Origin of the sequence: Microbacterium sp. NPDC056003, assembly GCF_042274785.1 — a bacterium.
GTDB lineage: Bacteria > Actinomycetota > Actinomycetes > Actinomycetales > Microbacteriaceae > Microbacterium.
In genome coordinates this window covers 686,035-798,915 of record NZ_JBHJXQ010000001.1, presented here as the reverse complement: position 1 = coordinate 798,915, position 112,881 = coordinate 686,035, and the positions used below count along the sequence as shown (strand labels likewise).

Annotated in this window: 109 protein-coding genes and 1 pseudogene (1 of these 110 only partly in view); 79 read left to right on the top strand and 31 right to left on the bottom strand. The window is 69.1% G+C overall.

Going from position 1 to position 112,881, the window contains the following annotated elements; all coding sequences use genetic code 11:
- The 10 genes from ACFC1W_RS03740 to ACFC1W_RS03695 all read left to right on the top strand — a co-directional run.
- Window positions 1-140: the 3' end of a hypothetical protein gene (locus ACFC1W_RS03740; protein WP_375988788.1), read on the top strand. The gene continues 475 nt to the left of window position 1, outside the view; the window shows 140 of its 615 coding nt (coding positions 476-615); the start codon falls outside the window, past its left edge; the stop codon is at window positions 138-140.
- Window positions 137-385: a hypothetical protein gene (locus ACFC1W_RS03735; RefSeq protein WP_375988785.1), complete on the top strand. Its 249-nt coding sequence runs from the start codon at window positions 137-139 to the stop codon at window positions 383-385. Before ACFC1W_RS03740 ends, ACFC1W_RS03735 begins: the two co-directional genes overlap by 4 nt.
- Window positions 386-741: 356 nt before the next feature.
- Window positions 742-1,110 carry a 30S ribosomal protein S12 gene (rpsL, locus tag ACFC1W_RS03730; protein WP_018171438.1) on the top strand — a complete coding sequence of 123 codons (369 nt, stop codon included), beginning with the start codon at window positions 742-744 and terminating at the stop codon, window positions 1,108-1,110.
- Between the two features lie 5 nt (window positions 1,111-1,115).
- Window positions 1,116-1,586, top strand: coding sequence for a 30S ribosomal protein S7 (gene rpsG / locus ACFC1W_RS03725; protein ID WP_056117669.1), 471 nt, complete (start codon window positions 1,116-1,118; stop codon window positions 1,584-1,586).
- A 71-nt stretch (window positions 1,587-1,657) separates the two neighbouring features.
- Window positions 1,658-3,772: an elongation factor G gene (fusA, locus tag ACFC1W_RS03720; RefSeq protein ID WP_241112721.1), complete on the top strand. Its 2,115-nt coding sequence runs from the start codon at window positions 1,658-1,660 to the stop codon at window positions 3,770-3,772.
- Window positions 3,773-3,928: 156 nt separating this feature from the next.
- On the top strand, window positions 3,929-5,122 hold the full coding sequence (tuf, locus tag ACFC1W_RS03715) for an elongation factor Tu (protein ID WP_375988781.1): 1,194 nt from the start codon (window positions 3,929-3,931) through the stop codon (window positions 5,120-5,122).
- A gap of 96 nt (window positions 5,123-5,218) precedes the next feature.
- Window positions 5,219-6,241: a glycosyltransferase gene (locus ACFC1W_RS03710; protein ID WP_375988778.1), complete on the top strand. Its 1,023-nt coding sequence runs from the start codon at window positions 5,219-5,221 to the stop codon at window positions 6,239-6,241.
- A gap of 44 nt (window positions 6,242-6,285) precedes the next feature.
- The gene (locus ACFC1W_RS03705; protein ID WP_375988776.1) at window positions 6,286-7,398 is read left to right on the top strand and encodes a glycosyltransferase; all 1,113 of its coding nucleotides are present in this window, start codon (window positions 6,286-6,288) and stop codon (window positions 7,396-7,398) included.
- The gene (locus tag ACFC1W_RS03700; protein WP_375988774.1) at window positions 7,398-8,294 is read left to right on the top strand and encodes a glycosyltransferase family 2 protein; all 897 of its coding nucleotides are present in this window, start codon (window positions 7,398-7,400) and stop codon (window positions 8,292-8,294) included. Before ACFC1W_RS03705 ends, ACFC1W_RS03700 begins: the two co-directional genes overlap by 1 nt.
- Window positions 8,272-9,288 carry a stealth family protein gene (locus tag ACFC1W_RS03695; protein ID WP_375988771.1) on the top strand — a complete coding sequence of 339 codons (1,017 nt, stop codon included), beginning with the start codon at window positions 8,272-8,274 and terminating at the stop codon, window positions 9,286-9,288. The genes ACFC1W_RS03700 and ACFC1W_RS03695 overlap by 23 nt, the downstream gene beginning before the upstream one ends.
- Here ACFC1W_RS03695 and ACFC1W_RS03690 read toward each other — a convergent pair.
- The gene (locus ACFC1W_RS03690) at window positions 9,276-10,043 is read right to left on the bottom strand and encodes a glycosyltransferase (RefSeq protein WP_375988769.1); all 768 of its coding nucleotides are present in this window, start codon (window positions 10,041-10,043) and stop codon (window positions 9,276-9,278) included. The two genes, ACFC1W_RS03695 and ACFC1W_RS03690, sit on opposite strands and share 13 nt — an antisense overlap.
- 267 nt (window positions 10,044-10,310) lie before the next feature.
- A complete protein-coding gene (locus tag ACFC1W_RS03685; RefSeq protein ID WP_375988767.1) occupies window positions 10,311-10,832 on the bottom strand; it encodes a DapH/DapD/GlmU-related protein in 522 nt (173 codons plus the stop codon).
- Between the two features lie 154 nt (window positions 10,833-10,986).
- Here ACFC1W_RS03685 and ACFC1W_RS03680 point away from each other — a divergent pair, with 154 nt between their 5' ends.
- On the top strand, window positions 10,987-12,087 hold the full coding sequence (locus ACFC1W_RS03680) for a class I SAM-dependent methyltransferase (protein WP_375988765.1): 1,101 nt from the start codon (window positions 10,987-10,989) through the stop codon (window positions 12,085-12,087).
- A gap of 37 nt (window positions 12,088-12,124) precedes the next feature.
- Here ACFC1W_RS03680 and ACFC1W_RS03675 read toward each other — a convergent pair whose 3' ends face one another.
- From ACFC1W_RS03675 to ACFC1W_RS03665, 3 genes are all read right to left on the bottom strand, one after another.
- Window positions 12,125-14,509 (bottom strand): glycosyltransferase, encoded by a 2,385-nt coding sequence (locus ACFC1W_RS03675; protein ID WP_375988764.1) that lies wholly within the window; start codon window positions 14,507-14,509, stop codon window positions 12,125-12,127.
- A 67-nt stretch (window positions 14,510-14,576) separates the two neighbouring features.
- Window positions 14,577-16,934, bottom strand: a complete 2,358-nt coding sequence (locus tag ACFC1W_RS03670; protein ID WP_375988762.1) for a glycosyltransferase — start codon at window positions 16,932-16,934, stop codon at window positions 14,577-14,579.
- Window positions 16,935-16,958: 24 nt separating this feature from the next.
- Window positions 16,959-17,903: a hypothetical protein gene (locus ACFC1W_RS03665; RefSeq protein WP_375988759.1), complete on the bottom strand. Its 945-nt coding sequence runs from the start codon at window positions 17,901-17,903 to the stop codon at window positions 16,959-16,961.
- 147 nt (window positions 17,904-18,050) lie between these two features.
- On the opposite strand from ACFC1W_RS03665, the gene ACFC1W_RS03660 reads away from it, so the two are divergent.
- From ACFC1W_RS03660 to ACFC1W_RS03650, 3 genes are all read left to right on the top strand, one after another.
- Entirely contained in the window at window positions 18,051-19,100 is a 1,050-nt protein-coding gene (locus tag ACFC1W_RS03660) for a polysaccharide pyruvyl transferase family protein (protein WP_375988756.1), read from the top strand.
- Window positions 19,101-19,245: 145 nt separating this feature from the next.
- Complete coding sequence (locus ACFC1W_RS03655; protein WP_375988753.1) at window positions 19,246-20,097, top strand: ABC transporter permease; 852 nt, start codon at window positions 19,246-19,248, stop codon at window positions 20,095-20,097.
- The gene (locus ACFC1W_RS03650) at window positions 20,081-21,184 is read left to right on the top strand and encodes an ABC transporter ATP-binding protein (protein WP_375988750.1); all 1,104 of its coding nucleotides are present in this window, start codon (window positions 20,081-20,083) and stop codon (window positions 21,182-21,184) included. Before ACFC1W_RS03655 ends, ACFC1W_RS03650 begins: the two co-directional genes overlap by 17 nt.
- A gap of 17 nt (window positions 21,185-21,201) precedes the next feature.
- Here the strand turns inward: ACFC1W_RS03650 and ACFC1W_RS03645 are convergent, their stop codons facing one another.
- Complete coding sequence (locus ACFC1W_RS03645) at window positions 21,202-23,535, bottom strand: glycosyltransferase (RefSeq protein WP_375988747.1); 2,334 nt, start codon at window positions 23,533-23,535, stop codon at window positions 21,202-21,204.
- Window positions 23,536-23,605: 70 nt separating this feature from the next.
- Here ACFC1W_RS03645 and ACFC1W_RS03640 point away from each other — a divergent pair, with 70 nt between their 5' ends.
- The 28 genes from ACFC1W_RS03640 to ACFC1W_RS03505 all read left to right on the top strand — a co-directional run bounded on the left by ACFC1W_RS03640 (window position 23,606) and on the right by ACFC1W_RS03505 (window position 42,561).
- On the top strand, window positions 23,606-24,772 hold the full coding sequence (locus tag ACFC1W_RS03640; protein WP_375988744.1) for a nucleotide sugar dehydrogenase: 1,167 nt from the start codon (window positions 23,606-23,608) through the stop codon (window positions 24,770-24,772).
- 112 nt (window positions 24,773-24,884) lie between these two features.
- Entirely contained in the window at window positions 24,885-26,456 is a 1,572-nt protein-coding gene (locus tag ACFC1W_RS03635; RefSeq protein WP_375988741.1) for a sugar transferase, read from the top strand.
- Between the two features lie 47 nt (window positions 26,457-26,503).
- Window positions 26,504-28,420, top strand: a complete 1,917-nt coding sequence (locus ACFC1W_RS03630) for a DUF4012 domain-containing protein (RefSeq protein WP_375988738.1) — start codon at window positions 26,504-26,506, stop codon at window positions 28,418-28,420.
- Between the two features lie 104 nt (window positions 28,421-28,524).
- The gene (locus ACFC1W_RS03625) at window positions 28,525-28,740 is read left to right on the top strand and encodes a hypothetical protein (RefSeq protein ID WP_375988735.1); all 216 of its coding nucleotides are present in this window, start codon (window positions 28,525-28,527) and stop codon (window positions 28,738-28,740) included.
- Between the two features lie 523 nt (window positions 28,741-29,263).
- On the top strand, window positions 29,264-29,572 hold the full coding sequence (rpsJ, locus tag ACFC1W_RS03620; RefSeq protein ID WP_013584016.1) for a 30S ribosomal protein S10: 309 nt from the start codon (window positions 29,264-29,266) through the stop codon (window positions 29,570-29,572).
- Window positions 29,573-29,580: 8 nt separating this feature from the next.
- The gene (gene rplC, locus ACFC1W_RS03615; protein ID WP_191766100.1) at window positions 29,581-30,240 is read left to right on the top strand and encodes a 50S ribosomal protein L3; all 660 of its coding nucleotides are present in this window, start codon (window positions 29,581-29,583) and stop codon (window positions 30,238-30,240) included.
- A 4-nt stretch (window positions 30,241-30,244) separates the two neighbouring features.
- Window positions 30,245-30,907, top strand: a complete 663-nt coding sequence (gene rplD, locus ACFC1W_RS03610; protein ID WP_241112745.1) for a 50S ribosomal protein L4 — start codon at window positions 30,245-30,247, stop codon at window positions 30,905-30,907.
- On the top strand, window positions 30,904-31,239 hold the full coding sequence (gene rplW / locus ACFC1W_RS03605; protein ID WP_375988730.1) for a 50S ribosomal protein L23: 336 nt from the start codon (window positions 30,904-30,906) through the stop codon (window positions 31,237-31,239). The genes rplD and rplW overlap by 4 nt, the downstream gene beginning before the upstream one ends.
- 24 nt (window positions 31,240-31,263) lie before the next feature.
- Window positions 31,264-32,103, top strand: a complete 840-nt coding sequence (rplB, locus tag ACFC1W_RS03600) for a 50S ribosomal protein L2 (protein ID WP_241112746.1) — start codon at window positions 31,264-31,266, stop codon at window positions 32,101-32,103.
- Window positions 32,104-32,115: 12 nt separating this feature from the next.
- Entirely contained in the window at window positions 32,116-32,397 is a 282-nt protein-coding gene (gene rpsS / locus ACFC1W_RS03595) for a 30S ribosomal protein S19 (protein WP_019181724.1), read from the top strand.
- A 25-nt stretch (window positions 32,398-32,422) separates the two neighbouring features.
- Entirely contained in the window at window positions 32,423-32,821 is a 399-nt protein-coding gene (rplV, locus tag ACFC1W_RS03590; protein WP_191766097.1) for a 50S ribosomal protein L22, read from the top strand.
- On the top strand, window positions 32,821-33,573 hold the full coding sequence (gene rpsC, locus ACFC1W_RS03585; protein WP_169580747.1) for a 30S ribosomal protein S3: 753 nt from the start codon (window positions 32,821-32,823) through the stop codon (window positions 33,571-33,573). Before rplV ends, rpsC begins: the two co-directional genes overlap by 1 nt.
- On the top strand, window positions 33,573-33,992 hold the full coding sequence (gene rplP, locus ACFC1W_RS03580; RefSeq protein ID WP_045275476.1) for a 50S ribosomal protein L16: 420 nt from the start codon (window positions 33,573-33,575) through the stop codon (window positions 33,990-33,992). The genes rpsC and rplP overlap by 1 nt, the downstream gene beginning before the upstream one ends.
- The gene (rpmC, locus tag ACFC1W_RS03575) at window positions 33,992-34,306 is read left to right on the top strand and encodes a 50S ribosomal protein L29 (RefSeq protein ID WP_045275475.1); all 315 of its coding nucleotides are present in this window, start codon (window positions 33,992-33,994) and stop codon (window positions 34,304-34,306) included. Before rplP ends, rpmC begins: the two co-directional genes overlap by 1 nt.
- The gene (gene rpsQ, locus ACFC1W_RS03570) at window positions 34,306-34,674 is read left to right on the top strand and encodes a 30S ribosomal protein S17 (RefSeq protein WP_241112747.1); all 369 of its coding nucleotides are present in this window, start codon (window positions 34,306-34,308) and stop codon (window positions 34,672-34,674) included. The genes rpmC and rpsQ overlap by 1 nt, the downstream gene beginning before the upstream one ends.
- Window positions 34,675-34,708: 34 nt before the next feature.
- Complete coding sequence (rplN, locus tag ACFC1W_RS03565) at window positions 34,709-35,077, top strand: 50S ribosomal protein L14 (RefSeq protein ID WP_191766096.1); 369 nt, start codon at window positions 34,709-34,711, stop codon at window positions 35,075-35,077.
- 5 nt (window positions 35,078-35,082) lie between these two features.
- Window positions 35,083-35,442: a 50S ribosomal protein L24 gene (gene rplX, locus ACFC1W_RS03560; RefSeq protein ID WP_191766095.1), complete on the top strand. Its 360-nt coding sequence runs from the start codon at window positions 35,083-35,085 to the stop codon at window positions 35,440-35,442.
- A gap of 2 nt (window positions 35,443-35,444) precedes the next feature.
- Complete coding sequence (gene rplE / locus ACFC1W_RS03555; RefSeq protein ID WP_241112748.1) at window positions 35,445-36,035, top strand: 50S ribosomal protein L5; 591 nt, start codon at window positions 35,445-35,447, stop codon at window positions 36,033-36,035.
- 100 nt (window positions 36,036-36,135) lie between these two features.
- The gene (rpsH, locus tag ACFC1W_RS03550; protein ID WP_241112749.1) at window positions 36,136-36,534 is read left to right on the top strand and encodes a 30S ribosomal protein S8; all 399 of its coding nucleotides are present in this window, start codon (window positions 36,136-36,138) and stop codon (window positions 36,532-36,534) included.
- A 6-nt stretch (window positions 36,535-36,540) separates the two neighbouring features.
- Entirely contained in the window at window positions 36,541-37,077 is a 537-nt protein-coding gene (gene rplF, locus ACFC1W_RS03545) for a 50S ribosomal protein L6 (protein WP_375988720.1), read from the top strand.
- A gap of 2 nt (window positions 37,078-37,079) precedes the next feature.
- Window positions 37,080-37,439 carry a 50S ribosomal protein L18 gene (rplR, locus tag ACFC1W_RS03540; RefSeq protein WP_241112751.1) on the top strand — a complete coding sequence of 120 codons (360 nt, stop codon included), beginning with the start codon at window positions 37,080-37,082 and terminating at the stop codon, window positions 37,437-37,439.
- Between the two features lie 29 nt (window positions 37,440-37,468).
- Window positions 37,469-38,125 (top strand): 30S ribosomal protein S5, encoded by a 657-nt coding sequence (gene rpsE, locus ACFC1W_RS03535; protein WP_308220046.1) that lies wholly within the window; start codon window positions 37,469-37,471, stop codon window positions 38,123-38,125.
- Window positions 38,125-38,310: a 50S ribosomal protein L30 gene (gene rpmD, locus ACFC1W_RS03530; protein ID WP_023954062.1), complete on the top strand. Its 186-nt coding sequence runs from the start codon at window positions 38,125-38,127 to the stop codon at window positions 38,308-38,310. Before rpsE ends, rpmD begins: the two co-directional genes overlap by 1 nt.
- Window positions 38,310-39,002 (top strand): 50S ribosomal protein L15, encoded by a 693-nt coding sequence (gene rplO / locus ACFC1W_RS03525; RefSeq protein WP_375988717.1) that lies wholly within the window; start codon window positions 38,310-38,312, stop codon window positions 39,000-39,002. Before rpmD ends, rplO begins: the two co-directional genes overlap by 1 nt.
- Before the next feature lie 101 nt (window positions 39,003-39,103).
- Complete coding sequence (gene secY, locus ACFC1W_RS03520; protein WP_241112753.1) at window positions 39,104-40,429, top strand: preprotein translocase subunit SecY; 1,326 nt, start codon at window positions 39,104-39,106, stop codon at window positions 40,427-40,429.
- On the top strand, window positions 40,426-41,019 hold the full coding sequence (locus tag ACFC1W_RS03515) for an adenylate kinase (RefSeq protein WP_375988714.1): 594 nt from the start codon (window positions 40,426-40,428) through the stop codon (window positions 41,017-41,019). Before secY ends, ACFC1W_RS03515 begins: the two co-directional genes overlap by 4 nt.
- A gap of 4 nt (window positions 41,020-41,023) precedes the next feature.
- The gene (gene map, locus ACFC1W_RS03510) at window positions 41,024-41,863 is read left to right on the top strand and encodes a type I methionyl aminopeptidase (protein WP_375988711.1); all 840 of its coding nucleotides are present in this window, start codon (window positions 41,024-41,026) and stop codon (window positions 41,861-41,863) included.
- Between the two features lie 8 nt (window positions 41,864-41,871).
- Window positions 41,872-42,561, top strand: a complete 690-nt coding sequence (locus tag ACFC1W_RS03505; protein WP_375988708.1) for a DsbA family protein — start codon at window positions 41,872-41,874, stop codon at window positions 42,559-42,561.
- A 285-nt stretch (window positions 42,562-42,846) separates the two neighbouring features.
- Here the strand turns inward: ACFC1W_RS03505 and ACFC1W_RS03500 are convergent, their stop codons facing one another.
- Window positions 42,847-43,872 (bottom strand): hypothetical protein, encoded by a 1,026-nt coding sequence (locus tag ACFC1W_RS03500; RefSeq protein ID WP_375988705.1) that lies wholly within the window; start codon window positions 43,870-43,872, stop codon window positions 42,847-42,849.
- A 610-nt stretch (window positions 43,873-44,482) separates the two neighbouring features.
- On the opposite strand from ACFC1W_RS03500, the gene ACFC1W_RS03495 reads away from it, so the two are divergent.
- The 7 genes from ACFC1W_RS03495 (at window position 44,483) to rplQ (ending at window position 50,059) form a co-directional block, all read left to right on the top strand.
- Complete coding sequence (locus tag ACFC1W_RS03495; RefSeq protein WP_375988702.1) at window positions 44,483-46,762, top strand: choice-of-anchor A family protein; 2,280 nt, start codon at window positions 44,483-44,485, stop codon at window positions 46,760-46,762.
- 185 nt (window positions 46,763-46,947) lie between these two features.
- Window positions 46,948-47,169, top strand: coding sequence for a translation initiation factor IF-1 (infA, locus tag ACFC1W_RS03490; protein ID WP_018171468.1), 222 nt, complete (start codon window positions 46,948-46,950; stop codon window positions 47,167-47,169).
- 63 nt (window positions 47,170-47,232) lie between these two features.
- Window positions 47,233-47,349, top strand: a complete 117-nt coding sequence (gene rpmJ / locus ACFC1W_RS03485; RefSeq protein ID WP_005050492.1) for a 50S ribosomal protein L36 — start codon at window positions 47,233-47,235, stop codon at window positions 47,347-47,349.
- Between the two features lie 164 nt (window positions 47,350-47,513).
- Complete coding sequence (gene rpsM, locus ACFC1W_RS03480; RefSeq protein WP_241112757.1) at window positions 47,514-47,888, top strand: 30S ribosomal protein S13; 375 nt, start codon at window positions 47,514-47,516, stop codon at window positions 47,886-47,888.
- 33 nt (window positions 47,889-47,921) lie between these two features.
- Window positions 47,922-48,320, top strand: a complete 399-nt coding sequence (gene rpsK / locus ACFC1W_RS03475) for a 30S ribosomal protein S11 (protein ID WP_056117708.1) — start codon at window positions 47,922-47,924, stop codon at window positions 48,318-48,320.
- Window positions 48,321-48,469: 149 nt separating this feature from the next.
- Complete coding sequence (locus tag ACFC1W_RS03470; RefSeq protein ID WP_241112758.1) at window positions 48,470-49,459, top strand: DNA-directed RNA polymerase subunit alpha; 990 nt, start codon at window positions 48,470-48,472, stop codon at window positions 49,457-49,459.
- A gap of 42 nt (window positions 49,460-49,501) precedes the next feature.
- Window positions 49,502-50,059, top strand: a complete 558-nt coding sequence (rplQ, locus tag ACFC1W_RS03465) for a 50S ribosomal protein L17 (RefSeq protein ID WP_241112759.1) — start codon at window positions 49,502-49,504, stop codon at window positions 50,057-50,059.
- Between the two features lie 775 nt (window positions 50,060-50,834).
- Here the strand turns inward: rplQ and ACFC1W_RS03460 are convergent.
- Complete coding sequence (locus ACFC1W_RS03460) at window positions 50,835-52,916, bottom strand: acyltransferase family protein (RefSeq protein ID WP_375988697.1); 2,082 nt, start codon at window positions 52,914-52,916, stop codon at window positions 50,835-50,837.
- A gap of 182 nt (window positions 52,917-53,098) precedes the next feature.
- Between ACFC1W_RS03460 and ACFC1W_RS03455 the strand changes: the two genes are divergently transcribed.
- The 3 genes from ACFC1W_RS03455 (at window position 53,099) to ACFC1W_RS03445 (ending at window position 57,666) form a co-directional block, all read left to right on the top strand.
- Window positions 53,099-55,276: an adenylate/guanylate cyclase domain-containing protein gene (locus ACFC1W_RS03455; protein ID WP_375988695.1), complete on the top strand. Its 2,178-nt coding sequence runs from the start codon at window positions 53,099-53,101 to the stop codon at window positions 55,274-55,276.
- A 7-nt stretch (window positions 55,277-55,283) separates the two neighbouring features.
- The gene (locus tag ACFC1W_RS03450) at window positions 55,284-56,717 is read left to right on the top strand and encodes a mechanosensitive ion channel domain-containing protein (RefSeq protein ID WP_375988692.1); all 1,434 of its coding nucleotides are present in this window, start codon (window positions 55,284-55,286) and stop codon (window positions 56,715-56,717) included.
- A 100-nt stretch (window positions 56,718-56,817) separates the two neighbouring features.
- Complete coding sequence (locus tag ACFC1W_RS03445) at window positions 56,818-57,666, top strand: tRNA pseudouridine synthase A (protein WP_375988689.1); 849 nt, start codon at window positions 56,818-56,820, stop codon at window positions 57,664-57,666.
- A gap of 18 nt (window positions 57,667-57,684) precedes the next feature.
- On the opposite strand, the gene ACFC1W_RS03440 is transcribed toward ACFC1W_RS03445, so the two are convergent.
- Both ACFC1W_RS03440 and ACFC1W_RS03435 read right to left on the bottom strand, forming a co-directional pair.
- Window positions 57,685-58,851, bottom strand: a complete 1,167-nt coding sequence (locus tag ACFC1W_RS03440) for a hypothetical protein (protein ID WP_375988686.1) — start codon at window positions 58,849-58,851, stop codon at window positions 57,685-57,687.
- Window positions 58,848-60,533: a sensor histidine kinase gene (locus ACFC1W_RS03435; RefSeq protein WP_375988683.1), complete on the bottom strand. Its 1,686-nt coding sequence runs from the start codon at window positions 60,531-60,533 to the stop codon at window positions 58,848-58,850. Before ACFC1W_RS03435 ends, ACFC1W_RS03440 begins: the two co-directional genes overlap by 4 nt.
- 155 nt (window positions 60,534-60,688) lie before the next feature.
- Between ACFC1W_RS03435 and ACFC1W_RS03430 the strand changes: the two genes are divergently transcribed.
- Window positions 60,689-61,174 (top strand): glycosyltransferase, encoded by a 486-nt coding sequence (locus tag ACFC1W_RS03430; protein WP_375988680.1) that lies wholly within the window; start codon window positions 60,689-60,691, stop codon window positions 61,172-61,174.
- A 103-nt stretch (window positions 61,175-61,277) separates the two neighbouring features.
- On the opposite strand, the gene ACFC1W_RS03425 is transcribed toward ACFC1W_RS03430, so the two are convergent.
- Window positions 61,278-62,114 carry a response regulator transcription factor gene (locus tag ACFC1W_RS03425; protein WP_375988677.1) on the bottom strand — a complete coding sequence of 279 codons (837 nt, stop codon included), beginning with the start codon at window positions 62,112-62,114 and terminating at the stop codon, window positions 61,278-61,280.
- 194 nt (window positions 62,115-62,308) lie between these two features.
- Here ACFC1W_RS03425 and ACFC1W_RS03420 point away from each other — a divergent pair, with 194 nt between their 5' ends.
- The gene (locus ACFC1W_RS03420; RefSeq protein ID WP_375988674.1) at window positions 62,309-63,025 is read left to right on the top strand and encodes an endonuclease/exonuclease/phosphatase family protein; all 717 of its coding nucleotides are present in this window, start codon (window positions 62,309-62,311) and stop codon (window positions 63,023-63,025) included.
- A 39-nt stretch (window positions 63,026-63,064) separates the two neighbouring features.
- Here ACFC1W_RS03420 and ACFC1W_RS03415 read toward each other — a convergent pair whose 3' ends face one another.
- Both ACFC1W_RS03415 and ACFC1W_RS03410 read right to left on the bottom strand, forming a co-directional pair.
- Window positions 63,065-63,574 carry a hypothetical protein gene (locus ACFC1W_RS03415; RefSeq protein ID WP_375988672.1) on the bottom strand — a complete coding sequence of 170 codons (510 nt, stop codon included), beginning with the start codon at window positions 63,572-63,574 and terminating at the stop codon, window positions 63,065-63,067.
- A 107-nt stretch (window positions 63,575-63,681) separates the two neighbouring features.
- A complete protein-coding gene (locus tag ACFC1W_RS03410) occupies window positions 63,682-64,521 on the bottom strand; it encodes a hypothetical protein (protein ID WP_375988669.1) in 840 nt (279 codons plus the stop codon).
- Between the two features lie 609 nt (window positions 64,522-65,130).
- Between ACFC1W_RS03410 and rplM the strand changes: the two genes are divergently transcribed.
- From rplM to glmM, 3 genes are read left to right on the top strand one after another with little or no spacing between them, the layout of a single operon-like run.
- A complete protein-coding gene (gene rplM, locus ACFC1W_RS03405) occupies window positions 65,131-65,577 on the top strand; it encodes a 50S ribosomal protein L13 (RefSeq protein WP_241112772.1) in 447 nt (148 codons plus the stop codon).
- A 26-nt stretch (window positions 65,578-65,603) separates the two neighbouring features.
- Window positions 65,604-66,077, top strand: a complete 474-nt coding sequence (gene rpsI / locus ACFC1W_RS03400) for a 30S ribosomal protein S9 (RefSeq protein ID WP_241112773.1) — start codon at window positions 65,604-65,606, stop codon at window positions 66,075-66,077.
- A 16-nt stretch (window positions 66,078-66,093) separates the two neighbouring features.
- Window positions 66,094-67,452: a phosphoglucosamine mutase gene (gene glmM / locus ACFC1W_RS03395; protein WP_375988664.1), complete on the top strand. Its 1,359-nt coding sequence runs from the start codon at window positions 66,094-66,096 to the stop codon at window positions 67,450-67,452.
- Between the two features lie 69 nt (window positions 67,453-67,521).
- On the opposite strand, the gene ACFC1W_RS03390 is transcribed toward glmM, so the two are convergent.
- Window positions 67,522-68,466 carry a Ppx/GppA phosphatase family protein gene (locus tag ACFC1W_RS03390; RefSeq protein ID WP_375988661.1) on the bottom strand — a complete coding sequence of 315 codons (945 nt, stop codon included), beginning with the start codon at window positions 68,464-68,466 and terminating at the stop codon, window positions 67,522-67,524.
- A 217-nt stretch (window positions 68,467-68,683) separates the two neighbouring features.
- Here ACFC1W_RS03390 and ACFC1W_RS03385 point away from each other — a divergent pair, with 217 nt between their 5' ends.
- The 10 genes and pseudogenes from ACFC1W_RS03385 to ACFC1W_RS03340 all read left to right on the top strand — a co-directional run bounded on the left by ACFC1W_RS03385 (window position 68,684) and on the right by ACFC1W_RS03340 (window position 78,383).
- Window positions 68,684-70,285: a M20/M25/M40 family metallo-hydrolase gene (locus ACFC1W_RS03385; RefSeq protein WP_375988658.1), complete on the top strand. Its 1,602-nt coding sequence runs from the start codon at window positions 68,684-68,686 to the stop codon at window positions 70,283-70,285.
- A 109-nt stretch (window positions 70,286-70,394) separates the two neighbouring features.
- Window positions 70,395-71,345: a type I pantothenate kinase gene (coaA, locus tag ACFC1W_RS03380; protein ID WP_375988655.1), complete on the top strand. Its 951-nt coding sequence runs from the start codon at window positions 70,395-70,397 to the stop codon at window positions 71,343-71,345.
- A 48-nt stretch (window positions 71,346-71,393) separates the two neighbouring features.
- Window positions 71,394-73,244, top strand: coding sequence for a glutamine--fructose-6-phosphate transaminase (isomerizing) (glmS, locus tag ACFC1W_RS03375; RefSeq protein WP_375988652.1), 1,851 nt, complete (start codon window positions 71,394-71,396; stop codon window positions 73,242-73,244).
- A 75-nt stretch (window positions 73,245-73,319) separates the two neighbouring features.
- Window positions 73,320-73,670, top strand: a pseudogene (locus tag ACFC1W_RS03370) (holo-ACP synthase); the annotation flags it as partial.
- A 170-nt stretch (window positions 73,671-73,840) separates the two neighbouring features.
- On the top strand, window positions 73,841-74,965 hold the full coding sequence (alr, locus tag ACFC1W_RS03365) for an alanine racemase (protein ID WP_375988649.1): 1,125 nt from the start codon (window positions 73,841-73,843) through the stop codon (window positions 74,963-74,965).
- Window positions 74,966-75,069: 104 nt separating this feature from the next.
- Complete coding sequence (tsaE, locus tag ACFC1W_RS03360; protein ID WP_375991403.1) at window positions 75,070-75,519, top strand: tRNA (adenosine(37)-N6)-threonylcarbamoyltransferase complex ATPase subunit type 1 TsaE; 450 nt, start codon at window positions 75,070-75,072, stop codon at window positions 75,517-75,519.
- A 50-nt stretch (window positions 75,520-75,569) separates the two neighbouring features.
- Entirely contained in the window at window positions 75,570-76,226 is a 657-nt protein-coding gene (gene tsaB / locus ACFC1W_RS03355) for a tRNA (adenosine(37)-N6)-threonylcarbamoyltransferase complex dimerization subunit type 1 TsaB (RefSeq protein WP_375988646.1), read from the top strand.
- Entirely contained in the window at window positions 76,223-76,720 is a 498-nt protein-coding gene (gene rimI / locus ACFC1W_RS03350; RefSeq protein ID WP_375988643.1) for a ribosomal protein S18-alanine N-acetyltransferase, read from the top strand. The genes tsaB and rimI overlap by 4 nt, the downstream gene beginning before the upstream one ends.
- Complete coding sequence (gene tsaD, locus ACFC1W_RS03345) at window positions 76,669-77,787, top strand: tRNA (adenosine(37)-N6)-threonylcarbamoyltransferase complex transferase subunit TsaD (protein WP_375988640.1); 1,119 nt, start codon at window positions 76,669-76,671, stop codon at window positions 77,785-77,787. The genes rimI and tsaD overlap by 52 nt, the downstream gene beginning before the upstream one ends.
- Entirely contained in the window at window positions 77,784-78,383 is a 600-nt protein-coding gene (locus ACFC1W_RS03340) for a hypothetical protein (protein ID WP_375988637.1), read from the top strand. The genes tsaD and ACFC1W_RS03340 overlap by 4 nt, the downstream gene beginning before the upstream one ends.
- On the opposite strand, the gene ACFC1W_RS03335 is transcribed toward ACFC1W_RS03340, so the two are convergent.
- Window positions 78,373-79,566 (bottom strand): SAM-dependent methyltransferase, encoded by a 1,194-nt coding sequence (locus ACFC1W_RS03335; RefSeq protein WP_375988634.1) that lies wholly within the window; start codon window positions 79,564-79,566, stop codon window positions 78,373-78,375. The genes ACFC1W_RS03340 and ACFC1W_RS03335 overlap by 11 nt on opposite strands.
- A 194-nt stretch (window positions 79,567-79,760) precedes the next feature.
- Between ACFC1W_RS03335 and ACFC1W_RS03330 the strand changes: the two genes are divergently transcribed.
- The 4 genes from ACFC1W_RS03330 (at window position 79,761) to ACFC1W_RS03315 (ending at window position 85,258) form a co-directional block, all read left to right on the top strand.
- Entirely contained in the window at window positions 79,761-80,675 is a 915-nt protein-coding gene (locus ACFC1W_RS03330) for a hypothetical protein (RefSeq protein ID WP_375988631.1), read from the top strand.
- An 84-nt stretch (window positions 80,676-80,759) separates the two neighbouring features.
- Complete coding sequence (locus tag ACFC1W_RS03325) at window positions 80,760-81,665, top strand: hypothetical protein (protein ID WP_375988628.1); 906 nt, start codon at window positions 80,760-80,762, stop codon at window positions 81,663-81,665.
- A 156-nt stretch (window positions 81,666-81,821) separates the two neighbouring features.
- On the top strand, window positions 81,822-83,726 hold the full coding sequence (locus ACFC1W_RS03320) for a dynamin family protein (protein WP_375988625.1): 1,905 nt from the start codon (window positions 81,822-81,824) through the stop codon (window positions 83,724-83,726).
- Window positions 83,723-85,258 carry a dynamin family protein gene (locus ACFC1W_RS03315; protein ID WP_375988622.1) on the top strand — a complete coding sequence of 512 codons (1,536 nt, stop codon included), beginning with the start codon at window positions 83,723-83,725 and terminating at the stop codon, window positions 85,256-85,258. The genes ACFC1W_RS03320 and ACFC1W_RS03315 overlap by 4 nt, the downstream gene beginning before the upstream one ends.
- Here ACFC1W_RS03315 and ACFC1W_RS03310 read toward each other — a convergent pair.
- From ACFC1W_RS03310 to ACFC1W_RS03295, 4 genes are all read right to left on the bottom strand, one after another.
- Window positions 85,175-85,828 (bottom strand): hypothetical protein, encoded by a 654-nt coding sequence (locus tag ACFC1W_RS03310; RefSeq protein ID WP_375988620.1) that lies wholly within the window; start codon window positions 85,826-85,828, stop codon window positions 85,175-85,177. The genes ACFC1W_RS03315 and ACFC1W_RS03310 overlap by 84 nt on opposite strands.
- Window positions 85,815-86,624 (bottom strand): IniB N-terminal domain-containing protein, encoded by an 810-nt coding sequence (locus ACFC1W_RS03305; RefSeq protein WP_375988618.1) that lies wholly within the window; start codon window positions 86,622-86,624, stop codon window positions 85,815-85,817. Before ACFC1W_RS03305 ends, ACFC1W_RS03310 begins: the two co-directional genes overlap by 14 nt.
- Window positions 86,625-86,775: 151 nt before the next feature.
- A complete protein-coding gene (locus ACFC1W_RS03300) occupies window positions 86,776-89,307 on the bottom strand; it encodes a LuxR C-terminal-related transcriptional regulator (protein ID WP_375988616.1) in 2,532 nt (843 codons plus the stop codon).
- A 21-nt stretch (window positions 89,308-89,328) separates the two neighbouring features.
- Window positions 89,329-90,504 (bottom strand): Hsp70 family protein, encoded by a 1,176-nt coding sequence (locus ACFC1W_RS03295; protein WP_375988614.1) that lies wholly within the window; start codon window positions 90,502-90,504, stop codon window positions 89,329-89,331.
- A 237-nt stretch (window positions 90,505-90,741) separates the two neighbouring features.
- Between ACFC1W_RS03295 and groES the strand changes: the two genes are divergently transcribed.
- Together groES and rarD are read left to right on the top strand one after the other, a co-directional pair.
- Window positions 90,742-91,038 (top strand): co-chaperone GroES, encoded by a 297-nt coding sequence (gene groES, locus ACFC1W_RS03290; protein WP_017203655.1) that lies wholly within the window; start codon window positions 90,742-90,744, stop codon window positions 91,036-91,038.
- 270 nt (window positions 91,039-91,308) lie between these two features.
- Window positions 91,309-92,220, top strand: a complete 912-nt coding sequence (gene rarD, locus ACFC1W_RS03285; RefSeq protein WP_375991401.1) for an EamA family transporter RarD — start codon at window positions 91,309-91,311, stop codon at window positions 92,218-92,220.
- A gap of 32 nt (window positions 92,221-92,252) precedes the next feature.
- Here rarD and ACFC1W_RS03280 read toward each other — a convergent pair whose 3' ends face one another.
- From ACFC1W_RS03280 to ACFC1W_RS03270, 3 genes are read right to left on the bottom strand one after another with little or no spacing between them, the layout of a single operon-like run.
- On the bottom strand, window positions 92,253-92,582 hold the full coding sequence (locus tag ACFC1W_RS03280; protein WP_375988609.1) for a metal-sensitive transcriptional regulator: 330 nt from the start codon (window positions 92,580-92,582) through the stop codon (window positions 92,253-92,255).
- A complete protein-coding gene (locus tag ACFC1W_RS03275) occupies window positions 92,566-94,914 on the bottom strand; it encodes a heavy metal translocating P-type ATPase (RefSeq protein ID WP_375988607.1) in 2,349 nt (782 codons plus the stop codon). Before ACFC1W_RS03275 ends, ACFC1W_RS03280 begins: the two co-directional genes overlap by 17 nt.
- Window positions 94,914-95,126 carry a heavy-metal-associated domain-containing protein gene (locus ACFC1W_RS03270; RefSeq protein ID WP_375988605.1) on the bottom strand — a complete coding sequence of 71 codons (213 nt, stop codon included), beginning with the start codon at window positions 95,124-95,126 and terminating at the stop codon, window positions 94,914-94,916. Before ACFC1W_RS03270 ends, ACFC1W_RS03275 begins: the two co-directional genes overlap by 1 nt.
- Before the next feature lie 248 nt (window positions 95,127-95,374).
- Here ACFC1W_RS03270 and ACFC1W_RS03265 point away from each other — a divergent pair, with 248 nt between their 5' ends.
- Window positions 95,375-96,664 (top strand): ABC transporter substrate-binding protein, encoded by a 1,290-nt coding sequence (locus ACFC1W_RS03265; RefSeq protein WP_375988603.1) that lies wholly within the window; start codon window positions 95,375-95,377, stop codon window positions 96,662-96,664.
- Between the two features lie 210 nt (window positions 96,665-96,874).
- Here ACFC1W_RS03265 and ACFC1W_RS03260 read toward each other — a convergent pair whose 3' ends face one another.
- The 8 genes from ACFC1W_RS03260 to ACFC1W_RS03225 form a co-directional block, all read right to left on the bottom strand.
- Window positions 96,875-98,260 (bottom strand): glycosyltransferase, encoded by a 1,386-nt coding sequence (locus tag ACFC1W_RS03260; protein ID WP_375988601.1) that lies wholly within the window; start codon window positions 98,258-98,260, stop codon window positions 96,875-96,877.
- Window positions 98,257-99,840 carry a glutamine-hydrolyzing GMP synthase gene (gene guaA, locus ACFC1W_RS03255; RefSeq protein WP_375988598.1) on the bottom strand — a complete coding sequence of 528 codons (1,584 nt, stop codon included), beginning with the start codon at window positions 99,838-99,840 and terminating at the stop codon, window positions 98,257-98,259. The genes ACFC1W_RS03260 and guaA overlap by 4 nt, the downstream gene beginning before the upstream one ends.
- Window positions 99,837-100,337: a DUF3817 domain-containing protein gene (locus tag ACFC1W_RS03250; RefSeq protein ID WP_375988596.1), complete on the bottom strand. Its 501-nt coding sequence runs from the start codon at window positions 100,335-100,337 to the stop codon at window positions 99,837-99,839. Before ACFC1W_RS03250 ends, guaA begins: the two co-directional genes overlap by 4 nt.
- A 9-nt stretch (window positions 100,338-100,346) precedes the next feature.
- Window positions 100,347-101,174, bottom strand: a complete 828-nt coding sequence (locus tag ACFC1W_RS03245) for an SURF1 family protein (RefSeq protein WP_375991398.1) — start codon at window positions 101,172-101,174, stop codon at window positions 100,347-100,349.
- A 143-nt stretch (window positions 101,175-101,317) separates the two neighbouring features.
- Window positions 101,318-102,436 carry a GuaB3 family IMP dehydrogenase-related protein gene (locus ACFC1W_RS03240; RefSeq protein ID WP_375991396.1) on the bottom strand — a complete coding sequence of 373 codons (1,119 nt, stop codon included), beginning with the start codon at window positions 102,434-102,436 and terminating at the stop codon, window positions 101,318-101,320.
- Window positions 102,437-102,484: 48 nt separating this feature from the next.
- Window positions 102,485-104,173: an ABC-F family ATP-binding cassette domain-containing protein gene (locus ACFC1W_RS03235; RefSeq protein WP_375988594.1), complete on the bottom strand. Its 1,689-nt coding sequence runs from the start codon at window positions 104,171-104,173 to the stop codon at window positions 102,485-102,487.
- 150 nt (window positions 104,174-104,323) lie between these two features.
- On the bottom strand, window positions 104,324-104,608 hold the full coding sequence (locus tag ACFC1W_RS03230; protein WP_191766027.1) for a DUF2277 domain-containing protein: 285 nt from the start codon (window positions 104,606-104,608) through the stop codon (window positions 104,324-104,326).
- Window positions 104,609-104,650: 42 nt separating this feature from the next.
- Window positions 104,651-105,277, bottom strand: coding sequence for a TMEM175 family protein (locus ACFC1W_RS03225; protein WP_375988592.1), 627 nt, complete (start codon window positions 105,275-105,277; stop codon window positions 104,651-104,653).
- Between the two features lie 153 nt (window positions 105,278-105,430).
- Here ACFC1W_RS03225 and ACFC1W_RS03220 point away from each other — a divergent pair, with 153 nt between their 5' ends.
- On the top strand, window positions 105,431-106,558 hold the full coding sequence (locus ACFC1W_RS03220) for an FAD-dependent oxidoreductase (protein WP_375988589.1): 1,128 nt from the start codon (window positions 105,431-105,433) through the stop codon (window positions 106,556-106,558).
- Between the two features lie 205 nt (window positions 106,559-106,763).
- Here ACFC1W_RS03220 and guaB read toward each other — a convergent pair whose 3' ends face one another.
- Window positions 106,764-108,266: an IMP dehydrogenase gene (gene guaB, locus ACFC1W_RS03215; protein WP_375988587.1), complete on the bottom strand. Its 1,503-nt coding sequence runs from the start codon at window positions 108,264-108,266 to the stop codon at window positions 106,764-106,766.
- A 360-nt stretch (window positions 108,267-108,626) separates the two neighbouring features.
- Here guaB and ACFC1W_RS03210 point away from each other — a divergent pair, with 360 nt between their 5' ends.
- From ACFC1W_RS03210 to ACFC1W_RS03195, 4 genes are all read left to right on the top strand, one after another.
- The gene (locus tag ACFC1W_RS03210) at window positions 108,627-109,931 is read left to right on the top strand and encodes a branched-chain amino acid ABC transporter permease (RefSeq protein WP_375991394.1); all 1,305 of its coding nucleotides are present in this window, start codon (window positions 108,627-108,629) and stop codon (window positions 109,929-109,931) included.
- A gap of 3 nt (window positions 109,932-109,934) precedes the next feature.
- The gene (locus ACFC1W_RS03205; RefSeq protein ID WP_191766023.1) at window positions 109,935-110,912 is read left to right on the top strand and encodes a branched-chain amino acid ABC transporter permease; all 978 of its coding nucleotides are present in this window, start codon (window positions 109,935-109,937) and stop codon (window positions 110,910-110,912) included.
- A 172-nt stretch (window positions 110,913-111,084) separates the two neighbouring features.
- Complete coding sequence (locus ACFC1W_RS03200) at window positions 111,085-111,960, top strand: ABC transporter ATP-binding protein (protein ID WP_241112803.1); 876 nt, start codon at window positions 111,085-111,087, stop codon at window positions 111,958-111,960.
- Window positions 111,957-112,748 (top strand): ABC transporter ATP-binding protein, encoded by a 792-nt coding sequence (locus ACFC1W_RS03195; protein ID WP_375988585.1) that lies wholly within the window; start codon window positions 111,957-111,959, stop codon window positions 112,746-112,748. Before ACFC1W_RS03200 ends, ACFC1W_RS03195 begins: the two co-directional genes overlap by 4 nt.
- The last annotated feature ends 133 nt before the right edge of the window (window positions 112,749-112,881 follow it).

Here is a 112,881-nt window from a genome sequence, read left to right as displayed (position 1 = left end):
TCGTCGTCGAGCTCATCGAGGAGCAGACGGCAGTGCTCGAGGAGCTCGAACCCGCCGTCGAGGCGCTGTTCCGCTCGATCCGCGTTCGCGTCGAGGGCGATGAGCGCCCCCGCGCCACAGCCCAGGGAGCTTGGTCATGATCCTCCGCGTCGGACTCCTCATCGTCGGGGCCCTGCTCTTCGTGTTCCTCGCCTGGGGTGCGATCACCACATGGATCACGGTGTTCAGCGAAGGCGCGGGCACGTCGATCGACGTCTCCGGCCCGGGCAACGACCGGGGCGAGGGCCCCGCTCTGGTCGGCGCCATCGTCTTCACGCTCTTCGCGCTGCTCGCCGGCGCGGCGGCCGTGGTGGCCGGTGTCGCACTGGCCAAGGGGCGCCGCTGACCGCTGACGCCGGGCTGTTCGCCCACGGCGACGGCGCTCAGTCGGGGCGCGTTTGCCGCCCCCCGGATTCCCGCGTATCATTGATCGGGTGTGCGCCCACGCGCGCCATCCGCTGTGCCTAGGCACGGAGGAGGCTCGCCGAGCGCCACATCTCAGGGAACGACCTGCGAACAGGTCACCCCCACGGCATATCCACCACACAAGGCTCGGCATCATCATGCCGCTCCGGTGGATGAATGTGAGCCCGCCGCGTCACGAATCGCAAGATCCGGATGCTGCGGGGGAGACACGAACGCTGTCACCGTGCAGCACCTGGGCGGAACCGACGGAACCGCCCAGCCGACATAGGAGAGAACGTGCCAACCATTCAGCAGTTGGTTCGCAAGGGTCGCTCGCCCAAGGTCTCGAAGACCAAGGCGCCGGCGCTCAAGGCGAACCCGCAGCAGGCGGGTGTCTGCACCCGCGTGTACACGACCACGCCCAAGAAGCCGAACTCGGCGATGCGCAAGGTCGCCCGTGTCAAGCTCCGCAACGGCACCGAGGTCACCGCGTACATCCCCGGCGAGGGCCACAACCTGCAGGAGCACTCGCTGGTGCTCGTGCGCGGCGGTCGTGTGAAGGACCTCCCCGGTGTGCGTTACAAGATCGTTCGCGGCGCCCTGGACACCCAGGCCGTCAAGAACCGCAAGCAGGCCCGTAGCCGCTACGGCGCGAAGAAGGGTTGAGTTAGATGCCTCGTAAGGGACCCGCCCCGAAGCGCCCGGTCGTCAACGACCCGGTCTACGGCGCACCGATCGTCAGCCAGCTCGTCAACAAGATCCTCGTCGACGGCAAGAAGTCGCTCGCCGAGTCGATCGTCTACACCGCCCTCAAGGGTGTCGAGGCGAAGAACGGCCAGGATGCCGTCGCCACCCTCAAGAAGGCGCTCGACAACGTGCGCCCGACCCTCGAGGTCAAGAGCCGCCGCGTCGGTGGCTCGACCTACCAGGTGCCGGTCGAGGTCAAGCCTCACCGCGCCAACACGCTCGCTCTCCGCTGGCTCGTGAGCTACGCGAAGGGTCGTCGTGAGAAGACGATGACCGAGCGCCTCCAGAACGAGATCCTGGATGCCTCGAACGGCCTGGGTGCCGCGGTCAAGCGCCGCGAAGACACCCACAAGATGGCCGAGTCGAACCGCGCCTTCGCGCACTACCGCTGGTAATCAGCTTCGTGTCGCCGGCCGGAGGCGAGCCCTCCGGCCGGCGCATCCCGAATACGTAAGGAAGACATCCCGTGGCACAAGAAGTGCTCACCGACCTCAACAAGGTCCGCAACATCGGCATCATGGCCCACATCGATGCCGGCAAGACGACGACGACCGAGCGCATCCTGTTCTACACGGGCGTCAACCACAAGATCGGCGAAACGCACGACGGCGCTGCCACCACCGACTGGATGGAGCAGGAGCAGGAGCGTGGCATCACGATCACGTCCGCCGCTGTGACGTGCTTCTGGGACAAGAACCAGATCAACATCATCGACACGCCCGGTCACGTGGACTTCACCGTCGAGGTGGAGCGCTCGCTCCGCGTCCTCGACGGCGCCGTCGCCGTCTTCGACGGCAAGGAGGGCGTGGAGCCCCAGTCCGAGACCGTGTGGCGTCAGGCCGACAAGTACGACGTCCCCCGCATCTGCTTCGTCAACAAGATGGACAAGCTGGGCGCCGACTTCTACTTCACGGTCGACACCATCGTCAACCGTCTGAAGGCCAAGCCGCTCGTGCTCCAGCTGCCCATCGGTGCGGAGAACGACTTCGTGGGCGTCATCGACCTCGTCGAGATGCGCGCGCTCGTCTGGCCCGGCGACGCCAAGGGCGACGTGACCATGGGCGCCAAGTACGAGATCCAGGAGATCCCGGCCGACCTCGCTGACAAGGCTGCGGAGTACCGCGAGAAGCTCATGGAGACGGTCGCCGAGTCCGACGAGCACCTGCTCGAGAAGTACTTCGGCGGTGAGGAGCTCACGGTCGCCGAGATCAAGGGCGCCATCCGCAAGCTGACGATCGCGTCGGAGCTCTACCCCGTGCTCTGCGGCTCGGCGTTCAAGAACCGCGGCGTGCAGCCGATGCTCGACGCGGTCGTGGATTACCTGCCGTCGCCTCTCGACGTCCCCGCCATCGAGGCGAAGGACCCGAAGAACGAAGAGATCATCATCGAGCGTCACGCCGACCGCGACGAGCCGTTCGCGGCGCTCGCGTTCAAGATCGTGACGCACCCCTTCTTCGGTCGTCTCACCTACATCCGCGTCTACTCGGGTCACCTCGACTCCGGCGCCCAGGTCGTCAACGCGACCAAGGGCAAGAAGGAGCGCATCGGGAAGATCTTCCAGATGCACGCCAACAAGGAGATGCCGGTCGACTCGGTCACCGCCGGTCACATCTACGCCGTCATCGGCCTGAAGGACACCACCACCGGTGACACGCTGTCCGACAGCGCCAACCAGGTCGTCCTCGAGTCGATGACCTTCCCGGAGCCGGTCATCGAGGTCGCCATCGAGCCGAAGACCAAGGCCGACCAGGAGAAGCTGGGTCTCGCGATCCAGAAGCTGGCCGAAGAGGACCCGACGTTCCGGGTCGAGCAGAACGCCGAGACCGGCCAGACGGTCATCAAGGGCATGGGCGAGCTGCACCTCGACATCCTCGTGGACCGCATGAAGCGCGAGTTCAAGGTCGAGGCCAACGTCGGAAAGCCGCAGGTCGCGTACCGCGAGACGATCCGCAAGTCGGTCGAGAAGCACGACTACACCCACAAGAAGCAGACGGGTGGATCGGGTCAGTTCGCCAAGATCCAGTTCACGATCGAGCCTCTCGAGGTCACGGCCGACAAGATCTACGAGTTCGAGAACAAGGTCACCGGTGGCCGGATCCCGCGCGAGTACATCGGCCCCACCGACCAGGGCTTCCAGGACGCCATGAACGTCGGCGTGCTCGCCGGCTACCCCATGGTGGGTGTCAAGGCGATCCTGCTCGACGGTGCCTCGCACGACGTCGACTCGTCCGAGATGGCGTTCAAGATCGCCGGCTCGATGGGCTTCAAGGAGGCCGTCCGCCGCGCGAACCCGGTCATCCTCGAGCCGATCATGGCCGTCGAGGTGCGTACGCCCGAGGAGTACATGGGCGACGTCATCGGCGACCTGAACTCGCGTCGTGGCCAGATCCAGTCGATGGAGGACGCCGCCGGCGTCAAGGTGGTGCGTGCCAACGTGCCGCTGTCCGAGATGTTCGGCTACATCGGCGACCTGCGCTCCAAGACCTCCGGCCGCGCCGTCTACTCCATGGAGTTCGACAGCTACGCCGAGGTCCCGCGCAACGTCATGGACGAGATCGTCCAGAAGACCAAGGGCGAGTAACCCTTTCTCCGGGACCCCTCGGCGACGCGGGGTCCCGGAGCACAACTTCACACTGAATCACCAGATCCGCCTCTACTAAGGTGGAGATATCCCCGTAGACGACCGGTCGCAAACCAGCGCCCGGACCTTCTACACGAACGTCCTGAGGAGGACCCAGTGGCTAAGGCCAAGTTCGAGCGCACCAAGCCGCACGTGAACATCGGAACGATCGGTCACGTCGACCACGGCAAGACCACGCTCACCGCAGCGATCTCGAAGGTGCTCGCCGACAAGTACCCGTCGGCCACCAACGTGCAGCGCGACTTCGCGTCGATCGACTCCGCTCCCGAGGAGCGCCAGCGCGGCATCACGATCAACATCTCGCACGTCGAGTACGAGACGCCCAAGCGTCACTACGCGCACGTCGATGCCCCCGGTCACGCCGACTACATCAAGAACATGATCACCGGTGCCGCTCAGATGGACGGCGCGATCCTCGTGGTCGCCGCCACCGACGGCCCGATGGCTCAGACCCGTGAGCACGTTCTGCTCGCCAAGCAGGTCGGCGTGCCGTACCTGCTCGTCGCGCTGAACAAGAGCGACATGGTCGACGACGAGGAGATCCTGGAGCTCGTCGAGCTCGAGGTCCGCGAGCTGCTGTCGTCGCAGGACTTCGACGGCGACAACGCGCCGGTCGTCCGCGTCTCGGGCCTGAAGGCTCTCGAGGGCGACCCGGAGTGGGTCGAGAAGATCGTCGAGCTCATGGACGCCGTCGACTCGTCGATCCCCGACCCGGTGCGTGACAAGGACAAGCCGTTCCTCATGCCCATCGAGGACGTCTTCACCATCACCGGCCGTGGCACGGTCGTCACGGGCCGCGCCGAGCGTGGCACCCTGGCCATCAACTCCGAGGTCGAGATCGTGGGTCTGCGCCCGACGCAGAAGACGATCGTCACCGGTATCGAGATGTTCCACAAGCAGCTCGACGAGGCCTGGGCCGGCGAGAACTGCGGTCTGCTCCTGCGCGGCACCAAGCGTGACGACGTCGAGCGCGGCCAGGTCGTCGTGAAGCCCGGTTCGGTCACCCCGCACACCAACTTCGAGGGCACGGCGTACATCCTGTCCAAGGAGGAGGGCGGCCGTCACAACCCGTTCTTCACGAACTACCGTCCGCAGTTCTACTTCCGCACCACCGACGTCACCGGCGTCATCACGCTGCCCGAGGGCACCGAGATGGTCATGCCCGGCGACACCACCGACATGACGGTCGAGCTGATCCAGCCGATCGCCATGGAGGAGGGCCTCGGCTACGCGATCCGTGAGGGTGGCCGCACCGTCGGCGCCGGCACGGTCACGAAGATCCTCAAGTAAGTCTTCCGACTTACCGGAGACGGAACCCCCCAGGCTTCGGCTTGGGGGGTTCCGTCGTCGATGCGGATTCGCTCCGTTGCCTAGGATGGTGAGGACATGATCGAGCACCCGCACTCGCGGCGTCCCGAATCGAGCGGGCACCCTGTTCGCGAAGGGGTCGCGCTCATCGCCACCGTCCGCAACGAAGAGCGGACCATCCACGCGTTCCTGGATGGGCTGAGGAGACAGACCGTCCACCCGCAGGAGATCGTCGTCGTCGACGGCGGCTCCACCGATCGAACCGTCGCGGAGCTGCAGGCCTGGCGGCCCCCGTGCGGATGCCGGGTGCGTGTCGTCGTCGAGCCCGGCGCGGGGATCGCCGCCGGCCGCAATGCTGCGATCGCCGCCACGCAGATGCCGAGGCTCGCGGTGACGGACGCCGGGACCGAACTCCGCGCCGACTGGCTCGAGCAGCTCACAGAGCCCCTCTCGCGCAGCGACCCGCCGGATGTCGTCAGTGGCTTCTTCGAGCCCGCGGGAAGCACCTTCGCGGAGCGTGCCATCGCCGCGACGATCACCCCGGCCGTGGACGAGATCCGCCCTGAGAGGTTCATGCCCTCCAGCCGATCTGTCCTGTTCAGCCGCGATGCATGGACGAGGGTGGGCGGCTATCCGGAGTGGCTCGACTATTGCGAGGACCTGGTCTTCGACTTCGCGCTGCGCGACTCGGGGGCACGCTTCGAGTTCCAGCCGAAGGCGATCGCGGGATGGATCGGACGACCGAACCTGCGCGCGTTCGCGAGGCAGTACTTCCGCTATGCCCGTGGCGACGGGAAGGCCGGTCTGTTCCCCCGGCGACATGCCGCGAGGTACGTCGCGTATTCGTATGCGCTTGCCTCAGTTCTCTTCATCACGAAGCTGCCTGCGCTGTTCCTCATCGGCTGTGGCGGGCTCGCCCTCTACATGTTCCGTCCAGAGCAGCGGGTGCTCGCCCGGCGCGCTCGGTTCACTCGAAGCGAACTGATCCGCGCCGTCCTGCTCGCGCCGGTCATCGTGATCACCGGTGATCTTGCCAAGATGGCGGGCTACCCGCCGGGCCGCGTGTGGCGTCGGAACCGTTCCGGCAGGCCGACGGCATGAAGGGCCGACGCAGTGCTGCCACGCCCACAGGGCAGCGGCGGGTGATGGTGTGGCGTGACCTGGTGCTGCCCGGCTCGGAGACGTTCATCCGAAACCAGATCGATGCGATGACGCGATGGGAGCCCGTGCTGGTGGGTGTTCGCAGCATCGAATCACCGATCCGGCGGGACACCGATGTCGTGCTCTTCGACGACTCGTTCTTCGGACGCGTCGAACGTCGACTCTTCGCGGTGTCGGGCTGGTCTCCTCGGCTGGACCGTCTGCTCAAGAAGGGCGGTGTCGGCCTCATCCACGCGCACTTCGGCATGGGGGCGGTGAGTATCGCGCGCACCGCGCGTCGCCTCGGCATCCCTCTCATCGTCACGGTCCATGGCAACGACGTGACGAGAACAGACCTGCGGTCGGGCACCGGCGGCCGCGAGGGGCGCGCCTACGCGCGGAGATTGACCGACGCGTTGCGCTACGCGACCACCGTCGTAGCCGTATCGCACTTCATCGCGCGGCAGGTATGCGACGGCTATGGCGTTCCTGACCACAAGGTGACCGTGCTGCCGATCGGCGTTCCGTCCCGGTCTCCCTCGGCGGAGACGGAGCCGCAGCGAGACATCCTCTTCGTCGGGCGCCTCGTCGCCAAGAAGGGCGTCAGCGATCTTCTGACCGCGGTCGAGGTCGCGGGTCACCGGATTCCACCCCCCTCGGTGTGCATCATCGGAGACGGCAAGCTGCGCGAGCAGCTCGAGGCAGAGGCGCGGGCGCGGGGAGTGAACGCGACGTTCGCCGGCGCGCGGAGCCCTGATGATGTGGAGAAGGCGATGCGGGCTTCCCGTCTCTTCGTGGCGCCCTCTCGCACTGCACCCGACGGTGATGCAGAAGGACTCGGAATGGTCTTCCTCGAGGCGGCGCGGGCGGGACGCCCGGTGATCGCGTATGACCACGGTGGCGTGGGCGAGGCAGTCGTGGACGGGGTCACCGGAGTCCTGGTGCCCGAGGGCGATACCGCCGCGCTCGCCGACGCGATCGTGCAGCTTCTCGGCGACCCCGAGCTCCGCAGCAAGATGGGTGAAGCAGGTCGGCGCCGTGTTGCGGAAGACTTCGACATCCGCACGTGCACCGCCGACCTGGAGGACGAGTTCGACCGAGTGGCAGGTGGTGGATAGTGGCGCACCCGGCTGACGCCGATGGCGGCGTGGAGCAGGACTCGCGGATCTCGGTGGTCATTCCCACCTACAACCGCGCGGACCTGCTGCCGCGGGCCGTGCGCGCCGCCTTCGCGCAGACTGTCGCGCCGGCGGAGGTCATCGTCGCGGACGACGGCGGCGATGACGAGACGCGCGCGATGATGGCGCAGCTCACCGCCGAGTTCGGTCCGTCGCTCGTGTACACGCGAACGCCCCCCGAGATCGGCGGTGCATCGGCCGCAAGGAACGCCGGAGCACGAGTCTCGCGCGGCGACGTGCTCGCGTTCCTCGACGACGATGACTGGTGGGACGCTGAGTACCTGGCGCAGGCGATGACCACGCTGCGCGCCGAAGACGCCGAGATGGTGCTGACGCCGAACTGGATCGTCATCGATGAGGAGCGGCGACCGTTCATGACTCCCAGCGAGTCGAGCTTCTCGACCTTCCGTCCTGGGATGACCGGCTCGAACATCGTGGTGACGAGGAGAGCGTTCGACCGTATCGACGGCTTCGATCCCGCGATGTGGGTGATGAACGACGTCGACTTCTTCGTCCGTGCTCGGTCGGCCAAGACGCGCATCGTCGCCGCACGGGAGCGTCTCGTGTATCTCGAAGGCAGGGGAGTCGGTCACCTTTCGTCCGCATCGGAGCGCCGGGCTCTCGGCTTGGAGCACTTCATCGAGGTCCACAGATCGGAGATGGACCGAAAGTCCATCCGGTTGGTGAAGCGCCGCATCAGCGTCGCCAGAGCGGCATCCGCTGTCAGCATCCCTGCTCGCGTGCGTCATACTCTGGCAGTGATGTGGTTCTCGTCGGTCAGCGACTACACCGGGACGTTGAAGCGGAGGCTCGATGGACGCCGTCGGTCCTATTGACGTCGTGATCCTGTGGGTCGACGTCCGCGACCCCGAATGGCAGTCTGCCCGACGTGCCGCCCGCGGAGGGTCGGCAGATATGCGGTACACCGGTGCGGACAACGACTGGGATACGCTGCGCTACCTTCTCAGGAGCATCGACCAGTACTGTCCGTGGGCGCAGCGGATTCACCTCGTGACCCCCGGCCACGTTCCGCATTGGCTGGTTGAGAGCCATCCGCGACTCTCGGTGGTCGACCAGCGCGTCCTGCTTCCACCGGATGCGGCGCCCTCGTTCAACTCCATGGCCGTGGAGGTGAATCTGGACCGGATCCCCGATCTCGCGCCCACCTTCGTGTACTTCAACGACGACATGCTCGTGCTGCGGGAGACGACCGTCCGCGACATCGTCCCTCGCGGGCGTCCGGCTGGATTCGCCGTTCAGAACGCGCTCACCGCATCCAATGACTGGTCGCACTGGGTGCTCAACGCGGTGGGCGCCGTGAACTCCGTCTTCGACAAACGTCGTGTGATGCGCGCTCGACCGGCGCAGTGGTTCAGCCCACGCTACGGACGCCACGTGCTCCGAAACATCGCGCTGCTCCCGTGGGGATCGTTCACGGGGTTCTTCGAGCCTCACGTGCCGATGGTGCTGCGCACCAAGACCTTCGCGGATGTGCGACGTCGACTGCCCGAGCTCATCGAGACGACGACGAGATCTCGTGTGCGCTCGCTCAGCGATGTGAGCCCCTTCCTGTACCGCTATTGGCAGCTGTGCACCGGTGACTTCAGCCCGGTGTCGCCAGACGCCTATGGCCGGTTCTTCGAAGTGAGCGCCGCGTCATTGGACGCCGTGGAAACCCACCTGCGGTCGAGCAGGTCGCTCTTCGTCTGTCTGAACGACGGACCGGATGCCCATGCGGACGGTGTGCGGGAACGTCTGCACGCCCTGCTGGACGCGCGTTTTCCGCATCCCTCCGCCTTCGAACGTGAGCCGGCAACTCAGCCGGGATAGACAGCCCGGGCGATGGCGGGGTGAGCGCGACTGGCAACACGGTGGGACAGGATCATCTCCGGGTATCGGCTGTAGAACTTCGCCATGGAGGCGATCTCCCTGAGCCAGGGCATCCAGCGGAACCTACCCGAGGTCTCGCGCGCCCAGCCGTGGGTCGCGGTCGCCGTGGGCGCGAGGAGGACGCGCACCCCCTGCTGCCACGCGCGCAAGCCGATGTCGGAGTCTTCGTAGTAGATGAAGAAGCGCGAATCCCAGCCGCCGATCCGCTCGATGGTCGCGCGGGTGCCGAAGACCGCGGCGCCCATCAGCCAGACGACAGGACGGGGAGCCGCGCCGTCAGAGGTCAGGAGATACCGGTGGTCGTCTCCGCGCAGGCGATTTCGGATCTTGGCCGTCAGCAACGGGAAGCCTCGTCCGTTGGGCTGGATCGTCCCGTCGGGGTCGAGGAGCTGCGGGCCGACGACGGCGCCCGTCTCGCGCGCGAGCTCTTCAAGGCGATCGATCGCGGCCGCGTCGATCCCGACGTCCGGGTTCACGAACCCGATGAAGTCTCCGCGCGCCGTCGCGAGGCCGGCATTGTTGGCAGCGGAGAAGCCGACGTTCTTCGGCAGCCTGATGACTCGCGCCCCCAGCGTCTCGGCAAGCGCTGCGCTGCCATCGCTGGAGCTGTTGTCGACCACGATCCACTCTGTCTGATCGTCGATGTCTCGGTCGTGCCAGAAACGCATCAGCGCTTCCCGGCTGTTGTAGGTCACCGTGATCAGTGACCGGCGCGGGCTTGAATGCGGCAACGTGCCTTCCACGGTCTGCTTTCATGAATCGGGGGCGGTTCTCGCCGAACGTCGCCCCCTGGTGCCCTGCCCGTCATCGCCCACGTTCGTCGGTGATCCCCTGCGGCGTGTGTCACGCCAGAGCACCGAGCCAGCATACCCGTCCCCGATGGCGTGGCGCATGTGACCCCGGCGGGCGGGGATGACAGCCGATCTGGTGGGGCCTGGCGGACCGGCGCGGGTATCGAGGGTTCAGCGCGACCGGTCGAGCAGGCGGCGCAGGCGGCTTCTTGCCCGCGTCGGTGGCGCCGATGCGGACGCGGATTCGTCGAGGGAGCGGATGACACGCGCAGGGACTCCGCCCACCAGGGTGTTGGGCGGGACGTCCGAGACGACGACCGCCCCGGCCGCGACAACGGCGCCCGCGCCGATCGAGACCCCGCCGACGACAGTGACGGCGGCACCGATCCACGCGCCGTCTCCGATCGTGATCGGATCGAACCGCCCCTTGCCGGCGCGTCGCGACGCCGGTCCGATCTCGTGGGTGTCGGTGACCAGGCGGACGAAGGGCCCGATGTTGACGCGGTCGCCGATCGAGGTGTTCGGGCGGACGTAGGCGTCGCGATTGATGTAGACCCCGACGCCGATGTCGATCGGTCCGAGGAACTCGCCGCCCCGGAGGATCTTCGTCCGCGCGCCGATGCGCACCGGCTCGTTGCCGAGGAAACGGGCAGACGGTGAGATCACGCAGTCCTCGGCGATTTCGGTCGTCACCGTCACATTATGCCCGTCGGTGAGGACCTCGATCCGCACGGCCCGACGAGGAACCGGGTGTGCCCGGCCGCTACACTCGAAGGGCGCCGCGAACCTTCGTCCCCACGGTCGTGCTGCGACACCGACGCCGCCTCACACTTCCCCAAGGAGTACGATGTCTCGCCTTTCGCCCCGAGATCTGGTCGCAATCGCCGTCTTCCTCGTCGGGGGAGCGGTCATCGTCGTCCTCGCGCTCGTGGGGCAGATCGCGTGGGCGATCGCCGCGCTGGGGGTGCTTGCGGCCCTCGCCGGAATCATCACCCGGGTCGAGTTCGCAAGCCGTCGCAGAAGCCTGCAGCGTCAGGAGAAGCTGGACCGTACGACCCTTCGCGCGAGCGAACAGGCCCTGGCTGCGACGCGCGAGATCGCGGCCGAACTCGCCGGCGCCCGACGGGAGATTGCCGAGGTCGGGGCTCAGGTCGTCTCGGCGACGACGAACCTGGACGCGACCCGCGCCGAGCTCATGGACGCGGCTGTCGCTACTCGCGCTGAGGTGAAGGCGGCGACGAAGGCCGCCGAAGCCGCTCATGCGCGCGTCAACACGATCCCGGGTCAGCACCGCCGCCTTGCAAGCGATCTGGTCACCGACGTGCAGGCGCTGTTCCAGCTCATGCAGCGCTACTCGCCCAGCGCGCCGCTGCCGCTCGTGGCAGGGTGGGCGCTCAGCCCGGCCGGGTTGCTGTACCTGGCCGACTCGATCGAGCGGCGGCAGGCGGAGCTGGTCGTCGAGTGCGGCAGCGGCACCTCCACACTGTGGGCTGCCATGGCGATGAGGCACAAGGGATCGGGAAGGGTCCTCGCCCTGGAGCACCTGGACGCGTACGCCGAGAAGACGCGTGCTGTGCTCGAGGCGCACGGCCTGTCGGAGTGGGCGGAGGTGCGGGTGTGCCCGCTTGTCGACGTCTCCACTCCGCGGGGCGAGTTTCGCTGGTATGACTTCGACGTCGAGTCGCTCGGGCGAAGCATCGACATCCTGCTCGTCGATGGCCCTCCCGGGACGACCGGGCCCCACGCCCGCTACCCGGCGCTGCCGCTGCTCGCACCCAAGCTCTCGGAGCCGAGCCTCATCGTCGTGGACGACGCTGAACGGCCCGACGAGCGGGAAACGATCGGCTTCTGGACCGAGGAGTGGGCAGGGCTCACAGTGACCGGTTCGCCCGGGCGTGGCGTGGTGGTGCTCGAGAGCCGTTCGCTCAGCGGAGGACCTGCGGTCTGACTTCCCGCTTGGCTGAGGTTCGACCGGTCATCGCGGTTCAGCGCCTCAGCAGAGCGTGCCTGAGTCTCAGTGCTGCGGGGCGGAGCCACGGTGCGATGTCGATCACATTCCGCGCGGCCGGTGTCACCTTTCGGACAGCCCGAGCGCTGAACGACTGATCGAAGCTTGCGTCCGCTTGGCGGGGCGACTTGCGAGTCGCACGACGACGTTCCCGCGGCCTTCGAGCCTCGGCGCTCTCCTCGGCGAAGAGGATGGTCAGATCGATGAGGCGTCTGGCGTCGTCGATCGTCGGCTCGGGAGAGTGGCTCGCCGGGAGCGTTCCGGACACCAGCTGCTGGTAGAGCGTCGCGAAGTCGTAGGAGCGCTCGCGTTCGGCGGCGGAGAGGGATGCCGCGGACAGCTCGCGGTACAACTCGGGATCCGCGGCGATTGTCGCGATCTCCGATGCGAGTCCGGCGGCGTCCCGCTGCGGGGCCGTGACGATCCCCTTGTTCCCCTCCGCGAGTGCCAGCCAGGGCATGTCGTACATCGCCACCGGCAGGCCGCGTGACTGTGCTTCGGGGATGGTGAGCGGGTACCCCTCGATGATGCTCGTGTTGATGAAGATGTCGGAGGAGTCGATGGCGGCGAGGAGGTCGTCTCCGTAGAGTGGACCGATCGCCTGGACGCGATCTCCGACCGCCAGCTCGTCGGCGAACTCGTTCAAGCGGGCCGCCGTCATCTCGTTCCAGTCCGGGCCCACGATACGCAGCCGGAAGTCGACGCCGAGTCTCCGCAACTCAGCCGCGACCCGGACGAGCTCGCAGACGCGCTTGGTGCGCTGTTCGAGTCGCCCCCACCACACCAGCTCGAGCGGGCGGCCAGTGGGCGCCTCCCGTGGGTCGGAGACGCGCGAGGCGCTCGCCAGCAGCGGTGAGGGTGGATTCGGCAGATAGGCCACGCGCGGCATCCCGCGCAGCTTCCAGAACGCGACGTCGGTCGGCGACAGCACGACGAGCTGAGCGAGCGCGCCCATGTTGCGGGTCTGAAAGTCGAGTCGGGTGATGCCGAGGAGCACCGACCGGCCGGCGAAGTTGTGCGACCACCCGATGGTCGCAGCGCCCTCCGCGCGCGCGGCAAGGGCGAATGCGGGCCACCGATTGGCATAGAGCCAGTGGTGGTCGATGACGAGGTCGACGCCGTATTCACGACATGCGTCCGCCCACTGCGCCAATTGGCCCGCGAGGTTCTTCGAGTCGTCGATCTGGACGAAGGCGGCTCCCCGAGGGACGAGCGACTGGTCGCTTCCCGGCTCCCGTGCGGCGATCGTCACCCGGAAGCCGGCCTCGAGGAGCAAGCGAGCCTGGGACAGCAGGACGCCCGTCACGCCGCCCGTCTGGAGGACGTTCGTCGTGAGCAGGATGCTGCGCGCGGGACGCTCGCTCAGGTCGATCCGGTTCGTGTGCGCGGCGAGCTTCTCTAGCGCGCCCGGTCGGAACTTCGCGGTCGCATGCACGATCTCGCGCGCCGGGGCGCAGGAATACAGATGCGCAAAGGTCTCCGCGAGCAGGTCCTCGCTGGTGTGCTCGGCGAGGTAGTAGGTGGTGTAGGCGACGATCGACAGACGGGCGGAGTCGTATGTGGCGCGCACGAACGCGGGGTCGGTGCTGCGGTCCGCGATGACGTCGACCGCAGGTGCGATCGTATTGATCGAGTGGATCGCTCCCGAATAGAACCGCGCCCACTCGAGGTCGTGGACCTTCTGTCCGCTACCCCCGCGACCGAAGTGGTAGCGATAGAGGCGATCCGGCAATGTCTCGTATCTCGTCGCAAGCGCAGCAGCGAGGAACGTGATCGGCAGGTCGTTGACCCGTGGGAGGACGAGGTCGTCGGGCATCAGCGCGTACGCGTCGCGGAGCAGCTGCGTCCGGAAGAGGAACCGCCACAGCTGACCTTGCGCCGGCTCGTCGATGGGGAAGAGTCCGCGCAGTACGTCGACGCCTCTCAGCGAGCCGTTGCGCGGCTGGAGCCGGAGCTCGAATCCACCACCGGTGCTCCCGTCGCGTCCAACGACTTCGATACCGAACTGAACGAGATCGGCCTTTGTGGCCGTCGCCTTCGCCAGCGCCGCCTCCGCGGCATTGTGTGCCAGCTCGTCGTCTCCGTCGAGGAAGAGCAGGTGGGCGCCACGCGCCGAGCGCACCCCCACGCCGCGGGCCTGGTATGCCGACATGTTCTGCTCCTGGCGGATGATGCGCACCCGCGGATCACGCTCGGCGTACTGCTGCACCACGTCGGCGGTCCGGTCAGAGGACGCGTCGTCGACGACGATGACTTCGATCGCGGCCAGTGTCTGGCGGAGGCAGCTGTCGAGAGCTCCCGCGATCACCTCCTCGTCGTTGTAGACCGGGATGACGATCGAGACGAGCGGGATGGTGTCCATATGTGATCTCCGTCGTTGCTGCGGGAACTCGTAGGGCGCGGCAGAGCGAATTCGCCGAGTGGCGCGGTCAGCTGCGCAGGAGTGCGTGCTTCACGCGGCGCGCGAGCGGGCGCAGCCAGGGGGCGAGAGCCAGAACGTTGTGGCCAGTCCCCGTCAGCTTGCGTTCCAGACGCTGCCCGAGCGAGCGGGGGGTGCTGGCGGAGGCAGCCCGTCGGCGTCTCTTCGAGGACGACCTGGCTGCCTCGGCGCTCTGCTCCGCGCTCCGCTCTGCGTAGAAGAGCAGCAGCTCGAGCGAGGCGCGGGCGTCCTCCAGCGTCGGCTCTGGGGAGTACTCGGCCGGAAGGCCGCCGGACACGAGCTGCTCATAGAGCCGAGAGAAGTCGTAGGAGGTGGCGCGCTCGGCCGCCTCGATCGATGCACGCGAGAGCGCCTCGTAGCGTTCCGGATCGGCAGCGAGCGCAGCGACGGCGGCGGCGAGAGCGCCTGCGTCGCCCTGACGGACGGCGATGACTCCGGGGTTGTCCTGGGTGGGAATGAGCCACGGCAGGTCGTACATCACGACCGGAAGACCGCGGGACTGCGCCTCCGGAATCGTCAGGAGGTATCCCTCGATGATGCTGGTGTTGATGAAGATGTCGGAAGAGTCGATAGCGTCGAGCAGGTCATCGCCGTGGCGCGGGCCGGTGACCTCGACGAGCCCGTCCAGACCGCGTCGCGTCACCAGTGTCGACAGCTGGGCAGCGCTCATATCCGTCCAGTCGGGGCCGATGATCCGCAGCCGGAAGTCGACGCCGAGGCTCTTGAGCGATCGCGCAACCTCGACGAGATGCGTCACCTTCTTGGTGTGCTCCTCGAGTCGACCCCACCACACCACTTCGAGCCGGCGCCCCACGGGCGCGGGCTTCGGCTTCACACCACCTGCCGAGGTCAGCAGCATCGGAGACGGCGGGTTCGGCAGGAAGGCCGTGTGGGGGATGCCGCGCAGCTTCCAGAACGCGACGTCGAGGGGGGACAGCACAATGAGCTGTGCCAGCGCTGGCAGGTTGTCGTGCAGCAGCGTGTGCAGGTCAGTGCCGTTGTACGTCGGGCGACCCGCGAAGTTGTGGAGCCAGCCAATGGTGGCGGCACCGGATGCCCGTGCCGCCAGGCTGTAACCCGGCCAGTCACGCGAGTACAGCACTCGGTGGTCGATCACGACGTCGATCTTGTGCTCTCGGCACACCTCGGCCCAGCGGGCCAGACGGTCCCGACGGCTGGAGCCCGAAACCTCGACGAGAGTCGCCCCGGCGGGCACCAGCGATGCGTCGCTGCCCCGGATGTGTGTCGCGATCGTCACACCGTATCCCGCCTCGAGGAAGACCTGAGCCTGAGTCCGCAAGACGTTGGACACGCCACCGGTCGTCAGAATGTTCGTCCTCAGGAGCACGTTTTGCACGGGCTTCCGGCCCAGCTCGACACGAGTTCCGAGGCGACTGATGGTCGGCAGCGTCTCAGGTGCGAAAGTGGACGCGGCGGTGATGATGTCGATCTCATCCGCGTGCTCACGCAGCGCCTCGATCTGCCCCGCCTGGCGATCGGCGGGCGCGCGATGAATGCACACAAGCGCCCGGGCGACGCGCGACAGGCGCAGAGCCTCGTAGCCGTCCACCAGCGGCTCGGGATTGGGACTGTGCCGCGCCCATTCCCGCACGATGGGCTGGGTCGCTGTGACCGCATCGACCGCGTGCAGAGCCGACGACAGCGCGGCGCCTGCATGCGCGATCTCTCCCGCGCGGCTGCTGAGGAGTCGCAGGTGCGAGGGCTCCTCGAGGGGTGCGTACGTGCGCGCGGCCGCGCACGCGAGGAACACCTCGACCACGCCTTCTGCATCGTCGTCGGGTGATTCCGCCGGCAGGGCCGCGTGAACAGTGCGAAGGAGCTCTGTGCGGAAGAGGAATTCCGCGACGCGTGACTGCGGGCCGGTGTCGGCCGGGAACAGGCGTCGCACGATGTTCTCTTCGTGCAGGACGTCGTTGCGGGCTTTCTGTACTCGCTCCGGGATGGCGTCGCCGCCCCGCGGGCCGGGCCGGGCGGCGAAGCCGACGATGTCCGCGTTCGCTGCGATCGCCTTCTGCTGTGCGTCGCCGGCTGCCTCGCGGATCAGCTCGTCGCCGGGATCCAGGAACATGACATACGGGGCCGTCGCCGCAGACACCCCCGCCCGTCGCATCCCCCCGGCTGAAGAGAGCTCACTTCGCACGACGCGAACACGGGCATTCACGCCCGCCAGGCGCTCTGCGATGGCGGGGTCCGCAGAGCCCGCGATGACGCACAGGATCTCGATGTCCTGTATCGACTGGTCGATGCACGACTGCAATGTGCCTCTGATCCGCGCGTCGTCGTGGACGACAGGGACGATGAGAGAGACGAGAGGCGACGTGGACATCTTGATTCCGTGGGTCAGGGGCGGCTAGCTCGATGCCGCTGCGGCTCGGTAGACCGCCGCGTACTCGGCCGCGATCGCGTTGGGGTCGCGGGCGTCGAGCCGGGGTCGGCCCGTAGGGCGCTGATCCCTCAACGTCCCAACGGCTGCTTCCAGCGTCACGGCCGTGAGGCGTCCGGTGTGGAGGCGCACCCAGTCGTGGCCGACCTCGTCGGCCAGCAGTCGGGTGGCTGGGGTGTCCTCGACCAGCACCGGGCGGTCGAGAGACAGCGCGAGCATGATCATGGCGAGGCTGTCGTAGTCGTCAGGTGCAGCCACCACGACGAGCTCGGCGAGTGAGATCTCCTCGACACGGACACTGTCGGAGAGGGGTTCATCCCGGAGGCTGATGCTGCTCGGATAGCGAGTCAGGGTGCGGTCGAAGGAAGCCCGGAGGGAGTCCGGTATCTGTCCCACGATCCGGAGACTGCAGTCGGGGAGATCGGCGTAGGCGAAGACCTTGAGGGGCGCCTCGTACGCTGCCGGGACGGCGGAAGGAGAAATGAAGAGAAGGTGTCCGGGCACCGATTCCCCGCGCGGGTAGCCGAGGAAGCGATCCCGTAGATGGCTGTGCCGGATCACGATCGCCTCGCTCGGGGTGCGGGTCGTCGGGCTCAGAGCGATGAACGACGTGGTCGCGCCGTCGAGGATGGCTTCGGCTCGCGATGTCGGCCGCGCGCCGGCCGTGTCCTCGTTGTGCAGTGTTCGCACGAGCGCCACGCCGTTGCGCTTCAGCGCCTTCGCGAATTGCGTGGCACGCCTCACCTGCTCGGCCTCCGAGGTGCTGCGTTCGCCGATCACCGCGCTGGCCGACGTCAGGTGGATCACGTCGACGTCCGCGGCCGGACGCGGCCGGGCGCGGAACTCGTAGACGACCCCCGTCGGTCCGTTGCCTGCCGCGTTGTCGCCGATCAGCTGGTCCACGTAGGCCACGCGATGCGACGGCGGTCGCGAGGCGACAACCACACGCAATGGTGCGAGTTTCGGTCCCCCGTGAGCGCTGTCGCCGGCGTCTCCGCGCACGCCGAACGACGGAGACGAAGACGGCGAAGACACGCGCTAAGAATAGACTGGGGCGCGGTGAATAGGAAAACGACTCAGAACGTCTTCGCGCAGCTGAGCGGGCAAGACGACAATCTCGGAGACTCGGCTCTCCGCATCGCTTACCTCGACGCGCTTCGCGGACCGGGTCGGCATGTCCACGTCTATCTGATGAACCCGACGACGGACTACACCGCCGGCTTCACAAAGGCTCCGGATGTGACGTTCTACGACGACTGGGGACCGTGGATCCGCGCGCAGAACGAGTCGATCCGACCGGTGCACGCGATCAACGCCGGTGAGATCAATCCCGGGGCGGGAGTGTTCCCCGGTCCCCGCCGCTCGGCCGAGTGCGCGCGAGTCGTGGCCGCCGGCGGTGCGGTGATCGTCGCCGGCATCGGTCTCCGCAACGTCGAGAGCGCGGCTCAGGTCACCTTCGACCGAGCGTTCCGCGACGCGTCGGTGGTGTCCTGGAGGGACCAGGGATCGCGTGACGCCGCCGGATTCGGCGACTACGCGCCGGACTGGGCGTACTCGGAGGGGCCGCCATCGTCGGCGTGGACGGATGCCGGGGACCGCTCCCTGCTCGCCGTAACGCTGCGATTCGACCGCCCCTGGCCCGGCCAGGAGTGGATCTCGGCGACGCGCGCATTCGCGGCGAAGACCTCCACTCGCATCGTCACGGTCGCGCAGGTTGCGCGCGACGCGCCCCGCGCGGTTCACCTTGCAGAAGCCCTCGGCGGTGAGTACCTCCCTGCGCGGAGCATGCGACACGACGACCTTGACGCCCATGTCCGCGGTGTATACAGCCGGTCGCTCGCGGTTGTCAGCGACCGTGCGCACGGGCTGATCATGGGGGCTACGGAGGGTGCGTATCCGATTGGATCCGGTAGCGATCCGCAGAAGATCTCTCGCCTCCTTGCGGCGGTCGGCCTGGGCGGGCTGATCGGCCGCTATGACGAGCTCTCAGAGTTCTCCGACCGCTTCGAGGCTCACCTGCCGAGCCTTGCGCCGGCGATCGACGCGGCCAGGGCCGATGTCGCCGACCTGACCGCACGCATCCGCGCCGCGATGGACGCGGTCGCCTGACACGCCGACGACCGGACTCGATGCGGGGCCGGCCCGTCACAGCTCTCTCCCGGGCTCCGCTCGGGAGCCGAGGTATCATCACATGGGCTGTGCGCGGGACGGTCCCACGAAGTAGGTGACGGTCAGAGAGGTAGCGAGTTCCTTGGTGGATGCACGCCTTCGCGCCCCGGCCGACGGCCTCTACGAGGTCGGTCGCAGGCCGCCCTTCGGTGCGTACCTCAAAGAAGCATGGCGTCGCCGCAGCTTCGCGTTCACGCTGGCCGGATACCGTTTGATCGGCGGGCTGCTGCAGAACCGCCTCGGGATCCTGTGGATCGTTCTCAAGCCCGTCCTGACCGCCATCATCTACGGGACGATCTTCGGCTTGATCCTCTCCCACTCGGCTCGCCCCGCCGACTTCGTGCCCTACGTGCTGACGGGCGTCTTCGTGTTCGAGTTCTTCACGGGCTGTCTGTCCGGTGGCTCGCGCGCCATCACCGGGAACGCACGCCTCGTCCAGAGTCTGGGATTCCCACGCATACTGCTGCCCGTCTCGGTCGTGATCGAGCAGGCGATGCGGATGGTCCCGACGACCGTCCTGCTCGGCATCCTGCTACTGGTCTTCGGGGTGCCGATCAGCTGGTCGTGGCTCCTGGTCATCCCGATTCTCGCGCTCATGGCGGTCTTCAACTTCGGTGTCGCGCTGATCGTCGCCCGTATGTCCGTCTGGACTCGCGATGTTCAGCAGTTCATTCCGACCGTCAATCGTGTGCTCTTCTATGCGAGCAGCGTGTTCTTCCAGGTCGACCTCGTGTTCGCCGACAACCCGGTGATGCTCACGATCGCCCACAGCATCCCCACGTATGACTTCATCGCGCTCGTGCGCGGTGTGATGCTGGTCGATCATCCGACGCCCATGCTCGCCGCGATCCTGGCGCCCGTGTGGGCCGTGCTGGCCATCGTGGTCGGCGTCGTCTACTTCTGGAGAGCGGAGGCGAGGTATGGCCTCAGTGAGTGAGTCGGCGCGGCCGATGATGGTCGTGGACGACGCGCACGTCACCTACCGCGTGTACGCGTCGGGCAAGCGGATGAGCGCGCGCGACACGATGTTCAGCATGCAGGCGCTGCGCGGTGGACGCGGCCTGAAGACCGTTCCCGCACTCAGGGGTGTCACGTTCTCGGCCTCGGAGGGCGAAACAGTCGGGGTCATCGGCCACAACGGATCCGGCAAGTCGACGCTGTTCCGCGCGATGAGCGGACTGATCCCCACCTCGCAGGGGACCATCTGGGCCGCCGACCGTCCGGTGCTGCTCGGCGTCAACGCCGCACTCGTTCCGGAGTTGTCGGGAGAGAACAACATCAAGCTGGGCCTTCTCGCGATGGGATTCACGCCCGAAGAGGCTTCCGCTCAAGTGGATGAGATCGCCGATTTCGCCGAGCTGAACGAATTCATCCATCACCCCATGCGCACCTACTCGTCGGGAATGGGCGCACGGCTGCGTTTCGCAATCGCCTCAGCGAAGGCCCACTCGATCCTGCTGATCGATGAGGCGCTGTCCGTGGGCGACCGGCGATTCAAGCTCAAGAGCGAGCAGCGCATCCGCGAACTCCGCGACAGTGCGGGCCTGGTCATGATCGTGAGTCATTCGGCGAGCTCGCTCCGTGACACGTGCGAGCGGGTGCTCTGGGTGCACAAGGGGGAGTTGCGCGCCGACGGCCCCTCCAGAGACGTCATCAACGACTACGTCAAGTGGACCAAACAGGGAACCACCGCCGTCGGGGCGGCATCGACGTCCAAGACGGCATCGAAAGCGAAGACGGCCTCCGCCGCCCGGCGGATGCAGGCGAGGGTCGCATACCGTGCGGCGGCCCAGGCTACGGCTGCTGCAGCGGCACCCGCGAACGCCGCACCCGCAGCGCCGAGAACGCCGACCGGACCGGTCGCTCACGCGACCTCGCCCGGGACCGTTCGCCGTCGGCGGTTCTACCAGTCCGTGCGAGAGCGCAGCCGCCGCGAGATCACCGCGCTCGCGATCACCGGTGCTGCGATCCTGCTCGCGGTGGGCGCCGGGGCGGCGATCGCGGTGGTGACACTCCTGCCCTGAGGTGCCGGTCTCCGGGGCTAGCTGCCGTGCAACCACTTCTTCGCGCGATTCGCAACGGGGCGCAGGCCAGGCAGGCGCCTCAGTGCCGCCTTGCCCACCGGTGTGGCCGACTTCCAGAGCCGAGCGCCCACTGACGCATCCGACCCATTCGCTCGACCCCGCCCCCGCGACCGTTCGGCGAAGAAGACCATCAAGCCGAGCAGTTCTCGCGCATCAGCGAGCGTCGGCTCGGGGGAGAAGCCGGGGGGCAGAGTGCCGGTGACGACCCCGCGGTACAGCTCCGCGAAGTCGAACGAACTCGTCCGCTCGGCCGCCTCCACAGAAGCTCGGGAGAGCGCGGTGTACCGCTCCGGATGGTCGAGCAGATCGGCGATCTGGCGGGCGAGGCCGCGCGCGTCGGCCTGCGGCACGGCCACGATTCCTTCATTGTGCTGCGCCAGGGTGAGCCACGGAAGCTCGTACATGAACACCGGCAACCCGCGAGCCTGAGCCTCCGCGATCGTGAGCTGGAAACCCTCGATGATGCTCGTGGAGACGAAGGCGTCAGCGGCGTCGATGGCGTCGATCAGCCGTGCGCCGCGCAGAGGACCTACGGCAACGACGTGGTCGCCGACACGACGCCGGTGCGCCTCGCGGTTGAACTTCTTCGCGGTCATGTGGTCCCAGTCCGGACCGATGACCTTGAGGCGGAAGTCGACCGACAGCCTGCGGAGCTGAACCCCCACCTCGATGAGTTCGCGCACCTGCTTCGTGTGCTGGTCCAGGCGTCCCCACCACACCAGCTCGATGCGACCGGCGGGCGGCGTTCTGGCTACCGGATGCGACAGCGACTCCAGCAGCAGCGGCGAGGGCGGATTCGGCACGTATACGGTGTGTGTCACGCCGCGAAGCTTGAAATACGCGACATCCAAAGGAGACAACACGACGAGTTCGGCGAGCGTGTTGCTGCACCGTTCGATGAGCGAGAGCCGGTCGTTGCCGTCGTAGATCGGCCGTCCGACGAAATTATGCACCCAGCCGATGGTCGAGGCGCCCTCGGCGCGCGCCATGAGCGCGTACTCGGGCCAGTGCGGCGTGTAGAGAATCTGATGGTCGATCACCACGTCGACCTCGTGCGCGCGGCAGATCTCGGCCCACTCGTCGAGACGCTCGACCAGGTCGCGCCCGGCCAGCTCGACGAATGCCGCGCCCGCCGGGACGACGTCTCTGTCGCTCCCGCTCTTGCGGGCGACGATCGTCACACGGAAACCCGCGTCGAGCAGGTAGCGCGCTTGCGAGGCGAGGACGGCCGACACGCCTCCGGTGCGAAGCGTGGAGGTTGTCAGCAGGATGCTGCGGACCGGCCGGTCACCGATGCCGTGCCACGTGGCGTGGAACTTCAGCGTCTTCAAGGTGGCGGGGTAGAACCTGGCGGCCGCGATCACGATGTCGTGCGCCGGCGCCAGCGTGTGGAGATGTGCGAGTGCGGCGTCGAGCACCGCGCTGTCGCTCCGCTCTATCAACTGGAAGCACACATGTCCGATCATCGAAAGCCGGGCGGACGCGTACGTGTCGAGTAACAGCAGCCCGTCCGCGCCCGTGCCGGCGAGTTCGTGCACCGCAGGGCCGATGCTGTCGATCGATCGGATCGCAGACGCGTAGAACTCCGCTCGTTCCACGGTGTCGACGACGTGACCGCTGCCACCCCGCCCGAAGTGGTATCGGTACAGCTTGTCGTCGATCGAGACATACGTCGTCGCGAGGGCGGCGGTCAGAAACATCAGCGGGAGGTCGTTCACGCGGGCGAGCATGAGGTCGTCGGGCAGCAGCGCGTACGCGTCGCGCAGGAGGCGGGTGCGGAAGAGGTATCGCCACAACTGGCCCTGGGCGGCCTTGCCGATCGGGAACAGCCCGCTCAGCACCGCCGTCCCGTCGAGGGAACGATGCGGGGGTTGCAGCCGGCTCTCGTACGCGCCGCCGGTGCGGCCATCTCGCTCCACGACGGTGACGCCGAAGCCGACAAGGTCGGCCCCGGATGCATCTGCCTTCGCGAGTGCCTTCTTCGCGGCATCCGCCACCAGTTCGTCATCGCCGTCGAGGAAGAGCACGTAGGCGGCCCGCGCGGCCAGGATGCCGGTTCTCCGGGACTGGAAGGCGGATCGATTGGTCTCCTGACGGATGAGACGAACGCGGGGGTCGCGGGCGGCGAGGCGCTCGATCACCGCGGCCGTGCCGTCAGTCGACGCATCATCGACGCAGATGATCTCGATGTCGTGGACCGTTTGACGGAGCGCGCTCTGGAGTGACGAAGCGACCGTCGCCTCGTCGTTGAAGACCGGCATGACGATCGAGAGAAGCGGTGCCGAACCCATCGCGCAATTCTATTGTGCGCAGTACGCCCGCCGATTGGGAGCAGTCCGCGGGCACGGATACCCTTACGCAATGAAGATCGCCATCGCCGGCACGGGCTATGTGGGCCTTTCGAACGCCGTCGTCCTCGCCCAGCACCACGAAGTGGTCGCCGTCGACATCGACCCCCACAAAGTCGAACTGCTCGAGAAGCGACGCTCGCCGATCATCGATCTCGACCTCGAAGAGTACCTCGCCACGCGCGAGCTCAATCTGCGCGCGACACTCGATCATGCGGGCGCGTACCGGGATGCCGACTTCGTGGTCGTCGCCACACCGACGAACTATGACGAGGTGAACAACTTCTTCGACACCTCATCGGTCGAGGGGGTGATCGACGACGTTCTCGCAGTCAACCCCGGCGCCGTGATCGTCATCAAGTCCACTGTTCCGGTGGGCTTCACGGCGAGCATGGTCGCGCAGCATCCGGATGCAACCATCATCTTCTCGCCCGAGTTCCTGCGGGAGGGGCAGGCGCTCTATGACAACCTGCACCCATCGCGCATCGTCGTGGGTGACAGTGGGCCCGCGGGTCAGCGGTTCGCCGCGCTGCTGGCCGAGGGCGCTCTCGACGACGACGTGCCTGTGCTGCTCACGGGATCGACCGAGGCCGAGGCGATCAAGCTCTTCGCCAACACCTACCTGGCCCTGCGCGTCGCCTACTTCAACGAGCTCGACACCTACGCAGCCGTGCACGGCCTCAACTCGCGGCAGATCATCGAAGGCGTCGGACTCGACCCGCGCATCGGCACGCACTACAACAACCCGTCGTTCGGCTACGGCGGGTACTGCCTGCCGAAAGACACGAAGCAGCTGCTCGCGAACTACTCCGAGGTGCCGCAGAATCTCATCGCCGCGATCGTCGACGCCAACAGCACCCGCAAGGACTTCGTGGCCGCCGACATCCTCGCGCGGAGGCCAGAGACGGTGGGGGTCTATCGGCTGGTCATGAAGTCGGGCTCCGACAACTTCCGGGAGTCGTCGATCCAGGGGATCATGAAGCGCATCAAGGCGAAGGGTGTGAACGTCATCGTCTACGAGCCCTTCCTCGAAGACTCCGACTTCTATCACTCCGAAGTCGTGCGCGATCTCGACGACTTCAAGGCCCGCGCCGACGTCATCATCGCCAATCGGTCGACCGATCTGCTCTCGGATGTGGCTCACAAGATCTACACGCGCGACCTCTACGGTCGCGACTGAGCTGTGCGACTCTCCGCGGGCCGAGAACGGCTTCGTAGTAGCCTGGAAGACGACCCCCGACCACTCCGAGTGCAGTTCGGGGCACATGTATGCAGTCGACGGAGCGGGTGCTGTGACTAGGCCGAGCGAACGGGCGAGCGAGTCCAGACGGCGCTCCCCGTCCCCGGCGGTCGGCGTCGATGCACCCGGTTCCGGCTCATCGGCCGACACCACCCGCCCCCAATCGGCGGCGCCCACGCTGAACGCCGTCGACGCCGGCAAGCGCCGCGAACCGCCGTGGGTTCGCCGCTACGCGAGTCGCCTGTTCTACTCCGACGCAGCGGTCGTCGCCGGGACTCTGCTGGCCTATGCGCTGATCGCGCTGGACCAGCTCACCCAGCCGGTGTCGTGGCCGGACGGCCCGAGCATCCCCTATTGGCTGCTTCTCACTCTTCTCGGTGTCTTCTGGCTGCTCGCGCTGGATGCACTGGACACCCGCGATAGGCACATGGTCGGACACGGCATCACCGAGTACCGACGGATCGTGAACGCGACGCTGACGGTGTTCGCCGTCGTCGTCGCAGTGGCGTTCTTCGTGAGGATCGACATCGCCCGGTCGGTGTTCATCGTGGCGCTGCCGATCGGATTGGTCGCTCTGCTTCTGTCGCGATGGTTGTGGCGTCAGTGGCTGCGGCGGCGACAGCGCCGCGGGAGCTACGTCTACCGGGCGATCATCGTGGGCGAGCGCTCCAAGGTCGCGCACATCGCTCAGCAGATCCGGCGCGCGCCGGACTCCGGCTACGTCATCGTGGGCGCGCTCACCAACGGTGACGATGAGTCCGTCGCCGGTATCCCGATTCTCGGCGACTTCGCGGCGGCGGGCGATGCGGTCGACGAAGTGGGTGCAGACACCCTCATCGTCGCCGAATCCGATCAGCTCGATCCGGTGACGATGCGTCGCCTCGGCTGGGAGATGGCCGACCGGGACGTGAACTGGGTGGTGGCCCCGGCGCTCACCGACGTGGCCGGTCCGCGCATCCACGCCCGCCCGGTCGCCGGCCTCCCGCTCGTCCATGTGGACTTCCCGACCCTCGAGGGGTACAAGCGCTTCGCGAAGCGCGCCTTCGACATCATCGGCTCATCGCTGCTGATCCTCTTCTTCTCGCCGGTCATGGTGGTCACGGCGATCGCCATCCGGATCGACGGCCCTGGGCCGATCATCTACCGCCAGCTGCGGATCGGTCGTGGCGGGCGGGAGTTCGGCATGGTGAAGTTCCGTTCCATGGTGGCGGACGCCGACGATCAGCTGGCGAGCCTTCTCGATGTGCAGGGCACCACCGATGAGCCGCTCTTCAAGGTCACCGACGACCCGCGCATCACCCGGGTGGGACGCGTGCTGCGCAAGCACTCGATCGACGAGCTGCCGCAGCTCTTCAACGTCTTCGTCGGCCAGATGAGCCTCGTCGGCCCCCGCCCCCAGCGCGCCGCAGAGGTCGCGCTCTACGACGACGACGCCCACCGGCGCATGCTCGTCAAGCCGGGTATGAGCGGGCTCTGGCAGGTCAGTGGAAGGTCCAGGCTCACCTGGGAAGACGCACTGCGGCTGGACCTCTACTACGTGGAGAACTGGTCGTTCACGCAAGACATCCAGATCCTCTTCCGGACGATCGGAGCCGTCGTCGCGCCCGGCGAGTCGGCGCACTGAGCGTGCCTCTCGGGATGATCCCAGCGTCGTCCCGCTAGCATCTTCAGGTGCCCCGCAAGCAGACCCCCGGCCGCTTCCGACACGGTCGGGCAGGCAACCATGCGCCCGCGCCCACGCGCCGGCGCCGCTGGCCGTGGGTGCTCCTGGCAGTGTCGGTGGTGATCCTCGCTCCTGCTGCCATCGTCGGCGGCATCTTCGCGTCGCAGGCGCTCGAAGTGCGCGACAACCTCATGCTGGCCAAGAGCAAGCTGGCCTCGATCGTCGACCTCGTGCAGGAGGGTGACCAGGAGGGGATCAAGGCCGCGGGTGCCGATGTCAGCCGGCTGACCGCCGAAGCTGCGACGATCGTTGAAGAGCCCCTGTGGGACGTCGCGGTCGACATCCCCGTAGTCGGCGCGAACGTCGAGGCTGTACGGGCGGCGACGCACGCGACCGACACCCTGGTCGTCGAGGCGATGCCGCCGGCGCTGCAGCTGCTCGCGACGATCCAGATCGATGAGCTGAAGGTCGAGGGCGGCGGACTCAACCTCGAGCCGTTCACCGGTGCCGCCGCCATCGTCCCCACCGTGCGCACCGCCCTCGCCGACGCCCAGGCCCAGGTCGCCCACGTCGACCGCAAGGAGCTGCTCCCAGTCGTCGACGACGCGGTCGGTCAACTCCTCGACGTCTTGGATCAGGCCGGCCCCGCCCTCGACATGGTCGAGAAGTACGTGCCGACACTGCTCGCGCTGGCTGGCGCGAACGAACCGCGCACCTATGTCGTGCTCTTCCAGAACAACGCCGAGATCCGTGCCACCGGCGGCAACGCCGCGAACGGAACCATCGTCACTGTCGATGCCGGCAAGATCGAGATGCGCAAGGACGAGGCGACCGACGCCTTCCACAATGCGGGTTACGACGGTCTGCTCCAGTACGAGATGCCAGAGTCGACGCTCTCGATGTACGAGTGGGAGTTCGATGCGTACTCGCAGAACTTCACGAGGACCCCTGACTTCCCGACGACGGCCGCCATGTACCGCTCCCTCTGGCAGACGACGAACGGCGGCGACATCGACGGGGTGATCTCCATCGACCCGGTCGTGCTCTCCTACCTGATGGTCGCAACCGGACCTATCGCGTTGGAGGATGGCACAGAACTCACATCCGAGAACGTCGTGCAGGTGCTGCTCAGCGACACGTACGAGCGGTTCGGGGTGGACGGGGACGCCGCCGACGAGTACTTCGGGGATGTCGCGGGCAAGGTCTTCGACACCGTCGCGGCCGGCGACTGGGACCCGAAGGAGATGCTCCTCCAGCTCCAGAAGTCGATGCTCGACGACCGCGTCTACATGTGGTTCCCCCGTGAGGCCGAGCAGGAGTTCGCTCAAGAGCTCGAACTCGACGGCGCGCTCGCCACCGACAATGTCGAGGCGACCGAGGTCGGCATCTGGCTGAACGACGCCTCGTACAGCAAGCTCGAGTACTACCTCAGCACCAAGATGGACATCTCGTGCGACCCTGCGGCGCGCACTGTGACATCCACGGTCACCCTGACCAACTCCATACCGAGCAGCGATCTCAGCCAGTACACCCTGGCCTGGCGCAATCCCAGCCTCGGACTCGCTCGCACGACGATGATCCTCGACGTGCTGTCCTACGCGGTGCCCGGCGGCACTCTGACGTCCGACCCCGAGTACGGCGACTTCGCCGACTGGACGCGCACGGGTTCGGAAGCGGGCCGCGACGGCCGGAGCATCACCATGCTTGTGCCCATGGGCGAGACGAAGACCGTCTCGTTCACGAGCACGCTCCCCGAAGACGAACTGGGCCCGCTGGCGGTTCGTTACTCGCCGACGGTGACGAAGACGCCGGTGACGATCGCGGATGCCTGCACCTCGCTGTTCCCGGAGGCCGAGCCGGGCCTTCTCGAGTCGCTCCCGCTGCCGACCCCGTCGGCGACGCCCACGCCCAAGCCCACTCCCTGATCGCAGTCCTCTCCTGCGGGCGATCGCCCGCAGGTTCTTCCCTCTGCGCGCGTTCACCGCAAGGATGGTCGGGTACGCCCGAGCGGGCACCGAAGGAGTGGGATATGGGTATCGACGACCTGGTGAACCAGGGCAAGGACTTCCTCGAGCAGAACAAGGACAAGATCGACGACGTCCTCAAGTCCGACCAGGCGGAGGACGTGAGCGACAAGGCCCTCGACGCGGCGGCCGACTTCGTCAAGAAGGTCGCTCCCGACAGCATCGACCAGCACGTGGACGGCGTGCGCGACAGCATCGACAAGTCGGTCGGCAACGAATAGGACTACCGCCGGTACAGGCGACGAAGCGGCTCGGATGCTCCGGGCCGTTTCTTCGTGCGCGGGGGCAACGCGACCTCGCCGGTGTCGTTCCGCCTCGGCGGAGCATCCCTCCCCCTGAGAACCTGCCGAGCATACTCGCCGCGCGACACGCCCGAGTTTGCGACACGCCCGGGCGGCACGTAGACTAGCGAGGTTCCACATTCCGGTGCGCCTTTCGGCGCGCGCAGGATCACTGCCAGGGCAGTGCATAGGCGGCGCGAGAGCGCAGGGTCCTAGGCCGCGGGCAGCAGAACCACCACATCTCAAACCTCCTTCAGCTCGAGAGCGCTGCTCTCGTGCGCGGGCAGGTGGCGGATGCCGGGAGCGGCGCTTCGGCGCGGCATCCGGATTGACATCAGAACAGCGGTGCAGCAACGCACTGCGCAAGCGGTGCAGAAGTGCCATGGCGCGCGAGCGCCACCGTGCGTCCAATGCCTCCGGGGAGCCCGGAACGGTAAGACGCGAGAAAGAGAGTGAGCAGACAATGGCGGGACAGAAGATCCGCATTCGCCTGAAGTCGTACGACCACGCCGGCCTCGACAGCTCGGCGCGCAAGATCGTCGACACCGTGACCCGTGCGGGCGCGACCGTCGTGGGCCCCGTGCCCCTTCCGACCGAGAAGAACGTCGTGTGCGTCATCCGGTCGCCCCACAAGTACAAGGACAGCCGCGAGCACTTCGAGATGCGCACCCACAAGCGTCTGATCGACATCATCGATCCGACGCCCAAGGCCGTCGACTCGCTGATGCGCCTTGACCTGCCGGCCGACGTCAACATCGAGATCAAGCTCTGAGGTTCGACATGGCTGACATCAACAACAAGATTTCCAAGGGCCTGCTCGGCACCAAGCTCGGCATGACCCAGGTATGGGATGAGAACGGCAAGCTCGTTCCCGTCACCGTCATCGAGGTCGCTCCGAACGTGGTCACCCAGGTTCGCACGCCCGAGAAGGACGGCTACAAGGCCGTCCAGATCGCGTACGGCCAGATCGACCCCCGCAAGGTCAACAAGCCCCTCACGGCCCACTTCGAGGCCGCCGGCGTGACCCCCCGCCGCCACCTCACCGAGATCCGCACCGCGGACGCTGCTGACTACTCACTCGGTCAGGAGCTCACGGTGGACGGCGTCTTCGAGGCCGGCCAGCTGATCGACGTCGTCGGCACCAGCAAGGGCAAGGGCACCGCGGGTGTCATGAAGCGCCACAACTTCAAGGGTGTCTCCGCCTCGCACGGTGCGCACCGCAACCACCGCAAGCCCGGTTCGATCGGCGCATCGTCGACCCCGAGCCGCGTCTTCAAGGGCATGCGCATGGCCGGCCGTATGGGTGGCGAGCGCGTGACCGTCCTCAACCTCAAGGTGCACGCCATCGACGCCGAGAAGGGTCTGCTGCTCGTCAAGGGCGCCGTCCCCGGCGCGCGTGGCCGCATCGTCTACGTCCGCAACGCAGTGAAGGGTGCCTGAGCACATGGCTGACTCGACTCTCGCGCTCGACGTCCACAAGGCCGACGGCAAGAAGGCCGGCTCTGTCGAGCTGCCCGCCGCGCTCTTCGACGTCAAGACGAACATTCCTCTGATCCACCAGGTCGTCGTCGCGCAGCGCGCGGCGGCTCGCCAGGGCACCCACTCGACCAAGCGTCGCGGTGAGGTCTCGGGCGCCGGCCGCAAGCCCTTCAAGCAGAAGGGCACGGGTAACGCCCGTCAGGGCTCGATCCGCGCGCCGCACATGACCGGCGGTGGCATCGTCCACGGCCCGAAGCCGCGCGACTACGCGCAGCGCACGCCCAAGAAGATGATCGCGGCCGCCCTCCTGGGCGCGCTCAGCGACCGTGCTCGCGGCGACCGCCTGCACATCGTCGACTCGTTCGGCATCGAGGGCGCCCCGTCGACCAAGGCTGCCGCCGCGGTCCTCACGGCCCTCGCCCCCACCAAGAACGTGCTGGTCGTCATCACGCGTGACGACGAGCTCAGCATCCTGAGCGTGCGCAACCTCGCGTACGTCCACGTGTTGTACGCCGACCAGCTGAACGCATACGACGTGCTCGTCTCCGACGACATCGTCTTCACCAAGGCCGCCTACGACGCGTTCGTCGCGTCGAAGACCGGCGCCACCGAGGAGGTCTCGGCATGACCGCCGCGAGCATCAACGGCCAGACAGGCCGATCTGTCCCGGTAAACAAGGACCCGCGCGACATCATCCTGAAGCCGGTCGTCTCCGAGAAGAGCTACGGGCTCATCGACGAGGGCAAGTACACGTTCCTCGTGGACCCCCGTGCCACGAAGACCGAGATCAAGCTCGCGATCGAGAAGATCTTCGGCGTCAAGGTGGCTGCGGTCAACACGATCAACCGCGTCGGCAAGGCCCGCCGCACCCGCTTCGGCACCGGCAAGCGCAAGGACACCAAGCGCGCCATCGTGACCCTGAAGTCGGGCACCATCGACATCTTCACGGCAGTCGGCTGACGGTCGGGATAGAGGACTAGAGATATGGCTATTCGCAAGTACAAGCCCACGACCCCGGGTCGCCGCGGCTCGTCGGTGGCCGACTTCGCCGAGATCACCCGATCGACGCCCGAGAAGTCGCTCCTCCGCCCGCTCGCCAAGACCGGTGGTCGCAACAACCAGGGTCGCATCACCACGCGCCACATCGGCGGTGGCCACAAGCGTCAGTACCGCGTCATCGACTTCCGTCGCAATGACAAGGACGGCATCGACGCCAAGGTCGCTCACATCGAGTACGACCCCAACCGCACGGCGCGCATCGCGCTCCTCCACTACGCGGACGGCGAGAAGCGCTACATCATCGCGCCGAACAAGCTGTCGCAGGGCGACATCGTCGAGTCGGGTCCCTCGGCCGACATCAAGCCCGGCAACAACCTGCCGCTGAAGAACATCCCCACCGGTACCGTGATCCACGCGATCGAGCTCCGTCCCGGCGGCGGCGCCAAGCTGGCCCGCTCGGCCGGCGTCTCGGTGCGTCTCGTCGCGAAGGACGGCCCGTACGCCCAGCTGCGTCTCCCCTCGGGTGAGATCCGCAATGTGGATGCCCGCTGCCGCGCGACCATCGGCGAGGTCGGCAACGCCGAGCAGTCGAACATCAACTGGGGCAAGGCCGGTCGCAACCGCTGGAAGGGTATCCGCCCGACCGTCCGCGGTGTCGCGATGAACCCCGTCGACCACCCCCACGGTGGTGGCGAGGGCAAGACCTCCGGTGGTCGTCACCCTGTTTCGCCGTGGGGCCAGGCCGAAGGCCGCACCCGCCACGCGAACAAGGAAAGCGACAAGTACATCGTTCGCCGTCGCAACGCCGGCAAGAAGCGCAAGTAGGAGTAGAGGAAGATGCCACGCAGTCTCAAGAAGGGCCCCTTCGTCGACGAGCACCTGCTCCGCAAGGTCGTCGTACAGAACGAAGCCGGCTCCAAGAACGTCATCAAGACCTGGTCGCGCCGCTCGATGATCGTCCCGGCCATGCTGGGCCACACGATCGCCGTGCACGACGGTCGCAAGCACATCCCCGTGTTCGTGACCGAGACCATGGTCGGCCACAAGCTGGGCGAATTCGCGCCCACCCGCACCTTCCGCGGCCACGTGAAGGACGACAAGAAGGGCCGTCGCCGCTAAGGCGGGGACGAAAGAGGAGAGAGAAATGGTGGAGTCCATCGCACGTGTGCGACACATCCGCGTGACCCCTCAGAAGGCTCGTCGTGTCGTCGCCCTCATCAAGGGCAAGCAGGCTGAGGAGGCCCTGGCCATCCTCAAGTTCGCGCCGCAGAGCGCGAGCGAGCCGATCTACAAGCTCGTCGCTTCGGCGATCGCGAACGCTCGCGTGAAGGCCGACAAGGATGGCGAGTTCCTGGACGAGCAGGACCTGTACGTGGCCAACGCGTACGTCGACGAGGGCACGACGCTCAAGCGTTTCCAGCCCCGTGCCCAGGGTCGTGCGTTCCAGATCAAGAAGCGCACGAGCCACATCACGGTCGTGCTCTCGACGCCCGAGGTCGCTGAGGCGGCCCCGGCTGCCAAGACGAAGAAGGCGAGCAAGTAATGGGCCAGAAGGTCAACCCGTACGGCTTCCGCCTCGGCATCACCACGGACCACGTGTCGCGTTGGTTCTCGGACTCGACGAAGCCCGGACAGCGCTACGCCGACTACGTGGCCGAGGACATCAAGATCCGTCGTCTGCTCACGACGTCGCTCGACCGCGCCGGCGTCAGCAACATCGAGATCGAGCGCACGCGTGACCGCGTCCGCGTCGACATCCACACCGCCCGCCCGGGCATCGTGATCGGCCGCCGCGGCGCCGAGGCCGAGCGCATCCGCGCCGACCTCGAGAAGCTCACCGGCAAGCAGATCCAGCTGAACATCCTCGAGGTCAAGAACCCCGAGGCCGACGCTCAGCTCGTCGCACAGGGCATCGCCGAGCAGCTCAGCGCCCGCGTGGCCTTCCGCCGCGCCATGCGCAAGGGTCTGCAGGGTGCTCAGCGCGCCGGCGCCAAGGGTGTCCGCATCCAGGTCTCCGGCCGCCTCGGCGGCGCCGAAATGAGCCGTTCGGAGTTCTACCGCGAGGGTCGTGTGCCGCTGCACACGCTGCGCGCGAACATCGACTACGGCTTCTACGAGGCCAAGACCACCTTCGGCCGCATCGGCGTGAAGGTGTGGATCTACAAGGGCGACCTGACCAACAAGGAGCTCGCTCGCGAGCAGGCCAACGCGCCCAAGTCGGACCGTCGTCGTGACGACCGCCCGCGTCGTGGCCCGCGCAACGAGGCCCCCGTCGCAGAAGGAGCATCGGCGTAATGCTTATCCCCCGCAAGGTCAAGTACCGCAAGCAGCACCACCCCAAGCGCGATGGCCAGGCCACCGGCGGCACGAAGGTCTCCTTCGGCGAGTTCGGCATCCAGGCCCTCACGCCCGCGTACGTGACGAACCGTCAGATCGAGTCCGCTCGTATCGCGATGACCCGTCACATCAAGCGTGGCGGCAAGGTGTGGATCAACATCTACCCCGACCGTCCGCTCACCAAGAAGCCGGCCGAGACCCGCATGGGTTCCGGTAAGGGTTCGCCCGAGTGGTGGGTCGCAAACGTCAAGCCGGGTCGCGTCCTCTTCGAGGTCGCCGGCGTCAACGAGGAACTCGCTCGTGAGGCCCTGACCCGTGCCATCCACAAGCTGCCTCTCAAGGCACGCATCATCAAGCGCGAGGAGGGCGACGCGTAATGGCGATCGGCACCAAGACGCTCGCTCCCAGCGAGCTCGACACGTTCGAAGACCAGCGCCTCGTCGAGGAGCTGCGCAAGGCCAAGGAAGAGCTGTTCAACCTGCGCTTCCAGTCGGCCACCGGCCAGCTCGAGAGCCACGGCCGCATCCGTGCGGTCAAGCGCGACATCGCGCGGCTCTACACGGTGATCCGTGAGCGCGAGCTCGGCATCCGTGCCACGCCCGCGCCGCTGGAGACCGCGACGAAGGCGAAGAAGACGAAGGCCAAGAAGGCGGATGCCGCTGACGAGGCCGTGAAGGAAGAGGCCGAGTAATGGCTGAGACCACCGAGAAGAAGGCCCCCGCGAAGAAGGCCACGGCTGCCAAGGCCGAGGTCGTCGAGCAGGTCGCCGGCCACGAGTCCGCCGAGCACGATGTGCGCGACGCCGACGCCCGTGGCTACCGCAAGTCGCGTCGTGGCTACGTCGTGAGCGACAAGATGGACAAGACGATCGTCGTCGAGGTCGAGGACCGCGTGAAGCACCCCCTCTACGGCAAGGTCATCCGTCGGACCTCCAAGGTCAAGGCTCACGACGAGGGCAACACCGCCGGCATCGGCGACCTCGTCCTCATCAACGAGACCCGTCCGCTCAGCGCCACCAAGCGCTGGCGCCTGGTCGAGATCCTCGAGAAGGCCAAGTAAGCCTCGGGCTTGCCTGGTACCCAAGGAGTAAGAAGTGATTCAGCAGGAATCCCGCCTCAAGGTCGCCGACAACACCGGCGCCAAGGAGCTGCTCACGATCCGCGTGCTCGGTGGCTCGCACCGCCGGTACGCCGGTCTGGGCGACACCATCGTGGCCACGGTCAAGGATGCGATCCCCGGCGGCAACGTCAAGAAGGGCGACGTGGTCAAGGCCGTCATCGTCCGCACCAAGAAGGAGACCCGTCGTCCCGACGGCTCGTACATCAAGTTCGACGAGAACGCCGCCGTGATCCTGAAGAACGACGGGGAGCCCCGCGGCACCCGCATCTTCGGACCGGTCGGCCGTGAGCTTCGCGACAAGAAGTTCATGAAGATCGTCTCGCTCGCACCGGAGGTGATCTGACCCTCATGGCCAAGATCAAGAAGGGCGACCTGGTTCAGGTCCTCACTGGCAAGAAGCAGGCCAACGGCGGAGACCGCGGCAAGCAGGGCAAGGTCCTCGAGGTCCTCGTCGAGCAGAACCGCGTCATCGTCGAGGGCGTGAACTACGTCACCAAGCACACCCGCGTCGGCCAGACCCAGCGCGGCACCAAGACGGGCGGTCTCGAGACGTTCGAGGCTCCCATCCACATCTCCAACGTCGCCCTCGTCGACCCCTCGACCAAGAAGCCGACCCGCGTCGGCCACCGTGTCGAGGAGCAGACGAAGGACGGCGTGAAGCGCACCGTCCGCGTGCGCTACGCCAAGAAGTCAGGCAAGGACCTCTGAACATGAGCACCGCCACTGCCGCGGAGGCTGGCAAGATCCAGCCCCGCCTGAAGCAGAAGTACAACACCGAGATCAAGAAGCAGCTGCAGGACGAGTTCGGCTACGCCAACGTCATGCAGATCCCTGGTCTGGTCAAGGTCGTCGTGAACACCGGTGTCGGCGAGGCAGCTCGCGACAGCAAGGTGATCGATGGTGCGGTCGAGGACCTCACCAAGATCACCGGTCAGAAGCCCGTCGTCACCAAGGCCCGCAAGTCCATCGCGCAGTTCAAGCTGCGCGAGGGCCAGGCCATCGGCGCGCACGTCACCCTCCGCGGCGACCGTGCGTGGGAGTTCGTGGACCGTCTCGTGAACCTCGCGCTGCCCCGCATCCGCGACTTCCGTGGTCTGTCGGCCAAGCAGTTCGACGGTCACGGCAACTACACCTTCGGTCTCCAGGAGCAGTCCGTGTTCCACGAGATCGACCAGGACAAGATCGATCGCGTTCGCGGGTTCGACATCACGGTCGTGACGTCGGCGAAGACGGATGCCGAGGGCCGTGCGCTCTTGCGTCACCTCGGCTTCCCGTTCCGCGGCGAGGACGCTCAGGCCTGAACGGCCGACTCCCCGGGAGCCCACCGGCTCCCGGGGAACTCATAGAAGGTCGGCTGTCGTGTAACGGCAGTCGAAACCTCTTGAACGAAGGAAACAAGAAATGACAATGACAGACCCGGTCGCAGACATGCTGACCCGTCTGCGCAACGCGAACTCGGCGCACCACGACACCGTGTCGCTGCCGAGCTCCAAGCTCAAGACCCACATCGCCGACATCCTCAAGCAGGAGGGCTACATCGCGGGCTGGGAGGTCTCCGATGCACGCGTCGGCCAGACCCTCACGCTGACGCTCAAGTACGGCCCGAACCGCGAGCGGTCGATCGCCGGCATCAAGCGCGTCTCCAAGCCCGGTCTGCGCGTCTACGCGCGCTCGACCGAGATCCCCACGGTCCTCGGTGGCCTCGGCGTCGCCATCCTCTCCACTTCCTCTGGCCTCCTCACGGACCGCCAGGCTCAGCAGAAGGGCGTGGGTGGGGAAGTCCTCGCCTACGTGTGGTGATCTGACATGTCGCGTATCGGACGTCTCCCGATCGACATCCCCGCCGGTGTGACCATCACGGTCGACGGCCAGGATGTCGCGGTCAAGGGCCCCAAGGGCGAGCTCACGCTCTCCGTGGCACGCCCCATCGAGGTCAAGGTCGAAGAGGGCCAGGTCGTCGTGACCCGTCCCGACGACGAGCGCGAGTCGCGCTCGCTGCACGGCCTGACCCGCACGCTCATCAACAACAACATCATCGGTGTCACCCAGGGCTACACCAAGGGCCTCGAGGTCGTCGGCACGGGTTACCGCGTGGCGCAGAAGGGCAGCTCGGTCGAGTTCGCCCTCGGCTTCTCGCACCCCGTCCTGGTCGACCCGCCCGCGGGTATCACCTTCACGGTCGAGGGCAACAACAAGCTCACCGTGAGCGGCATCGACAAGCAGGCCGTCGGCGAGGCGGCTGCCAACATCCGCAAGATCCGCAAGCCCGAGCCGTACAAGGGCAAGGGTGTGCGCTACGCCGGCGAGGTCGTGCGGCGCAAGGCCGGAAAGGCTGGTAAGTAACCATGGCTGTGAAGTCGAAGACCGACGCACGTTCGCGTCGTCACGCCCGCCTTCGCAAGAAGGTCGTCGGCACCGAGCTGCGTCCCCGCCTTGTCGTCACGCGTTCGGCCCGCCACGTCTTCGTGCAGGTCGTGGACGACAGCAAGGGCCACACCGTGGCCTCGGCCTCGACCCTCGAGACCGATCTGCGCACGTTCGACGGTGACAAGACCGCCAAGGCCCGCAAGGTCGGCGAGCTCGTCGCCGAGCGTGCGAAGGCCGCCGGCGTCTCGGACGTCGTGTTCGACCGCGGTGGCAACCGCTACGCGGGCCGTGTCGCGGCGATCGCCGACGGCGCTCGCGAAGGAGGTCTGAACCTGTGAGCGAAACAACCAACAACCCGGAGAACGAAGTGACCGAGCAGGCTGCTGCCGCCACGACCACCGAGGCGCCCGCCGAGCGTGAGCGCGAGCCCCGCCGCGGCGGTCGCGAGCGCAACGCCAACCAGCGTGACCGCGGTTCGCGCGATGCCGACAAGAGCCAGTTCCTGGAGCGCGTCGTCACGATCAACCGCGTGTCGAAGGTCGTCAAGGGCGGTCGTCGCTTCAGCTTCACCGCGCTCGTGGTCGTCGGTGACGGCAACGGCGTCGTGGGCGTCGGCTACGGCAAGGCCCGCGAGGTGCCCCTGGCCATCTCGAAGGGTGTCGAAGAGGCCAAGCGCAACTTCTTCCGCGTTCCGCGCGCCGGCTCGACCATCCCGCACCCCGTGCAGGGTGAGGCCGCTGCCGGTGTGGTGCTCCTGCGCCCCGCCGGTGCCGGTACCGGTGTCATCGCCGGTGGTCCGGTCCGTGCCGTCCTCGAGTGCGCGGGCATCCACGATGTCCTCTCGAAGTCGCTCGGCTCGTCGAACACGATCAACATCGTCCACGCGACGGTGGAGGCCCTGAAGCAGCTCGAGGAGCCCCGTGCGGTCGCCGCGCGTCGTGGCCTCGAGTTCGACCAGGTGGCCCCCGCCCGTCTCGTCCGTGCCGAGGCCGAGGCCGCGGCTGCTGCGAAGGCAGGTGTCTGATGGCCGCGCGCCTGAAGGTGACCCAGGTCAAGTCCAAGGTGAGTGAGAAGCAGAACCAGCGTGACACGCTGCGTTCGCTCGGTCTCAAGCGGATCGGCGACTCGGTCGTCCGTCCCGACGACGCGCAGACGCGCGGCTACGTCAAGACCGTCGCTCACCTCGTGAAGGTTGAGGAGATCGACTAATGGCTGAGAAGGCCGAGAAGAACGACGCCGTCGAGGAGAAGGCTTCGAAGAAGCCCGCCGCTTCGAAGGCTGCTGCCGCGAAGGCTCCGGCGAAGAAGGCGACCGCCAAGGCCGCCGACAAGCCGGCTGCCGAGAAGAAGGCGCCCGCCAAGACCGCTGCTGCCAAGGCCGACAAGGCCGACGCTGCGGAGAAGGCCGAGAAGGCGCCTGCCGCCAAGAAGGCTGCTCCGAAGGCCGACGCTCCCGCGTCGCGCCCCGGCGTGCTGAAGGTGCACCACCTGCGTCCCGTCCCGGGCGCCCGCACCGCCAAGACCCGCGTGGGTCGTGGTGAGGGCTCGAAGGGCAAGACCGCTGGTCGTGGCACCAAGGGCACGAAGGCCCGCTACCAGGTCAAGGTCGGCTTCGAGGGCGGCCAGATGCCGCTGCACATGCGCACCCCGAAGCTGCGCGGGTTCAAGAACCCGTTCCGTGTCGAGTACCAGGTCGTGAACCTGGAGAAGCTCGCCGAGCTGTACCCGTCCGGTGGCGACGTCACCGTCGGCGACCTGGTCGCCAAGGGCGCGGTTCGCAAGAACGAGAAGGTCAAGGTGCTCGGCACCGGCGACATCTCGGTGAAGCTCAACGTGTCGGTCGACAAGGTCTCGGGTTCCGCCGAGCAGAAGATCGTCGCCGCGGGCGGCACCGTCAAGTAGTACACGCAGTGGGGGTCGGAGCATTGCTCCGACCCCCACTGGGTTACCCTGGACGTCGGCGCGTCGTCGTGCGTGCCGGCATCCCCTCTGGAGGCATCCACTTGTTCAGCGCCATCGCGCGGGTCTTCCGCACACCCGACCTTCGGCGGAAGATCGCATTCACCCTGGCGATCATCGCCCTGTACCGCTTCGGTGCCCACATTCCGGCGCCGTTCGTCGACTTCCCGAACGTGCAGTCCTGCCTGTCCGCCTCGGCCGGCACGCAGGGGCTGCTCTCGCTCGTCAACCTGTTCTCGGGCGGCGCCCTGCTGCAGCTTTCGATCTTCGCGCTCGGCGTCATGCCGTACATCACCGCGACGATCATCGTCCAGTTGCTGCGCGTCGTCATCCCGCACTTCGAGACCCTCTACAAGGAGGGCCAGTCGGGCCAGGCGAAGCTCACCCAGTACACGCGCTACCTCACGATCGCACTTGCACTGCTGCAGTCGACGACCCTCGTGACGGTGGCCCGCAGCGGCCAGCTCTTCGGCACCACGGGCATCCCCGAGTGCGAGCAGCTCCTCACCAACGACGCGTGGTGGGCGCAGCTCCTCATGATCATCACGATGACCGCCGGCACCGGCCTCATCATGTGGTTCGCCGAGCTCGTCACCGAGCGCGGCATCGGCAACGGCATGTCGCTGCTGATCTTCACGTCGATCGCCGCAGCCTTCCCGGCGTCGATGTGGGCCATCTGGCAGTCGCGCGGCTTCGAGGTCTTCCTCCTCGTGCTGGCCGTCGGCATCGTCGTCGTCGCCCTCGTGGTCTTCGTCGAGCAATCGCAGCGACGCATCCCGGTGCAGTACGCCAAGCGCATGGTCGGGCGTCGCACATACGGCGGCACGAACACGTACATCCCGATCAAGGTCAACATGGCCGGCGTCGTGCCCGTCATCTTCGCCTCGTCGCTGCTGTACATCCCGGCGCTCATCGCGCAGTTCAACATGCAGCCGAACGCCGACAACGAGATCCCGGGCTGGGTCTCGTGGATCCAGCAGTACTTCACCAACGGCGATCACCCGATCTACATGCTGGTGTACTTCCTGCTCATCGTCGGGTTCACCTACTTCTACGTCGCGATCACGTTCAACCCGGTCGAGGTAGCCGACAACATGAAGAAGTACGGCGGGTTCATCCCCGGCATCCGTGCCGGTCGTCCCACCGCCGAGTACCTCGACTACGTGCTCACGCGCATCACGCTGCCCGGCTCGCTGTACCTCGGCTTCATCGCCCTCCTTCCGCTCATCGCCCTCGCGACGGTCGGTGCCAACCAGAACTTCCCGTTCGGAGGCGCCTCGATCCTCATCATCGTCGGCGTCGGCCTCGAGACCGTGAAGCAGATCGACGCTCAGCTGCAGCAGCGCCACTACGAAGGGCTCCTCCGATGACGCGCCTGCTCATCGTGGGGCCCCAGGGCTCGGGCAAGGGAACGCAGGGCGTGCGGATCGCCGAGGCGTTCGGCGTCCCGGCGATCTCGACGGGCGACGTGTTCCGTGCGGCCGTGGCCGAAGGAACCGAGCTCGGATCCCAGGTCAAGGCGATCATCGAGGCGGGCGACCTGGTGTCAGACGAGCTGACGAGCGCGGTCGTGCGCGAGCGCCTCTCGCAGGACGATGCCGAGGGCGGGTTCCTGCTCGACGGCTACCCGCGCAACGTGACGCAGGTCATGCACCTCGACGAGTTCCTCGAGGGCCGCGGCGACGAGCTCGACGCCGTGATCGAGCTCAGCGTTCCGCGTGACGAGAGCATCGCGCGGCTGTCGCTGCGGGCGCAGGAGCAGGGACGCACCGACGACACCGAAGAGGTCATCGCGAACCGTCTGGCGATCTACGAGCGCGAGACGGCGCCGATCCTCGGCGTCTACGGCGCGCGCGGGATCGTCGTGCAGATCGACGGCGTCGGCTCGCTCGACGACATCACCGCGCGCATCATCTCGGCGCTCGAGGCCCGCGGCCTCAACCGCTCCGCTGCGGCCTGAGTCCGTGTCCTTCCGCCGCTCGATCTACAAGACGCCCGCCCAGCTGCGCGCGATGGTGGAGCCCGGCCTCATCACCGCAGCCGCGCTGGACGCGGTCCGCGCGCTGATCGCGCCCGGCGTGACGACGGGGGAGCTGGATGCCGCGGCATCCGCTCTCATCACCGCTCGCGGCGCCAAGTCGAACTTCCAGATGGTCCGCGGATACCGCCATACGATCTGCGCGTCGGTCAACGAGCAGGTCGTGCACGGGATCCCGGGTAACCGCGCCCTCGAGCCCGGCGACATCGTCTCGATCGACGCCGGCGCAGAGTTCAGGGGCTGGAACGGCGACTCGGCGTTCACCGTCGTGCTCGACGACGCATCCCGTCCCGACGTGGTCGCCGAACGGCGGCTGCTGTCGGAGGTGACCGAGGGCTCGCTGTGGGCGGGCATCGCCTCGCTCGCGACGGCTTCGCACATCGGCGAGGTGGGCGGCGCGATCCAGGGTCACATCGAGGCGAACGCGCCTGACGGCGGATACGGCATCCTGCGCGAGTACGTGGGCCACGGCATCGGGCGAAAGATGCACGAGGCTCCGTCGGTGTTCAACTACCGCGTGTCGGACCCCGGACCCGAGGTGCGCCCCGGTCTCGTCCTGGCGATCGAGCCCATGGTCGTCATCGGCGATCAGGCGACCTTCGTCGAGGATGACGGCTGGACGGTGTCGACGACGGACGGCACCGCGGGCTCCCATTGGGAACATAGCGTCGCCGTGCACGATGGAGGCATCTGGGTGCTGACGGCACCCGACGGCGGCGCCGCGGGGCTCGCCCCGTTCGGCATCACGCCGGTGGAGATCGCGTAGGAGAGGTCATGGCCGAGGGTTCGCGCAGGGTCAACTGGTTCGCCATCTGGGTGAGCGTCGGAGTGGTCATCGCTCTCGTGCTCGTCGCCGTGCTGGTCGTGAGCCTGAACAACCAGGGCTCGAACCCCGAACCGGGGCAGACACCGACCGCGTCGAACATCGACAGCGAGACCGGCGCGATCCTGGTGGGCGAGGGCGAGGACCGCCTCGACACCTACATCGATTTCATGTGCCCGATCTGCAACCAGTTCGAGCAGGTCTTCGGCGCCGAGATCCAGGGGCTCGTCGACGACGGTGCGATCACCCACGGCATCCACCCGATCTCGATCCTCGACGGCCAGTCGCGCGGCACCGAGTTCTCGACCCGGGCGGCGAACGCGATGTACTGCGTGGCGGTGGCGGATGCCGACGCATCCGTCCCCTTCATGAACGCGATGTTCGCCGGCCAGCCCCAGGAGGGCACGTCGGGTCTCACCGACGACGAGATCCTCCAGATCGCCGCGTCGGTCGGCGTGACGGGCATCGACGCGTGCGTGAACGATGGCACCTACGCCGACTACGTGACCGCGATCACGCAGGACACCCCGGTGCAGCCGGGAGCCGGCGGCATCGGCACGCCGACGATCGCGGTGAACGGCGAGGTCATCGCCAACTCGACGCTCCCCGAGCCGGGCCAGCTCGCCACGCTCTTCGAGTAGGCGCCGCGCTCTGCCGGCTGCCCGGACGCTCGGCGCGGCGCCCGGCGTCCCGGCGCCCCGGCGCCCCGGCGCCCCGCGTCCCGGGCGAGACGTTCGCCGGTGAGACCTCGCGGGCGAGACGACGTATTCGCGACGAGACGTCAGCCGCCGGACGCCGTCTCGTCGCGTTCGCGATGTCTCGCGACCTGGGGGAGGGACCGCGGGTTCGAGCGCATCGGCGTGCTGGCGCCCGACCGCCCGGCCGGGCGTTGTTCGCCGGTGAGACGACGTATTCGCGACGAGACGTCAGCCGCCGGACGCCGCCTCGTCGCGTTCGCGATGTCTCGCGACCTGGGGGAGGGACCGCGGGTTCGAGCGCATCGGCGTGAGGAGCCCGGTGCGCGGAGCTGCGACGCGGCGAACGCCCAGCCGCACGAGCTCGGTCAGGACCGGCGCCACGGCCACCGCCGCCGCCATGTCCCACCGGCCGAACGCGGTGCACTGCCGCCGTAGGCGGTCCTCGCGCTTCTTCTCCGCGATCACGCGCTTCGCGGACTGGTCCGGCGTCTGCGCGACGTACTTGTCGTACCCGTCGGACTCCGCGATCGCGTCCGCGCGCACCCAGAAGAGATCGACGCGGTCGACGAACCCCGGCGAGCGGAACTCGACCTGGAGCTCGGGCGGCTCGAATCCCGACCAGATCACCACACCGCGGCTCACGCTCTCACCGACCGACTCCGACCGCGCATCGAGCGCCGCCGTCGTCAGGCGCAGCACCCGGGAGCTGCGCGAGTCGGCGCGGCTGAGCGCGAGCTCCCGCAACTCCGACGCCTCGACGTCGCCACCCTGCACGGGCGAGATCGCCGTGTCACCGACGGCGAGACCGAACGGCGCAGGGAGCACCCGCATGAGGTCGACAGCGGTATGGCTGCGCGAGGTCAGGCGGTAGCCGCTGCGCTCGACGATCTCGCGGTCGTCGACGCTCGCGTGCACGAAGACGTCACCGAACCGCCGCGACCGGGCTGCGCCCGGCGCGTGCAGATGGATGTGGCGGGCCTCGCCGAACAGCGGCAGCCCGTGCAGCGCGGCCGCCGACTCGAGCGCGAAGACGGCATCCGGGTTCACCAGGGCGTAGGCGTGCACGCGTGCCAGGTACCTTCCCCACGGCGGGAGCCGCTCCCACTCGGCCCGCGGCGCATAGACGCCCGGTCGGACACGGTGGAAGAGCGCGGTGTTGCGCAGCGCGTGGGATCCGGACACAGCGTCGCGGGCACGCACGAGTTCGACGGGCGACGGATGCACTGCCGAGGAGAGGAGACGGATGCCGGGCACCCTCCGATGCTGGGTGGCCGAGGCATCCGCTCGCCCGCCGCTCCCGAAGGATGTGCACACCGTGCCGCGCCCCCGGTGTGTGGAGGAGCCCCGCCAGTCCCGCCCTGCCCCGCACTGCCCGCCCCCGCCGCCTGCCTCGCGCCGCGACGCCGCTGGCGAGACGACGCGTCTGCGACGAGACGTCGTCCGGCGCACGTCGTCTCGTCGCATCTGCGCTGTCTCGCCGCAGCGCCAGCCCCCGACGCCCTCCCCGCAGCGCCATTCACCGCACCTCCTCCGCCGCAGCTCCCTCGCCGCCCTCCCCCCGCCATCTGCCTCGCGCCGCGACGCCGCCGGCGAGACGACGTGTCTGCGACGAGACGTCGTCCGGCGCACGTCGTCTCGTCGCATCTGCGCTGTCTCGCCGCAGCGCCCTGCCGCAGCGCCAGCCCCAGCGCCCTCCCCGCAGCGCCCTGCCGCAGCACCTTCCCCGCAGCACCTTCCCCGCAGACCTTCCCCGCAGACCTTCCCCGCAGCGCCTCCCCGCAGCGCCGCGCGGACGAACCACAGGCGTGGCGCACCTTCTATCGCCGCGCTAGCCTGTGGCGAGTCGAGGGTGCGAAGGAGCCTGATGAGCCGTCCACGCCGCAGTACACGCCGCTGGGTGGCGCTCACGGCCGCGTTCGGGCTCGTCGCGGGAGCAGGGCTCACCGTCGTCTCGGCCCTCCGCACCGCCGACCCCGCGGCCGCCGTGCTCGGCGAGTGCCCCGACGGGACCATCCCCGGCCCCGGCAACAACAACCCCGTGTGGACCGACAACAACGTCGCGATCTATGCCGGGGGCGACTTCCGGGCCGAGAACGCCGCGGCCGAAGCCGAAGGACTCGTGGTCGTGCAGGGCGACGCCGACTTCACCAAGACCGGCGGCGGCACGTTCAACGTCGGCTGGGTGGGGGTCGGATCCTGGGTCGTCCCGAGCCCCGGCGAGATCATGCTCGCCGTCGGCGGCGACCTCTCGGTCGGCGCGGGCACCGTGCTCGACGTCGGCGCCAACGCGCGCGACGCGGGCGGGGCGCTCCTGGGCGGAAACGTCGACGTCGGAGGCATCACGACCCCGGACTACGAGGTCGACGGCTCGCGCTACCGCCTGAACAACGGCACCCTCGAGCAGGGTCTCGACGCCGCCGCGACCGCGCCCTGGGCCAGCTGGGGGGCGACGCTCACCTCCGAATCGGCCGGCTTCGCGGCGCTCGCGCCCACCGGCACCGTGACACCGGGAGCGACTTTGACCTTCACCGGCGCTCCCGGCGCCGATCCACAGGTCTTCACCGTCGACGCCGCCGTGCTGGCCGCGAACCCGGCGATCACCTTCCTGGGTCTCGCCGACGACGTGCCCGTCATCATCAACGTCACGGGCGGGCCTGCGGTCACGTGGGCACCGAACTACATCGCCGACGAGACGGGGCGTGTCGACGTGTCGACGTCCCCGCGCTTCGGCGTCGTCGCCTCCCGCACCCTGTTCAACTTCGTGGACGCCACTTCCGTGCACCTCGCGGGCACCTCCAACGTCATGGGCACGATCCTCGTCCCCGGTGCGAACCCGACTCCCGGCGAGCCGACCATCCGCGTCACCGCACAGACCAACGGGCGCCTGCTGACGAACGGCACGATCGTCATGGACGGCGTCGGCAACGAGCACCACAACTACCCGTGGATCGCCGCGCCGTTCGAGTGCATCCCGACCCCCGTCGAGCCCACCGCGGTCGGCAGCGTATCGATCGCGAAGGCCCTCGCCCCCGAGGACGCCGGCCTCGTGCCGCCGGACTTCGTCTTCCACGGCGTGGTGGTGTGCGAGGCCGGGTCGAGCCAGCTGGTCGCGGAGTGGTACGTCGCCGCGGGCGAGACCGTCGTGGTCGACGACCTGCCGGTGGGGGCGCCATGCGCCATCATCGAGTCCCTCGGTCCTGCTGCCCGTGCCGTCGCCCCGCATCCCGAGGGGCGCACGCTCGTTCCGACCCAGATCGCCTGGCAGACCCCGGTGTGGGATCCATCGCCGCCGGAGTTCGTCGTGCCCGCCCCGACCGATCCGCTCCAGCTGACGTTCACCGTGACCAACGCCCTGCAGCGCGGGTCCTTCGCGATCGAGAAGGTCGTGACGGGGGAGGGTGCGCCCGACATCTCGTTCAGCGGCACGTGGGCGTGCACCGCCGGCGCGACGGCGGTCGACGAGGGCGTGTGGACCCTCTCCGCAGGCCAGGCGACGGCACCCATTCCGGCTCCCGTCGGCACGACCTGCACGGTCAGCGAAGCAACCCCCGTCGACCCGCCCGAGGGAACCTGGTCCGCCCCCGTCATCGACCCCGCCTCCGTCGTCATCACCACCGACTCGGCGCAGACCCCACTCGCTGTTCTCGTCACGAACACGTTCACGGCCGCACCCCAGCTGGGCGGCTTCGACATCGTGAAGGTCGTGAGCAATCCCGACGGCGTCGCGTTCGACGACTCGTTCAGCGGCACGTGGTCCTGCACCGTCGAGGGCAGCGAGGTGGCCGGCGCCTCCTGGACGGCCACCACCGCGCAGCCGCACGCGGTCGACGGCATCGCGCTCGGAGCGGTCTGCTCAGTCTCCGAGATCTCGCCGGCCGATCCCGCCGGCGGGTCGTGGGGGGTGCCGCGGATCTCTCCCGAGACCTTCACGGTGACGGATGCCGCGACCCGCGTCCTGGTGACCGTCACGAACACCCTGACCGGCGACGAGGACCCAGACATCGGCGGGGAGACGCCGGGCAACGGCGGGCTGCCCGCGACCGGCGCCACGGTGCCGTGGTGGGCGATCGCCGCCGGCGGCACGCTCCTCGCCGGAGGAGTGATCGCCGTCGGGGTGTCCCGAGCCCGTCGCCGCAGCGGCTGACGCGGCGGAAACGGGCGCGGGCCGGCCCTGGCCCCGGGCTGCCGCCCCCGCCGCAGTCGGTTTGCCGAGGCATCCGATATCACGTATGCTTGATCTTTGGTGCGTTGCGCCTTCATCGGCGTGTCCAAGCACCACCAATCCCATCCACCGCAGACCGACCGGCCTGCAAAAGTGATAGCGAGCGTATGGCGAAGAAAGACGGTGTCATCGAGATCGAGGGCGTCGTGTCCGAGGCTCTTCCGAACGCGATGTTCCGCGTCGAGTTGAGCAATGGACACAAGGTCCTCGCGACGATCTCCGGCAAGATGCGGCAGAACTACATCCGCATCATCCCCGAGGACCGTGTGGTCGTGGAGCTCAGCCCCTATGACCTCACCCGCGGGCGCATCGTCTACCGCTACCGCTAGACCGGTCGAGAAGTAACGCCCCGCGCTCACGCGCGCCCGGCGAAGACAGCGAAACAGGAAATCATGAAGGTCAACCCCTCCGTCAAGCCCATCTGCGACCACTGCAAGGTCATCCGTCGCCACGGTCGCGTCATGGTCATCTGCAAAAGCAACCCGCGTCACAAGCAGCGCCAGGGCTGATCGGATGCTGCGCCCCGGCGCAGCCCGATCCTGACAACTGAACACCCGCGTCTCGGACGCGGACACACAAGGCAGGACCAGAACCCGTTCGCGGGGGACACCTCGGGCGGAGGCCCGGGCACCGGCCCTGCTCCACACCTCCACTCACTCCTTAGGAGAACCGCATGGCACGTCTTGCCGGCGTTGACATCCCGCGCGACAAGCGCGTCGTGATCGCCCTCACGTACATCTACGGCGTTGGCCGTACCCGCTCGAACGAGATCCTCAAGGCGACGGGGATCGACGAGAACATCCGCGTCAAGGACCTCAGCGACGACCAGCTCATCGCGCTCCGCGACCACATCGAGGCCAACTTCAAGGTCGAGGGTGACCTCCGCCGTGAGGTTGCCGCCGACATCCGCCGCAAGGTCGAGATCGGCTCGTACGAGGGTCTGCGCCACCGCCGCGGCCTTCCGGTGCGCGGTCAGCGCACGAAGACGAACGCTCGCACCCGCAAGGGCCCGAAGCGCACCGTCGCCGGCAAGAAGAAGGCGCGCTAAGGCGCGGCCCCCAGGGTTTAGGAGAGCAAAGCAATGGCACAGGCCAAGACCGCCGCGCGCAAGCCGCGTCGCAAGGAAAAGAAGAACATCGCGCTGGGCCAGGCCCACATCAAGTCGACGTTCAACAACACGATCGTCTCGATCACCGACCCCTCGGGCGCTGTCATCAGCTGGGCCTCGTCGGGTGGCGTGGGCTTCAAGGGCTCGCGCAAGTCGACCCCCTACGCCGCCGGTATGGCTGCCGAGTCGGCTGCCCGCCAGGCGCAGGAGCACGGCGTCAAGAAGGTCGACGTCTTCGTGAAGGGCCCGGGCTCGGGCCGCGAGACCGCGATCCGCTCGCTGCAGGCCGCCGGCCTCGAGGTGGGCTCGATCCAGGACGTGACGCCGCAGGCCCACAACGGCTGCCGTCCGCCCAAGCGCCGCCGCGTCTGATCTTCCGGAGCCGGGGCACCTCGCGGTGCCCCCGGCTACCGCACGCTTCCGGCATCCGCCATCTCGATCCGCGGCTGCCCTGAGAAAAACTCAACACCTCACCCACCGCACGTGTCATATAGCGGGCACGTGATCGAAAGGAACACATAGTGCTCATCGCACAGCGTCCCACTCTGACCGAGGAGAAGATCGGGGAGTTCCGCAGCCGCTTCGTCATCGAGCCGCTCGAGCCCGGCTTCGGCTACACGATCGGCAACGCGCTGCGTCGCAGCCTCCTGTCGTCCATCCCCGGTGCAGCAGTGACGTCGATCCGCATCGACGGCGTCCTCCACGAGTTCAGCACCATCCCGGGTGTGAAGGAGGATGTCACCGAGATCATCCTCAACATCAAGCAGCTGGTCGTCTCCAGCGAGCGCGACGAGCCCATCACGGCGTACCTCCGCAAGACCGGCGCCGGTGAGGTCACCGCCGCCGACATCTCGGCTCCGGCCGGTGTCGAGGTGCACAACCCCGAGCTCGTCATCGCGACGCTCAACGACACCGCGAAGTTCGAGCTCGAGCTCACTATCGAGCGTGGCCGCGGCTACGTGTCGGCGACCCAGAACCGCAACGAGTACGCGGAGGCCGGCCAGATTCCGGTCGACTCGATCTACTCGCCGGTCCTCAAGGTGAGCTACCGCGTCGACGCCACGCGTGCCGGCGAGCGCACCGACTTCGACAAGCTCGTGCTGGACGTCGAGAGCAAGCCCTCGATCGCCCCGCGCGACGCCGTCGCGTCGGCAGGTCGCACCCTGACGGAGCTCTTCGGCCTGGCCCGCGAGCTCAACGTCGAGGCCGAGGGCATCGAGATCGGCCCGGCGCCGGTCGAGACCGTCCTCTCGAACGAGCTCTCGATGCCGATCGAGGACCTCGACCTCTCGGTCCGCTCGTACAACTGCCTCAAGCGCGAGGGCATCAACACCGTGTCTGAGCTCGTCGCCCTGTCCGAGACGCAGCTCATGAACATCCGCAACTTCGGTCAGAAGTCGGTCGACGAGGTGCGCGACAAGCTCGTCTCGCTCGGCCTGTCGCTGAAGGACTCGGTGCCCGGGTTCGACGGCGCGCACTTCTACGGCGGCTACGACGACGAGACCGTCTGAGTACCGGTACCCGACCGACTTTTCACACTGGAGTAACTGAGAATGCCTAAGCCCACCAAGGGTCCCCGCCTCGGAGGCGGTCCCGCCCACGAGCGCCTGCTGCTTGCGAACCTCGCCGCTGCGCTGTTCACGCACAAGTCGATCAAGACGACCGAGACCAAGGCCAAGCGCCTGCGTCCGCTCGCCGAGCGCCTGATCACGTTCGCCAAGCGCGGCGACCTGCACGCGCGTCGTCGCGTGCTGTCGGTCATCGGTGACAAGGAAGTCGTGCACGTCCTGTTCACCGAGATCGCTCCGCTGGTCGCCGACCGTGAGGGCGGCTACACCCGCATCACGAAGGTCGGCAACCGCAAGGGCGACAACGCGCCCATGGCCGTGATCGAGCTCGTCCTCGAGCCCGTCACGCCGAAGGCGAAGTCGTCGAAGAAGGCTGCCGCCAAGCCCGCCGCTCCGGCTGCGGACGAGGCTCCCGAGGCCGACGAGACCCCCGCCGCCGACGAGGCCGCCGAGGCCGGCGCCGAGTCGCCGGAGGAGGGCGCCGCCGCCGAGGCTGCGGCCGAGGACGCCGTCGAGGCTCCCGCCGAGGAGAAGTCCGAGTAGTCGGGCCGCCGGGCGCAGCAGCCCGGCAGGTCGCGCCGCGCGCGACCACCCTTGCACCGCGAGACCCGCGTGCCCTTCGGGGCCGCGGGTCTCGCTGCGTCTGCGGGTGGGCACGGTGTGTGCCTCCCCGGGTGCGTGCGCGGGGGCCGCGGGTGCGTGCGGGGCTGGGTGCGTGCGGGGCTGGGTGCGTGCGGGGCTGGGTGCGTGCGGGGCTGGGTGCGTGCGGGGCTGGGTGCGTGCGGGGCTGGGTGCGTACGCGCGGCGCCCGGGGCGCCGGGGCGCGAGACGGCGCATCTGCGATGAGACGGCGTCGCAGGCACGGCGTCTCGTCGCGAATGCGTCGTTTCGGCGGCGTCGAGGGTGGCAGCAGGGCGGGCAGGGCGGATGCCGCGGCATCCGCCCTCCGCTGCTGTCCGAGCTCCGCACGCCCGGGCGCGTCCCCGAGGGCCCGGGTGCGAGACGGCGCATCTGCGATGAGACGGCGTCGCAGGTATGGCGTCTCGTCGCAAATACGTCGTCTCGCCGGCGAAGACAGGCGGCAGCAGGGCGAGGCGAGTGGGCGCCGCGGCATCCGCCTTCCGCTTCTGCCCGTGCCGCCTGGCTCACGGCACGTGCCCGCGGCCCCCGGCGCGTGCCCGCACACCCCGGGTGCGAGACGGCGCATCTGCGATGAGACGGCGTCGCAGGTGCGGCGTCTCGTCGCGAATACGTCGTCTCGCCGGCGAAGGCAGGTGGCAACCAGACGCGGAGGGCGGATGCGTGCGCCCTCCGCGGCTCACTGCGCGATCGGCAGCGGGCGGTGCGTGAGCCGCTCGTACAGGCGCAGCTCGCGCTCGTACTGGTCTTGCGCGCGCTCGCGTTCCACGGCGTCGACGCTGCGCGCGACCAGCTCGGCGAAGACGGTCGCGCCTCCGGCGTCGGGGTGGATGGAATCGCCCGCGAGCAGGTCGGTGCGCGAAGAGATCGCCGCGGACCAGTCGGCGACGACGACACCGGGGCGCGACTTCGCGAAAGCCGCGAGATCCGCGTTCACCCCCGGAATCCAGTCGCGGGGAGCGTAGGCGTTGACCAGGATGAGGTGCCGGTCGGGGCCGGTGATCTCCGCCATGCGCTCGAGGGCGTCCTGATCGACGGGACCGTTCGTGCCGAGGGCGACCACCACGTAGGGGCGCAGGTCGCCGCGGGCGGCGAGTCCTTCGAGGATGCCCGGCCCCGCCCAGGTCGAGCGTGACACCTCGGCGTCGACCTGGATGCCGGGGAGTCGCTCGAAGAGCGCGGGCACCGAAGCGAGCATCACCGAGTCGCCGACCGCGCTGATCTCGCCGCCGACGACGGGCGTCGGCTGCGGGATCGGCGAGGGCTTCGTGGTGAGGGGCCCGCCGGTCGGCGCGGGGTCCGCGACCACGGGCGCCGGGGTCTGGGAAGCCGGCGTCGCCGTCGGCGTCGGAGTCGCAGTCGACGTGGGGCGACGGCTGGCCTCGTCGAGCGCGGCCTGTCCTGCGGCGACGGCGCTCTCGCCCGACGACTCCGTGGGCGCGGCCGCGATCGCCGCCGACGTGCCGCTGAGCACGAGCACGCCGGCCGCGACCACGCCGATCGCGCGCAGGCGCCCGCGACTGTCGGCGCGCACCAGGTCGCGCAGTCGTCGGAGCGACGCGAGGAACCCGAGGCGGCGCACCGGGGTCTCGACGAAGCGGAACGACGCCTCGGCGGCGACAAGCGTGACGGCGAGCACTCCCAGCCCGATCCACAGCGGGGCCGTGGTGCCCGACGCCGGCAGAGCTGCGGTCGCGAGCACCAGCAGCGGCCAGTGCCACAGATAGATGCCGTACGAGCGGTCGCCGACCCACTTCAGCGGGCGCACGTCGAGGGCAGGACCGAACCACGAACCCGGCCAGACCCCGGCGACGATCGCGAGGGCCGTCAACACGCTCGCCGCCAGGAGCGCACCCGGGAAGGTGGCCGCCGCGTCGCCCGCCGGCAGCGACGCGCAGACGGCGATCCCCGCAAGCGACAGGATGCCGAGCCAGCCGGTGACCGTGCGCGCCGCTTTCGAGTCGATCCACGCCGCCCGGGTCGCCGGCGCGGTGCGCAGCGACGAGGGCAGCACGATCGTCCAGCCCGGGGGCGGGGTCACGGCGGGGAGTGACGCAGCGGCGACCTCCTGCCTCGGGCGCCGGAGCAGCCCGTCCAGGAGGAACGCGAGCGCGACGCCGAGGAGGATCCCGAACGAGTGCGTGTCCGTGCCGAAGTACGCGCGGGTGACGTCGCCGCCGGCGGCCACGAGACCGGCCATCCACGCGGCGGAGGCCGCCGCGAGGCCCACCGCGGCCGCCGCGCGCGCCGCGCCGCGGGGGAGCAGCAGGAACAGCGGCAGCACCAGCGGCCACAGCACGTAGAACTGCTCCTCGACTGCCAGCGACCAGAAGTTGCGGAACAGCTCGGGCGCGGCAGACCCGAAGTAGCCGACGTCGCCGCTGATCGATACCCAGTTGTAGCTGAAGGTCGCCGCGCCGAACACCTGCTCGCCGAGGCGCAGCAGCACGTCGCCGCCGATCAGCCACGCGATGGACGAGCACACCGTGACGACCAGCGCCATCGCGGGCAGCAGGCGTCGCGCGCGGCGCACCCAGAAGGCCCCCAAGCGGATCCGCCCGGTGCTGTCGTGCTCGCGCAGGAGAAGGCTCGTGATCAGGAAGCCGCTGATGACGAAGAAGACATCGACACCGACGAAGCCGCCCGGAAGCAGCGCCGGCGGGAAGAGGTGATAGACGAGCACCAGGGCGACCGCCACCGCACGCAGACCGTCGAGGCCCGCGTAGCGGGATGGAGGTGGTGCGAGCGCGAGGGACGTCATGAGTTTCGTGGGGCGAGATGCCATTCTAGGCCGGGTTCTCGCGCCGTCCGGAAGTATCTGCGCGGGTCCTCTCGAGCTCTATCCCACGAGCGAACGCGAGCGCTAGTCTGGGCGCAACCTCGGGGCAGCGGGGGTACTGGGGATTGCTTCCTGCGCCGGGGGCGGCGCACGAGGGGGACGACGTGTCCGAGCAGGCGACGCCGACGGTGGCACCCACCGAGTGGGTGGGCACACCCCGCGCTCGCCGGCGGGCCGGCCTCTCGATCTACTCGATCCTCCTCATCATGCTGCTCTCGGTGAGCGTGCTCTCGAGCATCGTCGTCGGGGTCATCGGCTACGTCAACGGAACCGAGGCGCTGCGCACCATCGCCTACGAGAAGCTCGTCGAGATCCGCGAGAACCGCGCCCGCGAAGTCACGCAGCTGTTTCGCTCGATCGAGAACGCGGTGCGGCTGAGCGCCATGAACGAGACGAGCCGACAGGCGGCGCGCGCGTTCACGGCCGGCTTCGCGGAGCTGGATCAGCAGGAGACGGATGCCGCGGCATCCGCTCTCGTCGACGAGTACTACCGCGACACGTTCGCCGCCGACCTCGCCGAGGCGACCGGAGAGTCCGTCGACGGCTCGTCGTTCGCCCCGCGCGGTGCGGCGCAGACCTATCTGCAGCACCAGTACGTGATCCCTTATGACGACTGGGAGGACGCGATCCTCACCGCGGACGCGGGCGACGGCAGCGCATGGTCGCAGGCGCACGCGCGCTACCACCCCTACTATCGCGCGATGACCGAGCTGCAGGACTTCGAAGACGTCCTCATGCTCGACACCGAGGGGAACGTCGTCTACACGGCCTTCAAAGGGGTCGACCTCGGCACGAACCTCTTCGACGGGCCCTACCGGCTGTCGAACCTCGCGGTCGCGTATCGCGAGGTGATGGACCGCAACATCATCGACGACGTCGTGGTCGCCGACTTCGCGCCCTACAGCCCGAGTCTCGCCAATCCCGCGGGGTGGGCGGTCACGCCGATCGCAGACGACGGCGAGGTGATCGGTGCACTCGCCATCGAGCTGCCCATCGATCGGATCAACGAGGTCATGACGGTCGGCGGCGAGTGGGAGATGAACGGCCTCGGCGCGACAGGCGAGACCTACCTCGTCGGACGCGACCTGCTGATGCGCTCGATCTCCCGGCAGCTGCTCGACGATCCCGAGGGGTACGAGCGCACCTCCGTGGCCGCCGGCCTCGCGCCCGCGACGGCGGCGCTCAGCGTGCAGAACGGCAACACGCTCATGCAGCAGACCATCGCGGGCGAAGCCGTCACGCGCGCGCTCGCCGGTGAGCAGGGCACTCTGATCGAGCGCGACTACCTCGGTCGCGACAGCCTGGTGGCGTTCGCGCCGCTCAACGTCGACGGCCTGAACTGGGTCATCGTCGCGCAGGAGACCTCGGCCGAGGCGCTCGTCCCCGTCGAGGACTTCACGCGCAACCTCATCCTGTCGACGGCGGGCATGATCATCTTCGTCTGCCTGCTCTCGCTGGTGCTCGCCCAGGTGTTCGTGCGTCCCCTGCGCCGGCTGAAGGCCGCCGCACAGCGCATCGCCGCGGGCGACGAGGGGGTGCAGGTCGACGCCGGCTCGAGCGATGAGCTCGCCGACGTCGCCCACGCGTTCAACGACATGAGCCGCAGCCTGCAGGTCAAGTCGCAGCTCATCGAGGAGCAGGAGAAGGCGAACGAGCAGCTCATCCTGTCGTTCATGCCCGAGGGCATGGCGGATCGCTACAAGCATGGCGACGACGCGATCACGCAGGACAGCGATGATGTGACGGTGGTCTTCGCCGACATCGTCGGCTTCGAAGAGCTGGCCCTGACGATGTCGTCCGAAGAGGCGGTGGCGCGCTTGAACGACCTCGTCCGCTCGTTCGATGAGGCAGCCGAGCGGCACGGCGTCGAACGCGTGCGCACCACGCGCCAGAGCTACCTCGCGAGCTGCGGATTGGCCACGCCGCGCGTCGACAACGCGCGACGTGCCGTCGAGTTCGCCCTCGAGCTCGACTCGATCCTGGAGCGGTACTCGGCGCAGCAGGGAGTGAAGCTGGGCCTGCGCGCGGGCCTGGACGCGGGGCAGGTCACGAGCGGACTGATCGGTCGTGCGCGGGTCGTGTACGACATGTGGGGGGATGCCGTGAACCTCGCGTTCCGCGTGCAGGGAGACTCCGACGAGCCGGGCATCTACGTGACGCAGCGTGTGGCCGACCGCCTCCCCGATTCGATCCCCGTGCACCCCGCCGGCGACATCCAGACGCAGAGCGGTGCGCAGCGCGTCTGGAAGGTCGAGGCCCCCGTGGTGACGGTGGAGGGGTGAGACCGCGATGGCCGACATCGTCTCGCAGCCGTGGTTCTGGCCCGCCGTCATCGTCTCGGTGGGGCTTCCGCTCGCCCTCATCGGCCTGACCGAGTTCCACAATGCCCTCGCGCGCCGCGGCAGCCGCGCGGCGCCGATCGTGCTCATGGTGCGCAACTACCTCGTGCCGGTCGCGGGCATCCTCGTGCTCATCAGTCAGCCCGGCGCCTGGCAGGGCGGCGGAACCTGGCCGCGCGTCATCTGGACGGTCTTCGGGCTCCTCGTGATCGTCGTGACCATCAACGCGATCAACCACCTCGTGTTCCACCGGGCTGAGAAGGGCTCGTGGCGCGACCGGTTCCCGACGATCTTCAGCGACCTCATCCGGTTCGTGTTCATCATCCTCGGCATCGCGGCGGTGTTCTGGTGGGTCTGGGACGCCGACGTGGCCGGTGTGTTCGCCGCCCTCGGCATCACCTCGATCGTGGTCGGGCTCGCGCTGCAGAACGCGGTCGGCTCGGTCGTCTCAGGACTGTTCCTGGTCTTCGAGGCGCCCTTCGAGCTGGGCGACTGGATCGAGACCGGCGGCACGCGCGGACAGATCGTCGAGGTCAACTGGCGGGCGATCCACCTCGATACCGGGAACGGCATCGTCGTCATGCCGACCGCGGAACTCGCCGACGGGTCGTTCGTGAACCTCTCGCGCAGCCCCGACCCGTACGCGGCGGTGGTCGAGCTGTCGTTCGGCAGCGACGACCCGCCGGGGCGCGTGCGCGAGCTCCTCGTCGCCGTGGCGCGCGACATCCCGCTGATCGCACTCGACCGCGAGCCGACGGCGACGACGCTGACCGGCGGTCGGTACGCCGTCGCGATCCCGCTGCGCACGCCCGGCGATCGCGACGCCGTCCGCGACGCCTTCGCGACACGCGTCTGGTACGCGGCGAGGCGTGCCGACCTGCACCTGGACGGCGACCTCAGCGACGACTGGCGCACGCCCGCGCATCTGCAGGACGCCCTGAGGAAGATCGCGCCGGCGCTGAGCCTCAAGACGGGAGAGGTCGACGCGCTCGCCGGGCATGCGCGGCTCGAGCGCTACTGCGCGGGCGAGTCCATCCTGCGTCCGGGCGTCGTGCCGACCGAGACCCGCTTCATCCTGGCGGGCAGCGTCATGCTGGGCATCCCGACCGACGACGACGGCTTCGTGCAGATCACGGTCCTCGGGCCCGACGACGCGATCGGCCTGACGGCGCTCTCGCGCACCCAGACCATCTCGCGGGCCGTCGCGCTGAGCGAGGTCGACGTCGTGGTGGTTCCGGTCTCGGTGCTCGATGAGATCGTGCGGCAGCATCCCGTCGTCGCCCGTGAGATCGTGCGCGAGAGCGAGAACCGCGTGCGGCTGGCTCGCACGGCGCTGCAGGCGGCAGGCGGGAACTTCCCGCGCGGGCGGCACGTGCTGGGGTGACCTCTCATCACGGGCGCCGCGGCGCCGGTGACCTCTCGTCACGGCCGCCGCGGCGCCCGTGATGACGCAGCCTTCGGACGTCGACGCCTAAGCTGGGGCCGTGCGGATCCGCCTCGACATCGCCTACGACGGCACGCACTTCCGGGGCTGGGCTCGACAGCCCGGGCTCCGCACGGTGCAGGAGACCCTCGAGAGCGCGCTTGCCCGGGTGCTCGGCGGCGATCCCCGCCTCGTGGTCGCCGGACGGACCGATGCCGGCGTGCACGCGACCGGTCAGGTCGCCCACGTCGACCTCGACGAGGCGCAGCGCGAGCGGCTGTTCTCCCGGCGCCCGCGCGCGGGCGCAGCCGCCGACCCGGTCGGCATCCTCGCCGCGCGCCTGAGCGGGGTCGTCGGGGCGTACTCCGACGTCGTGGTCACCCGCACGGCCCTCGCCCCGGAAGGATTCGACGCCCGCTTCTCGGCCGTCTGGCGCCGCTACGAGTACCGCATCGCCGACAGCGTGTCGGGGTACGACCCGCTCGAGCGCCATCGCACCACCACGGTGCGCGCAGTCCTCGACGGAGAGGCGATGGATGCCGCGGCCCGGTCGCTCATCGGACTCCACGATTTCGCCGCCTACTGCAAGCCGCGCGAGGAGGCGACGACCATCCGGACGCTGCTCGAGTTCGACTGGCGCCGCGACCGCGACGGCGTGCTCCTGGCACACGTGAAGGCCGACGCGTTCTGCCACAGTATGGTGCGCGCGCTCGTCGGCGGCTGCGTGGCGGTGGGCGAGGGACGCCTCGACCCCGGCGACCTGCTCGACATCCGCGACGGCCTGGAGCGCGTCCCCGAGGTGAAGGTGCTGGCGGCGAGGGGCCTCACGCTCACCGCGGTCGGGTATCCCGACGACGAGCTGCTGGCGCAGCGCGCCGAGCAGACCCGTGCGCGGCGCGATCGCGAGTGAGCGCGTCGGCGCGCCGGGTCAGGATCGCTGCAGCGGGTTGAGCAGGCGGTCGGTCACCGTGACGCCCACGCGCTCCCACCGGTCGCCGCCGTTCTCGCTCGCCAGAGTGGCAGCCTCGCGCCCCATGTACAGCAGGGCGTCGAGGTCGTAGCCCACGACGGAGACGGGCGCCCATCCCGCGCTCGCCGAGGGGCGGATGGGCAGCGAGACGTCGACGTCGAGGCTCGAGATGCGCTCCAGCACCGTCCGCAGATGATCGCGGACGGCGGCGTCGCTGCGGGGCAGCAGCACGACCGCCGTGCCCGGTGTCGGCGATGCGACGTCGGCCTCGGCCGGGAAGACCGACCGCACGGTGTCGAGGAACCGCCGGGACAGCTCGCCGAGCACGGTCGCGCCGCCCATCTGGCGGATCTCGGCTGCATCGTCCAGCTGCAGGTACACGACCGACCACGGCTCGCCCGACAGCTGAGCACGGGAGAGGCGCTCGGCCGCGGTGAGCTGGAAGCGCTGCCAGCCTGCAGGCGCCTCGGAACTGCGGGCGAACGCGGTGTCGCGCGTCGAGAGGCCGATCACCGCGACGAGCGCGCAGGCCGTGTAGGCCAGCATCCCGATCGAGGTGACGAGGCGGACGAGCGCCAGGTCGTCGCCCGTGGTCGCCGGGAAGACGAAGCCGGCGAGGCCGTTCGCGGCGCCGACGGCGAAGAAGGCGAGCGACGTGATCGCGAACGGGAGTGCGACGCGATCGCGCCGCGCCGGAACCCGCACCCAGTCGACGAAGAACAGGCCGGCGCACACCGACGCGGCGAAGAACACCACGCGGTACGCCGGGCTGAACCAGATCGTGTCGCCGGCGGCGACGAGCAGGGCCGCCGATGCGGCTCCGACCACGGGGCCGACCCAGGAGAAAGCGCGCACACCCCAGAACGCGCGGAAGCCCGACCACAGCAGGGCGGGTGCACCCATCAGGACGCCGAGGAAGATGCGGCGGACCGTTTCGGCCTCGGCGGCCGCGCCCGCCGCGACCCCGAACGTCGACACCATGGCGAGAGCGAAGGCGAACGACCAGAACAGTGTGGCGCGCGAGGGTTTGCCGAGGAATGCGATGCCGATCGTGAGCATCGTCGCCAGGGTCGCGATGGCGGCCTGGGCGATGCCGAGACCAACGGCGATGTCGACGTCGTTCACGAGTCTTCCTTCTCTGCGCCCTGCGGTGCGGGCGCGAACCTCGGCAGCCGCACGGTCACCGTCGTGCCCGATCCGAGTTCGCTGTCGATCGCGAGGGTGCCGCCGTGCGCGGTGATGATCTCGCGGGTGATGCCGAGCCCCAGACCGGTTCCGCTCGCCGTGTCCTTCGCGGCGTCGGTGCGGAAGTAGGGCGTCATGATGCTCGGCAGGTCGTCGGGTGAGATGCCGATCCCCGTATCGGAGACGGTGAGCGTGACCATATCGGCATCCATGGATCCGGCGATGCGCACATCGCCGTCCCGCGGCGTGTACTTGATCGCGTTGCTCACGAGGTTGTCGATCACCTGGCGCATCCGGAACCCGTCCGCCGTCGCGGGCAGAGGCTCGGTCACATCGAGCGCGATCGTCACGTCGTGGGCGGTGGCGGTGGGGCGGAACGAGTCGACGGAGTCCACGACGATCTGCCTGACGTCGATGTCGTCGTACGACTCGCGACCCTCGAACGCGGTGCGCGACGACTTGAGCATGCTCGACGTCATCTCGAGCACGCGCTCGCTGGCCCGCAGGATGGTCTCGAGGCGCTCGCGGATGCGAGGGCTGAGGTCGGGGTCCTCCAGTGCCAGGTCGGCGTTGCCGATCATCACGGTGAGCGGATGCTTCAGCTCGTGCGAGGCGATGGCAGACAGGCGCTCGCGCTCGCGCTGGGCGTGGGTGATCGCGGTGACGTCGTAGGCGAGGAGAAGCATGCTGGCGTCTTCGCGGTCCAGCCCGCTGAGCCGCTTCGAGCTCACGGAGAGCACGCGCCACTCGCCACCGGCCGTGAACACCCACACGCGGGCGTCGGTGAAGATCTCCCCCCGCGCCGCACGGGCGAGAGGTCGCTCCGAGAGCGGCACCGGCATGCCGCGCAGCCCGGTGTATTCGACCGACTTGGCGGGCTGGGTCACGTCACGCGGATCGAGCCCGTACAGGCGGGCGAACGCGTCGTTGACCATCAGCAGCGATCCGGACAGCGAGACCCGCGCCACCCCGGCATCGACGCCGTTCAGGATCTCGTTTGTACGGCGTTCCTGTCCCGAGCGACGGTCGAGCGTCTCGGAGAGGCGGCGCGCCTGACGCTGCAGCACGCGGCGCAGCGCCCGCATCTGACGCATCGCGAGGTGGGCGGTGATGCCGATGAATCCGAGCGACAGCAGGACGATGAAGATGCGCAGCGCCGCGTTGCTGTCGGGGTTCGATGTCGAGTCGAGCAGGAGGATGACGCCGATCGTGGCGAGCACCGCGCCCAGCATCGTCGCCGGGAAGTACATCGCCACCCACATGACCGGGAACACCCAGAGGTAGCCGAAGCGCAGTTCTGTGTTGCTGGCCATCAGGCCGATCGCAAGAGTGTCGAGGAACACCACGACCAGGACGGACTCTCGGGGGAGGCGCGCCCACGGGACAGCGAGGGTCGCGACCGTGACGACGATGATCGCGAGGATGCCGACGACGAAGTTCCACACACCGAACAGCGAGGGCCGAAGGGCGACGACGAGCACCCCGATGATGACGACGCTCGCGGCGAGCACGAGCTGGGTCAGCCAGATCGACCGCGTGCGCGTGTCGGGGGCGGAGAGCGTCTGGTCGTCCGCCAGCACCGGCGGGGCCTTCGATGTGGACGCGACTCTCTTGAGCGTCATCGGCGCCGCCCCCCGATCGCAACGGGCCGGCCTTGCGCATTCCTTGCGCGAACCTTGCGCAAGAAGGAGGCGTACGTCGACCTCCGTCGCAGGACCGCTTGCGGTCGGGCGGGCAGAGTGGAGCCCACAAGCCAGCCCCCGACGAAGGACTCGAGATGACCGCCGCCCTTGCCCGCATCACCGCCGACAGCGCGGTGGATCGCGCAGTCGCGGGCCGTGCGACGATCGGCTGCCTCATCCTCGCCCGCGACGCCGCCGAGTCGGTCGCCGGCGTGATCGAATCGCTCCTGCACCAGACCCGAGTGCCCGACGTGATCCACGTCGTCGTCAGCGACACCTCCGACGCCACGGTCGAGATGGCCTCCCGCTACGCCGGGCCACGTGACGTCATCACGGCGCTGGGCGCGCAGGCCACCCGGGTGTTCGTCCACGACATCGGCCGGAGCCACGACGCGCCGGCGAGCGCACTCGACTACGGCTGCACGCTGGTGGAGGGCTACGACTATCTTCTCGGCGTCGACGGCGACACGATCGTGGGCGAGCGCGTGATCGAGCACCTCGAGTCCGAGGCGATGTCCGACACGAGGACGCTCGGCATGTTCTTCACGCTTATCCGTCATGAGAGCGGAGAGAAGGTCTGACGCGGACCCGAAACGCGTCGGATGCCGGGGCTGGGGAGTCCGGTGGGGGAAGTGACGGGGCCATCCTCTTGGGGAAGGATGGCCCCCTCACTGATCACGCCCGTCATGCGTCGGACGTGAGCCGGTAGCCCACGCCGCGAACGGTCTCGATGTAGCGCGGATTCGTCGGGCTGTCGCCGAGCTTGCGTCGGAGGTTCGTCATGTGGGCCTCGATCGCGCGCTTGTCGGCGTCGCTGACGTAGTAGCTCGTGACGTACGCTTCGCCGCGCAGCACGAGCGTCAGATCGGCCTTGCTGCGGACGCGCCGCTTCGACTCGAGCAGCGCCGCCAGCAGGTCGAACTCGGTGCGGGTGAGGTCGAGATCCTCGCCGCCGACGAGCACGATCCGGTTCTCGGGGTGCAGGCTCAGGTCGCGGTGGACGAGCCACTCCCCGTCTTCGGCTGCGACGCCGGACGCCGCGTCGGCGACGCCTGCGTCGGCTGCGGCGGGCAGGGCTGTGACGGGTGCGCCGGACGGCTCCACCGCCTCCGCAGGCGCACCCGCCTGCGCCGGCGCGGTGCGCGCGCGACGCAGCAGCGCCTCGACGCGGGCACGCAGCTCGCGGGGGCGGAAGGGTTTCAGCAGGTAGTCGTCGGCACCCGCCCCCAGGCCCGCGATCACGTCCGCCTCGTCCTGGAGTCCGGTGAGCATGATGAGATACGTGTCGGAGCGGGCGCGGATGCGCCGCGCGGCTTCGAAACCGTCGATGCCCGGCATCCGGACGTCGAGCGTCGTGAGCAGGGGGCGGTACGTCAGCACGGCGCGGACTCCGTCGACGCCGTTGCCTACGGCGACCGTGGAGAAGCCGGCCGATTCGAGCACTTCGGAGAGGATGAGCCGGATCTCCGGATCGTCCTCGATGATGACCGCGGTCTTCACGGCATCGGCAGTAGGGCTCATGTCGGCGCAGGCCTCTCGCATCAGAGTTTCGTTCGCCCCAGCGGCTCCCCAGCCGTCCGCGCGCGCGCGGCTATCCGATGCTACACACCACGCACCTCCTCGAGCCCTAAGATTCTCGGCCTGCCATGAGTGTGCTGTGCGTTCGCCGTCGGCACGACGACGAGGACGCCGATCCCTCGTATCGTGGTCCTCACATGAAGGTCATCTCGTACAACCTCCGGAAGCACCGCGCCGTGGGCGAGCTCGTCCATCTGGTCGAGCGCCACGGCGCGGACGTGCTGTGCCTGCAGGAGGCCGACACCACCGACATCCCCGACACCATCTCGGGCCTGCGGCTGGCCGACGCCACCCAGCGCAATCGGCTCGGGCTGGCGGTCTACTACCGTGAGAACACCTACCGTGCCGTGGACGTGCGCTCGCTCGCGCTGAAGAAGTCACTGCACGACCGGGTGCTGAAGCCCGCTGAGGAGCGACTCCTGGGCGTGCGCCTGCACGACATCGACGACGGGCGAGAGCTCATCGTCGCCTCGTTCCACGCTGCCCCGCTCACCGCCCTCAACTCGCTGCGGCGTCACCAGATCCGCACGGCCCTGGCTGAGCTGCAGAGCCTGGGCGACGGCCTCCCTGCCCTCATGGTCGGCGACTACAACTACCCCGTCTTCAAGGAGCACCTCGGCCAGAAGGTGCGCGAGCAGGGGTATGAGCTGAACCTGAGCGACTCCCGCACCTACACGCGGTACCGGTTCTTCCGCGGCCACTACGACTTCGCGACGTCCGTCGGGTTCGAGATCGACCGGGTGCGCACGCTGCCGCAGGGCCTCAGCGACCACCTGCCGATCCTCGTAACGGCCCGGCCGCTGACCGGCACCCCGCGGGCGCTCGAGGTGCCGCCGCGGGCCGAGGCGTCCTGAGCCGCGACAGCGACGTCGGACGCTCCGGATGCGACGAAATCACGCGGAGCGGGGGAGAGCGGATGCCGCGGCCCGGGTCCCCGTGGTGTCGGCCGTCACGCGGCTCAGCGCGCGCTGGCGGCGAGGCTCGTCGGCTGACGAGAACGTCTGCTCGATGGCACCGTGCACCGAGCGCAGCTCCAGCGCGTCGGCGACCGTGAGGGCGGCTTCGGCGAAGGCGCGCGCGTCGGCGAGGGCGGACTGCTTCTCGGCCACGTCCGTGTCGGCGGACGCGTAGGCGGCCCGCAGCCGTGCGCGCTCGGCCTCGTCGAGCGTCAGCGGGTGGACGTGCTCTTCGAGGTCGCGTGCCGCCCGGGCGCGGGCGACGCGACTGCGCCCGAGCGCGCGCTCGGCGCGGGCGATCTCCTCGCCGGCCTCGACGACCGCGGCGCGCAGGGCCGCCTGGAGGTCGAGGGGAGCGGGGTTCAGACCGTCGTCGGCGGTGGCGATGACGGGCGTGGTGCGGACGATCCGTCGCGGACGGCGCGGCGACGTGGGCGATGCAGGCATCGGGGTCTCCTCGATCGAGATGAGCATGCCTCGTCGCCGGGTCGACGACAGGCCTTGTTCGTGAGGAGCACCGAGGGCGGTTTTTCGTACATCGATCGGGGGATGCGTCAGCCCCGCGCGATCGAGGGGTCGGCGTCGTCCCACTTCTCGATGCCCTGCACGACCCAGAAGGCGAAGAAGAGGAGAAGCGCCGCCGCCTCGGCGAGCAGCACGATTGGCAGGCCGCGGGCGTCGGCCTGTGGAAGCAGCACCATGTACGCGACGAGCACGCCCGCGAGCGCGACGGCGATCACGATGTAGAGGCCGCGGAAGACGGGCGCCGGGGGAGCGCCGCGGCGCGGGAAGGCGTTGATCACCGCGACCGCGGCGAAGAGGCCGAAGAACGCGATCGTGGCGACGAAGTGGCCGTGCGCGAGGAAGGCGTCGCGGGCGAACAGCCACGTCGCAGCGACGACCATCAGCACGGCCGTCGTCACGATCAGCGAGAACCCGACGGTGGCGAGGTCGAGCTGCTTGAGGATGGCGAGAAGGAGGGTGACCAGCACGGTGAGTGCGCCGACGATGAGGTACGTGATCACGCCGTTGGCGGCGAGGCCCTCGTAGGCCGGCGGGAAGCAGCGCGTCGCGCACGGTGCGACCACTCCGGGGATCGCGCCGGGGGCGAGCGTGGTGGGGACGAGCGCGATGAGTGGGGCGAACAGTGCGGCCGCGTCGAGGAGCGCCCGCTCGGCGCCGCGCCCGGACAGCGCGACGAGGGCGAGCGCGACGGCGATGAGGGCGCCGACGAAGGACGCGCGCGCCGGCGTGTAGAAGTAGTCGCTCACCGAGGGCAGCCAGCCGACGGTGGTGGCGGCGACCGAGACCGACGTGAAGATGACGACGACCGTGCCGGCGATCCCGAGGCGCAGGTAGCGGTAGGTGCGCTGCGATGAGGTCGACGCGGCCATGGAGGCACCATAGCTGGGCGCCGCGACGTTCGCGCCGGAGCGGGACTCGATGGGTGCCGACGGCGGGGTGCGGAGCCCGACACCCGCAGACGTGCCGACGCACCGTCGCGAAGAGTTGAGTTCGGCCGCAGAGGTGCACTACGGTCGGGATTGCTGTCGCCGATCCTGGCACCCGTACCCGAAACCGCCGGTGCGCGCGGTCGAGACAGCGAACAGAGGGTGGAGCCCGCGCACCGTGGGGGTGCGATGGGTTTGGGGCCGCCTTCGCAGAGATGCCTCTGGGGGCAGCGATGCGCAACCATGCTTCGACGCGCGGGGGAAACCGCGACGTCGTCCGACTGGACGCTCACCACGGCTTGCGCCGGTGACCGCACCTTGACCGACGGCGGCGAGGGACCGCCCCCCTTCCCCTCGCCGCCGTCCTCCTCCGAATGCCGGTTTGGCTGAGGCATCCGCGTGTCGTAGTATTGATCTTTGGTGTTCGGCTCAGCTGACCCGGCACCACGAACGTGAGCCCTCCACTGGCGTGTTCCTCGGCCTTCGGCACGGAGAACCACCCCGGAGTGGGATTCACGAACCTCTCCGTTCGATCAAGAAAGCAGCACTACTGTGACGCGCACTTACACCCCCAAGACTGGCGAGATCCAGCGCGAGTGGCTGGTCATCGACGCGACTGACGTCGTCCTCGGCCGTCTCGCCTCGCACGCCGCCCGTCTCCTTCGCGGCAAGCACAAGCCCACGTTCGCGAACCACGTCGACACCGGCGACTTCGTCATCATCATCAACGCCGACAAGGTGGCCCTCACCGGTCAGAAGCTCGAGAAGAAGAAGGCCTACCGCCACTCGGGCTACCCGGGCGGCCTCACCGCCGTCACCTACGACGAGCTCCTCGCGAAGAACCCGGAGCGCGCCGTCGAGAAGGCGATCCGCGGCATGCTGCCGAAGAACAGCCTCGGCGCGCAGCAGCTGCGCAAGCTGAAGGTCTACCGTGGCGCCGAGCACCCGCACTCGGCCCAGCAGCCCAAGACGTACACCCTCGACCAGGTCGCCCAGTAAGCACCGCAGAGAATAAGGACACACTCGTGGCGAACATCGAAGACTCCACCAACTACTCCACCGAGACCCCGGTCGAGCAGACCGACGCCGTCACCGAGCGCCCCGTGCTCTCGGTCCCCGGCGCCGCTGTCGGCCGTCGCAAGCAGGCCATCGCCCGCGTGCGCCTCATCCCGGGTTCGGGTGTCATCACCGTCAACGGCCGTGAGTTCGAGGACTACTTCCCGAACAAGCTGCACCAGCAGCTCATCACCGACCCGTTCACGGTGCTCAACCTCACCGGCGCGTACGACGTCATCGTCCGCATCTCGGGCGGCGGCCCCTCGGGTCAGGCCGGCGCGCTGCGTCTCGGCATCGCCCGGGCGCTGAACGAGATCGACGCCGAGAACAACCGCCCGACCCTCAAGAAGGCCGGCTTCCTCTCGCGCGACGCCCGCGTCATCGAGCGCAAGAAGGCCGGTCTCAAGAAGGCCCGCAAGGCGCCTCAGTACTCGAAGCGCTGATCGGCTTCTCCACCGCATGCCGATCTTTGGCACGGATGGGGTGAGGGGGCTGGCCAACGGCCCCCTCACCGCCGATCTTGCACTGTCCCTGGCCCAGGCGACTGCCGTCGTCCTGGGCCAGGGCCGTTCTGCGGACGCGCGGCGCGCCGCGGGCAAGCGCATCACCGCCGTGGTCGCGAGGGATCCCCGCGTGTCGGGAGAGTTCCTCTCCGCTGCGGTCGAGGCCGGGCTCGCGTCCTCGGGCGTCGACGTCTACGACGCCGGCGTGCTGCCGACACCGGCGACCGCGTTCCTGATCGCCGACATCGACGCCGACTTCGGGGTCATGGTCTCGGCGTCGCACAACCCCGCGCCCGACAACGGCATCAAGATCTTCGCCCGCGGCGGCGTGAAGCTCCCCGACGTCGTCGAGGAGCGCATCGAGCACGCCATGGCCGGGCCTAAGCTGCAGCCCACCGGCGCCGGAGTCGGTCGCATCCGCCGCTTCGCCGACGCGGAAGACCGCTACGTCGTGCACCTGCTCGGGTCGCTGCCGCACCGGCTCGATGGCATCCACGTCGTGCTCGACTGCGCGCACGGCGCGGCGTCGGGCGTCTCGCCCGAGACGTTCCGCGATGCCGGCGCCCAGGTCACCGTGATCGGCGCCGATCCCGACGGCCTGAACATCAACGACGGCGTCGGGTCGACGCACCTCGACAAGCTCGCCGAGGCCGTCCTCGCGCACGGCGCCGATGTCGGAATCGCCCACGACGGTGACGCCGACCGCTGCCTCGCGGTCGACGCGGACGGCCGCGTCGTCGACGGCGACCAGATCATGGCGATCCTCGCCGTGGCGATGAAGGAGCGCGGCACGCTGGCCGACGACACTCTCGTCGCCACGGTGATGAGCAACCTCGGGCTCCACCGCGCGATGGCCGAGAACGGCATCCGCGTCGAGCAGACCTCCGTCGGCGACCGCTACGTGCTGGAGCGCATGAACGAGGGCGGCTTCTCGCTCGGCGGCGAGCAGTCCGGCCACGTCATCATGAGCGAGTTCGCCACGACCGGCGACGGGCTGCTGACCGGCCTGCACCTGCTCGCCGAGATGGCGCGGCAGAAGAAGTCGCTTGCGGAGCTCGCGTCGGTCATGACCGTGTTCCCGCAGGTGCTCCTCAACGTCAAGGGCGTCGACCGCTCTCGCGCGAACAGCGATGAAGGCGTGTCGGATGCCGTCGCCCGGTCGGTCGCGGAGCTCGGTGATTCGGGCCGCGTGCTGCTGCGTCCGTCGGGCACGGAGCCCCTCGTGCGGGTCATGGTCGAGGCCGCCTCCGCCGAGGCCGCCCGTGCGCATGCCGAGCGTCTCGCCGATGTCGTCCGCGAGCGTCTCGCGCTCTGACCTGATCGATCGACCCCGATCGACTGACGGCCCCGCCTGAGAAGGCGGGGCCGTCGTCGTCTCCGGTGCTCAGGCTGCCGTCGCGCTCCACGACAGCGATTCGATGTATCGCAGGAGCACGCCCTCGCGCAGGGCCCACGGCGACACCTCCAGCTCATCGACCCCGAGCGCGCGCATGGCCTCGTCCAGCACCACGGCTCCGGCCACGATCTGGAACGTGCGGTCGGCGGTGATGCCGGGCAGCTCCTGGCGCACGGGCGCGGGGATCTTCGCCAGCCGGGGGATCCACGAGGCGAGCGAGGCGCGGGGGAGCAGCATCCGCTCGCTTCCCGGCCAACCGGGAACCGGACGGCCGGCGAGCTTGGCGAGCGACCGGATCGCCTTCGACGACCCGACGATGTGATCCGGCGACTGGAGCTGCCCGAAGCGCTCGGCGATCGGCGCCAGGGTGGACTGCGCATGCGCCCGCAGCACGTCGATGGCGTCTTCGCCCGGAGGGTCGTGCGGGAGGAACTCCACGGTCATGCGCCCGGCGCCGAGGGGGACGGAGGCCGCGAGCTCGGGCAGTTCGTCGGGTCCGGCGGCGATCTCGAGCGAGCCTCCGCCGATGTCGAGCAGCAGGATCTGCCCGGCGGCCCAGCCGAACCAGCGGCGTACGGCGAGGAAGGTGTAGCGCGCCTCGGTCTCGCCGCCGAGCACCTGGAGCGGTTGGCCGAGCGCCTCTTCTATCAGCGCGATGACCTCGGGCCCGTTGGTCGCCTCGCGGACGGCCGACGTCGCTGTCGCGAGCAGTTCGACGACGTTCTCGGATGCCACGACCGTCCGCGCCTCGGTCACCGCCGAGATCAGGGCGTCGACGCCTTCCTGCGTGATCTCGCCATCGGGACCGAGATAGCGCATGAGTCGCAGGACCGTCCGGCGGCTCGTGGTCGCGAGCGGTCTACCCCCGGGGCGGACGTCGGCGATGAGCAGGTGGACGGTGTTCGATCCGATGTCGAGGACTCCCAGGCGCACGGGTCGACAGTACAGGTGCGCTCGGATTGCACGACCGAGGGGCTCACCGCGGATGAGCGCAGGATGAGAACTGGCCTCGTTCGCTACCGTCCCCGGAATCGCCCGTCTAGCCTCAGCGCCAGGGTGCCGATCCGGCATCCGTCCCCGCGCGCGGACACCTCAGGAATAGCCCGTGCGCTAGGCGCTCGACGATGAGCGCTCACGTGAAGGAGAGAACATGAATCGATCCCGCATCACAGGGAGAGGCGGGCTGGCACTCGCCGCGTCCGCCGCGACGGCCGTGGCACTCGCCATCGCTCCGGTGTCGGCGGCGACAGCCGCACCCGCCGCGAAATGCGACAACCGCAACAACAACACGATCGCCAAGCTGCTCGAGTGCGTCTCGGCGGAGGGCGCGATGGAGCACCTCGAGGCGTTCCAGCAGATCGCCGAGGAGAACAACGGCAACCGCGCCGTCGACACCACGGGCTACGAGGCCAGTGTCGACTACGTCGTCGAGACGATGGAGGCCGCGGGCTGGACCGTGTCGATCGACGAGTTCGACTACTTCGTGCCGATCCCCACGGTTCACCAGCTCACGCCGCAGGACGTCAACCACCCTGCGGGCTACTTCGTGACCGGTTCAGCCGAGGGCTCGGTGACCGGAAACGTCATCCCGGTCGACCTCGCCCTGGGCACCCCCGGTGGAGGAACGAGCGGCTGCCAGCCCGAGGACTTCGACCTGACCCTCTTCGAGGGCGACAACGACATCGCCTTGATCCAGCGCGGCGCATGCGAGTTCGGCATCAAGGCGCGCAATGCACAGAACGCCGGCGCCGAGGCCGTCATCATCTTCAACAACGGCACCCCGGGCAACACCGGCCCGATGAGCAACGTCACGCTCATCGGTGCGAACCCGACCCCGCTCGACATCCCCGTCGTGAACACGTCGTTCGCCGCCGGCGGCGCGCTCGCCGTTCCCGGTTCGACCGCCACGGTGTCGATGTTCATCGAGAACCACCCGCAGCAGAACGTGATCGCCGAGCTGCCCGGCCGCAACGCGAACAACGTCGTGATGGCCGGCGCCCACCTTGACTCGGTCCCGGCCGGTCCCGGCATCAACGACAACGGCTCGGGCTCCGCCGCGCTGCTCGAGGTCGCCGAGAGCATGAGCAAGGTCAAGCCGCAGAACACGGTGCGCTTCGCATGGTGGGCTGCCGAAGAGGTCGGCCTCGTGGGCTCGCAGGCCTACGTCGACGGGCTCAGCCAGGCTGAGAAGGACCGCATCGCGCTGTACCTCAACTTCGACATGGTCGCCTCGCCCAACTACATCTTCATGGTGTACGACGGCGACGAGTCGACGTTCGAGGCCCCGGTCGTGGTGCCGGAAGGCTCGGTCCAGATCGAGGACATGTTCGAGAGCTACTTCACGAGCGTGGGCGTGCCGTACGACGACGCCGAGTTCAGCGGCCGCAGCGACTACGAGGCGTTCATCCTGGCGGGCATCCCGGCAGGCGGTCTCTTCACCGGCGCCGAGGACGAGAAGACGGCGGAGCAGGCCGAGATCTGGGGCGGCATGGCGGGCGAGTGGCTCGACCCGTGCTACCACCAGGCGTGCGACGACATCGACAATGTCAGCATGGACGCGCTCGACACGAACGCCGACGCGATCGCACTGTCGGTCCTGGCGTACGCGTACTCGACCGAGGCGGTCAACGGCGTCCGCGGGGCCAACGTGCCCGGCGGCCTGAAGCTGCCCGCGCCCGCCGGTGCCGAGGGCACGTGGGCCGGCGGCGGCGGTGGCCTCCACCCCGACCACGGTCACCACTCGGCGAGCTGACGCCGATCGTCCGGCGGCGGGCCCGTCCTCTTCGGGGGGCGGGCCCGCCTCAGTTGCACATCCCGCACAGGTCGGTGGCGGCATCCGTCCACCCGTTACGATGAGCGGGATGTCCGCAGACGAAGCCACCATCGCCCCGGCGCAGTCCCTCTACCGTGAGATCGGCCGCGGCGAGTGGGCGCGCCTCGCAGCGGGCATGGCGCAGCCGCTCTCCGAGACCGAGATCGTGCAGATCCGGGGTCTCGGCGACCGCCTCGACATGGCCGAGGTGCAGCAGGTCTACCTGCCCCTCTCGCGGCTGCTCTCGCTCTACGCGAAGGCCACCAAGCAGCTCGGCGCCGAGACCAGCGCGTTCCTCCACGACGAAGACTCCACCACGCCGTTCGTCGTCGCCGTCGCGGGCTCCGTCGCCGTGGGAAAGTCGACCATCGCGCGTCTGCTGCGCGAGCTCATGAGCCGCTGGCCCGACACGCCCCGAGTGGAGCTCGTCACCACCGACGGGTTCCTCTACCCGAACGCCGAGCTCGAGCGCCGCGGCATCATGGCACGCAAGGGCTTCCCCGAGTCCTACGACCGCCGCGCCCTGGTCTCGTTCCTCACCGAGGTCAAGAGCGGAGCGCCCGAGGTGAGGGCGCCGTTCTACTCGCACATGCGGTACGACATCGTCCCCGACGCGCACGTCACGGTGCGCCGCCCCGACGTCGTGATCGTCGAGGGGCTCAACGTGCTGCAGCCGCCACCCGCCCCGCACGACGTCGCGGTGAGCGACCTGTTCGACTTCTCCGTCTACGTCGACGCCGATCCCGCGCACATCGCCCAGTGGTACGTCGAGCGCTTCATGGCCCTCAAGACGGGCGCTTTCTCCAACCCCAGCTCGTTCTTCAACGTGTTCTCGCACCTGAGCGACGAAGAAGCGGTGCAGACCGCGCTCGGCTACTGGAACGACATCAATCTGCCGAACCTCATGGAGAACGTGCTGCCCACGCGCGGGCGCGCGAGCCTCGTGCTGCAGAAGGCCGCCGACCACACCGTCGAGCGAGTCCTGCTGCGCAAGCTCTGACCTTTTCGTTCAGGCTCCTCGCATAACCCTCCGCCTACCATTGGAGGCATGTGTGGAATCGTCGGATACGTGGGCCCGCGGCAGAGCCAGGCCGTCCTGATCTCCGGGCTCTCGCGCCTCGAGTACCGCGGCTATGACTCGGCCGGCATCGCCGTCATCGACGGCGACGGCGGTCTCGGCATGCGCAAGCGCGCCGGAAAGCTCCAGGTGCTGCGCGACGACCTCAGCGCGCACCCCCTCGCCGACGGCACGACCGGCATCGGCCACACCCGCTGGGCGACCCACGGCGGACCCACCGACGGCAACGCGCATCCGCACCTCGCCGACGACGACAAGCTCGCGGTGATCCACAACGGCATCATCGAGAACTTCTCCGAGCTCAAGGACGAACTGCTCGCCGACGGGTTCACCTTCCGCAGCGAGACCGACACCGAGATCGCCGCCGTGCTCCTCGGCCGTGAGTACCAGCGCAGCGGCGACCTCATCACCGCGTTCCGGGCCACCGTCTCGCGTCTCGAGGGTGCGTTCACGCTTCTCGCGATGCACGAGGACCAGCCCGGCCTCGTCGTCGGCGCGCGCCGCAACTCGCCGCTCGTGATCGGCCTGGGCGAAGGCGAGAACTTCCTCGGCTCCGACGTCGCCGCGTTCGTCGAGCACACCCGCAACGCCCTCGCGATCGGCCAGGACCAGATCGTGGCCATCACCCCCGAGGCCGTCACCGTCACCGACTTCGACGGGAACCCGGTCCAGGTCGAGCCCTTCGAGGTGACGTGGGATGCGTCGGCCGCCGAGAAGGGCGGCTGGTCCTCGTTCATGGCCAAGGAGGTCTCGGAAGAGCCCGAGGCCGTCGCCAACACGCTGCGCGGCCGCATCCGTGACGGTGAGGTCGTGATCCCCGAGCTCGACGGGCTCGACGACCTGTTCACCGGCATCTCGCGCATCATCGTCATCGCGTGCGGCACCGCCGCCTACGCCGGCCAGGTCGGCAAGTACGCCATCGAGCAGTGGACGCGCATTCCCGTCGACGTCGAGCTCGCCCACGAGTTCCGCTACCGCGACCCCGTGATCGGACCCGACACGCTCGTCGTGTCGATCAGCCAGTCCGGCGAGACCATGGACACGCTCATGGCCGTCAAGTACGCGCGCGAGCACGGGGCGAAGACGCTGTCGATCTGCAACACGCAGGGCGCGACGATCCCGCGCGAGTCCGACGCGATCGTCTACACGCACGCCGGCCCGGAGGTCGCCGTCGCCTCGACGAAGGCGTTCGTCGCGCAGGTCACCGCGCTCTACCTGATGGGTCTGCACATCGGCCGCGTCCGCGGTGTCGTGCCGGCCGACCAGGCTGCGGCCCACGTCGCCGAGCTCGAGGCGATCCCCGGCAAGATCACGCAGATCCTCGAGCGCGAGCAGCCCCGCATCGAGCAGTTCGCCCACTGGATGGCCGACACCCGTTCGGTGCTGTTCCTCGGCCGTCACGTCGGGTACCCGATCGCCCTCGAGGGCGCCCTCAAGCTCAAGGAGCTCGCGTACATCCACGCCGAGGGCTTCGCCGCGGGTGAGCTCAAGCACGGTCCGATCGCGCTCATCGAGCCCGGTCAGCCCGTGTTCGTCATCGTGCCCTCGCCCCGCAGGTCGGCCGAGATGCACAAGAAGGTCATCTCGTCGATCGAGGAGATCCGCGCGCGCGGCGCCCGCGTGATCGCTATCGCCGAGGAAGGCGACGCCGCGGTGCTGCCCAAGGCGGACGAGGTGCTGCGCATCCCGCTCGCCGGTCCGTTCTTCGAGCCGCTGCTCGCCGTCGTCCCGCTGCACATCTTCGCGATGGGTCTGGCGACCGCCAAGGGCCTCGACGTCGACCAGCCCCGCAACCTCGCGAAGTCGGTCACGGTCGAGTGAGAGCGACCGCGAGGCGTCCGCACACACCGCGATAGGGTGACGGATGCCGCGACCGCGGCGTGACGGGAGAGGTACGTGATCGTCGGGATCGGCGTCGACCTGGTCGACATCGCCCGCTTCGAGCGGACGCTCGAGCGGACGCCGCGGCTCCTGGTGCGGCTGTTCTCGGTCAAGGAGCGCGAGCTCAAGCCGCGTTCGCTCGCCGCGCGCTACGCCGCGAAAGAGGCGCTCATCAAGGCGCTCGGCGGGTCGGACGGCGTGCACTGGACCGAGATCGAGATCACGCCCGAGGCATCCGGCCGCCCGTGGTTCACACTCAGCGGCACGACGGCCGATGCCGTCGCCGACCGCGGCATCACCGCCCTGCACCTGTCGATGTCGCACGACGCCGGCTTCGCCACCGCGTACGTGGTGGCGGAGGCATCCGCTCCTCCTTCGCCCTTCGTCCCTTCGGCCTCTTCCGCGAGACAGCACGTCCGCGACGAGACGGCGCCTGGCGTCCGTCGTCTCGTCGCCGATGCGTCGTCTCGCGATGCGCACGAGGACGTGGAGCGCGACGAGGACGGGGAGCGCGGCGCGGACGGGGCGGGAGCACGATGACCAGGCTCCCGGCAGGCGTCATGCGCGAGGCCTCCATCGACGTGGGCGCCATCGAGGACAACGTGCGCCATCTGCGCCGGCTGACGGGGTCCGAGGTCATCGCGGTCGTCAAAGCCGACGGGTACGGTCACGGCGCGGTGCGGTCGGCGGTCGCCGCGCTCGCCGGCGGGGCGACCCGCCTCGGTGTGGCCGACATCACCGAGGCGATCGCGCTGCGGCGTGCGGGCATCGACGCCCCGATCGTCGCGTGGCTGCACGCCCCGGGTACGTCGTTCGCCGAGGCCGCGTCGCTCGGCATCGAGCTCGGCATCTCGAGCTTCGATCAGCTGCTGGCCGCCGCGGGCGCGGCATCCGCCGACCGTCCCGTCGGCGTGCACCTCAAACTCGAGACCGGGCTCTCCCGCAACGGCATCGCCCCGGAGGACCAGCGCATCGTGTTCGCCGAGGCCGCGAGGCTCGAGCGGATCGGCAAGCTCCGCGTCATCGCACTGTTCAGTCACCTGTCCAACACCTCAGCCGACGACGACCGGGCAGCACTGCGGGCCTTCGAGAACGGCATTGCGCTGGCGGCGTCACTCGGGCTCGCTCCGCCGCTGCGCCACCTGGCCGCGACGCACGCGGCGATCGCGCTGCCCGAGACGCGCCTCGGCTGCGTGCGCATCGGCATCGGCATCTACGGACTCTCCCCCTTCGCGGACCGCACTTCTGCCGACCTCGGACTGCGTCCGGCGATGACGCTGCGCGGAGCCGTCGCCGCCGTGCGGCGCGTGCCCGCCGGCAAGGGCGTGTCGTACGGCTACGCATTCCGCGCGGAGCGCGACACGACGCTCGCGCTCGTGCCGCTCGGCTACGCCGACGGCGTGCCGCGCCAGGCATCCGGAGCCGGTCCCGTTGTCATCGGCGGCCGCCGGTTCGAGGTCGCGGGGCGCATCGCGATGGACCAGTTCGTCGTCGACGTCGGCGACCACCCCGTGGCGGTCGGCGAGGAGGTCGTGCTCTTCGGCGACCCGACCCTCGGGGCGCCTGCCGCCGACGACTGGGCGCGTGTCGCCGGCACGATCAACTACGAGGTGGTCACGCGCATCGGGCCGCGTGTTCCGCGACGTCAGGTCTCGGCGTGAGTGGGAACGCCGACGGCGCTCCGGGCGTTGACTCCGACGTGGAACAGACGCTCACCGGACTCGACCCCCTCCTCGGCACCCGCGAGATCGTCTCACCCGAGGCGATGGAGCAGCTGGGCGAGCAGATCGGACGGATGCTGCGCCCCGGCGACCTCGTGGTGCTCACCGGTCCGCTCGGCGCCGGCAAGACGACGCTGACGCGCGGCATCGCCCGCGGGCTGGAGGTGCGCGGTCCGGTGCAGAGTCCGACCTTCGTGCTCGCGCGCACGCACCCGTCGCTCGTCGGCGGAACGCCGCTCGTGCATGTGGACGCCTACCGGCTCGGATCGCCCGCCGAGCTCGACGACCTCGACATCGACTTCGACCGGTCGGCGGTCATCGTCGAGTGGGGCCGCGGCATGGTCGAGGGGCTCCGCGACACGTGGTGGGAGATCGAGCTCGACCGCGAGTGGCACGGCCGGGGGATCGACACCGCGTGCGGCACGTCGTCGCGCGTGGCCGAGGACCTCGACGCCGACACGCCGCGCGCCGTGACGATCAACCGCCGGCCCTGAGGAATCGGGCGGTCGCCGGGGCGCGCGAGGCGGCGACTACCCTGGGAAGGGTGATCCTCGGCATCGACACGTCTCTCGGCACGGCCGTCGCGGTCGTCGAACACGACGGCGTCGTGCGGTCTCAGGTCGAGAGCGTCGACCCTCGCGGCCACGCCGAGGTGATCGGCTCGCTCATCGAGCGGGCGCTGGCCGAGGCATCGCTCACCGCCTCCGACATCACGCATGTCGCCGTCGGCATGGGCCCGGGGCCCTTCACCGGGCTTCGCGTGGGCATCGCCGCAGCGCGGGCGTTCGCCCTCGGGCGCGGCATCCGGGTCGTGCCGGTCGTAAGCCACGATGCGGTCGCCATCGAGCTGCTGCTGCACGACGCGCTGACCGGCGGCCTCGACCGCGACGACCTGCCGTTCGCCGTCGTGACCGACGCCCGCCGGCGAGAGTTCGCCTACTCGGTCTATCGCGGCCTCGACGACGACGGGCTGCCCGTGCGCGTCGCCGAGCCCGCGCTGGCGCCACGCGACGACCTCGACGCCGTGCTCGCCCGCGACGGCGTGATCCGGCGTGACGCCGACCGGGTGCCCGGTGCGCTCCTCGCGCTGTGCGCGGCGCGCGCCCTCGCGGCCGGCCGCGCGATCGCCTCGTCCGACGCACTGTACCTGCGCTCACCCGACGTGACCCCGCCCGCCGCGCGGAAGCGGGTCGGCACATGACGGTGCGTGCGGCCGGGCCGGCCGACGTCGAGGCGATCATGGCGCTGGAGCGGGCGTCGTTCCCGACCGATGCCTGGTCGGACGCGATGATGCGCGAGGAGATCGCCTCGCCGCACGGCTGGTACATCGTCGACGAAGAAGCAGGGCGACTGGTCGGCTACGCGGGCCTGCGCGCCGTGCGCGGAGCGCAGGACGCCGACGTGCAGACCATCACCATCGCCGAGTCCGCGCGGGGCAGAGGCCGCGGCCGCACGCTGCTCCGCGCACTCCTGGCCGAGGCCGCCGACCGCCACGTGCACGACGTGTTCCTCGAGGTGCGCGCCGACAACCCGGTGGCGCAGGCGCTCTACGTCTCGGAGGGCTTCCTCGAGATCGGCCGCCGCCCGCGCTACTACCAGCCCGACGACGTGGACGCCGTCGTCATGAAGCTCGACCTGCGCGGATGGGCCGCGCGGGATGCCGCGTCCGCCGACGACGCGGGAGTGTGCACGTGAACCGGCCTGAGCCGCTGATCCTCGGGATCGAGACGAGCTGCGACGAGACCGGCATCGGCATCGTGCGCGGGCGCACGCTGCTGTCGAACACGATCGCCAGCTCGATGGACGAGCACGCCCGCTACGGCGGCGTCGTGCCCGAGGTCGCCGCCCGCGCGCACCTCGAAGCGCTCGAGCCGGCGATCCACGCGGCGCTCGCCGAGTCGGGCGTCGCGCTGTCCGACATCGACGCTGTCGCCGTCACGTCCGGACCCGGCCTCGCGGGCGCGCTCATGGTCGGCGTGGGCGCCGCCAAGGCGCTCGCCGTCTCGCTCGACCGACCGCTGTACGCCGTGAACCACCTGGTCGGGCACATCGCCGCCGACATCCTCGATCCCGACGCCCCGCCGCTCGAGTACCCCACCGTCGCGCTCCTCGTCTCGGGCGGCCACACGTCGCTGCTGCTCGTGCGCGACCTCACCAGCGACGTCGTGCTGCTCGGCGAGACCGTCGACGATGCCGCGGGTGAGGCGTTCGACAAGGTCGCGCGCCTGCTCGGACTGCCCTACCCTGGCGGCCCAGAGATCGACCGGGCCGCGGCGAGCGGTGATCCCGACGCGATCCGCTTCCCCCGCGGGCTCTCGCGCCCGGGCGACATGGCCTCGCATCGCTACGACTTCTCGTTCTCGGGGCTCAAGACCGCGGTCGCGCGATGGATCGAGCAGCGCGAGGCGGCCGGCGAGCCGATTCCGGTCGCCGACGTCGCCGCGAGCTTCCGCGAGGCCGTGGTCGATGTGCTCGTCACGAAAGCACTCGCCGCCTGCGGTGATCACGGGGTGCCGCGGCTGCTGCTCGGCGGCGGCGTCATCGCCAACCGCCGTCTGCGCGATGTCGCGCTCGAGCGTGCGGCCGCGGAGGGCGTCACCGTGCGCATCCCGCCGCTGTCGCTGTGCACCGACAACGGAGCGATGATCGCCGCCCTCGCGTCGGAGCTCGTGATGTCGGGCCGCCCGCCGTCGACCCTGGAGTTCGGCGCCGATTCGACCCTGCCGGTGACCGAGATCCAGGTCGCGGAGGCGGTCGCGTGAGCGACGACGAGCGGATGCCGCCACCCGGCGAGCCCGCGGCGGGCGCCGAGGCCTCTCGGCGCGCGGAGCAGGCGCCGCCCGCGCCGCAGGCCGAGCCCGCCCGGCGCGCGAAGCCGGTCCCACCCGAGCCGGCCGTGCCACCCGCGCCGCCGGCTCCGCAGCCCGCGGTCGAGCCGCCCTCGCCCGACGTGTCGCTCGCGGACGAAGCATCCCCTCTCCCCGGCGCGCACCGCGGCGGCTTCCTGCGACTGCCGACCGCGCCGGTCGCGGTGACGTCCCAGTCGGCGCCGCCCGAGCCCGGCACGGAAGAGCCGGCAGCGACCGCTCAGTGGCTGATGCCGCCGACCGACCCCCCGCACCGCGGCTTCGCAGGGTGGGCGCTCGCCTCATCGATCGCGGGGCTGGTCGTGTCGCTCTTCGTCGGCTGGGGCTTCCCGATCGGCCTGGTCGGGGTGGTCACGGCCATTCTGGCGCTGCGCCGGCCGCTCGAGAGTCGCCCGGTCGCGATCTGGGCGCTCGTGCTCGGCGTCGTGTCGATCCTCTACAGCGCCGGTTGGCTGTTCTACGCGGCCGCCCAGGCGTCGATCATCGGCTGACGCGGTCGGCGAGGATCGCGAGCCGCCGGCTGCCGACGCGGGTGAGGAAGAGCGTCGCCTCGCCGTCGCCGCGCAGCGTGAGCTTCTTGCGGAACTGGGCGGGGTCGATGTCGACACCCCGCTTCTTGATCTCGAGGCGGCCGACGGCTCGGTCCCGCAGCGCCGCGTTGATGGTCGGGATCTTCGCGGGCATCGCCTCGTCGACCCGGAAGGTCGACACGAACGGGCTCGTGACGGCGGCATCCGATGTCAGATAGGCGATGTGCTCATCGAGCATGCCGGCCTCGAGGGATCGCGCCACGTCGCCGATGAGCCGCGCCCGGATGACCGCTCCGTCGGGTTCGTGCAGGAACGCGCCGAGCTCGCGAGCCGGCTCGTCGGGCGCGTCGGCGGCGCTGGTGAGTTCGTGCGCCTCGTCGCCCCGCAGCACGAGGGCCGCCCGTCGCACCCCCTCCCGGGCGAGGCCGCGCGACCACAGCACGAGCTCGACCGTGGAGCCGTCGGCGCTGATCCACTGCGCCTCGACGTCGTCGGGGATGAGGTCGCGATCGAGACCCGGGCCGAGCTTGATCCCGGTGGGGAGGCGCGTCGCGAGATCGAACGCCCACTCCAGCGACGGCGACCAGTCCTCGGGACGCGTGCGCTGCGTCTCGGAGTGCCCGATGGTGCGGCGTGCCGGATCGAGCCAGACGGCGTCGACGTCTGCGAGGTCCGCCTCTTCCGCGGTGCCGTGGGTCACGGTGACGGCGTCGCCGAACGGCGCGAGGTTGTAAGCGGCGATCCCGGCGGTGACCTCGTCGGCATCGACGGCGGTCACGGCGAGGCCGAGTCCCGCGAGACCGAGGGCGTCGCCACCGATGCCGCAGCCGAGGTCGGCGACGCGGCTGAAGCCGGCCGCACGGAACCGTCCGGCATGCCGGGCCGCGATCTGCAGTCGTGTGGCCTGCTCGAGTCCGGCGCGCGTGAACAGCATCCGCTCGGCGAACCCACCGAACTTCGCCGCAGCCCGGGCTCGCAGGCGCGACTGCGTCACGACTGCCGAGACGAGGTCGGGGGAGTACCCCTCCTTGCGCAGCCGGGTGACCGTCCGCGCGACGTCGTCGGCCGACTCGGCGGCCGGGAGCGCATCGAGCAGACGGAGTCCCTCCGGGGTCAGCAGCGCGGTCAGCTCGGCCATCTGCATCCGGCCAGCCTACGGGGACCGTGATCCGCGCGCTCGCCCAGCCGTACCCCCTACCGGCCTCGGGGAGTGCTGGGGAGAACCCCGCGTGCGGACGCGGCAGGCAGGTAGTCCTCCCCGATGTGCTCCACGGTGGACGCTCGTAGCGTTCAAGCCAACATCAGGATCGGGGAGCGCCCCGGGATAGGGAAGGGCTCATGCCTATCGACATCAACGACTTCGACGACTCGTTCAATACGCGCGTGCGTGACTCGTTCAACACCACGACCACCAACTCGGCGACGCTGGGAGTGGACCTCGACAACGTCGGCAACTCCGATGAATCCGTCAACGACAGCGGCAACGTCGATGTCGGCGTGACGGATTCGTTCAACGAGGATTCGCACGATGTCGACATGGACACGGACGTGGACATCGAGGATTCGTTCAACGACAACTCCGACAACTCCACCGACGACCACACGGACAACTCGACCGACGACTCCAACAACGACAACTCCGAGAACTGGGTGAAGGACTCGTACAACACCTTCACCGACAGGTCGACGGACGACCACTCGATGAGTGCGGGGGACCGCACCTACAACGTGGGCATGGGCGACGTGAGCCTCGGCGGGGCGGGAGGTGCAGGACTGGCGGCCGCGCGCGGCGCAGCCGGCGGAATGTCGGTCGAGAGCCACAACACGATCGTCGACCAGTCGGTGAACGCCAACGTACTCGGCGGGGGTATGCACGCGTACTCCGCGAGCGGGACAGTCGTCGCATCGGGAGACGAGTCGATCGCAGCCGGGGACGACGTCGACATCGAGACCCGCGTCGACAACTCGACGGTGATCGCGGGCGGAGGTGACGTCAACGTCGGGAATGAGACGACGGTGTCGAATGTCGTCGGCTCGTACAACTCATGGGAGGACAACTCCACCAACGAGGACAACTCGATGGACGTGGATATCGACGACTCCTGGAACGACTACTCCGACACCTACACGGCGACGGACTCGTTCAATGAGACGACCGACATGACGGCCACCTTCGATGTGGACGCCGACGTGAACGCCATCGTGGAGAGCAGCGACTCCGCCATCGTCGACGATCTCGACCTCGGTCTCTGATCCGTCACCCCGGCCCGGGAGCGTTCTCCGGGCCGGGCCCCACTGCTCGATCGGTGCATGCGCCGACGATGAGAGGAACACGACATGCCCTTCGGCATCGATGACATCGACGATTCGTACAACCTCCGGATGCGCGACTCGTTCAACTCCACGGCCGTCAACACCGCGGACATCACCGTCGGCGTCGACGACGCCGGCAACACGAACGCGTCGACCAACGCCAGTGAGAACACGACGGCGGATGTCGGCGGCTCATTCAATGAGGATTCGAACGACGTCGACGTCGACATCGACGCAGACATCGAGGACTCGTTCAACGACAACTCCGACAATTCGGTCGACGACCACACGGACAACTCGACCGAGGACTCCCACAACGACAACTCCGACAACTCCGAGGAGGACTCGAACAACTCGTGGACCGACGCGTCGGTCGACGATCACTCGCTCAGCGCGGGTGCCCGCACCTACAACGTCGGCATGGGCGACGTTGCGTTCGCCGGCGCGGCCGGCGGAGCTGGTGCGCTGAACGTCGCGAGCCACAACACGATCGTCGATCAGTCGGTGAACGTCAACGCCGCTGCCTTCGGCGGTGTCGGGCTGGGGGCGAGGAGCGACGCCGTCGTCGCGTCGGGCGACGGGGCGATGGCCGCCGGAGACGACGTCGACATCGACCAGCGGCTGGATGAATCGACGACCATCCTCGGTGGAGGCGACGTGAACGTCGGCAATTCCACGTCGATCGAGAACGTGATCGACTCGCACAACTCTGTGATCGACGGCTCCACCAACACCGATAACTCGTGGGATGTCGACATCGACGGCTCGTTCGACGACCACTCCGACTCGTACACGGCGACCAACTCCTTCAACGAGGAGCTCTCATCGATCAACGAGAGCGACTGGGACGTGGATGCCAACGTCATCTGGGACAGCGAGGACACCGTGATCGTGGATGACACGACCGTCGACCTCGACATGCCGGAGTGACGGTCCAGACCTCAGGTACGCGGGAACACCACTGGGGGAACATGCTCCGGGCCGGGTCGCCGGCCCGGAGCATTCCCGTCCTCGCGGGGGACCGCACGCGCTGGGAACGCGCTAGCGTGTGCACTGACGGACATACCGCCGCCGAAGGAGTCGAGGTTGACTCAGAGCCTGCCCGGGGAGCAAGATCACCACGCGTCCGCGTCGTCCGCGAGCGGGCGCGGTTCAGTGCTGGGGTCCGCCGACGCGCACGCCCTCCTCGACCTCGTGCGGCGTACACGAGCGCTCGCGGAGGAAGCCGGCCGGGCGGACCTGGCTCGACGCCTCGACGACGCGCGCGCTCGACTGGACGATCCGAATATACGAGTGATCGTCATCGGGCAGTTCAAGCAGGGCAAGAGCAAGCTGGTCAACGCACTCATCAATGCGCCGGCCTGCCCCGTTGACGACGATCTCGCGACGAGCGTGCCCACGGCGGTCGGGTATGCCGCCGAGCCGTCGGCCGTGGTCCTGCTGCGCAGGGAGCGCGCATCGGGGACCACGATCGAGCGGAAGCCGATCCCCATCGACGAGGTGGCGCAGTTCGTGTCCGAGGGCGGCGACAGAGCGGACGACGCCGAGGTGGTGGGCGCCGAAGTCATGCTGCCCCGCGAACTGCTGAAGGGCGGGCTGCGGCTCGTCGACTCGCCAGGGGTGGGTGGGCTCGAATCCACCCGCGCCCTCAGCACGCTCGCCGCGATCTCGACGGCGCACGCCGTGCTTCTGGTCTCGGACGCCTCGCAGGAGTACACCGAGCCCGAGGTGCAGTTCCTGCGCAATGCGATGCGGGTGTCTCCGAACGTCGCGGCGGTGCTGTCGAAGACAGACCTCTACCCCGAATGGCGGCAGATCGAGGAGATCGACAGGTCGCACCTCTCGGAGGTCGGCGAGATCCCCATCTTCCCGATCTCGAGCGACCTGCGGATCCTGGCCGCGGAGCAGCAGGACCGCGGCTTGAACGACGAATCCGGGTTCCCCTCGCTGGTGTCGCACTTGAGGCGCGACGTCATAGGCCGCGCGGCCGCGATTCATCAGCGTGCAGCGGTACACGACGTATCGTCGGTCGCGGACCAGCTCATGCTGGCGGTGAACACCGAGCTCAACGCATTACTGCATCCAGAAGACACACCGCGCATGATCGCCAGGCTCGAAGACGCCAAGTCGCGCGCGGACGACTTCCGTGGCCGGACGTCGCGCTGGCAGGTCACGCTGAGCGACGGCATCGCGGACCTCATCGCGGACACCGAGCACGACCTGCGGGATCGTCTTCGCAAGGTGCAGCGCGAGGCCGAGGGGGCCATCGACGAAGGCGACCCCGGACCCATCTGGGACCAGATCGCCAGCTGGCTCGATCAGCGCGTCGCGTCCGCCGTATCCGAGACGTTCGTGTGGATGAACGAGCGGTCGCAATGGCTCTGCGAGCAGGTCGCCGTCGAGTTCGCCGCCACGGAGTCGTCGCTGCCGCGCATCGACGTGGCGGGCACCGACGACGTCCTCGACTCCGTAGAGAGCCTGCAGGCGCTCGACGAGGGCCGGCTCGGGGCGGCCGAGAAGATCTACATCGGCGTGCGGGGATCGTACGGCGGGGTGCTGATGATGGGCTTGGCCACCAGTCTTGTGGGTCTCTCGCTGATCAATCCGCTCTCGCTGCTGGTCGGCGTCGTCGTAGGCAGGCGCGCCTACCGTGAGGATCGGTCGGCCCGATTGAGCCGTCGGCAGTCGGAGGCGAAGAATCTCGTGCGGCGCCATATCGAGGACGTCGTGTTCCAGGTCGGGAAGCAGCTCAAGGACCGGCTCCGGTTCGTCCAGCGGACGGCGAGAGACCACTTCGGCGGAATCGCCGACGAGCTCCATCGCTCGCTGGCAGACTCCGTGACGGCTGCCAAGCAGGCCGCGGCGACGTTCACCGCGCACCGGGACGCGAGGGTGCGGGAGCTCAAGGCGCAAGAGGCGAGGATCGAGGCCCTGCGAGCGGACATCCCCCAGCTGGCGCCCGCGCAGACCGTCGGGACGAGCTCCCCGTGACCGGCGGAGCGCTCGCCGACGCGTTCGAGGTGATCGAGCACGTGCGCGCGTCCGTCTCCCACGATGGTTCAGCAGCGGAGCTGCTCGAGGCGTGCGACCGGAGACTTCGTGAGCCGTTGCGGATCGGGATCGCGGGAATGGTCAAAGCGGGGAAGTCGACTCTGCTGAATGCGCTGATAGGCGAGGAGATCGCGCCCACGGACGCCGGGGAGTGCACCCGCACGGTCACCTGGTACCGGCACGGGACGACCCCGAGCATCACCGTGCATCGCCGCGATGGTGGAACCGAGCGGATGCCGGTCCGGCGACGGGATGGCCGTCTTTTCCTCGATCTCGGCGCACTGCGCGCCCCGGATGTCGACTGGATCGACGTGGAGTGGCCTTCGGAGAACCTCCGGTCCACCGTCCTCATCGACACGCCGGGCATCGCCTCGCTGTCGACCGACGTCTCGGCGCGGACGGCGTCGTTCCTCACGCCCTCGCGTGCGCCGTCCGCTGCGGACGCGATCATCTATCTGCTGCGTCACGTGCACGCATCCGATCTCACCTTCCTGGAGGAGTTTCGCGACACTGCGGCGGGGGAATCGCAGACGGTGAATGCGCTCGCGGTCCTCTCCCGTGCCGACGAGATCGGCTCGGGTCGCATCGACGCACTGATCTCGGCGTCGAAGATCGCCGGACGGTACCGGCACGACGGCGAGCTCCGAGCGCTCGCGCTCGACGTCATTCCGGTCGCAGGACTTCTTGCCGAGGGCGCCCGCACCTTGCGGGAGCGCGAGTACGCCGCCTTCCGGGTGCTCGCCGACCTTCACCGGGACCTCCGCTCGCGCGCGCTCGTCTCGGCTGACCGGTTCCTCGGTGAGAACTCCGGCATCCCGCTGGACCTCGAGACTCGGCGTGCGCTGCTCGCGCGGTTCGGCGTGTTCGGCATCCGGCTGGGGACGGCGATCGTGCGCGCAGGAGCGGACTCCTCCACCGAGCTCGCGGAGCGCATGGTCCGACAGAGTGGGCTGGTCGACGTTCAGCACTTCGTCGAGGAGCAGTTCCGCAGCCGCGCCGGCGCGTTGAAGGTGCGCGGCGTGGCCCAGGAACTGGAACTGCTCGTGCGCCGCAGCAGCCGTCCGGAGCGAGCACGCCTGCTCGCCGAGGTGGAGCGGCTGTGGGCCGCCACGCACGATCTGCGCGAGCTCGCCCTGCTCGCACGCCTCCGCACCGGAGTCACCGGTCTCTCGGCGGGCGACGCCGCCGAAGCCGAGCGGATCGTCGGCGGAGCGGGCACCTCGGTCCACGCGCGACTGGGCTTGACCGACGCAGCTGATCGTCGCGACTTGCGTGAGCGCGTTGCCCGGCGCCTCGATCACTGGCGAGGGGTCGCGGAGTCCCCGCTGAGCGACCAGACGACCGTGCAGATCTCTCGCACAGTCATCCGCAGTATCGAAGGAATGGCGTCACAGATCCCCGCTGCCCACCGTTCCCATCGAGGGGTTGCGGACGTCATGGCGGCGCGCGGTCCAGCGCAGGGCGGGAGGTAGCACGCTGAAGAGCAGCGCGACGACGCCCAGAAGGAGCTGTGCCCGCAGCAGCTGGTGGAGCGGAGCGCCGCGCTCTCCCATCGCAACGAGCTCCTGGGCTACGAGGTATACGCCCGTCTGCACGATCAGCGAGCCGAACAGCCACCACCGCGTGTTCGGTCGGCGATTCGCGAAGGATACGAGGAAGACGATCTGGAACGCGATGAGCGCGACGGTCACCCCGAACACCGACCAGAAGACGATGTCCGCCGCGATCGCGTACGTCTGCTCGGCACGCGTTGCGTCGACGGCACGTACGCGCTCGACGATGGCCGGGTGCTGCGGCAGGCGGATGACGAATAGGTAGACCACGGCGGCGGCGCCCGCCACGAGGCTGAGAACCCAGAACAGCTGGCTCATCCGGACGGTGAAGGGCGGCGGAAGCTTCACCAGCACAGGCGCGGCCGCCTTGTCGGTCAGCGTCGGGCGTGGGGGAGGCCCGTCACTGCGGACCGACGGCGACCGCGCCTGCGGAGTGGACACGGCGTCGCGCCGCTGCCTGTCGGCGGGTGTGAGCTCAGAACTCGTCATCGGCGGCCGAATCGTCGACGAGTGAGGTCTCCGTGGACTCGAACGCGCCCGCGGTGTCAGACTCGGTCGTCTCGGCGTAGGTCGTGACGGTGGACTCGTACGTGTCGTCCGCCACGGGTTCAGGCTCCGCCACAGGCTCAGGTTCGGCGACCGGCTCGGCCGCGGTCGTGGCCGTCGGCGTCGTCGCGGAACTCGCCGTCGCGGCGTCCGTGAACGAGTCCGTCACGACGACCTGAGTCGACGAGTCGGTCGACGTCGACGCGTCGGTCGATTCGTTGTACGAGTCTTCGATGACCGTCTCCGTCGACTCGTTGCCGACGTTCGCGTCATCGCCGGCCGTGATGGTGGTGGAGCGGTCCTGCGTCTGCTCGATCGACACGTCGTCGCCCGCGGCGACGGCTTCATCGCCGGATGCGACCACAGCCTCCTGATCGAAGACCTGAGTCACATCGCCGTCGGCCCAGATGTTCTGATTGACCGATTGGTCCACGACGGTGTCGCTGTCGTCGATCCAGGCGAAGTTGTGGACGATGGTGTTGATCTCGCGCACCACGGGGTCACCCGACTGCGCACCGCCGGCGGCGGACGACGGGTGTGGATGTGGAACGACCGTGACGCGTTCGACGACCACGGGGGTCACGGCCGCGACGTCCGCAGCTGTGGTCTGACTCAATCCGCGGCTCGCGAGCGCACCGTGCGGATCTTCCTCGAACTCGGCTGCGGCGGCGGGATCTCGGAGGAGGCTCAGGATGAATTCGATCAGCGCCTCGGCGATCGTCGCCAGCGTCACACTCATAGCAGTCTCCTCATCCTAAAAATCTGATCTGACGGTAGAGCGATCTCTTCCGTTTCGCGTCGGGGAATGGCCCCCGCAAACGGCGGGCAGAGTAGGGGAGACCCACCGTCGCGATCCCGCTCGGCGCTCTCGGTGCGAGTCAGCAGGGGGATCATGCGATCTCCCTCCCAGCCGGCCGTCGTCCGTCAGCGACCTCGTCATCCAGGACGAGGCGCAGCTTCGCGATCAGGTCGGAGCGAGAGGTGGCGCCGAGCCGGCGCCGGATGCGCGCGATGTGGTGCTCCGCCGTACGCGGAGAGATGAAGATCGATGCTCCGATCTCGCTGTAGGTCTTGCCCTGGAGGACGAGCAGAGCGACTTCGCGCTCGCGAGCGCTCAGCATCGCGTCGCCCCGGTCGGCGGACGAGTCGAGGGCGACGTCGTCGGCACCGGCTGTGACGTGGTCGCGGGGATGGAGGCGCCGGGCACAGGCCAGAAGATTCGTGATGTCGCGCCGATCGTCCGAGCGTCCTGCGCCGTGTCCCGCCAGCCTCGCCCCGTCCCAGGCCAGTCCGATCTCGGCGAGACCCAGAGCCGCCTGCTCGACCTCGGCCGCGTCGACGGAGCCGCTGAGGACGGAGGTCCAGACTCTGCCGGCTCGCGCCATGTGCTCGGCGACTCTGCTGCGCGAGGATGCCGCGACGAGAGCACGGGCATGCGGCCTCAGCGCAGCGGGATCGTTCGTGAGGATCCCCTGCTGGATCCCGGCCCAGTGGACGTGGGCGGACCAGACGGGCGGGGCGCCGAGCGCATCGAGCCTCGCAATGGCCCCCATGAAGTGGGAGGTCACTCGCGTGCTGTCCCCTGCGCGTGCGGCCACGGTCACGAACTCCGCGAGCGGAAGGAGAGTGAAGACGTCGAACTGCGCGTGAAGGAGAACGTTCCTGGCGCGACGCCACGTGGCCATCATCGAGGTCTTGTCGTGGTATCGGCGGGCCACGGCGACATCGATCGCCTCCCAGAGGACCCGGTCTCGCGGGGTCCTCGGCCCACCGGCGCTGCGGACCACGTCGAGAGCCGCACGCACCTCCTGGGGGCGGTCGCGCTGCACAGCGACCCACGCTTTCCAGAGGGCGAGGCGATCCCGCGCCGCGGGACCGCCCTGATCGCCATCCCGCGCATCCGTCAGGATCGAGTCCGCCACCTCGAGCTCGCCGAGGTTGATGGCGACGACGGCGGCGATGACAGCGGGAAGTTCGGGGATGGGATCCCGCGCCCCTGCCGCCGTGTACATCTCACTCGCCTGGACCAGGTTCTCGAGCACGCTCCCCGCAGCCTCGACGAGCGTCGATCGAAGCCCGCGGACGAGAAAGCCGAGCGAGATATCGAGAGTCGAAGGGATGGCGCTCGGAGCCCGCGGCGCTGCCTGCGGCGACACGGACGTTGACGCGCGTCCATCTCCCGCGGCGATCGCGGCGATCGTCGCGCGGGCTCTCTGTGCGGGTCCGACGGATTCGCCCGCAGCCGCGTAGACGCCGCGCGCCGTGTCCATCGCGCACCGCGCCGCCCAGATCGCCGCAGAGAGATCGATCGCCAGATCTCGATCGGCATGCCGGTCCGGGACGATAGTCGCGTCCAACTCGGCCGCTGCGCGATCGACATCGCCGAGCGCCCAGAAGGCCTCGGCCCTGCGGACCGCGACCGTCACAGCATCCGCCCCGCACTCTCCAGCTCGCCGGTAGAGCTCGCCGGCATTCAAGGGGTCGGCGTGAAGCGTCGACGCCGCCTCCCGCAGCAGGGCATCGGCCAGGCGTGCATCGCGGATGCCGCGGAGCGACCGTGTCCGGTCGTCGTCGGTCCCGATGGCACCGGCTTCCAGAAGCCGATCGACAGGGGTGATGGCGCGGACCGCGGAACGGACGACGGGCACGACCTCGCCGTTCTGGAGTAGGAGCCCTTCCGCATGAGCCGCCAGAACCCGCGCGCGGACCTCCGGTGTCCATGTGGCCGACCTCGGCGCGCGGAGGCTCAGGGACTGGACGATATCGCGGATCTCCGGCTCGAGCTCGAGCAGGCGGTAGGCGATCACCTCGCCCAGCGACTCGATGATCTCGCCGTGGTCCGGTGCGCTCACGCAGCGGGCATCGTCGTGGATGGCGAGTGCTTCGGCCACGAGCCATGCCGTTCCGCCGGTCAAGGTGAGGATGCTCTGTACGCACGCGCTGTCCCGGGCGGGGCCGCCGGGCCACGCATCTCGCAGGTCACCGGCGACGAGGTGTCCGAGAACGATCGGCGGCTCGGAGCGCTCCAGCGCGCGGGTGATCTCGTGAAGCCGCTCCGAAGGGGGCCACGGTCGTCGGGCGACGACGATGCCTGCATCCGGGTCGTCGACCCGGTCGGCGATCCACGCCAAGGCACCGTCGTCGAGAAGGTGCGCATCGTCGACGAGAACGACCGTCTCCGGCGGCGTCTCGTCCGAAGGGCGGCGCGACGCAAGCGCCAGAGTCGTCGTCCCGCGGTGGGCGAGGGAGCGGTGGAGATGGTGCAGAAGCGCTGTCTTGCCGGACCCCGCGGGTCCGATGACCAGTCCCCGGATGGGCCGGCCCGTGTGGGCGACGATGGTCTCGACTCGGGTGACGGCGAGTCTCGGCCATCGCCCTGGTGCGTTCGGGAGCAGGGGTTCGGGGATCGGCGTCTGGGACATGGGCTCGGTCGGGGGCTGGCGTCATGTCAGGGCGGGAGTATGCCGGAACCACCGCCACCGCGAGGCCGGCGCTGCCGCCGGCGCAGGGGGTGGCTCTTCGACCGGACGGCTGTCGGTCCCGGTGTCGACGACCTGGGAGCTGTCTCCGCGCAGACGCAGCTCGGCCGTGCGGTGCGCGGCGCCGAGAACTGCGGCCGCCTTCGGATCGACGTCGACCGCGAGGGGGCGGTCGAGGCGTTCGGAGAGGAGCTGCGTGATACGCGGGATGCGGGACGAGCCGCCGATCATCAGGATCGCGTCGACGTCTTCGACATCGAGCCCGGAGCCCTCGAGCGACCGGGTCAGGGCCTCGACTGTGCGCACCACCCCGGGTTCGATCATGGCCTCGAACTCCGCCCGGGTGAGTCGCACCGAGACGTGATGACCTTCGACGAGGACGGGTATGGTCGTCTCGCTGTCGAACGAGAGCGCTTCTTTCGCATCGGTGCACTCTCGCCGCAAGGCCTTCAGGCCGAGCATCGAGCCCTCGCCCAGCATGTGCGTCTCGACACCGGCAGCGGTGATCACGTGCTGGAAGACCGCGTCGTCGAAGTGCGAGCCCCCGAAGTCGTCGAAGCTCGTCGGCTCTCCGACGGTGGCGACACGGTCATCGCGATCCTTTCGCACGACGACGGCATCGAACGTTCCGCCGCCGAGGTCGTACACGGCGATGGCGTGGTCGGCAGGCAGCGGATGTGTGGTCTCGTAGTGGCGCGCCGCAGCCTCAGCGACCGGGAGCACATCCACGTGCGGCCACCCTTCCCGCACCAGAGAGGCCGCGATGAGCTCGTGGCGGTATGAACCCCATGCCTGGGGCGCCGTCACAGCCAGCGCTGCGGGCGCCGTGCCCTGGCGCTCCGTCACCGCATCGACCACCCAGGAGATCACGCGGGCGAAGAGCTCGTCGGCCCGAACGCGTCGATCGCCCACGAGGAAGGGGACGTCATCTCCGATCCGGCGGACGAATCCGCGGAGGAGGCGACCGGGATTCGTCAGGCCCCGTCGGTCCGCGGCGTCGCCGAACACGAGCTCGCCTTCGGTGACGAAAGCCGCGCTCGCCGCAGTGTCGGCCGCGCGTCCCAGCCGGAACGGGGCGACCCGGACATCGCCCACCGGCGAGACGTGCGCAGTCGCGGCCGCGATGCGGCTGGTTCCCACGTCAACTGCGACACAGTACGGCGCTGTCATTCGAGTGTCCTGCCCCCAGGTTCGGACGCGGGCCCCTGGGGCCCAGCTCAGGTCTACCACCTCGTCCCGGACTTCGCGAGGGGCCCGACCGTCACGTGGTTGGCACTCACGTTGCGTGAGTGCCAGCGCATCCCTAGACTTGAAGTAAGCACTCTCACCATCAGAGTGCTAACGAGTCTTCAGTCTCAAGGAAAGAAGAGGTAGACCGTGTCGGTTTCCATCAAGCCGCTCGAGGACCGCATCGTCATCAAGCAGGTCGAGGCCGAGCAGACCACCGCGAGTGGCCTCGTCATCCCCGACACTGCCAAGGAGAAGCCGCAGGAGGGCGAAGTCGTCGCCGTCGGCCCCGGCCGCATCGACGACAACGGCAACCGTGTTCCGCTCGACGTCGCCGTCGGTGACCGCGTGCTCTACAGCAAGTACGGCGGAACCGAGGTCAAGTTCGGCGCCGACGAGTTCCTCGTCCTGTCTGCTCGCGACGTCCTGGCTGTCGTCGTCCGCTGACATCGCGTACATCGCACAGACGAGAGGGTCGGATGCTTCGGCATCCGGCCCTCTCGTCTTTCCGTGTGACAGCCGCGGGTGGCAGGAATCCGCCGGAGGTCGGCAGGCCGGCGTGGGCGCCCGACCCGCGCAGCGGACCGGGCGCGATCCGTGCGGGCATAGGCTGAATCGGTGAGCCACGAGTCGTCGTCCCCGTCCGGTCGCGACGTGGCGGAGCCGCTCGACGACTCGACCGCGCTCGACCTCGGCGTCACGACCGGCAGCCACGGCATCGCCGCCGCCGCAGCCCGCGAACGCACGCTCGGCGGCGCCTACGCCCTGGGCGCGTACGCGCTGTGGGGCTTCCTTCCCCTGTACTTCCTGCTCCTCGCGCCCACCGGGCCGTGGGAGCTCGTCGCTTGGCGCATCCTGCTCTCGCTCGTCTTCTGCGCGTTGCTGCTCACGGTCACCCGCACGTGGCCCCGCCTTGTGGCGATCATGCGGCAGCCCCGGCTGCTCGGACTGACGGCGCTCGCCGGCGCCCTGATCTACGTCAACTGGCAGGTGTTCATCTACGGCGCCCTGACCGGGCACGTCATCGAGACCAGCCTGGGCTACTTCATCAACCCGATCGCCACGGTCCTGCTGGCGGTGCTGGTGCTGCGGGAGCGACTGCGGCCCACCCAGTGGGTGGCGATCGGCATCGCGGCGGGGGCCGTGCTGGTCATCGTGCTGGGCTACGGGTCCTTCCCGTGGATCGCTCTCGTGCTCGCGGCATCCTTCGGCACCTATGGGCTCGTCAAGAAGAAGGTCGGCCCGTCCGTCGACGCGGTGAGCGGGCTCACCCTCGAGACGATGTGGCTCACGCCGATCGCCGCCGTGATCCTCGTCATCGTCGGCGTCACCGGCGGACTCACCATGGGAGCGTACGGCTGGGAGCACGCCGTGCTCCTCAGCCTCACCGGCGTCGTCACCGCCGTGCCGCTGCTGCTGTTCGCGGCCGGCGCCCGGCGCGTCTCGCTCACCACGATCGGCCTGCTGCAGTTCGTCGCGCCGGTGATGCAGTTCCTCTCGGGTTGGCTCGTGCTCGGCGAGCCCATGCCGCTCGAGCGCTGGATCGGCTTCGGGCTCGTGTGGCTCGCGCTGATCATCCTGACGGTCGACTCCGTGCTCTACGCACGCCGCGTGCGCGCAGTGCGCTGACCGCCCGATCTGATCGTGGCGAGCCGGTGGGCTCAGCGGACCAGGCGCGCGATGGCCTGGGTGGCCTCGGTGATCTTGGCGTCGGCCTCAGCGCCGCCCAGCCGCGCGGCGTCCACCACGCAGTGACGGAGGTGGTCGTCGAGCAGGCCGACGGCGACCGCCTCGAGCGCGCTCGTCAGGGCGCTGATCTGCGTGAGGATGTCGATGCAGTACTTCTCGTCCTCGACCATCTTGTGGATGCCGCGGGCCTGGCCCTCGATGCGACGCAGACGGTTGAGGTACTTGTCCTTGTCGGTGATGTAGCCGTGGTGCGCGTGGTCGGCGGCGGCGACGGTCTCGATCGTGTCAGGCGTGGTGTTCACGGTGCACCTCCGGATGCGGGGCGGGGCGGGTGGAGTCGAGGGGAGCGGATGCCGCGGCGGCACTCGCGCGGCTGCGGAACGACCGCAGCCGCAGGCTGTTGCCGACGACGAAGACGCTGGACAGTGCCATCGCCCCGCCGGCGATCATCGGGTTCAGGAGTCCGAGTGCGGCCAGCGGGATCGCGGCCACGTTGTAGGCGAACGCCCAGAACAGGTTGACCTTGATCGTGCCGAGCGTCGCGCGTGACAGGCGGATCGCGTCGGCGGCGCTGCGCAGGTCGCCGCGCACGAGGGTGAGGTCGGACGCCTCGATCGCGGCATCCGTCCCCGTGCCCATGGCCAGCCCGAGGTCGGCCTGCGCGAGGGCGGCGGCGTCATTCACGCCGTCGCCCACCATCGCGACGACGCGCCCCTCGCCCTGCAGCTGTGCGACGACGGCCACCTTGTCGTGCGGCAGAACCTCGGCGATCACCTGGTCGATGCCGACCTCGTCGGCGACCGAGCGGGCGACGGCGGCGTTGTCTCCGGTGAGCAGCACGGTGCGCAGTCCGAGCGCACGCAGCTGCGAGACGGCTTCCCGGCTGGTCGGCTTCACCTCGTCGGCCACGACGAGCACGCCGTGCACCTCGGCATCCCAGGCGACGAGCACCGCGGTGCGTCCTCCCGCCTCCGCCGCGCGCTTCGCAGCCCCGAGTTCAGCCGGCAGCTTCAGCGCCCAGTCGGCGAGCAGAGCCTCGCGTCCGACGATGACCGCGCGCCCGTCGACGACACCCGTCACGCCCTTGCCGGGAACGCTCTGGAACGACTCGACGGCCGGGAGGTCGCCCGCTTCGGCACGCGCGTCGCGGGCGATGGCCTGGGCGATCGGATGCTCGGAGGCATCCTCGAGGGCTCCGGCCACCCGCAGGATCTCGGCGCGGCCGACCCCCTCCGCCACGGCCACGTCGACGAGCGCCATGCGACCCTTCGTGACGGTGCCGGTCTTGTCGAGCACGACGGTGTCGACCGAGCGGGTCGACTCCAGCACCTCGGGACCCTTGATGAGGATGCCGAGCTGGGCGCCGCGTCCGGTGCCGACGAGCAGGGCAGTGGGGGTCGCGAGGCCGAGCGCGCAGGGGCACGCGATGATCAGCACCGCGACGGCCGCCGTGAAGGCCATGGCGGCGTCGTAGCCGAGTGCCAGCCAGGTGACGAGCGTCGCGATCGCGATCAGCAGCACGATCGGCACGAAGATCCCGGAGATGCGATCGGCGAGGCGCTGCACCTCGGCCTTGCCCGACTGCGCCTGCTCGACCAACCGCGCCATCTGCGCGAGCTGAGTGTCGTCGCCGACGCGTGTGGCACGGACGACCAGGCGACCGCCGGCGTTCACGGTCGCGCCCACCACTGCGTCGTCGGGGCCGACCTCGACCGGCACGGACTCGCCCGTGACCATCGATGCGTCGACGGCGGACGTCCCCGACGCGATGACGCCGTCGGTCGCGATCTTCTCGCCCGGGCGCACGACGAACTCCTCGCCGACGCGAAGGTCGGCGATCGGGATGCGGGCTTCCGAGACCGTGCCGTCGGCGCGTCGGCGCAGCACGGCGACATCTTTCGCGCCGATCTCGAGCAGGGCGCGCAGGGCGGCACCGGCCCGGCGCTTCGAGCGCACCTCGAAGTAGCGCCCGGCGAGCACGAACATCGTGACCCCCGCGGCGACCTCCAGGTAGATGTCACCCGCACCGTCGCCCGGCTGGACGGTCCACTCGAAGGCGTGGGTCATGCCGGGCATGCCGGCATCACCGAAGAACAGCGCGTAGAGCGACCACAGGAACGCGGCCGACACGCCCAGCGAGATGAGGGTGTCCATCGTCGCGGCGCCGTGCCGGAGATTGATCCACGCCGCACGGTGGAACGGCCAGGCACCCCAGACGACGACGGGCGCGGCCAGAGCGAGCGATGCCCACTGCCAGTACGTGAACTGGAGGGCGGGGATCATCGAGAGGAGGATCACCGGAACGGCGAGCACGATCGACCCGATGAGCCGCTGGCGCAGGGTCAGCAGCTCGGTGTCGGGCAGGTCGTGATCGCGACCATCGTCGTCGGCCGCCGGCGGGGCCGGGAGCACGGCGGTGTAGCCCGTCCTCTCGACCTCCTCGATGAGGGTCTGCGGATCGAGCGTGGCGGGGCCGCTCACCGTCGCCTTCTCCGTCGCGTAGTTGACGGATGCCTCGACCCCCTCGAGGCGGTTCAGTCGCTTCTCGATCCGGGAGGCGCAGGACGCGCAGGTCATCCCGCCGATCTCGAGCTCGATGCGCGCACCCGCCGGGGGCAGCGCTGCGGAGGTCATCAGGCGCGCGCCGCCTCGTAGCCGGCCTCATCGACGGCGGCGAGCACGTCGACGTCGGACAGCGGGGCGGTGGAGTCGATCACGAGGCTGCCCGATGCGGCGTCGACGGCGACCGTCTCGACGCCGGCGATCTTCGACACCTCGGTGCGCACGGCGGACTCGCAGTGGCCGCACGTCATGCCGGTCACGGTGTACGCGGTCGTCTGAGTCATCTTGGAATGCCTTTCGCTGAGCGGAAGAAATACCCCAGAGGGGTACAACTCGATCCAGTTTATACCGGTGTGGGGTATTCGAGCGCCGTCCGCGGATTTGCGCTCGCATATCGCACCGCGGCCGACGTCCACGATGCGTTACACATCGTTAACGAATGGCAACATTGCGGAGCGCTCCGGATGGTTAGGTTAGGGACACTGGGTCGGCCCCCGAGCCTTCCCGTCGTTCATCCACAGCAAGGAGCAACATGAGCGTCTTCACCCGCTCGCGCAAGTCCGCCCTCGCAGGCGTTGTTGCGCTCGCCGGCGCCAGCGCCCTCGTCCTCGCCGGCTGCGCCGGTGGCGGAACCGGAGGAGGAGAGACCAGCGCCCCTCCCACCGAGGAGCGCGACCTCACCCTCAAGATCGGCACGATCCTGCCCCAGACGGGCAACCTGTCGTTCCTCGGCCCGCCCGAGGAGGCCGGTGTCGGTCTCGCCGCCGCAGACGTCAATGAAGCGTCGGGCGACACGGGCCTCACGATCGACGACATCGTCTGGGGTGACTCCGGCGACACCGACAACAAGGCGTACGCGACCACCATCCAGACCCTGATCTCCGAGGGCGTCTCCGCCGCGATCGGCGCCGCGTCGTCGGGCGTGACGAAGCTCTTCCTCGACGACGCCGTCGCCTCGGGCATGATCGTCTTCTCTCCGGCCAACACGTCGCTCGACTTCACCACGTGGGACGACGACGGCCTCTACTGGCGCACGGCTCCGTCCGACACCCTCCAGGGCGAGGTGCTCGGCAACGTCGTGGCCGAGGACGGCCACGAGAACGTCGCGGTCCTGTACCTCAACGACTCGTACGGCACCGGCCTCAACGCGGTCTTCCAGGAGACCTTCACGGGCGCCGGCGGCACGGTCGTCGAGGAGCAGTCCTACAACACCGGTGACACCTCGTTCGACGCGCAGATCAGCGCGCTGATGGCCTCGAACCCCGACGCCATCGTGCTGATCACGTTCGACGAGATCTTCACCATCGGCCCGGCGCTGCTGTCCGCGGGTTACCCCGCCGAGCAGCTGTACCTCGTCGACGGCAACCTGAAGAACTTCGGTGCCGACGCCAAGTGGCCGGCCGACATCAGCATGGAGGGCGCGAAGGGCACCACGCCCGCCGGCCCGATCGAGGCTGACACCACCTTCCAGGAGCGCCTCAACGAGTGGTGGACGGGTGAGGGCAACAGCGAGCTGACCGACTTCTCGTACGCCAACGAGTCGTACGACGCTGTCGTCCTGCTCGCTCTCGCGTCGCTCGCTGCGAACTCCACGGACCCGGCCGACATCGCCGGAAAGCTCCAGGAGGTCTCGGGCGGTTCCGGTGAGGGCGAGAAGTGCGACAACTACGCCGACTGCGCCGAGATCATCCTCGGTGGCGGCGTGGCCGACTACGACGGCTTCTCCGGCCCGATCACGTTCGATGAGAACGGCGACCCGACCGAGGCCACGGTCGGCGTCTTCCAGTACGGCGCGGACAACAACTTCACGCGCATCGGCTGAGTCGATTCCATAACGCGAGAGGGCCCCGGAGCGATCCGGGGCCCTCTCCCGTGCGCGGCGCGGCGGTGTGCGCGGGCTCACCTGTCACAAATGGCCGGGCCACGCGGCGCGTCGTGACAGGTGAGCACAGGCGTCGCGAGTGCGGAGCGCCGTCGAGCGCGCGCGGCGGGACGAGACGCGCCAGCGAGCGCGGGGGGACGCGACCCGCGGTCAGCGGGCGCGGCGGGACGGCGCCGCCACGGCCGCGCGCACGGCTTCCACCAGTGCAGGACGCACGGCATCGGGGGTGAAGCCGCCGGCGACCGAACGCGCGTGCGCGGCCAGTTCGGCGCGGCGAGCGTCGTCACGCAGCAGTGCGATCACGGCGTCGGCGAGTCCGTCGAGGTCGCCGGGTGCGACGAGCACACCGGCGTCACCGACCGCCTCCCGCGGCCCGTACCGGGCGTCGAACGACACGACGGGCACTCCACGCGCGAGCGCCTCGGCGATCGCGAGGCCCTGGCCCTCGAACGCCGTCGACACCAGGAACAGCGCCGCACGGTCGAACTCCCCGTCGGGGTCGTCGGTCGCGCCGTGCACCTTCACCGACTCGCCGAGCCCGAGCTCGTCCACCAGGCTGCGCAGGTCCTCGCGGAGCGGCCCGTCGCCGTAGATGTCGAGCCGCGCGTCGGGCACGGCCGCAGCCACGCGCACCCATGCACGGATCGCCAGGTCGACGCGCTTCTGGTCGGCGAGGCGGTTCATCATCACGACGCGGCGAGGGTCGCGGGATGCCGCGTCCGGCGGCTCCTCGCCGAGGTCGATGGTGTTCGGCACGACGTGGAAGGTGCCGGGGTCGCCGAAGCGCGCGGCGATCTCGTCGCGCTGCGCCCGGGTCGGCCAGACCACGGCGTCGTAGCGGTCGAGGGTCTCGAGCCACCGCTTCCACAGCCCGGTGACCGGGGCGTCCGGGTCGTCGTACGGCTCGGGAAGGTGCGAGTTGTGCACGGTGTGCACGATGCGCACGCCCGGGTCGTCCCAGTCGACGAGCGCCTCGCCGATCTGCCGTGACTCGCAGATCACCACGAGCAGACGGTCCGGGGCGCCGGCGGCCGCGCGTCGCTGGTCGGCGAGGTGCGTGAGCCACGCGATGTAGAGCGCGCGGAACCCGCGGAGCCAGCGGTGACCCCCCGGCGTCGGCACGACGATCGGCGCATCAGCCAGGTGCCACAGCGGGTCCTCGAGCACCGGGAGCGACAGCACGGTGCGGCCCGCGGCATCCGTCACCTCACGACGCGCGCCCTCCGGAACCTCCCCCTCCGCGGGCTGGGCATAGGGCCACAGCCACGACGGGTCGGCGACGAGGTCGTCGAAGAGGTTGCGCGCCGAGGCCGCCGTCTCGAGGAGCCCGGCGTCGACGAACGTCTGCCGCTGTGCCGCGTGCACGTCGGGCGACGCTGCGTCGACGCTCAGCATCAGCGGGTCATGCGCACCGGCGGACGCGAGCAGCCGCAGGCGCCGCGGCACCGCCACGGCGAATCCGCCGTCGAGCCCGAGCGCGATCCGGCTGCCGAGGAGCAGATAGTCCGCGTCGGGCAGCCCGGCGGCGCCGGTCACTCCCACTCGATGGTCCCCGGGGGCTTCGACGTCACGTCGAGCACCACGCGGTTCACCTCGCGCACCTCGTTGGTGATGCGGTTGGAGATCTTCGAGAGGACGTCGTACGGCAGACGCGTCCAGTCGGCCGTCATGGCGTCTTCGCTCGACACCGGGCGCAGCACGATCGGGTGGCCGTACGTGCGGCCGTCGCCCTGCACGCCGACCGAACGCACGTCGGCCAGCAGCACGACCGGGCACTGCCAGATCTCGCCGTCGAGGCCGGCCTTCGTCAGCTCCTCGCGGGCGATGGCGTCGGCGTCACGCAGAATCTCGAGCCGGTCAGCGGTGACCTCACCCACGATCCGGATGCCGAGGCCGGGGCCCGGAAAGGGCTGGCGCGCGACGATCGCCTCGGGAAGACCCAGCTCGCGGCCGATGGCGCGCACCTCGTCCTTGAACAGGGTGCGCAGGGGCTCGACGAGCTCGAACTGCAGGTCTTCGGGGAGCCCGCCGACGTTGTGGTGGGACTTGATGTTCGCCGTGCCGGTGCCGCCGCCGGACTCGACGACGTCGGGGTACAGGGTGCCCTGCACGAGGAAGCGGATCGGCTTGCCGTCGGCCGCGGCCTCCGCCACGAGCGCGCGCTCGGCGGCCTCGAAGGAGCGGATGAACTCGCGGCCGATGATCTTGCGCTTCTGCTCGGGGTCACTGACGCCCGCGAGGGCATCGAGGAACTGCTCGCGCGCGTCGATCGTGATGAGGCGCACGCCGGTCGAGGCGACGTAGTCGTTCTCGACCTGCTCGCGCTCGCCCTTCCGCAGCAGCCCGTGATCGACGAAGATCGCGGTCAGCTGGTCGCCGACGGCCTTGTGCACCAGGGCGGTGGAGACCGCGGAGTCGACGCCGCCCGACAGTGCGGAGATGACGCGGCCCGAGCCGATCTGCGCCCGGATACGCTCGACCTGCTCGGCGATGACGTTGCCGCTGTTCCAGTCCGCGGGCAGGCCCGCTGCCTTGTGCAGGAAGTTCTCGATGACCTGCTGGCCGTGGTCGGAGTGCTTCACCTCGGGGTGCCACTGCACGCCGTAGAGGCGCTTCTCGTCGCTGCCGAACGCCGCGACCGGCGTGGCCGACGTCGAGGCCAGCACGTCGAAGCCCTCGGGTGCGCGCGACACCTGGTCGCCGTGGCTCATCCACACGTTCTGGTCGACGGGCTGGCCGCCCAGCAGCACGCCCCCATCGCCTGTGACCGCGGCATCCGTCGCTCCGTACTCGCGCAGACCGGTGTTGGCCACCTCGCCGCCGAGCGCCTGGGCCATGACCTGGAAGCCGTAGCAGATGCCGAGCGTGGGAACGCCGAGGTCGAAGACGCCCGAGTCGAGCGACGGGGCGCCGTCTTCGTACACCGACGAGGGGCCGCCGGAGAGGATGATGCCCACCGGGTTCTTCGCCGCGATCTCGTCGGCCGACGCCGTGTGCGGGACGATCTCGCTGTACACGCCGGCCTCGCGCACGCGGCGCGCGATGAGCTGGGCGTACTGCGCCCCGAAGTCGACGACCAGGACGGGACGCTGGGAGGTTTCAGTCTGCTCGGTCAACGCTGGTTCTCCGTGGGGATCGCGTGGGTGAGGGTCGAGTGCTCGGCGCCGGAGTGCAGCTCGGCCTGTTCGCGCTCGGTGAGGTACTGCTTGACCTCGCGTGCGACGCGCGCCTCCATGAAGAAGGAGAGCAGGGGCACGATGCCGCCGGCCGCGAGCATGGCCAGGCGCAGGAGGTTCCAGCGCATCAGGCTCCACACGCGGAAGCAGGAGATGAGGTAGACGACGTAGAACCAGCCGTGGGCGACGAGGATGCCGAGCGACAGGTTGAACCCGTCGCCGGTCGACTCCGACCCCTCGGGGCCTTCGACCACGGGCGCCCACCAGAGGAAGCCGCCGGATCCGCCGAGGAAGAGCTCGAGGCTGAACGCGTACTTCATGACCATCTCGCCGACCAGCAGCAGCAGCATCGTACCGGTGATGATCGAGCAGATCTGGTAGAACTTCAGGGCTCCGCGGATCGCCGGAAAGGTAGCGAGCTTCGGGGGGCGGGGCATGGACCCAGTCTACCCGCGTGATTCCGCGGCGCCGTCCGGCATTGCGGCCGGCCGGGCCGCGGCATCCGCTTCGTCGTGGTCGTCCTCGAAGTCCTCGAGCTCCTTCTCCCACGCGTCCTTCGCGAGGCGGTACCAGAGGTAGAACGCGAAGCCCGCGAAGATCGCCCACTCCACCGCGTAGAAGATGTTGAGCCAGTTGACGTTCGACGACTCGTCCGGCGCAGGCGACGCGATGTCGACGAGCGGCGCGGGAGCCTTCTCCGACGCCAGGTACGGGCGGTACACGTCCACGCCCTCGACGTCGGTCCACTGGCCGAGGAGAGCGGCCGGCGACATGCGGGTCATCGTCTGAGGGTCGGCGTCGGCGGGCGGCGGCACGGGTCCCTCGTCCGAGATGAGCCGCCCGGTCACCGTCTCGGGCGTCTTGACGGGGGAGGAGGTGGCCGCATCGAGTGCACGGACGGCGTCCTGCGCCTCGTCGAGCGTCGGCGCCCAGCCGAGCGCCACAGCGAGCGAGGTCGGCTCGTCGGTTCCCGCGAGCCGCAGCTGGCCGGTGACCCAGTACCCCTCGACGTCGTCGTTGAAGCGGGACGACACGATGAGGAAGTTCCCCGGCATCCAGAACCCGTCGACGCTCACACGCTGGCCGACCAGCGGCTCGGGGAGGTACGCGCCCGGCTCAGCCACCTCGGCGATCGGGCGGACCACCTCGGTCGCGCCGGCGGGCGGAGGGTCGGTGTCGATCGCGCGGCTCAGCTGCCATTGGCCGAGCCACGCGAACACGCCCGCGACGACGAGGCAGAGCAGCAGCATCCCGATCCATTGCGGACGCAGCATGACCTCGCGCAGGGTCGGCGGGAAGACATCGGGAAGGGATGCCGCGGCCGACACTCGCGCAGGGAGCGAGTCGCCGGGCGCGGCGTCGGCTTCGGTGCTCTCCGTCGCGGCGCGCTCGTCCGACGACCCGGGGTCGGGCTCGGTCATCCGGCGCTGTAGGGCGCGACGACGACCTCGACCCGCTGGAACTCCTTGAGGTCGGAGTAGCCGGTCGTGGCCATCGACTTGCGCAGCGCCCCGATGAGGTTCGCGGTGCCGTCGGCGACGGGCGCGGGTCCGTACAGGATCTCCTCGAGCGAGGCGACCTGGTCGACCTTCACGCGGCGGCCGCGCGGCAGCTTGGCGTGGTGCGCCTCGGGCCCCCAGTGGAAGCCCTTGCCGGGGGCATCCGTCGCCCGCGCCAGCGCGACGCCGAGCATGACGGCGTCCGCGCCCATTGCGAGCGCCTTGACGATGTCGCCCGAGGTTCCGACGCCGCCGTCGGCGATGACGTGCACGTACCGGCCGCCCGACTCGTCGAGGTAGTCGCGGCGCGCGCCGGCGACGTCGGCGACCGCGGTCGCCATCGGCGCGTGCAGACCGAGGGTCGCGCGAGTGGTGGATGCCGCGCCCCCGCCGAATCCGACGAGCACGCCCGCCGCGCCGGTGCGCATGAGGTGCAGGGCGGCGGTGTAGGTGGCGGCGCCGCCGACGATCACGGGGACGTCGAGGTCGTAGATGAACTTCTTGAGGTTCAGCGGCTGGTCGACCGACGAGACGTGCTCGGCCGACACCGTGGTGCCGCGGATCACGAAGAGGTCGACGCCGGCGGCGACGACGGTCTCGTAGAGCTCCTGGGTGCGCTGCGGCGTGAGCGCGCCCGCGACGGTGACGCCCGCGGCGCGGATCTCTGCGAGGCGGTCGCGCACGAGCTCCGGCTTGATCGGCTCGGAGTACAGCTCCTGCATGCGGCGGGTCGCGGCCGCCTTCTCGAGCCCGGCGATCTCGGCGAGGAGCGGAGCGGGGTCGTCATATCGGGTCCAGAGGCCCTCGAGATCGAGCACGCCGAGGCCGCCGAGCTGGCCGAGCATGATCGCGGTCTGGGGGCTGACGACGGAGTCCATGGGGGCGCCGAGCACCGGGATGTCGAAGCTGAACGCGTCGATCGTCCACGTGGTGGAGACGTCCTCGGGGTTTCGGGTGCGCCGCGACGGCACGACCGCGATGTCGTCGAACGTGTACGCGCGGCGAGCGCGCTTGGCGCGGCCGAGTTCGATGTCCATGCTCACGCCCTCAGCCTACCCGCCGGGCTTCTTGCGGCCTCATCCCGCTCAGCGGTCGCGGGCGACACGGGCCTCGTCCCAGACCGGCGCATCCGACTCGAACACGCGTCCGTCGGCCCCGAAGACGAGGAACCGGTCGAACGACTTCGCCAGCCAGCGGTCGTGCGTCACCGCGAGCACCGTGCCCTCGAACCGGGCGAGCGCGTCTTGCAGGGCCTCGGCCGAGACGAGGTCGAGGTTGTCGGTCGGCTCATCCAGCAGCAGCAGCGTGGCGCCGGAGAGCTCGAGCAGGAGGATCTGGAACCGCGCCTGCTGCCCGCCCGACAGGCTGTCGAACGTCTGCTCGGCCTGGCCGACGAGCCCGTACCGGTCGAGGGCGCTGCTCGCGGCATCCCGCGGCAGTCCTGCGCGGGCATCCTCACCGCGGTGGAGGATGTCGAGAAGGGAGCGGCCGGTGAACTCGGGATGCCGGTGGGTCTGCGCGAACCAGCCGGGCACCACGCGGGCGCCGAGCACCGCACGGCCGGTGTGGTCGACGAGCGGAAGCCCCGCCCCGGTCGTCGTCAGGTGCCCGAGGCGTCCGTCGGGGTCGGTGCCACCGCGAGCGAGCAGCCGCAGGAAGTGCGACTTGCCCGAGCCGTTGGAGCCGAGCACCGCGACGCGGTCGCCGAACCAGACCTCAAGGTCGAAGGGCTTCATCAGGCCCGTGAGTTCGAGCTGCTCCGCCACCACTGCGCGCCGGCCGGTGCGGGCGCCGCGCAGTCGCAGCACCAGGTCCTGCTCGGGCGGGCGCTCCTGCGGCGGGCCGGCCTCTTCGAACTTGCGCAGTCGTGTCTGGGCCGCGCGGTAGCGCGACGTGAAGGAATCGTTCGCCGTCGCCTTCACCTTGAGCGTCGCCACGAGCGCCTTGAGCTTCACGTGCTGCTCGTCCCACCGGCGGCGCAGCTCGTCGAGGCGGGCCATGCGGTCGTCGCGTGCGCGGTGGTACGTGCCGAACCCGCCGCCGTGCACCCACGCGGTGCTGCCGGCGCCCCCTGCCTCGAGCGTCACGATGCGATCGGCCGCCCGGGCGAGCAGCTCGCGGTCGTGCGAGACGAGCAGCACGGTCTTGGTCGTTTCGCGCAGCTTCGCCTCGAGCCAGCGCTTGCCGGGCACGTCGAGGTAGTTGTCGGGCTCGTCGAGCAGGAGCACCTGGTCGGGTCCGCGCAGCAGCGCCTCGAGGGCGAGCCGCTTCTGCTCACCGCCCGAGAGCGTGGTCAGCTCGCGGAAGCGTGCGCGGGAGAACGGAATGCCGAGCGCCGCGATGGTGCAGGTGTCCCATACCGTCTCGTACTCGTAGCCGCCGGCCTCGGCGTAGTCGGCCAAGGCGCTGGCGTAACGCATCTGGGTGTCGAGGTCGTCGTGCTCGATGATCGCCGCCTCGGAGTCCTCGAGTTCGCGGGCAGCGCGTCGCACCCGGTCGGGCGCGACGGAGATCAACAGGTCGTGCACGGTCTGCCCGGCCTCGTCGTGACCCACGAACTGGTCCATGACGCCGAGACCGCCGTCGATCGAGACGACGCCCGAGAGCGGAGGCGTCTCGCCCCGAACGATGCGCAGCAGCGTCGTCTTGCCGGCGCCGTTCTGACCGATGAGAGCCGTCGTCGAGCCCTCGCCGACGCGGAACGAGACCTCGTCGAGGAGCGGCCGCCCGTCGGGGAGCGCGTACGAGACGGCGGCGATGTCGATGTACCCCACGGTGGTTCCCTGTCTGCTCCGTGCGGCATGCGTCGCCGTCCGGGGAGCCGATCAGCCTATCCGGCCCTCGGCCGTCGAGCGAACGAACGAGCCGGAACGCTCAGCACCCGCGAGCGAGTGCCGTCGCCCCACGCTCGACGGTGGGCACGCTCACGCGGCGGGAGCCGCGTACCGCCCCGACTTGATCGCCCGCTCGCGCGCCTTCGCCGCCTCGACCTCGCGGTTCTTCGGAGGGGCGACCGCGACGAGGTCGTCGAGCAGGTGCTGCGTGACGTGGGCGATCTCATGCACGGCGCGGTCGAACGCCTCCTGGTTGGCCTTCGACGGCTTCGTCGTGCCCGCGATCTTGCGCACGTACTGGAGTGCCGCGGCGTGCACTTCGTCGGACGTCGCCGCGGGCTCGAAGTTGTGGAGAGTGTGGATGTTCCGGCACATGGCCCCGACGATACGCCGGGCTCCCGACCAGGTCGAGATCGGTCAGTCGGGGTCCGTGCCCCGCAGCAGCCGCGTGAGAAGGCCGTCCAGCAGGAACAGCAGGAATGCCCACGAGCCGATCCACGGGGCGGTCACGACGACGAGGGCGCCGATGATGACGGCGCTGAGCGCGCCACGGCCGTAGGCGGCGGCATCCGCTCCGCTGAGATCCGGCAGCATCACCTCGCGGTTGCGGACGGCCCACTGCCACTGCAGCCAGCCGAAGAGGATCGCGAGGAAGAAGGTGAGCGGCATCGCCAGGCGCGCGGCGAGGAACTCGGAGTACTCGGTCGTCAGGTTGGTCGCGAAGGGCACGAGCACGATGAAGAGCAGTCGCCCGTTGTTGAGCCACACCATCGTGGCGTCCACGCGCGCGACGTGCTCGAACTGCTGCACGTGCACCATCCACAGCAGGCACAGCAGCACGAAGCTGAGCGCGAAGTTGGTGATCAGCAGCGACATGTCGCCGAGCGCCGCCCACATCTCGCCGTCGGACTCCACCTCGCCCAGCGAGTGCGTGGTGAGATCGAGCACGAGGAGCGTGGCCGCGATGGCGAAGACGCCGTCGGTGAAGGCCTCCAGACGCGTGGTGCGCTGGGTCGCCGCCGGGTGACGCCGCTGCCTGATCACGGCATCAGGGTAGCGACCGCGCCGCATCCCGGCGAGTGTCACGGTCGTGTGCCGGCGAGACGACGTACCTGCGACGAGACGTCGTGCGTGCAACGCTGTCTCGTCACCGATGCGATGTCTCGCCGACCGGCTCAGGGCGTGAAGGATGGGAGTATGAGCGAGCGCATTCCCTTCGTCGTGATCGGTGCCGGCGCGATGGGCCTGGCTACCACGTGGCAGCTGGCCCGGGGTGGCCATCGCGTCATCGCCCTCGAGCAGTTCGAGCGCGGACACACCCGCGGCGCCTCGCACGGCGCCACCCGCAACTTCAACAACGCCTACGGCGAGGAGCACTACCTCGACCTGCTCGCCGCGGCGCGCACCGGCTGGGACGACCTCGCTCGCGCGACCGGCGAACCGCTGCTGCGGCTGCACGGCCTCGTCACCCACGGCGACGACGCGCTCGTCGCCCACGTGCACCAGGCGCTGACGGCGCGTGGCGAACGGGCCGAGCTGCTCTCGGAGAGGGAGGCGGCGCAGCGCTGGGCGGGCATGCGGTTCGCGGGCGACGTGCTGCTGACGGAGGATGCGGGGGTCGTGCGCGCCGACGCCGCCCTGCGCACGCTCGAAGAGGCGGCGCGCGCGCACGGCGCCGACGTGCGCTTCGGTCACGCCGTCGTCGATGTCGCGGAGCACCCGGACGGCGTGACCGTGACGGTCGAGTCGGGCGGCGAACGCTACGTACTGCGCGCTGACACGGTCATCGTCACCGCCGGGGCGTGGACCAGCCGCCTGCTCCCGGCGGGGTTCCCGCTGCCGCGCCTCACCGTCACGGAGGAGAGCCCCGCCCACGTCGCGCCGCGTTCCCCGGGCGACGCGTGGCCGTCGTTCAACCACTTCCTCGGCGGAAGCGGCGCAGCCGGGCACGCTCCGCACCCGGGACAGACCTACGGCATGCCGACGCCCGGCGAAGGCGTTAAGGTGGGGTTCCACCACGTCGGCCCCGTCGTCGATCCGGACCTCCGCTCGTTTCAGCCGACGCCCGAGCTCGCGCGCGGCCTCGAGGACTACGTGCGTGACTGGTTCCCCGGTCTCGATCCGGCATCGGCAGAGCCCATCAGCTGCACGTACACCTCGACCGACACAGAGGACTTCGTGCTCGACCGCCGCGGACGCATCGTCGTCGGCGCGGGGTTCTCGGGCCACGGCTTCAAGTTCACGCCGGCCGTCGGCGGCGTGCTCGCGCATCTCGCCGTCGACGACACCGTGCAGGCGGCGGCGCCGTTCCGGATCGACCGCTGAGAACAGAAGAGCGGATGCCGCAGCATCCGCTCTCCTGTTCCCTCACTCGACGCCCGGCGAGACGGCGTTCTCGCGGCGAGACGTCGCGCGTGGCCATCAAAGGACGGCGAGACGGCGTATTTGCGACGAGACGACGTTCCAGTGGCGCTGTCTCGTCGCGAATGCGCTGTCTCGGCTTGCCCGCTGCTGCGCGAGCTCGCCCTGCTCAGCGCTTGTAGTTCGGCGCCTCGACGACGATCTGCACGTCGTGCGGGTGCGACTCCTTGAGTCCGGCGGCCGTGATGCGCACGAACTTGCCCTTGGCCTTGAGCTCTTCGACGGTGCGGGCGCCGACGTAGAACATCGACTGGCGCAGGCCGCCGACGAGCTGGTAGGCGACGGCGGAGACCGGTCCGCGGTACGCGACCTGGCCCTCGATGCCCTCGGGGATGAGCTTGTCGTCGCTGGGCACGTCGGCCTGGAAGTAGCGGTCCTTCGAGTAGGAGGTCTTCTTGCCGCGGGTCTGGAGGGCGCCGAGCGAGCCCATGCCGCGGTACATCTTGAACTGCTTGCCGCCCTGGAAGACGATCTCGCCCGGCGACTCGTCGGTGCCCGCCAGGAGCGAGCCGAGCATGACGGTGTCGGCGCCCGCGACCAGGGCCTTGGCGATGTCGCCGGAGTACTGCAGGCCGCCGTCGGCGATGATCGGGATGCCGGCCTCGCGCGCGGCGAGGTACGCCTCGTAGATCGCGGTGACCTGGGGGACGCCCACACCCGCGACGACGCGCGTCGTGCAGATGGAGCCCGGCCCGACGCCCACCTTCACGGCGTCGACGCCGGCGTCGATGAGCGCCTGCGCGCCCTCGCGGGTCGCGACGTTGCCGCCGATGACGTCGATGTGCTCGAACGAGGCGTCGGCCTTGATCCGGCGGACCATGTCGATGACGCCGGCGGACTGGCCGTTGGCGGTGTCGACGACGATGACGTCCACCCCGGCGTCGCGCAGCGCCTCGGCACGCTCCCACGCGTCGCCGAAGAACCCGATGGCCGCTCCGACACGCAGGCGGCCCTGCTCGTCCTTGGTCGCCAGGGGATACTTCTCGCTCTTGTCGAAGTCCTTGATGGTGATGAGGCCCGCGAGCGTGCCGTCCTCCTCGAGCAGCGGCAGCTTCTCGACGCGGTGCTGCGCGAACAGCGCGATGACCTCGCCGGCGCTGATGCCGACCCGGCCGGTGACGAGGTTCTCGCTCGTCATGACGTCGCGCACCTTCGTCGTCTGCCGCTCGAAGCCCGACACGAAGCGCATGTCGCGGTTGGTGACGATGCCCACCAGGCGGTTATCGGCGTCGACGACCGGGAGCCCCGAGATGCGGTACTGGGCGCAGAGGGAGTCGACCTCTTCGATGGTCGCGTCGGGCGTCGTGGTGATCGGGTCGGTGATCATGCCCGACTCGCTGCGCTTGACGCGGTCGACCATCGAGGCCTGCTCCTGGATGGACAGGTTGCGGTGGATGATGCCGATCCCGCCCTCGCGTGCGATCGCGATCGCGAGTCGCGCCTCGGTCACCGTGTCCATCGCCGCCGAGAGCAGGGGCGTGGCCACCGTGATGCGGCGGGTCACACGCGACGACGTGTCGGCCTCGCTCGGGATCACGTCGGTGTGTCCTGGCAGAAGCAGGACATCGTCGTAGGTCAGTCCGACGAAGCCGAAGGGGTCGTTGTGCTCCATGGTCCTCCTGCGCTCGCGGCGCGTTTCTCAGGTGGTCGACGACGGCCGGTGCGCGGGAACGCTCCGTACCCGATTCTAAGCGCCGACCGGAGCCATTTGTTCCCGCGCGACCGGACAGTGAGGGCGGCGACGGTCGCCGCCGCCGAGCGCCTTGGCTGGACCAATTCCGATCCGGTCACAGGTGGGTCGGAGTAACTAGGGGAAATGCGGCCGACACATTACAGTCGTACCGTCGTTCATCACGGCCGATGCGACCCGGGCCTCGGTTGTGCATCGTGCTGAACTGGAGGTTCTGTGGGTCCTACGACTGTGGCCACGAGGGGTTACCCCCGCTGGGTCGTCGTGCTCGTCGGAGTGCTGATGGCAGGAGCAATGCTGTTCCTCGCCTCGCCGTCCGGCGCGCACGCTTCTGCAACTGCACCGGACACCCCTGGGGGTGATCAGGAGCAGACCGACTTCTACTTCGGCGGAGTCATCACGTTCGACGGCGAGCCCGTCCCCGACGTGGTGATCTCGGTCGAAGGCGGCGGCTTCGACGCAGAGACGATCACCGACGTCGACGGCAAATGGCGTCTGTACGTTCCCGAGAAGGACGAGTACACCCTCGTCGTCGATGAGGACACCCTCCCTGATGGGGTCATCGTCGACCCCGCTCAGCTGCCCGAGGGCATGCAGCCGAACTCGGGGACCACGGCGGAGTTCGACGTGGAGTTCGGGGCGACCGGCACGAAGATCGTGAACCTCTTCCTCGGCGAGGGCGAGCGCGTCACGACGTCGTTCTGGGATCAGTTCAGCGAGCGCCTGATCAACGGCATCAACTTCGGTCTGCTGCTGGCGCTCGCCGCGGTCGGCGTCTCGCTCATCTTCGGTACGACGGGCCTCACGAACTTCGCGCACGCGGAGATGCTGACCTTCGGCGCCGTGATCGCGCTGGTGTTCGGGGTGAACTTCGCGATCCCGATGTGGATCACGATCCCGATCGTCGTCGTCGCCGGTGCGGCACTCGGCTGGGCACTCGACGCAGGCCTCTGGCGGCCGCTCAGGCGAAAGGGCCTCGGTCTCGTCCAGCTGATGATCGTCAGCATCGGTCTGTCGCTCGCGATCCGCTACACGTACCAGTTCTTCATCGGCGGCGGCACGTACCAGCTGCCGGGCGCCGGCGCACCGCGCGACATCCGGCTCGGCCCGATCGCCGTGTCGTGGATCGACCTGGTCTCGATGGGCATCTCGATCGTCCTCCTCCTCGCCGTCGCGTACTGGCTGCTGCGCACCCGCATCGGCAAGGCGACGCGAGCGATCTCCGACAACCCCGGCCTCGCCGCGGCCTCGGGCATCAACGTCGACCGCGTCATCCGCATCGTCTGGATCCTGTCGGCATCGCTCGCCGCCGTCGCCGGTGTGCTGTGGGCCTACTTCCGCCCCGGTGTGAAGTGGGACATGGGCGTGCAGGTGCTCCTGCTCATCTTCGCCGCCGTGACGCTCGGTGGCCTGGGAACCGCGTTCGGCGCCCTCATCGGCGCGCTGATCGTCGGCATCCTGGTCGAGCTGTCGACGCTTCTCGGCATCCCGCCGGACATGAAGTACGTCGGCGCGCTGGCGGTCCTGATCATCATTCTCCTGGTGAGGCCGCAGGGTCTCCTGGGTCGTAAAGAGAGGCTTGGCTAGGCCATGGATTGGGGACAGATTCTCAACAACACGGCTTACTGGCTGTTCAGCCCCGAGACGATCGCGTACGCCCTCGCGGCGACCGGTCTCGCGGTGCACTTCGGCTACGCGGGCCTGCTCAACTTCGGTATGGCGGGCTTCATGGCGCTCGGGGCCTACGGCTACGCGATCTCGATCCTCACCTTCGGGTGGCCCTGGTGGGTGGGCATCATCGTCGGATGCCTGGCCTCAGTGGTCTTCGCGATCATCCTCGGTATCCCTACGCTGCGCCTGCGCGCCGACTATCTCGCCATCGTGACCATCGCGGCGGCCGAGATCGTGCGACTGGCCCTCACGACGCAGCTCTTCGACGAGTGGACCAACTCGGCAGACGGCCTCGGTGGGTACCACGCCGGGTTCCGCGCGGCGAACCCGTTCCCGGAGGGCACGTACGGCTTCGGCCCATGGACGTGGACGGCGGACCAGCTGTGGGTGCGCGTGTTCGGCGCCATCCTTCTGGCGATCGCCGTCTACCTCGTCTGGGCGCTCATGCGCAGCCCGTGGGGCCGCGTGCTCAAGGGCATCCGCGAGGACGAAGACGCCGTGCGCTCGCTCGGAAAGAACGTCTTCGCCTACAAGATGCAGGCCCTGATCATCGGTGGCATCTTCGGTGCGCTGGGCGGCGTGGTCTTCGCGCTCCCGTCGGCCGTCGTCCCCGCCACCTACACCACCTCGCTCACGTTCTTCATCTGGACGATCCTCCTGCTCGGCGGTGCGGCGACCGTGTTCGGTCCCGTCGTCGGCTCGGTGATCTTCTGGGTGATCATGGGCTTCCTGGGGAACGTCCTCCCCGCGCTGGCGAACTCGGGCATCCTGCCCATCTCGTCGGTGCAGGCGGGCACCCTGCGCTTCATCCTCGTCGGTGTCGCGCTCATGCTCATCGTGATCTTCCGCCCGCAGGGCATCTTCGGCAACAAGAGGGAGCTGACCTTTGTCAAGTAACAGCACGCCTCCGGAGCCCGTGACGCCGGACGGCGAAACGCCGCCGGCAGCAGGCTCCGCGCCCGCTGACACGGGCGCGGTCACCACCGCGACCGGCAGTGTCCGTCGTCCCAAGACGACCGGGCTCGCGAAGGGCGACGCCGCCCCCGGCGTCGCCAAGAACGACCCCATCATGGTCATCGACAACGTGACGCGCCGCTTCGGCGGCCTCACCGCCGTCGACGTCGAGCATCTGGAGATTCCGCGCGGGGCGATCACCGCCCTCATCGGACCCAACGGTGCCGGCAAGACGACGCTGTTCAACCTGCTCTGCGGCTTCGACAAGCCCAACTCGGGCACGTGGTCGTTCGACGGTACGAACCTGTCGGGCATCCCGTCGTTCAAGGTCGCCCGCATGGGCCAGGTCCGCACCTTCCAGCTGACGAAGGCGCTGTCGCTGCTCACCGTGCTCGAGAACATGAAGCTCGGTGCGACGTCGCAGAAGGGTGAGCGGCTCTGGGCCAGCATCATCCCCGCGATGTGGCGCAAGCAGGACGACGACAACGAAGAGAAGGCGATGGAGCTCCTCGCGCGCTTCAAGCTCGACGCCAAAGCAGAGGACTACGCGGCTTCGCTCTCGGGCGGACAGCGCAAGCTCCTCGAGATGGCTCGCGCCCTCATGAGCGACCCGACCCTCGTCATGCTCGACGAGCCCATGGCCGGCGTCAACCCGGCCCTGACCGAGTCGCTGCTCGACCACATCCTCGACCTCAAGGATCTCGGCATGACCGTGCTCTTCGTCGAGCACGACATGCACATGGTCCGCCACATCGCCGACTGGGTCGTCGTCATGGCCGAGGGTCGCGTCGTCGCCGAAGGCCCGCCCGAGACGGTGATGAACGACGCCGCGGTGATCGACGCCTACCTGGGCAGCCACCAGGACGTCGACCTCGGCGTCGTCACCGGCCGCGTGGCCGGCGAGCACAGCGCGGCCGAGGAAGAGCTGCTCGAGGAGATCAAGGAGGCCGAAGAGGCCTCGATCGCCGAGGCCGAGGAGGAGAAGAAGTGAGCAACACATCGAGTGCACCCTCGACCACCGGATCGGGTTCGTCCGAGGCCGCGCGCACCGACCGTGTCGTGGTCGAGGTGAAGGACCTGTACGCCGGCTACCTCCCGGGCATCAACATCATCCAGGGCGCGAACCTCGTCGCGCGCAAGGGCGAGCTCATCGGCATCATCGGCCCGAACGGTGCCGGCAAGTCGACGCTGCTGAAGGCGATCTTCGGCATGGTCAAGGTGCGCTCGGGCTCGATCACGGTGAACGGCGACGACGTCGTCGGGCTGAAGTCCGACAAGCTCGTCACCCGCGGCGTCGGCTTCGTGCCGCAGACGAACAACGTCTTCCCGTCGCTCAGCATCGAGGAGAACCTGCAGATGGGCCTGTACCAGGCTCCGAAGCAGTACGCCGAGCGTCTGGAGTTCGTCACGGGCATCTTCGCCGAGCTCGGCAAGCGCCTCAAGCAGCGCGCCGGCTCGCTCTCCGGTGGTGAGCGCCAGATGGTCGCGATGTCGCGGGCCCTCATGATGGACCCCGCGGTGCTGCTCCTCGACGAGCCCTCCGCCGGTCTGTCTCCCGTCCGTCAGGACGACGCCTTCATCCGCGTCTCCGACATCAACAAGGCCGGCGTGACGACGATCATGGTCGAGCAGAACGCCCGCCGCTGCCTGCAGATCTGCGACCGCGGCTACGTCCTCGACCAGGGCCGCGACGCCTACGAGGGCACGGGTCGCGACCTGCTGAACGACCCGAAGGTCATCGGCCTGTACCTCGGCACCCTCGGGACCGACGCAGCCTGACCTGAACAGGAACAAGAGAAGAGGGGGTGGCGCGGCCTCCGCGGGTCGCTGTCGCGGGGGCCGCCGGGGGACCGCCCGGGGCGGGGCGGGGGGCGGGGGGGACGGGTGCCGCCCCCCCGCGCCCCGCGCCGGC

What these genes read in the sequence shown, in the direction of transcription:
- ACFC1W_RS03250 (WP_375988596.1), bottom strand. Translation starts at nt 100,337, where the DNA reads ATGCCCCGCCCCCCGAAGCTCGCTACCTTTCCGGCGATCCGCGGAGCC.
- rpsH (WP_241112749.1), top strand. Translation starts at nt 36,136, where the DNA reads ATGACAATGACAGACCCGGTCGCAGACATGCTGACCCGTCTGCGCAAC.
- ACFC1W_RS03675 (WP_375988764.1), bottom strand. Translation starts at nt 14,509, where the DNA reads ATGGACACCATCCCGCTCGTCTCGATCGTCATCCCGGTCTACAACGAC.
- tsaE (WP_375991403.1), top strand. Translation starts at nt 75,070, where the DNA reads ATGGAGCAGCTGGGCGAGCAGATCGGACGGATGCTGCGCCCCGGCGAC.
- ACFC1W_RS03650 (WP_375988750.1), top strand. Translation starts at nt 20,081, where the DNA reads ATGGCCTCAGTGAGTGAGTCGGCGCGGCCGATGATGGTCGTGGACGAC.
- rpmD (WP_023954062.1), top strand. Translation starts at nt 38,125, where the DNA reads ATGGCCGCGCGCCTGAAGGTGACCCAGGTCAAGTCCAAGGTGAGTGAG.
- rpsG (WP_056117669.1), top strand. Translation starts at nt 1,116, where the DNA reads ATGCCTCGTAAGGGACCCGCCCCGAAGCGCCCGGTCGTCAACGACCCG.
- ACFC1W_RS03240 (WP_375991396.1), bottom strand. Translation starts at nt 102,436, where the DNA reads ATGGACATCGAACTCGGCCGCGCCAAGCGCGCTCGCCGCGCGTACACG.
- ACFC1W_RS03325 (WP_375988628.1), top strand. Translation starts at nt 80,760, where the DNA reads ATGCCCTTCGGCATCGATGACATCGACGATTCGTACAACCTCCGGATG.
- ACFC1W_RS03425 (WP_375988677.1), bottom strand. Translation starts at nt 62,114, where the DNA reads ATGAGCCCTACTGCCGATGCCGTGAAGACCGCGGTCATCATCGAGGAC.
- rpsC (WP_169580747.1), top strand. Translation starts at nt 32,821, where the DNA reads ATGGGCCAGAAGGTCAACCCGTACGGCTTCCGCCTCGGCATCACCACG.
- ACFC1W_RS03460 (WP_375988697.1), bottom strand. Translation starts at nt 52,916, where the DNA reads ATGACGTCCCTCGCGCTCGCACCACCTCCATCCCGCTACGCGGGCCTC.
- glmS (WP_375988652.1), top strand. Translation starts at nt 71,394, where the DNA reads ATGTGTGGAATCGTCGGATACGTGGGCCCGCGGCAGAGCCAGGCCGTC.
- ACFC1W_RS03310 (WP_375988620.1), bottom strand. Translation starts at nt 85,828, where the DNA reads ATGACGAGTTCTGAGCTCACACCCGCCGACAGGCAGCGGCGCGACGCC.
- ACFC1W_RS03695 (WP_375988771.1), top strand. Translation starts at nt 8,272, where the DNA reads ATGGACGCCGTCGGTCCTATTGACGTCGTGATCCTGTGGGTCGACGTC.
- infA (WP_018171468.1), top strand. Translation starts at nt 46,948, where the DNA reads ATGGCGAAGAAAGACGGTGTCATCGAGATCGAGGGCGTCGTGTCCGAG.
- ACFC1W_RS03680 (WP_375988765.1), top strand. Translation starts at nt 10,987, where the DNA reads ATGTCTCGCCTTTCGCCCCGAGATCTGGTCGCAATCGCCGTCTTCCTC.
- rpsS (WP_019181724.1), top strand. Translation starts at nt 32,116, where the DNA reads ATGCCACGCAGTCTCAAGAAGGGCCCCTTCGTCGACGAGCACCTGCTC.
- ACFC1W_RS03305 (WP_375988618.1), bottom strand. Translation starts at nt 86,624, where the DNA reads ATGAGTGTGACGCTGGCGACGATCGCCGAGGCGCTGATCGAATTCATC.
- ACFC1W_RS03385 (WP_375988658.1), top strand. Translation starts at nt 68,684, where the DNA reads ATGAATCGATCCCGCATCACAGGGAGAGGCGGGCTGGCACTCGCCGCG.
- rplW (WP_375988730.1), top strand. Translation starts at nt 30,904, where the DNA reads ATGACCGCCGCGAGCATCAACGGCCAGACAGGCCGATCTGTCCCGGTA.
- ACFC1W_RS03275 (WP_375988607.1), bottom strand. Translation starts at nt 94,914, where the DNA reads ATGACCTCCGCAGCGCTGCCCCCGGCGGGTGCGCGCATCGAGCTCGAG.
- ACFC1W_RS03435 (WP_375988683.1), bottom strand. Translation starts at nt 60,533, where the DNA reads ATGACGCTCAAGAGAGTCGCGTCCACATCGAAGGCCCCGCCGGTGCTG.
- ACFC1W_RS03430 (WP_375988680.1), top strand. Translation starts at nt 60,689, where the DNA reads ATGACCGCCGCCCTTGCCCGCATCACCGCCGACAGCGCGGTGGATCGC.
- rplB (WP_241112746.1), top strand. Translation starts at nt 31,264, where the DNA reads ATGGCTATTCGCAAGTACAAGCCCACGACCCCGGGTCGCCGCGGCTCG.
- rpmC (WP_045275475.1), top strand. Translation starts at nt 33,992, where the DNA reads ATGGCGATCGGCACCAAGACGCTCGCTCCCAGCGAGCTCGACACGTTC.
- ACFC1W_RS03625 (WP_375988735.1), top strand. Translation starts at nt 28,525, where the DNA reads ATGGGTATCGACGACCTGGTGAACCAGGGCAAGGACTTCCTCGAGCAG.
- ACFC1W_RS03670 (WP_375988762.1), bottom strand. Translation starts at nt 16,934, where the DNA reads ATGTCCACGTCGCCTCTCGTCTCTCTCATCGTCCCTGTCGTCCACGAC.
- alr (WP_375988649.1), top strand. Translation starts at nt 73,841, where the DNA reads ATGACCAGGCTCCCGGCAGGCGTCATGCGCGAGGCCTCCATCGACGTG.
- guaB (WP_375988587.1), bottom strand. Translation starts at nt 108,266, where the DNA reads ATGGAGCACAACGACCCCTTCGGCTTCGTCGGACTGACCTACGACGAT.
- glmM (WP_375988664.1), top strand. Translation starts at nt 66,094, where the DNA reads ATGCCGATCTTTGGCACGGATGGGGTGAGGGGGCTGGCCAACGGCCCC.
- ACFC1W_RS03495 (WP_375988702.1), top strand. Translation starts at nt 44,483, where the DNA reads ATGAGCCGTCCACGCCGCAGTACACGCCGCTGGGTGGCGCTCACGGCC.
- ACFC1W_RS03645 (WP_375988747.1), bottom strand. Translation starts at nt 23,535, where the DNA reads ATGGGTTCGGCACCGCTTCTCTCGATCGTCATGCCGGTCTTCAACGAC.
- rpsQ (WP_241112747.1), top strand. Translation starts at nt 34,306, where the DNA reads ATGGCTGAGACCACCGAGAAGAAGGCCCCCGCGAAGAAGGCCACGGCT.
- ACFC1W_RS03230 (WP_191766027.1), bottom strand. Translation starts at nt 104,608, where the DNA reads ATGTGCCGGAACATCCACACTCTCCACAACTTCGAGCCCGCGGCGACG.
- rpsM (WP_241112757.1), top strand. Translation starts at nt 47,514, where the DNA reads ATGGCACGTCTTGCCGGCGTTGACATCCCGCGCGACAAGCGCGTCGTG.
- ACFC1W_RS03735 (WP_375988785.1), top strand. Translation starts at nt 137, where the DNA reads ATGATCCTCCGCGTCGGACTCCTCATCGTCGGGGCCCTGCTCTTCGTG.
- ACFC1W_RS03270 (WP_375988605.1), bottom strand. Translation starts at nt 95,126, where the DNA reads ATGACTCAGACGACCGCGTACACCGTGACCGGCATGACGTGCGGCCAC.
- coaA (WP_375988655.1), top strand. Translation starts at nt 70,395, where the DNA reads ATGTCCGCAGACGAAGCCACCATCGCCCCGGCGCAGTCCCTCTACCGT.
- rplR (WP_241112751.1), top strand. Translation starts at nt 37,080, where the DNA reads ATGGCTGTGAAGTCGAAGACCGACGCACGTTCGCGTCGTCACGCCCGC.
- ACFC1W_RS03330 (WP_375988631.1), top strand. Translation starts at nt 79,761, where the DNA reads ATGCCTATCGACATCAACGACTTCGACGACTCGTTCAATACGCGCGTG.
- ACFC1W_RS03300 (WP_375988616.1), bottom strand. Translation starts at nt 89,307, where the DNA reads ATGTCCCAGACGCCGATCCCCGAACCCCTGCTCCCGAACGCACCAGGG.
- ACFC1W_RS03515 (WP_375988714.1), top strand. Translation starts at nt 40,426, where the DNA reads ATGACGCGCCTGCTCATCGTGGGGCCCCAGGGCTCGGGCAAGGGAACG.
- ACFC1W_RS03220 (WP_375988589.1), top strand. Translation starts at nt 105,431, where the DNA reads ATGAGCGAGCGCATTCCCTTCGTCGTGATCGGTGCCGGCGCGATGGGC.
- tsaD (WP_375988640.1), top strand. Translation starts at nt 76,669, where the DNA reads ATGGGCCGCGCGGGATGCCGCGTCCGCCGACGACGCGGGAGTGTGCAC.
- rpmJ (WP_005050492.1), top strand. Translation starts at nt 47,233, where the DNA reads ATGAAGGTCAACCCCTCCGTCAAGCCCATCTGCGACCACTGCAAGGTC.
- ACFC1W_RS03705 (WP_375988776.1), top strand. Translation starts at nt 6,286, where the DNA reads ATGGTGTGGCGTGACCTGGTGCTGCCCGGCTCGGAGACGTTCATCCGA.
- rplV (WP_191766097.1), top strand. Translation starts at nt 32,423, where the DNA reads ATGGTGGAGTCCATCGCACGTGTGCGACACATCCGCGTGACCCCTCAG.
- rplP (WP_045275476.1), top strand. Translation starts at nt 33,573, where the DNA reads ATGCTTATCCCCCGCAAGGTCAAGTACCGCAAGCAGCACCACCCCAAG.
- ACFC1W_RS03335 (WP_375988634.1), bottom strand. Translation starts at nt 79,566, where the DNA reads ATGCAGATGGCCGAGCTGACCGCGCTGCTGACCCCGGAGGGACTCCGT.
- rplC (WP_191766100.1), top strand. Translation starts at nt 29,581, where the DNA reads ATGGCTGACATCAACAACAAGATTTCCAAGGGCCTGCTCGGCACCAAG.
- ACFC1W_RS03710 (WP_375988778.1), top strand. Translation starts at nt 5,219, where the DNA reads ATGATCGAGCACCCGCACTCGCGGCGTCCCGAATCGAGCGGGCACCCT.
- ACFC1W_RS03640 (WP_375988744.1), top strand. Translation starts at nt 23,606, where the DNA reads ATGAAGATCGCCATCGCCGGCACGGGCTATGTGGGCCTTTCGAACGCC.
- rplO (WP_375988717.1), top strand. Translation starts at nt 38,310, where the DNA reads ATGGCTGAGAAGGCCGAGAAGAACGACGCCGTCGAGGAGAAGGCTTCG.
- ACFC1W_RS03245 (WP_375991398.1), bottom strand. Translation starts at nt 101,174, where the DNA reads ATGCTGCGTCCGCAATGGATCGGGATGCTGCTGCTCTGCCTCGTCGTC.
- rpsK (WP_056117708.1), top strand. Translation starts at nt 47,922, where the DNA reads ATGGCACAGGCCAAGACCGCCGCGCGCAAGCCGCGTCGCAAGGAAAAG.
- ACFC1W_RS03265 (WP_375988603.1), top strand. Translation starts at nt 95,375, where the DNA reads ATGAGCGTCTTCACCCGCTCGCGCAAGTCCGCCCTCGCAGGCGTTGTT.
- rplX (WP_191766095.1), top strand. Translation starts at nt 35,083, where the DNA reads ATGGCCAAGATCAAGAAGGGCGACCTGGTTCAGGTCCTCACTGGCAAG.
- rplE (WP_241112748.1), top strand. Translation starts at nt 35,445, where the DNA reads ATGAGCACCGCCACTGCCGCGGAGGCTGGCAAGATCCAGCCCCGCCTG.
- ACFC1W_RS03200 (WP_241112803.1), top strand. Translation starts at nt 111,085, where the DNA reads ATGGTCATCGACAACGTGACGCGCCGCTTCGGCGGCCTCACCGCCGTC.
- ACFC1W_RS03450 (WP_375988692.1), top strand. Translation starts at nt 55,284, where the DNA reads ATGGCCGACATCGTCTCGCAGCCGTGGTTCTGGCCCGCCGTCATCGTC.
- ACFC1W_RS03210 (WP_375991394.1), top strand. Translation starts at nt 108,627, where the DNA reads ATGGCAGGAGCAATGCTGTTCCTCGCCTCGCCGTCCGGCGCGCACGCT.
- ACFC1W_RS03415 (WP_375988672.1), bottom strand. Translation starts at nt 63,574, where the DNA reads ATGCCTGCATCGCCCACGTCGCCGCGCCGTCCGCGACGGATCGTCCGC.
- rplF (WP_375988720.1), top strand. Translation starts at nt 36,541, where the DNA reads ATGTCGCGTATCGGACGTCTCCCGATCGACATCCCCGCCGGTGTGACC.
- ACFC1W_RS03420 (WP_375988674.1), top strand. Translation starts at nt 62,309, where the DNA reads ATGAAGGTCATCTCGTACAACCTCCGGAAGCACCGCGCCGTGGGCGAG.
- ACFC1W_RS03205 (WP_191766023.1), top strand. Translation starts at nt 109,935, where the DNA reads ATGGATTGGGGACAGATTCTCAACAACACGGCTTACTGGCTGTTCAGC.
- rplQ (WP_241112759.1), top strand. Translation starts at nt 49,502, where the DNA reads ATGCCTAAGCCCACCAAGGGTCCCCGCCTCGGAGGCGGTCCCGCCCAC.
- rimI (WP_375988643.1), top strand. Translation starts at nt 76,223, where the DNA reads ATGACGGTGCGTGCGGCCGGGCCGGCCGACGTCGAGGCGATCATGGCG.
- rplD (WP_241112745.1), top strand. Translation starts at nt 30,245, where the DNA reads ATGGCTGACTCGACTCTCGCGCTCGACGTCCACAAGGCCGACGGCAAG.
- ACFC1W_RS03505 (WP_375988708.1), top strand. Translation starts at nt 41,872, where the DNA reads ATGGCCGAGGGTTCGCGCAGGGTCAACTGGTTCGCCATCTGGGTGAGC.
- rpsJ (WP_013584016.1), top strand. Translation starts at nt 29,264, where the DNA reads ATGGCGGGACAGAAGATCCGCATTCGCCTGAAGTCGTACGACCACGCC.
- ACFC1W_RS03410 (WP_375988669.1), bottom strand. Translation starts at nt 64,521, where the DNA reads ATGGCCGCGTCGACCTCATCGCAGCGCACCTACCGCTACCTGCGCCTC.